The sequence below is a fragment of the Bacillus cereus group sp. BfR-BA-01356 genome (assembly GCF_022663635.1).
GTDB lineage: Bacteria > Bacillota > Bacilli > Bacillales > Bacillaceae_G > Bacillus_A > Bacillus_A cereus.
Map to the genome: position 1 here is coordinate 1 of NZ_JAKUFX010000004.1, position 115,343 is coordinate 115,343.

Sequence of the window (115,343 nt, forward strand, 5' to 3'; positions counted from 1 at the left end):
GGGTTTATTTGAGATGCTTATTTTTAAGAGTATGCTTTTATTTTAGGAATGTTTTGATCCGATGAGTCGAAAGCTCAGGTTGTGCTCACTCTTAAGTTGATGGGCATGGGGACGCTACAACAATAACGAAATTACAAGAGAGAAATGAGAAAAAAGAGTGAGTAAAGCACTATGCGTACGCATAGTGTTTTACTTGTGGTAAAATAAGAGCAGGAAACTCCTAAAGGTTGTATTTTACTGAAGGAGAGAAAAGTAAAATAAGAGGTATATGTATATATGAATAAGCGAACAGCGTTAATACTTGGTGCAAGTGGTTTAGTTGGACAAGAGATAACGCGTCTATTACTTGAATCAGATTACTACGATTCGGTTACTATTTTTGTAAGAGAGCCAATGCAATTGCAACATGAGAAGTTACAGCAGAAACAAGTTGATTTTTCGGTATTAGAGGAATATAAAGAGTTCTTTGCTGTGGATGATGTTTTTAGTTGCTTAGGAACAACAATAAAAAAAGCAAAAACAAAAGCAAATTTTAAAAAAGTAGATTATGAATATACGTTACGAGCTGCTTGTTTAGCTGAAAAACAAGGGGTACAAAATTTCCTTGTCGTGTCTTCTATGGGAGCGAATCCTAAATCATTTTTCTTTTATTCACAAGTGAAAGGGAAAATGGAAGAAGAATTGCAAAAGTTAGTGATCGGTGGTATTCACATTTTTAGACCATCATTATTAGTAGGAAATCGACAAGAATTTCGTTTCGGCGAACAAATGGCTGAAAAGTTATCTCGTATTATTCCTTTTATCTTTAAAGGGGCTTTCAAAAAGTATAAACCAATTTCAGCTAAAGATGTGGCGAAAGGGATGTATATAACCGCGCTGCGAGAAGAATCGGGTATCCATACTTATAATTCAAATGAAATTACAACGATAGAATAAATAAAACCGGGAAGAATGACTTCTCGGTTTTATTTATTCGTATGAATTTTCCCTGGCGCTCGCTTGTATTGATATGGTTCTTGCAATTCAAAGCCAAGTTCATTGGCCGCTATTCTCGGGAAGTACGGATTGCGAAGTAACTCACGTCCGATGAAAATTAAATCAGCTTCGTTATTGTTTAAAATTTGCTCTGCTTGTACTCCGGTCGTAATTAATCCAACTGCACCAGTTGCAATGTTAGCATGCTCTTTAATATGTTTAGCATATTGTACTTGATACCCAGGATAAACATCGATGCTTGCAGGGACAACAGCTCCAGAGCTACAATCGATTAAATCTACTCCTTGTTCTTTCATCCATTTTGTATACTGAACATAATCTTGAACTGTTAACCCTTCAGGATGATAATCATTTGCTGAAATACGGACAAATAACGGTCCGTTCCAAACTTCATTTATCGAGTCAATGATTTCGCGTAAGAAACGATAGCAGTTTTCAGGTGAGCCGCCGTATTCATCCGTCCGTTTATTAGTAAGTGGTGATAGGAATTCATTGATAAGGTAACCGTGAGCGCCATGTATTTCAATAACATCAAATCCAGCTTGTTTTGATCGTACTGCAGCTTGCTGAAAAGCTAATACAGTATTTTTAATTTGGTGTTTGCTCATTTCTATTGGCATTTTCATTGTTTCATTAAATGGAATGGCTGAAGGAGCTAACGCATCTGTTTCTAATTCTGCTTTTCTTCCGGCGTGAGCGAGTTGAATGGCAGCTTTTGCGCCGTTATCATGTATAAAAGTAGTCGTTTTATGTAAGCCTTCAATTAGGTTGTCATCCCAAATACCTAAGTCTTTGTTAGAAATTCGTCCTTCAGCTAACACCGCAGTTGCTTCAACCATAACTAAACCTACTTGGCCAGCAGCGCGAGTTCCATAATGAATGAGATGAAAATTCGTAACGCTGCCATCCTCATTCCCCGAGGAATACATACACATAGGCGACATAACGATACGATTTTTTAGTGTAACGTTCTTAATTGTATAAGGTGAAAAAAGCTTGGAATTCATCAAATAGCCTCCTTGATTGAATTTTCTTATATTTTACCATTCTCTTTTTTGTTTCTCTAATAAAACGCTTATACGAAAAATTTTGTATATTCGTGTTACAATGACTAATATGAACTGAATTGGAGGATGGCATATGTACCAGGCTTATTATGAAAGCGAATTAGGTTTGCTTGAAATTACAGCGAATCAAGAAGGAATTACGTCTGTTATATTTGTTGATGAACGACAAGAAGAAAATAAAAATGAAATGATAGAACAATGTATAAATGAGTTAGATGAATATTTTAAAGGGAAAAGAAAAGAGTTTACGGTCCCGCTGTCTGCGGAGGGAACAGCATTTCAAAAAAATGTATGGGATGCACTTTATACTATTCCATACGGCGTAAGTGCTTCATATTTAGATATTGCAGAGAAAGTTGGAAATATAAAAGCTGTACGGGCAATAGGAGGGGCAAATAGTCGGAATCCAATTTCAATAATTGTTCCATGTCACCGTGTAATAGGAAAGAGTGGAAAGCTTGTTGGATATGCTGGTGGTTTATGGAGGAAAGAGTGGTTATTAAAACACGAAGGTATTTTGAAATGACGTATGGATGGGAAGAGGGATTGTTTTGAAATGTATAAATTGTGGGCAACCTTGCGAGGAGGAACAGTTAAATTGTGCAAGTTGTCAGCGAAACTTGGATAATGAACAAGAGGAAGGTAGCTCGTTAATAGATAAAGAACTGGAAGTATATGTAGGGAGACAATATCCGTATTACAAAAGGAAATGGGATCTTGAGAATAAGCGGATTGCTAGGTGGAGCTGGAATGGTTGGGCTGCTATTTTCAATATAGGCTGGCTAGGATATCGTAAGTATTATGTACCAGCTGCTTTATTTATGTTGTTATTAGTAGCGTGTGATGCATTTTCGTATTATATGGGATTTAATGTAGCGTTGCCAATCATTAATATGGTGCCTCTTACGTTTTTATTACTCATTTTTATTCTGTTTGGAATGGGGATTTTTGCAAATGGATTATACTATCAATTTGCGGAAAGACGTATATACCGAATAAAAGCAAGAGAAATAAAAGATAAATCAGTTGAAAACTATCTAATCAATGATAGCGGCGGAACGAGCAAAATGGGAGCGACAATTGTTACTATTTTAGCAGTTGCTAGCATATTTTTTAGTCATTTCTTTTTTCCGACTGATCGAGACGTTATTCAAAAGGTTCGTACAAGCTCGCTTTATGAATATCCTTTCTTTTCAATAGGTGAATCTTTCGAAAATTATTTTCAAAATTCAGGTTGGATATATTATCGTGGAACGGAAGGGTTAGAATTAGTAGAATTCCAAGGATATAACACCGGAACGCCAAGACAAAAGGTGAAGATTCAATTTGTTGTCGATTATAAATTAGGTGAAGTGGAACCATACTCACTTATGGTTAATGGTGAATCTAAAACTGAAGAAGAGTTTTTGAAGCTGATGGAAGAAATATTTAAAGTTCAAAATCCATTTGATATAGAGGATGGATTACAAGTAAATGCTATTCAAGAAAGCGGCTGGAAAGAAATTTCCGATCGCTTTTTTCTATGTTTGTTAAAATAAATATTTAAAATAATCAGAATCTTTTGTATAATGAAATATATTATATAGGATTTAACTTATACATATAGATTGGGGGAAGGAAGAATGAAGAGAAAGACAACAACAATTGCTGCACTTGCGTTAACGACAAGTGTATTGGTTGCAGGATGTGGGAATGGTGAGAAGGCTTCGACAACGAAGAAAGAATCGAATAAGGGAATGGCCGATAAACAAGTTTTAAATTTGCTAGAAACAGCTGAAATTCCTTCAATGGATACATCTAAATCAACGGATTCTGTATCTTTCCGTGTATTTGTAAATGCAATGGAAGGTTTATATCGTCTAGATAAAGATAATAAACCAACACCAGGTATGGCAAAAGATGTGAAGATTAGTGAAGATAAAAAGACATATACATTTGAATTACGTGATGCGAAATGGTCAAATGGTGATCCAGTTCGAGCACAAGATTTTGTATATGCATGGCAACGTACATTAGATAAAGCATTAGCGGCAGAATATGCATTCATTTTATTTGATGTGAAAAATGCACAGAAAGTAAATAAAGGTGAATTACCAGCAGATCAATTGGGTGTTAAAGCGAAGGATGATAAAACGTTGGTAGTAGAATTAGAGCAACCAGCACCTTATTTTCTTGAGCTTACGTCGTTCCCTACATTTTTCCCATTAAATGAAAAATATGTGAAAGAGCAAGGAGATAAATACGGATTAGAAGCAGATAAATTAGTATATAATGGACCATTTACAATGAGTCAATGGAAACATGAACAAAATTATCAGTTGAAGAAAAATCCTAATTATTGGGATAAAGATACTGTAAAATTAGACGAAATTAATGTAAGTATTGTGAAGGAAACAAGCACGGGAGTAAATTTATATGATAGTGATCAAGCAGATCGAGTTATTTTAACTTCTGAATTTGTTGATAAATATAAAAAGAATAAGCCAGATGAATTTAAAACGAAGTTAGATCCACGCATATATTTCTTACGTTTTAACCAAAAAAATGCAACATTTAAAAACCAAAAAGTACGTGAAGCGATTGATTTAGCATACGATAAAAAAGGAATTGCTGATGTCATTTTAAATGACGGTTCATTGCCAGCATATTTCTTAGTACCTGAAAAATTCACGACAGGTCCGGATGGAAAAGATTTCCGCTCTGTAAATAAAAACTTCCGTGATAGTAAAGATAATGCAGAGAAAGCAAAAAAATTATGGGAAGAAGCGAAGAAAGAGCTTGGTCAAGATACAATTACGGTTGAATTACTAAACGATGATAACGGTAGCCGGAAAAAAGTAGGCGACTTTATTAAGGAAGAACTAGAGAAAAACTTGCCTGGTATTAAAGTAAATTTGAAACAGCAACCATACAAGCAGAAGCTAGATTTAGAAAAGAAATTCCAATACGAATTCTCATTATCTGCATGGAGCCCTGATTATCCGGATCCAATGACTTATATTGATATGTTTGTTACTGGAAGCTCATTTAATGAAATGGATTATTCTAATCCGAAGTATGATGATTTAGTAGCGAAATCAAAAGGAGAGCTATTAAAAGATGATAAAGCACGCTGGAATGCACTTGCGGAAGCTGAAAAAATCTTAATTGGTCAAGACGCAGCAATTTCTCCTACGTACCAACAAAGTACAGCTTATTTAGAGAAGCCGTTTGTAAAAGGCATTGCTAACCATACGTTTGGCGGGGACTTCAGTTATAAATGGGCATATATTACAAAAAAATAGTATAATGAAAGGTGAGTGAATTTTCGCTCATCTTTTATTTGTATAAGGAGGAATTATAGTTGTTAAGGGGAATCAATCATATTTGTTTTTCGGTATCTAATTTAGAAAACTCTATTATGTTTTATGAAAAAGTATTAGAAGGAGAATTATTAGTTAAAGGAAGAAAATTGGCTTATTTTAACATATGTGGAGTATGGATAGCGCTTAATGAAGAGACGCATATTTCGAGAAATGAGATTCATCAATCTTATACGCACATTGCATTTTCTGTTGAACAAGAAGACTTTAAATGTCTAATACAGCGATTAGAAGAAAATGATGTTCATATTTTACAAGGAAGAGAACGTGATGTAAGAGATTGCGAATCTATATACTTTGTTGATCCTGACGGTCATAAATTTGAGTTTCACTCAGGGACACTGCAAGACCGTTTAAATTATTATAGAGATGAGAAACCTCATATGACATTTTATTAGGGAGGGATAGCATTTGCATGCACTTGTAATTGGTGGAACAGGAATGCTAAAGAAAGTTTCTATGTGGTTTTGTGAGAAAGGATTTTATGTTTCTATTATCGGGCGAGATGAAGTGAAATTAGAAAATGTTAAGCGAATGAGTTCTGCACCAGAAAATATTACATGCCTTTCGTTAGATTATCATAATGATGAAGATGTAAAGCTAGCTATTAAAAGTACAATTGAGAAAAATGGCCCAATCACATTAGTTGTTGCATGGGTACACACAAGTGCAAAGCATGTACTATCAAATATTTGTAAAGAACTAGATTTGTCGTCTAAAACATATAGTTTATTTCATATTTTAGGTAGTAAAGCATCACGTATGCCTGCACAAAAAATAGGGAGTACGCGATGTATTTATCATAGAATTATTTTAGGTTTTATTTTAGAAGATACATATGGAAGATGGCTTACTCATGAAGAGATAGCTGATGGAGTTATAAAAGGGATTGAAAGTAAACGAGCGGAGTGGATTGTAGGGAGAGTTGAACCGTGGGAATTACGACCAACATGGTGAGGGGGAGTAAGAAATGAAAACAACTATATATGTAACAAGGCATGGTGAAACAGAGTGGAATGTAGCGAAGCGAATGCAGGGACGGAAAAATTCTGCTTTAACTGAAAATGGTATAGTTCAGGCGAAACAATTAGGGAATCGAATGAAAGATTTACCAATCCATGCGATCTATAGTAGTCCGAGCGAAAGAACACTTCATACGGCAGAGTTAATAAAGGGGGAACGTGATATACCCATTATAGCGGATGAGCATTTCTATGAAATCAACATGGGTATATGGGAAGGACAAACAATCGCGGATATAGAAAACCAATTTCCAGAAGAAGTGCATCTGTTTTGGAATGAGCCACATCTTTTTCAGTCAACATCAGGCGAAAATTTTGAGGCCGTTTATGAAAGAGTAATTGAAGGGATGCAGCTTCTTTTAGAGAAGCATAAAGGACAAAACATATTGATTGTTTCTCATGCGGCAGCAGCAAAATTACTTGTAGGGCATTTCGCGGGAATTGAAATAGAAAATGTGTGGGATGATCCATTTATGCATAGTGCCAGTTTGAGCATAATAGAATTTGAAGAGGGTATTGGTAAAGTGAAACAATTTGCAGATATAAGTCACTTTCAATAAATGTAAAAAAGGCCGCAAAACGGCCTTTTTTGGGTGGTATAAAAACTAGCAGTTACGTTTTTTATACCAGAAGTGATCGAATTTCTTATTTTTGCAAGATGGGAATTTATGTCCGCCTTTGCAATCATTCCATTTGTGTCCGCTATCGTGACAGTCTTTACCATGATCACATGAATCATCGCAAGAGTGACCGTGTCTGTTAGGGAAGAATTCGCATTTTTTACAGAAACTTCGTTTTGTCCAGAAAAATTTCTTTTCAAAGCGTATGCATTTTGTAATGAATGTACAATGTTTTCTGCGAGTACGTTTTGTAACTAATACGCATTCTTTTCTACGCGTTACTTTCGTAACGAACGTCCATTTTTGAACACGTACACGTGTACATTTCGTAACAAATGTCCATTTTTTTACGTGCGTACATTTTGTAACGAACGTACAATGTTTCACGCGAGTACATCTTGTTCTTGGACATTTACCCCCAGTTGTACATTTACATCCAGTTGTACAATGATGATGAGTGAATTTATCATCATCGCATTCAAAAGTACTTGGATCTTGGTGTAAGAAATCCTCCATCCCAGCACTTTTGATTTCTTCAACAGCTTTTCTAATATCACGTTTCATAGAAATCCTCCTTATCATGTATTAAAGTGAAAAGGTATTCTTTTTCCTTAACATGATATGTATGTAGGCATCTTTCTGAACAGGACAAGAGTGTAATTTTATATAAATAGATGATTGCGGATGTATGGACAAGACAAGGCGCATACATTGAATGAAGAGAACTGAGAAGGGATGAGAAAACATGCTGCCTTCATATGATTTTTTTGTTCATCCAATGTACTTAGTGGAATTGAAAAAGGACATTTGGTCAGATAGTCCAGTGCCAGCAAAATTAACTTATGGAAAAAAGAAGTATGATATTGATATCGTATACCGAGGAGCTCATATTCGCGAATTTGAGAAAAAGTCTTATCATGTTATGTTTTATAAGCCTAAAAAATTTCAAGGTGCGAAAGAGTTTCATTTGAATTCGGAGTTTATGGATCCGTCTCTCATACGAAATAAATTATCTTTAGATTTTTTTCATGATATTGGTGTACTTTCGCCAAAATCACAACATGTATTTATAAAAATTAATGGTCAAATTCAAGGTGTGTATTTACAGTTAGAATCGGTTGATGAAAATTTTTTGAAAAATAGAGGATTACCGAGTGGTTCTATTTATTATGCGATAGATGATGATGCGAATTTTTCATTAATGAGTGAACGAGATAAAGATGTTAAGACAGAGCTCTTTGCGGGTTATGAATTTAAATATTCGAATAAAAATAGTGAAGAACAACTGAGTGAATTTGTATTTCAAGCGAATACTTTGACGAGGGAAGCCTATGAAAAAGAAATTGGGAAGTTTCTACATGTAGATAAATATTTACGATGGTTAGCAGGAGTTATTTTTACGCAAAACTTTGATGGTTTCGTTCATAACTATGCACTATATCATAACGATGAAACAAATTTATTTGAAGTTATACCGTGGGATTATGATGCGACTTGGGGGCGAGATGTACAAGGGAGACCACTTAATCATGAATATATTCGCATTCAAGGGTATAATACGTTAAGTGCAAGATTGCTAGACATACCTGTATTTAGAAAGCAGTATCGAAGTATTTTGGAAGAAATATTAGAAAATCAATTCACAGTTTCGTTTATGAGGCCGAAAGTAGAAGGGTTGTGTGAATTGATTCGCCCATATTTACTACAAGATCCATACATGAAAGAAAAATTAGAAACATTTGATCAAGAGGCTGATATGATTTATGAATATATAAATAAAAGAAGAAAGTATATACAAGACCACTTACATGAATTAGATTAATTTTGAAAGAGATTGAAACGTTATCAATCTCTTTTTTTTGTATAATAAAGATGTATCAATAAAAATGAAGTAATATATTTGATAGAGAATGGGGATGCGGATATATGACGATTAAATGGATTGATTGGGTAAAACAAATACAATCTATAGCTCAAGCGGGTTTAACGTATTCTAAGGATGTATATGATATTGAGCGTTTCCAGCAATTACGAGATATTTCTATTTCAATGATGTCACATTACACGAAAACAGATTGGGAAGTCGTAGAGAAATTATTTGCACGTGAGACAGGCTATCAAACACCTAAAGTTGATATAAGAGCGGTTGTTTTTCAAAATGAAAAGTTATTATTTGTGAAAGAAAAAAGCGATGGGAAATGGGCATTGCCAGGTGGATGGGCTGATGTCGGTTATACGCCAACCGAAGTTGCAGCAAAAGAGGTTTTCGAAGAGACTGGTTATGAGGTAGATCATTTTAAGTTACTAGCTATATTTGATAAAGAAAAACATCAACCCTCTCCATCGGCGACGCATGTATATAAGATTTTCATTGGATGCGAGATTATTGGTGGAGAAAAGAAAACTAGTATTGAAACAGAAGAGGTGGAGTTTTTTGGTGAAAATGAATTGCCTAATTTATCAATTGCTAGAAATACAGAAGACCAAATTAAAGAGATGTTTGCCTACATGAAGGACCCGCAGAAAGAGAAATTAATAGATTAATCCTGCTTGAATTGTACATATTGTTAAAATGAAGATATTGGCAGATTGCAGCCTTTATGTAATAATGGGATGGTATGTGAAGAAAAAAGGAGATAAAAAAGAACATGTTAGCAAACATAATAGATCAGTTATTGCAATTTTTTGCAAGCTTAGGTTACTTTGGAGTAGCTCTTGCTTTAATGATTGAAGTAATCCCGAGTGAAATTGTACTTTCGTATGCTGGCTTTTTAGTAGCGAATGGTAAAATTAGTTTTGTGGGTGCAGTTATCGCCGGAACGATTGGTGGTACTTTAGCGCAAATCTTTTTATACTGGCTTGGATACTACGGAGGGCGTCCGGTTGTAGAGAAATATGGGAAATATCTACTTATTAATAAACATCATTTAGACATAGCGGAAGGTTGGTTTAAGCGTTATGGAGCAGGCGTAATATTTTCTGCGCGCTTTATCCCAGTAGTACGTCATGCGATCTCTATTCCAGCAGGGCTAGCTAAGATGCCATTAAAACTATTTACACTTTATACGGTTGTAGCGATCATTCCATGGTCAATTCTATTTATATACTTAGGTGAAAAACTTGGTGGGAATTGGCGACAAATTAAAGAGTATGCATCTGATTACACACATTACATAATTATAGGAGCTGTTCTTTTTATTGCTCTATACTTTGGTTTAAAGTATTTCAAAAAGAAAAAAGCAGCGCGTTAAAGTCAATGATTTTTCATTGGCTTTTTTTGTTTGTTTCGGTTCTAAAGAAAAGGAGTTGTCCATAATGTGTAATAATAAAGCGTAGCGGAGGAATGTGATGAAAGGGTCACCGTTTATACGTGGAACGATATTTTTAACGATGGCAACGATGATATCAAAAATGTTAGGGTTTATATATGTTATACCATTTACAGCGATGGTCGGTACGAGTGGTTACGTTCTATACACATATGCATATCGTCCTTATACCATCATGCTCAGTATAGCAACAATGGGATTACCGCTAGCTGTTTCAAAGATGGTATCAAAATATGATCAACTGAATGATTATCATACGGTTAAGAGAGTGTTGAAAAGTGGAATCGTGTTTATGTTTATAATGGGAGTCATTTCGTGTTTTACGTTATATATGCTAGCTCCGCATTTAGCTAAACTTGTCATCGATGGGAATGATCAAACGGGGAATAGTGTAGGAGCGGTTACTACTAATATTCGAATTGTAAGTTTTGCGTTAATACTTGTGCCAGTAATGAGTTTATTAAGGGGCTTCTTTCAAGGATTCCAATCGATGGGGCCTTCTGCATTAAGTGTAGTTGTAGAGCAATTTTTTCGGGTTTTAACCATTTTAATAGGAAGCTTTGTCGTTTTATATGTTTTAAAAGCTTCTGTTTCGCTAGCAGTTGGTATTTCAACGTTCGGTGCATTTATGGGAGCTGTAGGTGGATTAACTGTTTTAAGTGCGTATTATATAAGAAGGAGAAGGCACTTAAAGAAAAAAGAGATGGAAAGTATACCACAAACAACGAAATCTTTTTTCTCATTGTATAAGGAGCTCTTTACATATTCTATTCCTTTTGTTGTGGTGGGCTTAGCAATTCCGTTGTATCAGACGATTGATACATTTACAATTAATAAACTACTTATACAAATAGGGTATATGCAAGGAGAAGCGGAAAAAATTAATGCGATAATTGGTCTTGTTCAAATGGTTGTGCTTATCCCGGTATCCGTTGCGACAGCTTTTAGTATGTCTCTCGTACCAGAGATGACGAAAGCTTACACAGCAGGAAATACGAAGCTATTGTACAAACATTTTACGAGAACAAATGTATTAGTAGTAGCAATTACGGTACCGGCGGCAATTGGAATGATGGTGTTAGCCAAACCTGTATATACTCTTTTATTCGGTGCTGGAAATGATCCAGAGATGGGGAGAATCATTTTACAGTATTATGCTCCTGCTTGCATACTATTTTCTCTTTTTACAGTAACGGCTGCTATGCTACAAGGAATCAATCAACAGCAGAAGACGGTGCTAGGACTAGTGATTGGAATTATTGTGAAGATAGTTTTAAATATTGTATTGCTTCCGTATTTCGATTATGTAAGTTTTATCATTTCAACATACGCGGGCTATACGATTTCAGTCGGGTTTAACTTGTGGATGCTTTCTAAATATGTTATAAAGGCAACATAAGCTTTTAAGGCAGAGAGCACTCTGTCTTTTTCTATGTTTATCCCGCTTTAACGGGCAGTGAGACCCTCACCTCAAAATTCAGCGAAAAAAAGAAGTTTGGTTGGGGGCGGATAACCCGTAAAAGCCCGATTTGTAAGGGCTAATAATTGGTGAGGATGAAGCCCCCCACTGATTAAAGTTTCACTTTATAATATTTTTCTTATAAAAACGTTTTCAAAATAATTTTTCTATTGAAATTTAAACGTATGTTTCATATGCTGAGAATGGCGGTTTAAAAACTGTGATTTAAGAGAGGTAGATTCCTACATGTAAAAAGAATCGGGGTGATAGTATGTTAAATATATATTTAACAGACCGAAACGGAAAACTACAAGAGATTGAGGAAATGCAAAAGGGGTGCTGGATTAATGTACTTCATCCAACAGAAGAAGAAATTCAATATCTAGTACAAACTTTAAATGTAGACTTAGATTTCATTAAAGACCCTTTGGATGATGAAGAACGCTCTCGTATTGAAAAGGAAGACAATAATACTTTAATTATCGTGGATATTCCGACAGTTAGACATGATGAAGAAGGAAATTCGATTTATGACACGATTCCAATAGGTATGATTGTGATGCCGGATTGTTTTGTTACGATCTGCTTAGAAGAGAATCCAATTTTTGAACGTTTTATTAATCAACGTATTAAAGAATTTTATACGTTTAAGAAGACGCGCTTTGCACTTCAGCTCTTATATACGATTTCTACTTATTATTTAAGATACTTAAAGCAAATAAATCGAAAAACAATTGATTTAGAGCATCAATTAAATCAGTCAATGAAAAATAAAGAGATTTTCACATTGTTAGGCCTTGAGAAAAGTTTAGTATACTTTACAACGTCATTAAAGGCTAATAAAATTGTAATTCAAAAGTTAATGCGTAATAGTACATTTTTAAAAATGTATGAAGACGATCAAGATTTATTAGAAGATGTATTAATTGAAAATAAACAGGCTATTGAAATGGCGGAAATATATAGTCACATTTTAAGTGGAATGATGAATACTTTTAGCTCCGTTATATCAAATAATTTAAATAGTGTTATGAAACTGTTAACGTCAATTACGATCATTTTATCTTTACCGACGATGGTTTCTAGTTTCTTTGGAATGAACGTAAAGGTTCCGTTTGAAGGGGAAGCCCACGGTTTTGTAATTGTACTCATCATATGTGTAACACTATCTTTCACGTTAGCTTTTGTTTTTTGGAAGAAACGTTACTTTTAACGATAAGAAAGCTGCTCTAGCATAGTTATATAACTACGCTAGAGCAGCTTTTTTGCTATGAAATCTCAAATTTTGAATAGAATATAACTTGTACAATGTAATGTATATAAAGGGTATGTATGCCATATAAACCTTGTTCAATTAATGAAATGGGGTTAAAATTACATATTGTTAATGAAAAGTTGGAGGAAATACATCATGGAATTGTTTCAATTACCGAAAGCATTCCTGCAAATGAATACAATTTTTATCTCCATATTGATCGAAGCACTTCCTTTCGTGCTCATTGGTGTATTTATTTCAGGATTCATTCAAATGTTCGTGACAGAAGATATGGTGGCAAAATGGATGCCGAAGAACCGATTTCTGTCTGTTTTATTAGCTACTTTTTTAGGTATGTTGTTTCCAGGTTGTGAATGTGGAATTGTTCCGATTGTAAGACGATTAATTGGAAAAGGCGTTCCACCATACGCAGGGATTGCATTTATGTTAACTGGACCTATTATTAATCCAGTTGTATTATTTGCTACTTATGTTGCCTTTGGGAGTAGTATGCACATGGTATGGTATCGTTCTATTGTAGCGATTATCGTAGCCATTATCGTTGGAATTATATTATCCTTTATGTTTAAAGAACATCAATTAAGAGATGATCACTTCCCAGAAGTGAATAATAAGCGTCCACTGCGTAAAAAAATGTGGGATGTATGTACACACGCTGTTGAGGAATTCTTCTCAATGGGAAAATATTTAGTACTAGGTGCGTTAATTGCAGCAGCGGTACAAACGTTTGTACAAACTTCAACACTTCTTGCTATTGGACAAGGTCCGTTTTCTTCATCAGCTGTTATGATGGGACTTGCTTATATATTATCACTTTGTTCAGAGGCAGATGCATTTATCGCTTCTTCGTTCCAAAGTACGTTTTCAACAGCTTCACTTGTCGCGTTCCTCGTTTACGGACCGATGGTGGATATTAAAAATATGTTTATGATGCTTGCGACATTTAAAACTAAATTTGTAATTGTTGTTATAGTTACAGTTACTCTTGTTGTTTATGCAAGCTCACTACTCATTTATGCGATGGGGTGGTAGGTTATGTTTCGAGCATATATATTATTAGGTTTTACAATATTAATTGCGCAGCTTCATATTTCCGGTAACATTACGAAGTATATCAATATGAAGTATGCCTATTTATCAACAACAGCAGCAATTATTTTAGGTTTCTTAACGATTATACAAATTATCGTCGTTTTCCAAAAAGAGCACCAAAAGGAAAAAGAGAAAAATGATTGCAGTTGTGACCATAGCCATTGCGGGCATGATCATTCAAAAGATGAGAATACATGGTGGAAAAAAGCATTTTCGTACTCCTTGTTTTGTTTTCCAATTATCTCAGGGTTATTTTTCCCAATTGCGACGTTAGATTCGGATATTGTTAAAGCGAAAGGATTTCACTTTCCTGTTGCACAAGCAGAAAGTAAGGATCCATTTATGACAAGACAATTTCTAAGACCTGATACGAGCATTTATTACGGGAAAGAAGGATACCGTGGTGTAATGGAAAAAGGGAAGAAAGAGTTTGTTACGAAAGACAATATTAATTTGAAAGATGAAGACTTCCTAAAGGGTATGGAAACAATTTATAATTATCCTGGCGAGTTTACTGGGAAAAAATTATCTTTTAAAGGGTTTGTTTTTAGGGATGATTCTTCTAAAAAAGAACAATACTTCTTATTCCGTTTCGGTATTATACATTGCGTAGCAGATTCTGGTGTGTATGGTATGTTAGTGAAAAAGCCAGAAGGCGTAGAGTGGAATAATGATGACTGGATTCAAGTAGAAGGAGAGATAACTACTGAGTTTTATCAGCCGTTTCATGCGAATATTCCTGTATTAGAAGTAACAAAATGGAATAAAGTTGAACAGCCGAAAGAACAATATGTATTTAGAGGAGCCGATTGATAAAATCGGTTCTTTTTTGTGGACTAAAAGTTCTGAATGTTGTTAATATTAAACGTGTAGTTCATTTAGTATAGTGATTATTGAAATATTAGGGATAAATCATTAAAGGGGTGATAACAATGACAGAAGTAAAGGGGAAAACAGCCAATGAGTCAAGGGTGTTCAAAACGAGCCGAGTATTCCCAACAGATTTAAATGATCATAACACGCTATTTGGTGGGAAGATATTAGCGGAGATGGATATGGTTGCTTCTATTTCAGCATCCAGACATTCGAGAAAGGAATGTGTCACAGCATCTATGGACTGGGTCGATTTCTTACATCCTGTTCGTTCTTCAGATTGTGTTAGTTATGAATCTTTCGTAATTTGGACGGGAAGAACTTCGATGGAAGTGTTTGTGAAGGTAGTAGCTGAAGATTTAATTTCAGGTGAGAAGCGTATAGCGGCAACGTCATTCGTTACTTTTGTGGCACTTAGTAAGGAAAATAATCCAGTTCCAGTACCGCGTGTTATCCCTGAAACAGAAGAAGAGAAAGAATTACATCGTATTGCTGTGTTACGTGCAGAACAGCGTCATATACGTAAGGCAGAGAGTAAGAAAGTAGCCACATTGTTAACCTTTTGAGATGAATATTTAGCCATTTAAGTTACTATAGCAGTCGGAAATGGTTTTAAAATGAAAAGCGGACACCTAAAAATAGGTGTCCGCTTTTATAGTTTTTTCATCCACATATCATATGACAGTAGCTACTTAGCAGAAGCAAGCAGCACCGACGATGATTAAGAGGATAAATAATACGACTAATAGCGCAAATCCATTACCATGTGCGAAGCCCATTGTTATTTCCTCCTTTTATTTTAAGATACAACATACAATATGCAAATGAGCTATTGTTTGATATGGACATATATCATGCAATGACATATTTTCTTGAATGATAATGTAATAAAAAAGGGAAGATATAGAAATAACAGTAAGTGGAGAAAGGAATTTATCCATGAAGCACTTTTTCGCTATAATCCTTTGTTTAATAGGTGTATTCATTTGGATGAACATCGATGTGGAAATGGGGAAGGAAATGGCTAGTGAATATGAATTAGGACAAGTTCGATTAGGTGAATTTCAATTATATACGAACGGTGAAGAGTTATATAGAAAATTATTTGAGGATATAAACGATGCAGAAAAGTATATATATATCCATTTTTATATTGTAGGAAAAGATGAAATAAGCCAAGAGTTTTTACAGTTATTAGAGAAAAAAGCATCTAGCGGAGTAGAAGTGAAATTGTCAGTCGATCGGATAGGTGGATATAAGCTGAAGAAAAAGGTAATTAGCCGATTAAAGGAAAACGGTGTGAAGTTTACATTTAGTAAAAAACCGAAACTGAAAAATGTGTTCTATTCTTTGCATCAACGGAATCATAGACGTATTGTTACGATAGATGGAAAGGTATCATACGTCGGTGGTTTTAATATCGGAAAGGAGTACCTTGGACAAAATCCAAAGTTTGGGCCATGGCGTGATTATCACGTGCGCATCCATGGTGAGGGTGCAGCGGATATGGAAAGAAAGTTCGCCGAAGATTGGAAAGAAGATACAGGAGAAAAAATGCCTATACATGAAAGTATACCTACATTAGGGAATGTGAAATATCAATATTTATTTTCAAATGGAAAAGGCTTATGGGAAAAGTATGGGGCACTTTTAAAAAAGGCTAAAAAGTCTTTAATTATCGCTACACCATATTTTGTACCAAGTAAAGAAATGGTGAAAGAGTTAAAAGCTGCATTAAATCGTGGTGTTAATGTGAAAATTCTCGTGCCATTTAAAAGTGATGCCATATTGTTAAAACAAGCTGCCTATCCATATTTGAAAGATATGTTACATGCTGGAGCGGAGATTTATCAATATCGAAATGGATTTTTTCATGGGAAAGTAACAATTATTGATGGAGAAATTGTTGATATTGGGACAGCGAATTTTGATAATAGAAGTTTTTATTTAAATTGTGAGTCTAACTGTATCATATATGATAAAACAGTTGTTGATGAAGTATGGAGTCGATTACAGGTAGACTTTCATAAATCAAAACGATTTTCTGAAGAAGATTTTGAGAAAATTAGTAGATGGGATTGGTTTTTAGCGAGAATAGCGAATGTTTTAGCATCATATTTATAGTATATGGACAAAAGAGAAGGGAGGCGCTTTAATGGACTGTATGAAAGAATTAATGAAATATAGTTATATGCTAATATACAAGGTTGGAGAGTATGCTGGAAAGGTCAGAGACGAAGAATTAAAAAATCTATTACAGCACCATTTACCATATATGTTACAAGCATATAATGAACAAGTAAATTTTCAAGAAGGAGAGAATGTGCAGCATATAACCTGTGAAACAATGGAGTTTGATTTGCATGAAATGGGAAAGGAAACAGTTAGTAAATATACAGGGGATATTCATATTGCAACCAGTTATATTGCGCATTTGAAACGATTAGCTTTAAAGTTTGCTCAAGTTGCAGTGGAAGTTGCTAACCCAGAGTTTCGCTCATTTTTGGAAAATTGTTTCCTGAAAATGAACCGTTACGCTTATAGTGTGTGGCAATATGTTATGAAGAAGGAATATAAGATTACACATCTATATGAAAATGAAAAGTTTGCATGAGAAACTAAGGCGAAATGGTATGCGCCTTAGTTTTTTTTACGTCTATTGAGAGAAAAAACTAGTTTTATTGTGTATCGATTGGAAATGAAATATATAAATTAAAATTAGGTTTTGTTATCGGAAAATTTACAAAAATTTACCGTATATTTACTGTTTTTCAATCTCTCCTTTAAAAATAGAGAGTAATATGAGGTTGTACATATTCTATCACAAGGAGGAAACGCAAATGAACAAATGGGTTAAATCATTAACTGCTATGGCACTTGCAAGTTCTTTATTAATGGTAGGTTGTAGTAAAGGTGAGGACAAGAAGAAAGAAGACGACACAACAACACAACAAGAGGACAAAAAGGATAAAGAAACAAGCGGAACCGAGAAGTCTACTGATTCTAAAGAAAAGAAATAAAGTAATAATAAAGCTTCCTCTTATATATGAGGAAGTTTTTTTGTTGTAAATTGACTGAGATTATTGAAAAATAGAAAGAGAATGAAAGAGGGGGAAAACAAATGAAAGTATGTATATTGGGAGCAACAGGACGAGTAGGTTCAAACATAATTAATTTAGCATTAAAGGATTCAGCTGAAGTGACTGCATTAGCGCGTGATTTAAATAGAATAGAAATACAACATGAAAGGTTAAGAGTGATAGAAGGGAATGTATTGAACGAAAATGATATAAAGAAAGCGATAGAAGGAAGTGATATAGTAATTAGTGCACTTGGAACGGATCAAAATGGAACATTAGCGAAGAGTATGCCACAAATTATAAAGAAAATGGAAGAAGATGGGGTTCGTAGGATCATAACAATAGGAACAGCTGGTATTTTACAAGCAAGAACAGATCTAAATTTATATCGTTTTCAATCAACGGAATCAAAAAGGAAAACGACAACGGCAGCGGAAGATCATTTGGCTGCATATAAGGTACTAAGTAATAGTAATAATTTATGTTGGACAGTTGTTTGTCCGACACATTTAATAGATGGTGAGGCGACAGAGGTATATCGAACTGAAAAAGATATATTGCCAGAGGGTGGATCAAAAATTACAGTGGGTGATACAGCACACTTTGCATGGGATCTATGTAAGAAAAATATATATGAAAATAGTCGAGTAGGTATTGCATATTAAAAAACCATCCCGAAGTCGGGATGGTTAAAAGATGATATAACACAAGAAGATGATAATCATAATGATTTGGAGAATTGCTTTCGCTACTGTACTGCTTAAAAAACCAACTACAGTAGCGACTCCAACTAGAAAAGCATCTTTTGGCGATTTTTTATGTACTAGTTCTGTTATAAATACTGATAAGAACGGTATGATAATAAGTCCGAATGGTGGGAAGAAGAACGAGCCGACAATGATAGAAATCATTCCGACACGTTCACCCCATTTAGAACTACCGTATTTTTTTAAGAAATATCCATTTGCAATAAAATCAGCAACGAAAATGAAAAGAGTGAAAATGACTTGAATAATCCAAAAAGAAGTTGTTAATTCGCCTCCATTTATACCGAAATGGTAAATCAAATATCCAGCCCAGACAGCTAGTATGCCAGGGATAATTGGATAAATAAAGGCGAGAAATGAAACAACGAAACAGGCAATGATACAAATTGTTAATAAAACAGTCACTTTATAGCTCCTTTTTAATATCTAGTTTATGTACAGCAACTTTTTTGACTTGATGTCCATCAAGTTCTAATACTTTAAATTGAAAACCAGCGTATTCAATGGAATAGCCAGCTTCAATATTTAAGTCAACTGCTTGAGAGAGAAGCCATCCTCCGATTGTATCTAAATCACTATCATCAATATGTAGGCCAAACATATCATTTACTTCAGAAATAAGCACCTTTCCATCTAAAACAGTAAGCTTAGGTGTACGCTTTTCAATCATAGGTGATTCATCAGCATCGAATTCATCTTGAATTTCTCCAATGATTTCTTCAAGAATATCTTCCATCGTTAAAAGTCCGGCAGTACCACCATATTCATCCATAACGATTGCCATCTGAACGCGATTTTTTTGAAGGTGGACTAACGTTTTACGAATTGGAACTGTTTCAAATACAGTTAGAACAGGATGTATATAAGATTCAAGTGGTTTATAAATACCTTTCGTTTGATCATGGAATACTTCTTTCGTATTGATCATCCCAATGATATCATCTTTATCTTTTTCAATGATTGGATAGCGTGTATATTTTTCAGTAGCGACGATATCCATATTTTCTTCTAACGTATTTTCAGTAGACAAGCAAATCATTTCGGTACGAGGAACCATAATTTCTTTCGCAACTCGATCATCAAATTCAAAAATGTTATTTACATATTTATATTCGGTTTGGTTTATTTCACCGCTTTTAAAACTTTCACCTAAAATGAGTCGCAATTCCTCTTCAGAATGAGCAAGTTCACTTTCCTTCGCAGGTTCTAATCCGAGTAGTTTTGTGAAAAATATAGCTGTACTATTGAGTAGCCAAATGAATGGATACATAATTTTATCAAATAAAATAAGCGGTCTTGCAAATTTGAGTGTGATTGCTTCTGCTTTTTGAATTGCGAAAGACTTTGGAACTAATTCACCTAATACAACGTGGAAAAATGTAATAACACTAAAAGCAATAACAAAAGATAAAGTGTTAGCCATTGTTCCAGTAATATTAATTTTTTCAAAGAGCGGTCGTAGTATATGTTCCACAGTCGGTTCACCAAGCCAACCAAGCCCTAAAGAAGTGATTGTAATTCCGAGCTGACAAGCTGATAAATAAACATCTAAATTAGATAGGACGCTTCTTGCAGCTAAAGCTTGTTTATTACCTTCATTTGCAAGTTGGTCAATTCGACTTTTTCGTACTTTTACAACAGCGAATTCTGATGCAACGAAAAAGCCAGAAATAAGAATAAGTACAAAGATGAGAAAAATATTTAATATGTCCAAGCGTGTTCTCCATTCCAAGGTCTGGAATAAAGATGTCACCTCCTGCAATTATGTTATACTTTTATAATAAATCCAAATGAAAAGAATAGTCAAAGGAAAAGGGTAAATATTGGTATGTTTCTGTAATAGTTTTTGAATTTGCTGTTATTTTGTCCGCTATACAAAAGGAATAACCCCCTACTTTTAGATTATAGAGGGTTATTTTAAATTAAGGTTTTGGAACACTTCTCGTTAAAGTGTATGACTGTTGCTTGGAGTAGTTTGTGGTCCATAGTGTTTGAAGGAAAGAAAGTATGCTATATGGGATATAGAGTAGTAATAAGCCGATTGTAACAATTATAGGTGAATTTCCGCCAAATTGAACGATAAATTGTAACAGTCCATTTGCATGAAAAACGCATTCCATAAAAACGAATGAAAGAATAATGGAACCTAAAATTGATTTATGATTTGAAGTAAGCGCTAAAAACAATGTGTCTACAAGAAAAGAATCATGTTTTATTTCATATTCATTTGTGTTTTTTAAGAAAGGAATCCATTTTTTTACTGCTTGCATAACGATAATCATGGAAGTACTACATACGATGATAAATGATGAGTAGTAAGGAAGGTTTATAAATTGTGCGATGTATAGAAGTAGTAATAAGACTGAACATTGTAATACTACAGTGCAAAAAGAGTAAGGTATCCATTTCAATACAGTAGTAAACTTTTTAAACGAGTTAGGTACTTTTAAAAATAAATGGCCGATACCCAAACTTATGAAAAATCCGATCGCAAGGGTAAAAGTAAAACGAACAATCGATATAAAATATATTTCCCATATGTAAGGGAATAATGGTGTTGAATGATTAGAAGTATGTATCATTTGGTTTGCTGAGAAAAAGATAGATTCATGCATCCAATCAACCTTTGGAATTGATATAGAAGAAAGCTGTGCGAAGTTTTGAAAAATGCTAATAAATCCATTTTGATAAGAGTAATTGTGTGTAATAAAAAGAGCTGGAATAGGACTTATGGCAAAAATAAAAATAACACCAATTATAAATTTACATATATGTGAGCGTAATAAGGACATATAACCACCTACTCTTAGAATATTCAGAAAATTCTTATTCCTATTTTAGCTTTTTTTGAAAGAAGTTACAATATATTTTTCATTTAGTAATTCAGAGAGAAGATTTGATAGCAAAAATATACAAGTGAAGGATTCATGAATAAATTATGACAAGAAAATGAATAATTTTCAGAAAAATAAAATAAATTATTTATTTTTTTCTGAAAATATAATATAGTTATGGCACAGAAAGTATTTTAACATAAGGAGGCTTTTTATGAGGATTAAAGGGAATTACGTGCCGAAAAGGGAAGTTTTACTGTGCTCAAGTTCGATTACGATTGGGGAAGCGTTAGAGCATTTAAATAAAACGGGGTATCGTTGTGTACCAGTTTTAGATGAAAAAAAAGAGAAATTTTTAGGGAATATATATAAAGTAGATATTTTAGAATATAAAGGATCACTTGATGAGAGTGTAATACAATTATTAAACGATAAAGAAGGATTTGTGAGAGAAGATTCATCTTTCTTTAAAGTATTTTTTACAATAAAAAAATTGCCTTATTTATCAGTAGTTGATGAAAAAGGGGTTTTCCTTGGAATTTTAACGCATAAAAAAGTTTTTGAGTTATTAGAGGATGCATGGGGCGTTCACTCTAGTAAATACTCTGTCATGATTGGAACGCAAGACTATAATGGAGCAATCCAAAAATTATCGACAGTTTTAAAGAAATACACTGGTATTCAAAGTTTGATGACTTTTGATAATGATGCCTTATTAGTTCGTAGAATTATGTTTACATTAGGAGAAGAGTTTAACGACGGTGAATTAGAGACATTATTGAAAGATTTAGAAGATCACGGATTTAGAGTTGTGTATGTGGAAGAGATGAAAAATCCACGTGAAGTTGAAACGATAGAGTAACATACAAAAGCCATCTAATTATATTATTAGATGGCTTTTGTATGTTACGTGTATAAAGTTATTTGAAAATAACAATTGAATAATAGGTGAGATTGTAACAATATTTGTGTAAGAGAATAAAAAATGTAGATAATTTCGATTTTCAAAAAAATCAATTTGAAAATATGTTTTTATTTTGCAACTAAATATGTTACTATATGTGTGATAAAAACAAAGAGGTCTGACATCTACACTCCACGTAATAACACTCTAATGATTTGAAAATTCAAAAAAATCAAAATTCAAAATAATAATTGTATTAATGATTAGAGTAAAAATAAGGGGAATGGAGAAATTATGGAGAAAGACACTGCTTTGTAAGGGGCATATTTTATCATCTTGAGCAGAGAGGAGGATGCATAGCATATTGTAAAATATAGAGATAAACAATGAAAAAGTGCTATGCAAATGAAGAGCATGAAGGGACGTTTAAGGCCAGGTGATACGGTAGCAATTGGTTTAATGCTATTTGCATTATTTTTAGGAGCAGGAAATTTAATTTTTCCGCCAGTTTTAGGTCAACAAGCAGGAGAGAATGTTTGGATTGCTACAATAGGATTCCTTGTAACGGGAGTCGGATTACCCCTACTAGCTGTAACAGCTGTCGCGTTTGTAGAGGGGGACTTGAAAGCGCTATCTTCTAGAGTCCACCCTATATTTGCGTTTATTTTCCCATTGATTAGTTATTTAGCAATTGGACCATTTTTCGCGATTCCTCGTACTGGAGCTGTTTCGTTTGAAATGGGTATGAAGCCGTTTTTATCAGAGGCAATGGTTTCAGAGTGGTACATGCTATTTCTTTTCACGATAGTTTTCTTCGGAATAACGTGGTATTTATCATTAAATCCATCTAAATTAGTGGATTGGTTCGGAAAGTTTCTTACACCATTATTAGTATTAATTGTCGCTGTTATTGTCGGAAAGGCAATTATTGATCCAATTGGAGAGCCAGCTGCGCCGTTAGCTGCTTACAAAGAAAATGCTTTCTTTGGTGGATTTATTCAAGGATATTTAACGATGGATGCAATTAGCGCGCTTGTATTCGGAATTGTCGTTGTACAAGTTATCCGCTCTAAAGGGATAAAAGAGAGTAGTCAAATTGCAAAAATAACAGTAGTATCAGGTATTATTGCTGTACTTGGTTTAACGTTAATTTATTTATCACTTGCTTATCTTGGTTCAACAAGTACATCACTTGGTATCTCAGAAAACGGTGGCCTTATTTTAACGAATGTTGTAAATGAGCTATATGGGACGAGTGGTAAAATTTTATTAGGGCTTGTTATTATACTCGCTTGTTTAACAACTTCTGTTGGGTTAACATCTGCGTGTGCAGGTTTCTTTACAAACTTATTCCCAAAACTTTCGCATAAAACGATTGTAACAATGGTATGTGTATTTAGTTTAATTGTATCTAACCTAGGTTTAACACAATTAATCGCAGTAACATTACCTGTGTTAATGATCATTTATCCAGTTGCAATTGTATTAATCGTACTTTCGTATTTCCATAAGTGGATTGGGAAGCGTAATACAATTTATATTGGAGCTATTTTAGGTGCATTGTTAATTAGTTTCTTTAACGGTTTAGAAAGTGCGAAAATTAAAATTGACGCGATTTCTAATGTACTACAAATGTTACCGTTATATAACGAAGGAATCGGATGGTTAATTCCATCATGTATTGGCGGGATTCTCGGTTTCTTCTTCTATAAATCAAATGAATCAAGTGAATTACAAAAGAAAGGTGCTTAGGCACCTTTCTTTTTTTGAAGGGGATTTTTGTATTTTGTCTAAGTAATAATTGGGGGGGAATGATAAATGGCTAATTTTGAAGATTTTTTAAATTTGGATTTGAGAATTGGAACTGTAATACATGCAGAGGAATTTAAAGAAGCGAGAGTACCAGCGATTAAACTAGCAATAGATTTTGGAGAAATCGGGATAAAGCAGTCAAGTGCTCAAATTACGAAAAGGTATATTCCAGAAGATTTAATCGGTCAACAAATCGTTGCTGTTGTAAACTTTCCACCAAAGCGTGTAGCTGGATTCAAATCAGAAGTGCTTGTGCTTGGTGGTGTTCCTGAAGCTGATGATGTTGTGTTACTTCAGCCTAATATGGAATTGCCAAATGGAACAAAAATTAGCTAGGGTGAAGGTAGGGGCTAATATGGATATCGGACGAGAATATTTGCAATGTGCGATTTCGAACTTTAAAGCAACAAAGAAACAAGGGGAACGGGCACTTTCTCAATTATCATATGAACAAATACAATGGTCTTCTCATGAAGAAACAAATAGTATAGCGATTATTATTAAGCATCTGCACGGTAATATGCGTTCTAGATGGACGGATTTTTTAACGTCTGATGGTGAAAAAACAGATCGTAATCGAGATGGTGAATTTGAAGGATGCTATCATTCAAAAGAAGAAACCCTTATAGCTTGGCAAGAAGGATGGAAATATGTTTTTAATACGATGAATACTTTAACGCCAGAACACTTATTGAAGACGGTATACATTCGCGGTGAAGCACATACTGTCATGCAAGCAATTGAAAGGCAAATTTCTCATTATGCATTGCATATTGGTCAGATTATTTACATTGGGAAGATGTTAAAAGAAAATGAGTGGGAATGTTTAAGTATTCCGAGAGGTCAGTCTGCGCGTTATGTAGAGAAAAAACGTTCAACATAATAATAAGAAAGCAACCGATAAAAAATAGGGAAAAAGAAAGTCAGCCAAATAATAGATGGTTCTGTAATCATAAGAATACTGCCAAAAATAAGTCCATATATAATAAGAAAGAAATTGAAAAGTGTATTCACAGGGAGAAATCGTGAGATGAACACTTGCTGTCGTTTAAAACAATCACTGTGAAATAAATAAAAGCGGAAGTACCATGTGGCTGTAATAAGGTCTTTCTTTCTCACAATTTTTTTTTTGCATGTATGACAGATAAATGGTGGTTGCATTTCATTACGCTCCATTTTTTATTTTCATAATAATGTGAGACAAAAGTAGGTACAAAGTGTATGTTCCTATATACGCTCCTGCAATAAGGAAAAATGGATTCAGTAAAATTCCATGAATGCTCGTCATGAAAACTAAATCTTGTATTAAAACATCGTATATATTAATGGAAATAATTGTACCAAGTACATATAGTGCCAAGTACGCAGAAATATGTAGCACAATAGAGATTTTTGGTTGCTTAGCGGACAAATAAAAAATGAATGATAGAGCGATTGGTAATATTCCTATTAATAGCTTCAATTCATTTCACCTCATTAACAATATAGCCGAAATTTTAACGGTCTATTCTCTAGGGCTTGTACATAACTTGAAATAGAGAGGTGATAGTATGAATCGGGGCTTTTTTTTTATGAAGTTTACAAATATGCGTAAGTTAGTTTTATTTGTTATTACTACAGTGCTAGCGACTTTTTTTCTTATTAGTCTGATGGTAACCTCTATGAAAGAGACAAAGTCAACGTATTTATATAATTGGTTAAATGAGTTATCGATGAATGGTTACATGTATGTACTTGGAAAAGAGAATCATTATTTTACACAGGAGTATCGAAATTTGAATCAAGATTTTTCAATTTCTTCTTTTCTCTTTTCTATGGCTACAAATATTCGCTTTAATGATGTACGCAGTTTTGTCGGGAAAGAGCTCCCGGGATTTGGTAAGTACGATACAGAAATTGTTATTGCGGGTGAGGGTACAAATTATTCTAACTTACCGATAGAGTCGAGTGTTCCTCTTGAAGAAGTAGTGAAGGAACGGACTAGTGGAACTGGACAAGCACCTAAACAAGATACGAATAAAGAGAAAAAACAGCCGTCCCAAACGACTGGGAAGAGACAAGTTGCGTTTATTTATCATACACATAGCTGGGAATCTTATTTACCTTTACTTAACTTAACGAATGACCCGAATCCGAATAAAGCAACGAGTTCTGTGTCGAATATTTCTATATTAGGAGATCGTTTCCGTGAACAACTAGAAGGTGAAGGGATTGGGGCTACTAACGATAAGAGTGATGTTGGTCAAAAGTTAATAAGTAAAGGTTTAAACAGTAATAGTTCGTATAAAATGTCACGAGAAATTGTGCAGCAAGCTATGGCTGGAAATAAAGATCTTCAATACTTTTTTGATTTGCATCGTGATAGTGCCCGAAAGAATGTAACGACAAAAACAATTGGAGATAAATCATATGCAAAGCTTGCATTTGTAGTAGGGAAAGGAAATAAAAACTATGAAAAAAACTTACAATTAGCGACAGCTTTACATGAGGCGATTAATAAGAAATATCCAGGAGTGAGCCGTGGGGTCATTCAAAAAGGGTTTCAGACAGGAAATGGAATCTATAATCAAGACCTATCAGGACAAGCGATATTAATAGAAGTTGGCGGTGTAGATAATACAGAGGAAGAATTGAATCGATCAATTGATGCACTTGCTAAAGCATTTGGTGAATATTTTTGGCAGGCAGAAAAAGTGAATGGATAAAGTGAAATTTAAATTGGTGAGAGACCTCACCTGATGAGGAGGAATTCACAGTATTTTTGAAAAAACGTAAGTGTAATGCTTGCGTTTTTTCTTTGTAATGATGAGACGTCACAGAATAGACATAATTTGTCGTTGTTATAGTAATATCGAAATTTGTCAATTTATAGCAGGAGATTTACAAAGGGATTTTCAGGAAAGTAGAGAAAATCTTTTTATAAGGAAAACTTTTTATGATGAAACTGGTAGGGTGATTGAAGTGATTAGGGAGATCGAAATAGAAGATGCATCATCATTTTTGCAATTAAGTAAGCAATTAGATGAAGAAACGAAGTTTATGTTATATGAACCAGGAGAAAGAAAAACTACAGCTGAGCAACAAGAAAAAATGATCCATCGCTTTATAGAAAATGAATATGCAACAATATTTGTAGCAGTTGAAGATGAGAGGATAGTAGGTTGTATATTAGTGAATGGAAATAACATTCAAAGAAAGAGGCATGTGGCAACCATTGTAATTGGTATTTTGCAAGAGTATAACGGGCGAGGTATTGGGACGAGATTGTTTAAAGAGGTTGAGAAGTGGGCAAAATTACATGATGTATGGCGTTTAGAATTAACAGTAATGGCCCACAATACAAGAGCTCAGGCACTATATAAAAAAGCTGGATTTGAGAAAGAAGGTGTCAAAAAAGCTGCTCTTATTATCGATGGAAAGGGCATCGATGAGTATGAAATGGCCAAATTATTAAAATAAGAGGTCGTTATATGAAAAAAAGATGGGCACTACTTGGTATTGTAGCTGCAATAATTATTATTGGAGTAGCAGGAATCAATTATAAAATGTATAAGGATAAGCAGGCGCGGGAAGTAAGTGTAAATAGCATATTTCCGAAAGCGAAAGAAACGATTGCTAATATGGATGGGGATATTGCGGTAATTAATAATCCGAATTCAATGCTTGTACTTGTAAATAAAAGTAGGCGTTTACCAGATGGGTATAGACCGCCAGATTTAGTTATTCCGAAAGTGCGCTACTCTAGTGAAGGTGATCAAGAAAAGAAAAAGATGAGAAAAGAGGCAGCGAGGGCGCTTGAGGATATGTTTCAGCAGGCTGACAACGAGCGTATTTTTCTTTTTGCAGTTTCTGGATTTAGATCTTTTGATCGACAAAAAGCATTAAATACGATGTATAAAAAACAAGACGGGGAAGCAAAAACAGCAATGTCTAGCGCGGTTCCTGGCACAAGTGAGCATCAAACTGGACTAGCTATGGATATTACGTCTCAATCTGCTAAATTTCAGTTAGAGACAGTTTTTGGGGAAACGAAAGAAGGTCAGTGGCTTTTTGAAAATGCCCATAAATTTGGTTTTGTGGTTCGATACACAAAAGCGAAAGAAACGATTACGGGCTATCGGTATGAACCATGGCACGTAAGGTATGTGGGAAATCCACAAGCTACATATTTGTATGATAATCAACTGACGCTTGAAGAAGTAACAGAGTGAACAATTGAGGGGAGAGATGTACAATGACGATGTTATATAAGAAAAAAGTACATGCATATATTACAAGAGAAAAAGAGGGGGTTATGCAATTACTTGTTTTTAAACATCGTGATATACATGAAGCTGGTATTCAAGTGCCAGGGGGAACGGTTGATGAAGGTGAAACGTTAGAAGCTGCTATATTGCGTGAAGTACAGGAAGAATCCGGATTGCGTCATTTATGCATAGAGCGTTTTTTAGCAGATTACATTATACATATGAAAGAAAAACAGGAGTATGAAAAACGCCACTTTTTCCATGTAACTTTACTAACAGATGTAAAGGATACTTGGGAACATATTGTAAGTGCTGGTGAGGAAGATAAAGGATTAGTATTTTGCTACGACTGGGTTGATATTGCAAAATGCCCTGAATTAGCTGGGAAACAAGGTGAGTTTTTACATTTATTAGATGAAGTATACGCACAGTAATGTAAGAGTCTGAAGCGAAGGTTAATCCGTTTCAGACTTTTTTTATTTTTCGGGAAATTAAAGGTGTTTAAATAAGGATATTGAATTTCTTTAAAGGGATATTAATTAAATTAGCTTATGCTTTTGAACAAGCGACAAAGCATAGAAAAATCCCCAACTTATCATGAATAGAATAAACGAAGAGGACAGGAATCCCTGTCCTCTTTGTTTTAGTGATTAAATTGAAATATCGTTCTGCTCTGTCTTATGATATTTTAATAAACTAAAAGATAAACAAGCGGAACATAAAATAAGAATAGAAGCGATGATATAAATTGTACGAACACCGAACATATCAGTAATAATGCCAATGATAAGCATAGATAGTCCAGAGGCTGTTGAAAGAAGTGCGCCATGTGCTGTATACATTTTTGATAATAAAGAAGGGGCGACACTTGATTGTAAAACAGTCGTTTGGGAAATATCTCTAATTTGATAACAGGGTCCCATTAGAACACATAGAAAAAGCGCAATAAATCCACTGCTCGTCATACCATATAAAAATGTAAGAATGCTAAATATAAGAGAGCTAATCGACATAGATCGTATTAAATTGTTTTGAATATAGGAACTCATTTTCCATGCTAATAGACCACCGATTAACGTGCCAACATAATAACTTGTATTAATATATCCCCACCATTCTTCGCCCTTATGAAGGATAGTCGTAACGTATGCCATCGTAATAGCACCAATCCATATTGTCCCTGCGAAAGTTTCGATTAAGTCCATATATGTAACGGTACGGAGAGAAGGATTTTGAAATAGGAGTTTCCAACCTTCCAATAAAACAGTAATTTTGGAAGAGGGAGAATCTGTTATTCTTTCAGTATGTATGGAACGTAATGAAAAATGTAATGCAATGCATCCGAAAATCATTAAAATGTTATTAATCATGAGTGTAGAAGTAGCGCCAATGAGAAGAACGACAATACTCGTAAATGAATAAGCAACGGCTTGCACAATTTGTGTTGAAAAGGAAAAGATACTATTTACTTTTACTAATTTTTCTTTCGGTGTAAGGCGCGGAAGAATACCGTATAATAATGGAGCACTCCACCCGCTACATAATGAAATGACAAAAATAAAAGTTAATAGAGCTATAATGTTTGTGGATAAGACCGGGAACAAAATCATTAATAATAGTAAAAAGACTGTTTTCAACCATTGGAGCGTATATAACAGCGTATAAGATGGAAAACGATTTATCATAAGTGGTGCAGAGATGTTAGCAATTAGATTTGTGATAACTTGTAATAATGGAAAAAGAGCAGTAATAGTAGCTGATTTAGTTGCTATATAAATATGAGTTGTAATAATCATTACATATACGATGTCAGCGAGAGTAATGCATATTTTGGAACCTAAATAGTAGATTAGTGACAGGTTTCTCAATAAGAATATCACCTCTATAAAAAAAGTATTTAGTAATTGTAATAATTGTAATTTGAAAATTAAAATTTTTAAAGAATTTAATTTTTTGTCACTTTTTGAAAGGGATTTTCATGTATAATGAAGAATATATTGATATAGTATTATATTGATCATCATTGTAACAGTGAATATGTACAATAGCTTGTAGCAAACGCCCAAGTGTAAGAAAGGGCGGATAAACCATTCTTTTCTTCATATACATATAGAAAATGAGAAAGAAAGTGAGGGTTGCATATGGCTGCTTGGGTAATTTGGTTTATAATAGCTGGTATTTTATTTATCGCGGAAATGTTGTCGATTACATTTTACATGCTTTGGCTTGGAATTGGAGCTGTTGTCGGAGGTCTTATTGCTTTGTTTGCTCCTGATGCACTACTGTTACAAGTTACTGTTGGTGCAATTGTAAGTTTAACTTTGACATTCTTTACGAAAAGAATTTCAAAAAACTTTCGAGAAGCAAAAGGTTTTACTGATACAGTAGATATGCTTGTTGGTAAAAGAGGGATTGTTATGCAAGCGATTACAAATGAAGCGAATGGTATTGTGAAGGTGGATGGAGATACTTGGACAGCTATTGCAGATTCTTCAATTGATGCTGGAGAAAAAGTCGTTGTTATAAAGAGGCATAGTACTATATTACAAGTGAAAAAGGAGAGTGAATAAATATGGTAGCATTAACGTTAACGATTATATTCGCACTAATTGTAGTTACATTTATCGCATTAACAATTAAAATTATTCCTCAGCAAAAAGTTGGGGTTGTTGAAAGATTTGGTAAGTTTCAACGTATAATGCACCCAGGGTTAAATATTTTAATACCAATTGTAGATCGTGTTCGTGTATATCATGACTTACGCATTCAACAAACGAATGTACCACCGCAAAAGGTAATTACGAAAGATAATGTTCAAGTAGAAATTGATACAATTATTTTCTATCAAATTGTTGAACCAGAACTTGCGACATATGGTATTTCAAACTATGAATATGGTGTTCGTAATATTACTTCAGCAACGATGCGTCAAATCATCGGTAAAATGGAACTGGATGAAACGTTATCTGGTCGTGAAAAGATTTCAACAGAAATCCGCTTAGCGCTTGATGAAGCAACAGAAAAATGGGGCGTACGTATTGAACGTGTCGAAGTTGTTGATATTAACCCGCCAAAAGATGTGCAAGCATCAATGGAAAAACAAATGAAGGCTGAGCGTAATAAACGTGCGATTATTTTAGAAGCTGAAGCAGCAAAACAAGATAAAGTCCTTCGCGCTGAAGGGGAAAAGCAAAGTAAAATCTTGATGGCTGAAGGGGATAAAGAAGCGCGTATTCGCGAAGCTGAAGGTATAAAAGAAGCAAAAGAATTAGAAGCACAAGGGGAAGCACGAGCAATTGAAGAAATTGCAAAAGCAGAACAAAATCGTATTGAATTGCTTCGTGAAGCGAATTTGGATGAGCGTATACTTGCTTACAAATCATTTGAGTCATTAGCTGAAGTTGCAAAAGGACCAGCAAATAAAGTCTTTATTCCGTCTAATGCAATTGAAACACTTGGTACTCTTGGGGCAATTGGAGAAATATTTAAAGAAAAACAAGCGAAGAAACTACCTTCAAATGATACAGGAAAAGAACAATAAAAGTGAGGAAGAGAAATGGTATACCATTTCTCTTTTTTTTGTGCGTATATTCTGAAAAGCTTGTACATATCCATGTATAAAGAAGGTGATGCAGTGAAAAAGTATGCAACTCGAATACATGGGAAGAAGCTGATTTCGTTACTCCTTTTATATGCGCTAATAGTAATTATGATAGCGTCGATTTTGACGTCATTTTTACATACAATGAAATCGAATTATGCAAATCAATGGTTTGGAAAAGTATCGATGCAAGGTTTTGTTCAAATGATAGAAAGTGAGAATCGCTATTACGGATTTGATTATTTTAAGAAGAATAAAAGAGAGTCAGTTGGGAATTTAATGTTCTCTATCGCGACAGATTTGAAAATTAAAGATTTAAGAACATTCGTCGGTAAAGAAGTACCTGGTATGTCAAAGTATTATTCTAATATTATCGTAGCTGGGGAAGGGACAAACTTGACAAATATCCCAAATGAATCTAGTGTACCGATTGAAGAAGTAACGAAAGAACGGGAAATAGCAAAAGATAAAGTTACAGAAGCGGAAAAGAATAATCCGGTTCAGAAAAAGAACGGAGCGAAAAAAGGTGAAAGTGCAGTATATATTTATCATACACATAGCTGGGAATCCTTCTTTCCATTATTACCAGGGGCAACTGATCCATCTAGCCCAGATGTAAATGTGTCTTTACTAGGAAAACGTATGAAAGAGCAGCTTGAAGGACAAGGAATTCCGGTAGTTCATGATAAAACGAATATGGGTGATTTATTAGCGAGTAAAAAGTGGGTATGGTATCAGTCATATAAAGCGTCTCATGAATATGTAAAAGAAGCATTAGCACAAAATAATAAAATTGCGTTTCCGATTGATATACACCGTGACGATCAGCGTAAGAAAGTAACAACAAAAGTAATTAACGGAAAATCGTATGCAAGATTATATTTTATAATTGGGATGGAAAATGAAGGCCGTGCTGAAAATGAAAAAATTGCAAGAGCGATCAATAGTTATTTAGATGCAAACTATTACGGATTAAGTAGAGGGATTTTTCCAAAGTATAAAAAAGATGGAAATGGCGTTTATAACCAAGATTTATCGAAAAATGCGATGTTAATTGAAGTTGGTGGTGTTGATAATACGTTAGATGAATTATATAACACAATTGATGTGTTAACAGAAGCGTTTAGTAAATATTATTGGAATGATGCGGAAAAAGTGAATGGATGAGGGACGGGAGACCGTTCCTTTTTTATTTTGGAATCTTAAAATGTGATATAATGGAATTTTATGAATGTTAAATAAAGGGAGAGAGAAACATGCAAATACTACTAATACGCCACGGAGAATCAGAAGCTGATATTTTACATGTGCATGAAGGTCGAGCTGATTTTGAGTTAACTGACAAAGGGAGACAACAAGTACAAAGACTTGTACAGAAAGTGAAAAAAGATTTTGCACCAGATTTCATTTGGGCAAGCACATTAAAACGCGCTCGTGAAACGGGTGAAACATTAGCAGAAGCAATTGGTTGTCCAATTCAATTAGAAGAGGAATTAATGGAGTTTAATAATGGAGTGCAAGCAGGCTTATCATTTGAAGAAGCAAAGAAATATCCAGAGCCAAAGTTTCTTCATGATCGTTTTGAAAACGGGGAATCGTTTATTGAGTTTCGAATGAGAATAGAAGGAATCTTTTCTAAAATCTTGACAGAGAATACATATGACCGAATTGCAATTGTTGCCCATGGAGGCGTAATTAATAGTCTATTACGTGCATTTTTCAAAATGCCAATTTCAATGGACTACTATTTCAAAATGGGAGATACGGGAATAAGTTTAATTGAAATTGCGGGTGAACAAAAAACGGTGCATTTCATTAATGATACGAATCATTTGGACGGGATGTAAAGACTTATGTACAAAGTTGTATTTTTCGATGTTGACGGTACGTTATTAAGTGAGATTGATAGAAGCATGCACGAAAGTACAAAAGAAGCGGTACAAAGATTAATAGATAAAGGAATTCACGTAGTTGTTACAACTGGAAGACCATATAGTTTATGCTCACAATTTAAGGAACTAGGTATAAATACGTTTATTTCAGCAAATGGTGCACATATAAAATGTGGGAAAGAAGTTATACATAAATCAGTACTTTCAAGCGAAATTGTTCATGATATTTCAAATTTTGCTGAATTACATGGTCACAGTGTTTCTTACTTTACAGAAGAATTTGCAATGAATAATATTGCTTCCAAAGATGAACGTGTCATGCGAGCGTTAAATGAAACTTTAAATTTAGAGCGGTATCCTGACAAAGTTAGAAACTTATCAGATGAGATGTATTGCATATGTCTGTATGCTGATGATACAGAATCTCAAAAATTCATTGAAAGATATCCAGCACTTACGTTTGAGCGTTTTCATGGTTACGTTATAAATGTATTGGAAGATAGTAAAGTATCGAAGCTAACTGCAATTCAAAAAGTATTGGAACATTTAAATATTAGTAAATCAGAAGCCATTGCCTTTGGCGATGGTGGAAATGATATTGAAATGTTGCAGTATGTAGGATTAGGAGTTGCGATGGGAAATGGTGGAGAGGAGTTGAAGAGAAGGGCTGATTTCGTTACAACGAAGGCGAGTGAAGGCGGAATTTCTTATGCGTTAAAGAAGTTGCGCATTATTTAAAACTAATAGTTAGTCAGTGTGAAAAATCCTGTTTTAATAATGGCTTTTGTTAATATGTATACTGTTTTAGGGAATTATTTGAGCTCTCCTACTTACAATTTAACTGCAGAACAAATCCTTTATTTTCGCTTAGCAGGGCTGTTTGGTATGTTGCTGTCACCACTTGCAGGTCGTTTAACAAAGAGGTTTGAAGTAAGGAAAGTTCTTCAAGGAGGATTGTTGATTGCTATTTTTAGTCTAAGTTCAATGGGCTTTGTTTCGTATCTATCTCTACTTGTAATGATGAGTGTCTGTTTTTGCTATATCCGTTCCGTCTTTAGTTTCTCTTGTAGGTCAATTAGGAGGGAAAGCAAGGGGAATAGCAGTATCTATTTATACTTTTATTTTATTTTTAGGTACTAGTATAGGACCTATCATTTCTATTTATCTTATGAAAATAGGAGGTTATGCTCAAACATTTATTTTATTAGGAATGATACTTTTTATTGGTTTTGTAGCTTCTCTATTTATAATTAATGAATGAGTGGAAAATTATTCAAATAAAGGAATGCGAGGATCTTTCATATGCTCGCATAATAAAATATGAATTTGTCCACGATGATGATAAAAGTGTGCAACGATTTCAAGTAACCATTCAAAGCGCGAATAAGAAATACCCCAATAGGCAGTCATAACTTCTGCTAATTCTATTTGGGAGTAGGAAAGAAATGTTTTAGAGAGAAGGTTGTAACCTTCAATCATCGTTTGTTGCATGTGAGCAACTGTTACGGGGGTACGTTCTATATAAAAGGTATGTAATTCTTTTTCTGGAATACCATTTAAAATGAGTAAATCAGCATGACAAATAAGAGAAAGATGTGCACACATTTCAAATAATGATCGTTTTGAGTGAATCGGTTGTATTTTTAAATCGTTTTCACTATATTGGTTAAGCATATCAATAGAAGTATCAATAGCAACTTTTAGTTGATGCAATGCAGATTGAACAAACATTGTAATTCTCCTCGTCTCCGTATATAATAGTTTCTTGAGGATATTATATCATACTCAAAATTCCGAAAATTCTAGTAGTTTGACTAGCATAATGAAAAGTATTATATTGTAAAAGGTCATATGAAACGTGAAATAGAATGGAATGCAATTATTGAGTTAGGAGTTAGACCAATGAGTTTGAAATATGGAAGAGATACAATTGTAGAAATTGACTTAAATGCTGTAAAACATAATGTAAAAGAATTTAAAAAACATGTAAATGATGAAGAAATTAAGATGATGGCTGCTGTAAAAGCGAATGGATATGGCCATGGGGCAGTTGAAGTTGCCAAAGCTGCAATTGAAGCAGGAATACATCAACTTGCAGTTGCATTTGTAGATGAAGCAATAGAATTAAGAGAAGCAGGAATTACTGTGCCGATTTTAATTTTAGGATACACACCAGTAGCGGCTGTAGAAGATGTAATTCAATATGACGTTATGATGACTGTTTATAGAGTAGAAGATTTACATGGTATAAATGAAATTGCAAACCGTCTTCAAAAGAAAGTACAAATTCAAGTGAAAATTGATACAGGAATGAGTCGTATCGGTTTACAAGAAGAAGAAGTTAAACCATTTTTAGAAGAATTAAACCGTATGGAGTATGTAGAGGTAGTAGGGATATTTACGCATTACTCTACGGCAGATGAAATCGATAAATCATATACGAATATGCAAACAAGTTTATTTGAAAAAGCTGTTAATACAGCGAAAGAATTAGGAATTCAAATACCATATATTCATAGTTCAAATAGTGCGGGATCAATGGAATTAAGTAACACATTTCAAAATATGGTACGCGTTGGAATAGGAGTGTACGGTATGTATCCGTCAAAAGAAGTGGATCATTCAGTCGTTTCTTTACAGCCTGCGTTGTCGTTAAAATCAAAAGTAGCTCATATTAAACATGCGAAGAAGAATCGTGGTGTAAGTTATGGGAATACGTATGTAACAACTGGTGAAGAATGGATTGCGACTGTACCAATTGGTTATGCTGATGGTTATAATCGTCAATTATCTAATAAAGGCTATGCGTTAATTAACGGGGTTCGAGTACCTGTTATTGGCCGTGTTTGTATGGACCAGTTAATGTTGGATGTTTCAAAAGCGATGCCAGTACAAGTAGGAGACGAAGTAGTATTCTACGGTAAACAAGGTGAAGAAAATATCGCAGTAGAAGAAATAGCGGATATGTTAGGTACAATAAACTATGAAGTTACATGTATGCTAGATAGAAGAATTCCGCGTGTCTATAAAGAAAATGACGAAACAACTGCAGTTGTAAATATATTAAGAAAAAACTGAATCATTCCGATTCAGTTTTTTTATTCATATCAAATGCGAATATACCCTCGTTATGTAATAAGGAGTAAACTTTGTGAAACACACTTTTTAGTTCATCTAAATTAAACTATCACCGGCAGAGATGACCAGTCCCGCAACAAAGACCTAATATACGAGAGTAGGGAAGAGCATCTTGTAAAACGAGGCTGGTTAGGAGTATTAAACAAAATGTCTCCAATGTTTATTATAGATGTTTGCTAAAATATCATAATTAGAATAAATTGTTTTTTTAACATATGTATTCACCTAAAAATTCATTAAATTATAATAGTCATGCCTCGTTTTAATTTCAAAACCACATTGTGTATATAGTTTTAAAGCGTGGATATTTTTCGTTTCGACGTCTAATTCAATTGTTGAAACTCCTTCTGTAATAAGGGTATGTACTATATTACAAAGAATATCTTTTCCGTATCCTTTACCTTGATAAGAAGGATGAACGGCGAATCCTGATAGTGTAGTAGATTGCTCTTGTTTAGAAACTGTAATTGTTCCTATCACTTTTTCAGCAATAAGGGCACTGTAAACTTGATGGGAAGATGAATTCATCATTTTTTGTAACCATGTAGTCGTATTTTCTACTGAATCACCAAAAGCTTTACTAGAAATTTTAATAAGATCAAGAAGTGATTCTGAAGTTGCAAGAGTAAGCTGTATATTATTATCTGTTGTTTTTTGAATTTCGTTTGTTTTGCACTCCATACTATATTCACTATATAAATATGGTAACTTCATATGTTTTACAAATTCATTCCCAGAAATAGAATCCCCATTAATAATAAGAAGAGCTTCATCTGTCTCTCTATTTTGTATTTCTTTCATTGCAGTTTGTAAAAGGATAGTTCCGAAACGTTGTTTTCTAAAATGAGGATGTACAAAGCCTATTAGTTCAAGCTTTGTTGGTCTTTCGAAATCATACATATTTAAAGCGCCAATTAATTGAGTACCGTTATAAAGAAGAAAATCGTTTATATAATCTTCATTTCGATTTTTTAAAAAGTTGATATGTAAATCTGAAGAGTAATCAAGATTGTCTTGTTGCCCACAAATATAAGCCAAATCCTTCATTTGCTGTATTTCACTTTCTGTTACAGAACGCTTTTTCTGAATATCCATTGTATACTCCCTCTCATTCGTATTTAAAAATAGGATGGGTGACTTAACCATTTTTTAAATTCCACATTACCTTGCACAGATAACAGTCGGTATAAATAACGATAAGGCTGTCTATATTCTTCTAAGTGAGGAATAGACATAATTGTTTCGTAACCACTTTTAAAGGCATGTGCTTATTTTTCTGTAAATTCTATAAATTCATTATATAGCAGATGATGTGTTATGAGGATAAAGATAAAAAGATAGACAGCATACTTACATTTATAGTGAAAACTCATTAAAAATATTATATTTCTCTATTTTTGTATGAATTGTCTAAAAATAATATTGGTAATACTTGAATGTAAGACTCGTATCTTTAAATCTATGAAGAGTAAAAGTAAAATTAAGCATTCATTTATAAGATTGTGAATCACAATAATGTAGACTATAGAAAATATTTCTCAATAATAAAATGAAGAGAAAAGCATGAAGAAGTAGAATGCATTCATTTATAATAGACTTAAATTAATTAATATAATTAATTGTTAATTTTATTATATTAATTGGATAGGAGAGAATGTTATGGCAAATGTACTCGTAATAAATTTTCCTGGGGAAGGTCATATTAATCCGACTTTAGCTGTTGTAAGTGAGTTAATTCAGCGAGGGGAAAAAGTTGTTTCTTATTGTATTGAAGATTATAGAAAGAAGGTTGAAGCAACAGGTGCGGAATTCCGAGTGTTTGAGAATTTTCTCTCTCAAATTAATATTATGGAACGAGTAAATGAAGGTGGGAGCCCTTTGACGATGCTATCTCATATGATTGAAGCATCAGAGCGTATTGTTACTCAAATTGTAGAAGAAACAAAAGAGGAAAAATATGATTATTTAATATATGATAATCATTTTCCAGTAGGACGTATTATAGCGAATATTTTACAATTACCAAGCGTTTCATCCTGTACAACGTTTGCTGTTAATCAGTACATTAATTTTCATGATGGGCAAGAATCGAGACAAGTAGATGAAATGGATCCATTATATCAATCTTGTTTAGCGGGAATGGAAAGATGGAATAAGCAGTATGGAATGAAATGTAATAGTATGTATGATATTATGAACCATCCTGGTGATATTACGATTGTATATACTTCAAAAAAATATCAGCCACGTTCAGAGGTATTTGATGAATCGTATAAATTTGTAGGTCCATCAATTGCTACTCGAAAAGAAGTGGGGAGTTTTCCTACCGAAGATTTAAAAAATGAAAAAGTGATTTTCATTTCTATGGGAACAGTTTTTAATGAACAACCTGCTTTGTATGAAAAATGTTTTGGAGCGTTTAAAGATGTAGATGCGACAGTCGTATTAGTCGTTGGCAAGAAGATAAATATAAGTCGATTTGAAAATATCCCGAAAAACTTTAAATTGTATAATTATGTCCCGCAATTAGAAGTTTTACAGCATGCTGATGTATTCGTGACACACGGTGGTATGAATAGTTCGAGTGAAGCGTTATATTACGGTGTTCCATTAGTTGTAATTCCGGTAACAGGAGATCAGCCATTCGTTGCAAAACGATTGACTGAAGTAGGGGCAGGAATAAGACTTAATCGCAACGAGTTAACTTCTGAATTATTACGTGAGACTGTAAAGAAAGTAATGGATGATGTGACGTTTAAGGAGAATAGTCGTAAAGTGGGAGAGTCGCTTAGAAATGCCGGTGGATATCAAAGGGCAGTTGAGGAAATATTCAAATTAAAAATGAAGCCGTACGTAAAGATTAAATAGATGTTAAAAACACACTTACTTTTAATTTGTAAGTGTGTTTTTAGTATTACGCGTTACATGTGCTACATAAAAATAGCGATAAAGGAGAAACTTTTGTGTATATAAATCGATACCTTTGAATTAGTAGTAAAATTACGTTAAAATAATACTAAGAAAATATATAAGTTTTGGGGGTAATGAATGAAGAAAGTATTTGAATACGTATTATTAACAATTGGCTCAATTATAGTAGCAGGTTCATTAGAGCTTATTTTAGCACCTAATGGATTAGTAGATGGCGGGGTAACGGCTATTGCTATTATGGCAAATAAAGTTGCAGGATTGCCGCTTTATGGTGTGTTCTTAGGAATTAATATCCCAATTTTATTATTTACTGCAAAAGTAATGGGAAAGAAATTTTTTATCCGTACATCTTATGCGAATGTAGTTACAACACTCGGATTAATTTATTTAAAACCATTTCCAGCAATTACGACTTCTGAGTTATTAATTGTACTTTATGGTGGAGTACTGTTTGGAATTGGTGTTGGGATTGTTGTTAAAATGGGTGGAGCAATTGACGGTTCGGAAATGTTAGCAGTTTGGATGAATAAACACTTTAATGTACCGATTAGTACATTTTTACTTGCAGTAAATGCAGTTATTTTCATCTTTGTTGCCATTTTATTTTCAATCGAACAAGCGATGTTCTCATTAGCAATTTTCTATATTGTTACGAAGATGATTGATTTTATATTAGATGGTATTAATCAAGGTAAGAGCGTTATGATTATTTCTGGTAAGAATAAAGAAATAGGCGATTTACTTATGAAAGAATTGCAACTATCTGTTACGTATCTACATGGAGAAGGTGGTTTTTTAGGGGAGCATAAGAGAATCATTTATTGCATTACAAACCGATTCATTTATCCGAAAATGAAAGATCTCGTTCTCTCTGTAGATCCAGCCGCTATAATCGAAGCTTCCTATTCAACAGAAACGACTGGTGTGAAACGTCCGGGAAGGAAAGCTAGGTCAGGTGAATAACTAGAAGAAGGCTGTCCAAAAAGTTATTTTGGACAGCCTTCTTTTTTATTTTGTTGAATTGTTAACATGTTACAAGTTAAATCCACTGTTAACAAGTTTCCTTGCAACTAGGAAACCAAGCGTCTTTTAATAATGTAGCCAACGTTTCAATTTTATTTTCTGGAATACTACCAAAGCCGAGTAATACGTATGATTCCTTACGTAAATCATTCACGAAATCATATGGAGAAAGTGGGTATAATTTAACGCTTTGTTTTTTAGCGGATTCAATCAGTTCATTTTCATTCATACTGTTATGGACACATAAAACAATATGAAGTCCGGACTGTTCGCCAAGAATTTGAACATTAGCCCCCATTTCTTTCATAATGGATTTTACTAACGCATGATGTTTTCTTTTATATAGTGTACGACTCCGATTAAGGTGACGTTCCCAATTCCCGCTTTGTATAAAGTTAGCAAAAGCAAGTTGTTGTATTGTAGCGACTGTTTGTTTGAAAATTCCATGCAGTTCTTGATATGTTTTTAAAAGGTGTGGTGGTAAAACAACATATCCCATTCGTAAAGAAGGTAAAAAAGATTTTGAGAAAGTTCCCATATAAATAACGCGTTCATTTGAATCAAGACTTTGTAAAGAAGGAATCGGCTTACCAGCGTAGCGAAACTCTCCGTCATAGTCATCTTCAATAATGTATCCGCTGCAATCATTAGCCCACTTTAACAATTCTAATCTTCTAGATAAAGGCATAATAATCCCGAGCGGAAATTGGTGTGATGGTGTAACGTATGCGACATTGGAATTTGTATTGTATAAACTAGAAATATCAATCCCTTTTTCATCCAATGGTATGGGATGAATTTGTCTATCACAGCTTTTAATGATTGCGTGTATACGGTGAAATCCAGGGTTTTCAATGCCGTATTCTTTTGTAGGGCCAAGCAGTTGAAGTAGTAGCCAGAGAAGTGGCTGCGTTCCGGCGCCAATCACAATTTGATCAGGTGAAGAATGGACACCGCGAGAATGATATAAATATGTTGATATATGCTCTCGAAGAGCGAATTCACCTTGAGGGTCTTCTTTGGCAAATAGTGCATTTTCGTATGTAAGTATGGATTCTTGTAATGCTCGTTTCCAATTTGTAATCGGAAATGTATTTTGATCAATAAGTCCTTGGCTACAATCATATTCAAATTTTTCGTCTATCAAATTGCTCGTCTTCTTTGCTGCATTTCGCTTTTTATTTGGGATAACGTCAATATCGAAATTTGCTACAAAAATACCACGTTTCGGTTTACTTTCTACATAACCTTCAGCTAATAATTGTTGATAAGCTGATTCAATAGTAATGCGGCTAATATTAAGTTGTGATGCTAAATTTCTGTGTGAGGGTAGACGTGTGCCGACAGAAATAGTCCCTTGTATAATTTCAGCTTTTATATATTCGTAAATTTGCAAGTAAATAGGTGTGTTACTTTGTAATTGCAATGGGATAGTAAAATCCATATAAAACTCTCCTTTAAAACTGGCCTTATAAAAAACACTTAAACTGTCACTTAAGTGAAGGGCAGTTACTTTCTATAATAATGATATAACATTTAGAAAATTAAATAAATAGTTAGAGGAGAGTTAAAAATGAATGTTAAAGAAGTAGTAACAGAAGAGCAATTACATGAAGTATTACCTGTTTTACAGCAATTACGAATGAAACTTTCAATAGAGGAAACAAGCTCTTTATTTCGAAATATGAAAGAAGAAAATTATAAACTATTTTCGCTGCGTAATGAGAATGATGAAGTTGTTAGCCTTGCAGGTGTAGCGATTTGTACGAACTTTTATAATAAGAAACACGTTTTCGTATATGACCTTGTAACAGCAGAAGCACATCGTTCAAAAGGACATGGGAAAGTATTACTTTCGTATATAGAGAACTGGGGAAAGGAAAACGGATGTGAGTCTATCGTCCTCACGTCAGGATTTTCAAGAATTGATGCTCATCGTTTTTATGAAAGAGAAGGGTATGATAAGGTGAGTTATTCTTTTCATAAAGAATTATAAAAAATAAGAAGAAGTTGTCCCGCAAAAGTTGGGAACAGCTTCTTCTTATTTTTTAAGTTATTATTAAACCGTAAATAGGTTGTAAGTTATGGTATATGTATTTGAAAAGGTTATATAGTGTATTTTGTCGAATTGTTTTAATTTAATAAAGAGAATGATTGGAGCGCTTATACTTGAAAAAAATAAAGGAACTATCAATCCCTAATGATGCTAGAGTTATCGTCATATCTGATATTCATGGAGAATTAAATCTTTTAAAAGAAGCACTACATAAAGTTAACTTTAAAGATGAAGATTATTTAATTATTAATGGAGATCTTTGCGAGAAAGGACGAGATAGCGTAGGCGTAGTAAACTACGTTATGAATCTTGTAAAGAACAATTCAAAGGTTCACGTTGTTGAAGGGAATTGTGAAGTTATAGTTGATGCTCTTCTAAATGAAAATCCTGATCTTATTAATTATTTATGTATGAGAAAGCACTCGATTTTTAATGAATGGCTAGAGCAATTGGTTTTTTCAGTTCATGAGGGCACTTCAATTCGTGAAGTGAAAGAAGCATTGTTAAGTGAATTTTCACAAGAACTATATTGGCTAACAGAGTTGCCAACAGCGATTGAAACAGAAGATTATATTTTTGTGCATGCCGGTCTAGAAGATAGAGTAGATTGGAAACAAACTGAGCGCAAAAATGCGATAGCAATGCCACAGTTTTTTAATAAATCACATAAAGCAAATAAGTATGTAATAGTTGGTCATTGGCCTGTCGTGAACTATTCTGAAGAAGCACCGTCTAACAATCCAGTTATTGATAAGGAGAAAAAAATTATTGCAATTGATGGAGGAAATGCAATTAAAGAAGCAGGGCAATTAAACGTATTTATTATTCAGAGGAAACAAACGGGCGATACGTTTTCTTATACATATGTAGACTATTTTCCAGAGTACGAAGTAATAGCGGATTTTAATGCGAATTCAGAAATGCAGGGCGGAGTGACATATCCGTATTATTACATAGAGCCTATCCAGAAGATGCAAGATTACACCGTATGTAAACAAAAGGAAACGAATAATTTACTCACTGTAAAAAATGAATATATGAAACAACTTGAGTCAGGTGAATATACAGTGAAAACCGATATTTCTTGTGCGCAAATAAGCGTTAGGAAGGGAGATATCGTTTCTCTCATTGATGATAGCTGTTCAGGATATGATTTAATTAAAAAAGATGGCGTAGAGGGTTGGATAGGGAAAGGGATTTTAGTTGAGATAGAAAAAGTGAAAAATAAAACATTAAGCTGAAATAGGAGGGATATAACCTCCTATTTTTTTAAAGGAGTAGATTGCTTGCTGTCTTTAATAAGTAAATAAATCGTACTCGGCAGAATGATAAGCGTCATTCCTAAAAGAATTGCTAGTATAGCATAACCTCTATAGGGAGCAGAAACGATAAAAGGAAGTATCGCTAAAAAAATACCTGCTATCATCATTGAAATACTACTAATATTTGAAGCTCTTTTTTCAAGGTGCTTATCATTCCATTCTAATGAAACGGTTGATTTAGTCGTATCAATTTTGGAACTGAAATAACCTATTAATATAAATAAAAGCCCTAATGCTAAAAATATGAAATGATCAAGAGGAAGTGAAAAGCCAAGAGCGATGACAATATCGACAAAAAATAAGAATAGTAACATTGTGTTGCCGATCCAATGGAGAAATTTCTGGTTACTCGCTGCTTTAGATAAAGCTAAAAATACAAAGAATAAGAAGGAACATATAATTATATTTACGATTACAAAAGTGCTTTTATCCATTGTTGATGTAGGCGTTCCATTGAAGTCCCATTTCGTAACAATACTTAATGGTAAGAAGAAATAGAGAATAATATTTGTCATAATAATAGTAAGAAATAAAGCAATACTAAATCGATTATTCACTGAATCACCAGCTTTCTAAATCAATAATTGGTATCTAATAACAAAATTATACAATATAATATATGATATTAGTTTTGATTTTTCTGAAAAAATATTATAATTATATATGAAATAAAGAGGAATGCAGGAGGGAATTATGCAAAATGTTGTATTAAAGGGGAAGAAAGTTACAATTCGTACAATAGAAGAATCGGATATAAAAACATTATGGAATATCATATTTAAAGAAGAAAGCCCAGAATGGAAGAAATGGGATGCGCCATATTTCCCGTTCTCAATGCAAGAATACTCTTCCTATAAAGAGAAGATGCAAACTCGTTTGCAAGAAGAACCACTGTCAAATTATAGGGACGGTCGGATTTTATTGGGAGCATAAACCGACGCGTTGGTTGGAGATGGGAATTGTTATTTATGACCCAACATACTGGAATGGTGGCTACGGTACAGAAGCGTTAACGTTATATCGAGATTTATTATTTGAAAAGATGGAAATTGGTAGAGTAGAGCTCACGACTTGGTCTGGTAATGAACGAATGATGAAAGTAGCGGAGAAAATAGGAATGAGCTTAGAAGGTAGAATGCGAAAGTGTCGTTATTATAACGGAACATACTATGATTCTATTCGAATGGGCATGATTCGTGAAGAATGGGAAGCGCTATGTGTAACGAAGGGGTGAGAAAGATTGTACGCTATTATTGCTACATTTGATCGTGTGTTTACTAATAAAATTACAGAACTGCAAAATGAATTAACAAATGTAATTGGAACAAATCAATTAGCTGGAGTAGAACCTCATATAACGATTGCGGATTATAATGAGTTAGATGTTCATTTGTATACGGAGAAACTAGGGGAGTTTGTAGCTATTCAAGAAAATATAGACGCAGTAACTTTTCCTTCTGTTGGAATTTTTCCTACTAATGGAACGGTCTTTCTAGCGCCGACCGTTACCGATGAATTGTTAAAACTTCATTATTCTTATCATGATTATTTTAAAACTTTTCATGACAACCCAAATTCATATTACGTACCGGGAAAATGGGTTCCGCATTGTACAATTGCAAATAGATTACATACAAAGCAGTTTTTAAGTGTAATGGAATATATTTATGGAAAGTTTAATTTTGCAACAGCTTCAATTGAGAAATTAAAATTAATTAAGGTGAATTATGAAAATGGTTTTGCCGTTTCTTCTAGTATATTAGCAGAATATAATTTAAAGAGAATGGAGACATCGAGATGACATATATAATTAGAGAAATGAAGCAAGAAGACATTCACGCTGTACAATCAGTAGCAAAAATAGCTTGGCATGATACATATGAAGGCATTATTCCGAGAGAAATTCAAGATAGTTTTTTAGACGAGGCATATTCTGATGAAAAAATGAAATATCGTCTTAAAAATACACATTTATTCGTTGCGGAAGAAGAGGGTGAAGTAATAGGGTTTGCGAACTTTTCACCTGTTAGACTACAAAGCGAAGCGGAATTAGGTGCGATTTATTTGTTACCAGATCAGCAAGGAAAAGGGATCGGAAGTGCTTTATTACAAAAAGGAATTAAAGCATTAAATGGGATACGGAAATTGTACATACATGTAGAAGCAGCAAATGAAAAAGGAAAACGCTTTTATGAAGCGAAAGGTTTTGCTGAATTAGAGCAATTTGAAGAAGACTTTGAAGGACATATGATGCAGACAGTAAGGATGGTTTTATACGTATAAGGAGGACTAGTAATGAAAAATTTTGATTTTAGTGAAAAAGTAGGAAAGCACCTATCAGTATTTGAATCTAATTTCATCATGTCGAAAATATTAAACCATCGAGGAAATATACATATCGGTGCTATGCATTTACACGAGAATGGAATCATCGGTAATCATGAAGCAGTTGTATCTCAACTGCTTCTTATTGTGGACGGGACAGGATATGTATGTGGAGTAAATAAAGAAAAGATAAAGATAGAGGCGGGACAAGCTGTGTTTTGGGAAAAGGGAGAGCTCCATGAAACAAGTACAGAACACGGATTAACGGCAATTGTTATGGAAGCGGAGAATCTTGAACAAGCGATAGTAATGCCTATTATTCAAGGGGAGTTGTGAAAAATGATTGTTAAGGCGAATCAAGAAGATACCAATGAAATATTAAAATATGCGGCTCAATCGCTTTTTGAAGGGACGAGAGGCAATTGTCAATTAAGTACCGAGAAAGCAATTGAGATTACAAAGCCGATTGTAGAAAAAGGAGCATACTATTTAATTATTAAAGAAGAAAATAAAGTAATGGGATGGATATTAATAGGGGAAAATACAGATTATTTTTCTCGTGAAAAACTTGGATTTATATATGAATTGTACGTTTTCCCAAAATATCGCGGGAGAGGATTATCGCGAGAACTGATGGAAGCTGGTATTAAGGAATTAAAGGAGAAGTATTCAGAAATTCGGTTGAATGTATTTGCTGGGAATTTTGCAAAAGAGATGTACGAAGAGTTTGGGTTTGTTGAAAGGCAGGTAATTATGATTTTGAAGTGAGTATTATAGTCTGAATGGGAGAAGAGAAAACAATGATTTAGTGGCTACTTTATCGCTGGAATTTAAAGCGAATAAGTATAAAATAGATGGTTTGCCTTTATTTTATAGTAGATTTATAGAGTGTGCTTAAAAAATAAATAAATTATTATTATACAATATATCGTTATTATAGTAAAAGAGAAATTTTGGAAAAATATCATTTTTTTGTTTAGAAATTTTTAAATTATTGATATAATCAATTTGTAGAATTGATTATTGGTTAATTTTACTATTTTTTAATTTTAAGGGGGATTTAATAATGGCAGGACAAATTCGTATGTCACCAGAGGAGCTTAAATCGAAAGCGACTCGATATGGACAAGGTGCAAATCAAATTGAGGACATTTTACGTCAACTACAAAACTTACAAAATGAATTAAGAGGAGAATGGGAAGGTCGTGCTTTCGAAGGTTTTGACCAACAGTTCAATCAATTAAAGCCAAAAGTACAAAACTTCGCACAGCTATTACAAGAAATTAATATGCAGCTTAATAAAACTGCGGAAGCTGTTGCTAGACATGACGAAGATCTTTCTCGTAATTTCGGTCTACAATAAGACAGATAAAAAGAAATATATAATTTAGCCATGCAACCATACGTTGTATGGCTAAATTACTTTAAAACTAGAGTAAGATACGAAGTCTTTCATTAGATAGACTCGCAGTCGCAGGAGTGATAAGTAGTGAAAAAGTTCAAATGGAGCATCTTGTTGTTTATTATTTTAGCTCTTGTACTATCAACAGGGGTCTCCTATTTAGCATTAAATCAAAATGTTAAGAAAGCTAATGAGAATACTACACCAAAAATGACAGTTGCGTTGGTAAATGAAGATCAGGGTACTGTATTTGAGGGTAATAAAATAGCGTTTGGAGATCAATTTGTTAAAAATGTAAATAAAAATACGAAACAAGAATGGTACGTAGTTAGTCGCGGGGTAGCAGAAAATGGATTGAAAAATAATAATTACAATATGATGATTGTTATTCCAAATGATTTTTCTAGGAAAGCAGTTGCGATTGATTCAGAGATTCCGGAGAAATTAACGTTAAACTACAAAGTAAATGCAACTGGGAATAAGGATTTGAAAGCTGAGGCAGAAAATACAGCTTCTGTTATTTTAGAAGATTTCAATAAGCAAATAATCGACGTTTATTTTGCGAGTATTATCGGTAAGCTACAAGGTGCACAAGATAATATAGGTAAAATAATTGAAAAAGGAAACGTTCAAACAACTATGTATAAAAAAGATATACATAGTCCGTTAGCAAATTACACAAATCAATTTAAAACAGTACAAGATTATACAGGTGTTTCTGTTAATAGTTTCAAAGGATTTCAGGATGTTTTAAAAGGTTTCGGTCAAGCGTTAGATGAAGGGAATAAATCTAACAGTACGTACTTAGATGGTTTTAATAACTTTCAAAAAATGCAAACTGATAACAATTTGTTAGCGAATAATTTCACAAATCAATTCAATCAATATATGAATGATATGAATACAGGCGATGCTTTAAAGCAATTAAGTGCATTGGAATCCGCTAATAAAATTATTTCAAATCAATTTACGTTTTCAGAGAAAGAACCGAATATTTTAACTGATGCTTCAGCAATTCAAAAATATTTAGCAGATGTAAAAAAACAAGTGTCTGAATATGATACAGAACTTGCAGGGAAGTTAGAAAGTGATATTCAAGAGACGGTAATTAAGAAATTAAAGCAATCTATGTCGAATGATGGAAAGCAAGAAATCTTCATAAATACATTAATGAAACAACCAGATGCTCGAATAAAGAAACAAATCGAGAATTTAATTGCGAAATTACCTAGTTTAAACATGGAAGAAATCGGTCAAAGTGATTTGCCAGATACAACGAAATTACAACTGCAAAATGTAATTCAATTTACAAAAAAATATAATAAAGAAAATAATTTTTATTATGATCCTGTAAATAAAATATCTTTAGGAAACGCAATTAAAGAAGTAAAGGATAGACTTTATACAGAGGGAATTACATTTAGTGATACTGCTAAAGTAATTAAAATGGAATCTCCGCAAATTTTGAAGATAAAGATTCCAGAAGAATTTAAACTAGATGGAAGTACAGAAGCTTTGAAGATTGATGATGTGGATTACACAAGTATGTTTCTGGAGAAAAACGGAGAAATCACTATACCTCCTCATAATGAAGGGGATATAAAAATTAATCTGAATGTGAAGTTAAAAGATCCAAACATCAATATAGATGTTTTCTCTCCTGTAACATGGCAGTGGGAATTGAGCGGGACTCATAAAAAAGAAACTAGTCCTGAAAAAGAAGAACCTAATAAAGAGGATAAAGGAACACAAACGGAAAATAGCAAGGTGGAAAACGTGGTTCATAAATCAAAGTATGGCATAATGCCGTTAGTACACAATGCTAAAACGCCTATTATCAAAAAAATGGAAAATACAACAGGGAATAACGGAGGAAGCCAAGAGGGTGGATCTGGAACAGGTAATGGAGGAAACCAAGAAGGTGGATCTGGGACAGGTAATGGAGGAAACCAAGAAGGTGGATCTGGAACAGGTAATGGAGGAAACCAAGAAGGCGGATCTGGAACAGGTAACGGAGGAAACCAAGAAGGCGGATCTGGAACAGGTAACGGAGGAAACCAAGAAGGCGGATCTGGAACAGGTAACGGAGGAAACCAAGAAGGTGGAACCGGAACCGGTAACGAGGGAAACCAAAATCAAGGTGGTAACTCAAAGACTATTGAAAGTACAACGAATAAAGTTATACATCAAAAAACAGAAAAATTAACAGAAAATACATCCAATGTATTAATAAAAGAAGCAGTAGATACAGTCGAAAGTTATCAAGGTTTAATGAGCCTTTACGAAATGTATTATGGGATTGATTTAAGAACGAAAGATGTAGGTCCTAAGTTAGAAGAGGGAAGTTTAGATGCAATTGCGACGGATCAATCTTTGTACTACGTATTAAATAAACAAAGTTTAATTGATTTAATTTCAAATCTTGTTTCATCAAGTATTACTACAGAAATAAAGCAAGATATGTCAGGTTTAAAACAAAAAATAAACTCTTATCAACAATCTATTACTAGTGCGGATCAAAATTCTATGCTACTAGCGGAGAAATTAAATGGAACGACGCAACAAGCAACTAGTATGAATGAAAATTTAGGAGAGTATGTAAAAGGTTTAGCGAAATGGCGTGAGAATAGCTTAAAGCTAGTTGAAGAGCAGCAAGTATTAACAACAAATCATGCTGGTGAGCAAACAGCTATTTTATCGTTAGATTCTGGTATTAAATCATTAATGATGCAAAGTCAGTCATTGGTCGAAAGTTCGAAGCATAGTTTAGCAACTTCAGACGATGTATATAAAACATTTGATCAAATTAATGGACAAGCAAAAGAAATTCAAGACAGCGGAACGACAATTGTTTCAAAAGCTGATCTATTATTAAATGACTTTACGAAGAAAATGGAAGATGATAAATCATTCTCCAAAAACTTTACGAAAATTTTAGCGAATAGCCGTATTGGAGATCGTCAAAATGAGATGCTATATGACTTTTTAGCTAGTCCAGTTCAAAAGCAAAATGATGGAGTAATTGTAGCAGGAAATGCTTTTACACCATACTTAATTGTATTAACTTGTTTCATTGTTGCATTATTTACAGCATACGCAATTGCGAATCAAGAAAAGAAACGAATGCAATCAGATCATTTTGAAGAGAAATTCTCATTAATTGATATGAATGTACCAACTACAGTAGTAGCTTTCGGTATATCAATTGTGGAAGGGATTAGTATAGGTATCATTTCTGGGCGTCTTTTAAAGTTCGGTCAGGATCAAAGTTTACTATGGATTGCGTTCATCACATTTATTATGATGGCGTTTGTATTGGTCTCAACCTACTTATTACGACAAATAAAAATGGTAGGAATGTTTATACTATTAGTATTTTTAAGCATGTACCTATTTTTAACTGAGGCAGTTGGAAGTAAAGTAGATCAAATGTCGTCTGTCGGAAAGATACGTCAATTCTCACCGCTTCAGTATATAGAAAGTTTTCTAAATGATTTTATTAGTGGTAAAGATACTGGGAAAGTTATTTTTGTCGTATTGTTTGTAATTGCCATTATTGGATTGGTTAGTAATCTATTTGTATGGCATAAGAAATGGGAGGAAAAAGAAGTAAATGATCAAACAATGGAGCATAGTGGCTAAGTTATCATTTCTCTCTATCCTTTTACTGTTTGTCGCGCTACCGATAAGGAGCGCGGCTGACAGTTATCTTGGTGATGATGGGAAGATTAAGTTTAAAGTGGATCGACTTGAAGAAAGCGACCAAGAAAAAAATAAAAAGGAACATAAGGAAACAGAATTAGATAAAGCATCGATTGAGTTATTTAACAAAGATATAGAAGAAGAAATTGAGAAAAAGAAAAAGAAAGAACAAAAAGATATGGAAGCTTTGCGAGATTCTCTTTTTACAAAACCAAAAGAGAATAATAGTGTTAAAGATACGAAAAATAGTTTGTTTAGCAGTGAATACATTGTCAGAAAAAGTGCAGATGAAGTAGCGAGTAATGAAACAATGAATGAAGAGCCAATTAGTATAACAATAATATTATTATTTGGCGGCGGCATTCTACTTATTTGCATCGGTATTTATACGGTTCTTCGTAAAAGTTGGAGGTAAAGCGATGGCAATACAAACACATATCAATGTGACAGTAGATTTTAGTAAATGGAATGGAAATACATATGATTTGCGTATTCCGAATCATCAATCTATTAAATATTTATTAAAAAACTTATTAGATACGCTAAAGATTGATAATCATGAAGGTTCACATTTTGTAATTAAAGTGAAAAATAAGTCAATTGTTTTAACAGATAATGATCGTTTAATTGATCACCAAATAACAGATGGAGATATTTTGCAAGTTTTATAAAGAATATTTTTTACTTTTAGTTATTTGAAAATAAGTTATTACGGGTTATAAAGAAAAGGAGAAGAGGATAAACATGACGGAAAAAATAATTCAAATTGATGCAATGAACTATCAATTTCAAATAGAAAAAGAAAATTGGAAATTGGAGATGACCAAATCTCAAACACGTATAAAAGATTTCCGTCAATTCGATATAATTACGGGCGAATCATCTGAATTTGTACCATTAACAATAGAAGAAACGGATGATATGTTTACGTTTCTATATCAAGTAGATAAAAAATTATATAAGTGGGACGATCTTAGCCGTTTTGGAAGAAATGAGAAATTAAGACTACTTCGGAATGTTGCGCAGTTTCGTAAATATTTAAATAAACGAATCACGTTCTTTTTACATCCAGACAATATAGTTTTTAATGCTAATTTAATACCAAGTATTATACATAGAGGAATTCGAGATATTGTTCCGCCAACCCCGTTATTAGAAGAGCAATTTTTAACACAATATAAGTGTCTAATTATTGCTTTATTCTCCCAAAAACATAACTTTGATGATTTGTATGCTGGGTTACTAAAAGATGCAAAAGAAACAACATTTGAACAGACCGTTGCTCAAATGGAAAGCTTAGATGCATTACTGCAGTTTCTTGATGACAGCTTTGAGAAGGAACAAACAAAAACAGAAAAAAATATGCAGTTAGTACCTAAAAAAAGCTATAAATCATTTAAATACTTAGCTTTTTCCTTCATAGCGGCGACAGTTATTTTAGCTGCTCCTTTAATATATTTCACTTTTATAAAATTTCCTTATCAAAATAAATTGTTAGAAGCAAATGCAAGTTTCATAGCGACTGATTATGACAAAGTCATTACGCAATTGAATGAAGAGGAGTTTGAATCATTACCGATTGCATCTAAATATGAGTTAGCATTCGCATACATTACAGCTGAAAAACTAGGTGAAGCTCAAAAGAAATCGATTATGAAAAATATTAGTTTGAAAAGTGATGAAAAGTATTTGCTGTATTGGATGTATAACGGAAAAGGTAATTTTGATAAATCATTAGATTTAGCTAAGACACTTGATGATCCTCAGCTTATTATGTACGGCCTTGTTAAACAAATTGAATCACTGAAAAATAATCCAGATTTATCAGGGGAAGAACGTGATCAAAAGTTAAAAACATATGAGCAACAATTAGATGAATATAAAAAGAAATATGGCAATTCATCAAACGATAAAAATTTGTCGGACACAGAGAAAAAAGAGTAAGCACTTGATGAGACAGTTGAAAAGGAGCAGTGAACACGGATGGAGCAACTATTAGTATTGACTTATGGAGACAAAATATATAAGTGCACATTACATCCAAATGAGCAATCAATAGTGTCGATTGGAAAAGAGTGGACAAATGATATTACGAATCCAAGTTTAGAACAAGAGGTAGAGTTAAAGTGGAATAATGAAGCAAATGCTTGGATGGTACAGGATCAATTAATAGAATTCAATAAGGAAATTGAGATTGGGAAAACAAGAGATGTGAGCTTGAAAATCTTTATATCTATTGTTGGCACAACTAAAGTGTTTGATATTGGAACGAAACATTCTCTTACAGTGAGTCAAAACGATTACGATGATATTTCTATTACCGGGACTAGTGTCGATTTAATGCTATCTCGCGAAACGTTGTACGATTCTTTTAAAGTGAACGTGTATGGCGGGGATGTATTTCATAATTATACGAAGTTAAAAGATAGCGTTATGTTGGAATCAGGAGACGTATTATATTTTGATGGTATTTTATTGGAGATTGGTAGTGAAGACATTCAAGTACTTTCTTCAGAAAATAAAGTGAAATCTGCGTTACCTATTTTAGTAGAATCAGAAACAAATTATCAAAGTGGTTATCCAGACTATCATCGTTCACCACGTATTATTTACCGTGAACCAGAAGAGAAAATGACAATTGCAAAGCCTTCAAGTATGCCATCAAAACCAACGGAGCATTTAGCAAGAATCATTGCACCTTCACTTGTCATGATTGTCGTAACTGTATTACTTGCTATTTTCATGAAATATGGAATGTTTATTATCGCATCGATTGCGATGACATTAGTAACAATCATTGTTTCTGTCACATCGTATATTAAAAATTTGAAGCAATATAAAGTCGACATTGTTGAACGAGATAAAAGCTATAGAGAGTATATAAAACAAAAAACGAAAGATTTACATGCAGAAAGTGAAAAACAGCGTCACGCATTACATTATCACAATCCAAATGTAGAAGTAATACGTAATATGGCAGTTCAAGTAAATCCTAGAATTTATGAAAAAACAATGTTACATCATGATTTCTTAACATTTAGCGCTGGAACAGGACAAGCTAATACGAGTTTTGAAATTCAATTTAATGAAGAAGAGTTTAGTCAAACGAAAGATGAATTAATCGATATAGCACGTGAACTAAGACAGCGTTATCTATCATTGGAAGATGTACCAGTTGTAACAGATTTAATGAATGGACCAGTCGGTTATATTGGCCAACGCTCTTTAGTGTTAGAGCAATTACAATTATTAGTTGCACAAACGGCTTTATTCCATAGTTATTATGACTTGCAGTTTATTACTATTTTTCCGGAAGAAGAAAAAGAAAAATGGGATTGGATGCGCTGGTTACCTCATGGAAGTGTTCGCGATATAAATGTACGTGGATTTGTATACCATGATCGTAGCCGTGATCAAGTGTTAAATAGTTTGTATCAAATATTGAAAGAACGAAAATTAAAACTAGATGAAAAAAGTTCTACTAATGAAAAAATGTACTTTGCACCGCACTATGTCGTTCTCATTACAGATGAAAAACTAATATTAGACCATGTTGTTATGGAATTCTTTAATGATGATCCGAGTCAATTAGGTGTATCACTTGTATTTGTACAAGATGTTATGCAAAGTTTACCGGAGCATGTGAAAACGGTAATAGATATAAGAGATGCAAAACAAGGGAACATCATCTTAGAGCAAGGAGAGCTTGTTAACCGTCAATTTAAACTAAATCACGTACCGAAAGGGTTTAATTTAGAAGATATTTCACGGGCATTAGCACCATTAAATCATTTGCAAAACTTAAAAAATAGTATTCCAGAAAGCGTAACATTTTTAGAAATGTACGGCGTTGAAAAAGTAAAAGAACTGAATATCACAAGTCGCTGGGAGAAAAATGCAGCGCATAAATCTTTAGCCGTACCACTTGGATTACGTGGTAAAGAAGATATCGTAAACTTAAACTTACACGAAAAAGCACACGGACCACACGGATTAATAGCAGGTACAACAGGTTCAGGTAAATCGGAAATTATACAATCGTATATTTTATCTCTAGCAGTCAATTTTCACCCGTACGAAGTAGCCTTTTTACTAATTGACTATAAAGGCGGCGGAATGGCGAATTTATTCAAAAACTTACCGCATTTATTAGGAACAATTACGAACTTAGATGGAGCACAAAGTATGAGAGCGCTCGCATCAATTAAAGCTGAATTACAAAAAAGACAACGATTATTTGGCGAAAATGATGTAAACCATATTAATCAGTATCAAAAACTGTATAAAGAAGGCTTAGTAAGTGAACCGATGCCACATCTATTTTTAATTAGTGATGAATTCGCGGAACTGAAGTCAGAACAACCAGAATTTATGAAAGAGTTAGTTTCAACAGCGCGTATCGGTCGTTCACTCGGAATTCATTTAATATTAGCTACGCAAAAACCAAGTGGTGTTGTAGATGATCAAATTTGGAGTAACTCGAAATTCAAACTAGCACTAAAAGTTCAAAATACGTCAGATAGTAATGAAATCTTAAAAACGCCAGATGCCGCTGAAATTACATTACCAGGACGTGCTTACTTACAAGTTGGGAATAATGAAATTTATGAACTATTCCAATCAGCTTGGAGCGGAGCAGACTATGTAGAAAACAAAGAGGATAAAGAACATTTAGACGCAACAATCTATGCAATAAATGATCTAGGACAATATGAAATATTAAGTGAAGATTTAAGTGGCCTTGGTAGCAGTAAAGAAGTAATAAGCGTACCATCTGAACTGGATGCTGTTATTGACTACATTCACGATTACGCAGAAATAAATGAAATTGAAGCATTAGCAAGACCGTGGTTACCACCACTTCCAGAAAGCGTATATTTACAAGACTTACATGCTATTCAGTTCAAAGAAGCATGGACGAAAGAAAAGAAACCATTACAAGCAACAATTGGCCTACTAGATCAGCCTGAATTACAATCACAAACACCATTAACACTAGATATTAGTAAAGACGGACACGTAGCGGTCTTCTCAAGTCCAGGCTACGGAAAATCAACATTCTTACAATCAGTCATTATGGATGTAGCTCGTCAGCATAGTCCGGAGCATTTGCATGTGTATTTATTAGACTTCGGAACAAATGGCTTAATGCCATTAAAATCTTTACCGCATGTGGCAGACATCATTACATTAGACCAAGTTGAAAAATGCGAGAAATTTCTTCGTCGCATAGAAGACCTATTAAAAGATAGAAAGCAATTGCTAAGTAAATATGGTGTTGCGAGTCTTGAAATGTATGAGAGAGCTAGTAAAGAAGTATTACCAACAATATTAATTACGTTAGATAACTATGATGCTGTTAGAGAAGCTGGATTTGTCGAAGACTTTGAACGCATTATTGCACAAATTGTACGTGAAGGGGCAGCAGTAGGAATTCATTTAATGCTTACGGCTACACGTCAAAATGCATTGAGAGTACAAGTAAATACAAATATTAAACTACAAATTGCTCTATATATGATAGATGAGGCAGAATCTAGAGCTATTGTAGGAAGAACAGACTTAAAAATTGAAGAATTAGCAGGCCGTGGTTTAGTTAAAATTGACGAACCAACAATCTTCCAAACAGCTTTACCGACAAATGGAGAAGATGTCCTTACTCGAATTGAAAATATACAAGCTGAAGGAAAAGAGATGGATTCCTTCTGGGATGGAAAAAGACCGAAAGCAATTCCTATGGTACCTGAAGTTCTGGAATACAAGGAATTCATTGCATGGCCAGAAACAAGAAAAATTATTGAAGCAGGCAAACTAACATTTGGTGTAGAGACAGAAAACGTTACGCCTCTCGAATTAGATTTAACGGAAGCGTCTAATATTGTTGTAGGGGGAATTAAGAAAGATGAAGTTGAAAATGTAGTTCATCAATTCCTTCAACAGTTAGCAGACAGTGGACACTTTGACCTAGGTTTAATTGATACAAGAACACGAAATTTCTCAAACTATAGAGAGAGCGCTGCTTTATATGTAGCTGAAAAAACAGGAATTGAGAAAACGATTAAACAAGTTACAAACGCTTATAAATCGAGAGAAGCGGCGTTTAAAGAGGAGCAGGAAGCATCAAGTGAAACAGTGAACCCGGCAGAATTTATTAAGAAATTTAAGCCGATTGTAATCGTAATTGCAGATGTAAATGATATTTTAAGTAATTTAGAAGATAGCGATATATATAGTTTAGCGGAATTAATAACAAATGGTGCATTTATGGGCATCCACTTCGTAATTGGCTGTGATGTTGATTCAATTGACAGTCGATACGACTTAGTTTCAAAAACAATAAAAACGCAATCTCATGTTATTTTACTTAGAAAATCATCAGGCCAAATGGTCTTCGATGTATCTAATAAAGATTTAAGTAGTACAAAATTAAATCCATTTGAAGGGTATTTTGTTGAAAATCGTTTTGCCACTAGAATTAAAGTGCCAACTATTTAAGGGGGGATTTGCATGGGGATAGAGGAATTAAATAGTCAAAAATCTGGCTTATTAAGTAGTATAAGTCATCAACAAGGGCAATTGGCTGAACTACAAATGAAACTAAGAAGGCTAATAACTGCTAAAGGGAAATTTGTAAATAATCTTGAAGCAATTAAACAAAATCAAGAGCAGTTTAAGTCCTTAGAAATAAACGAGAGTAGTTGGAAAGGGCAAAGAGCAACTACTTTTAAAGAAACATATGAACAACAAGTCATTTCGAATTTAGGGAAGTTTATCGGAGAACTAGGGAGAGTGCAAGAAGACATCGATCAAGCTATACGGCGGCTTGAAAGAGAAATCGCTACATGTGAGTCTAGTATTCTTTCTCTAAGTAGAAGTGTTTCAATGGTTGACGCTAGTATTCAAGTAGAAGTACAGAAGGCGGGGAAATGATAAATGGGGGAAATTAAATTAAATAAAGGGGTATTTGATGCGAAAGTAAGTGATTTGAAAAGTGGTGCTAGTGATTTAGGTAAGACTAAATTTAATGGTATGCAGTTACATCGTACGAATTTAAGTAAACTGAAAAAATATTGTGAAGCGATTGAAAAACTTTCTCAGAAAGTTCAGCGATATGAGAAATTGTTAGAAAATGATATAAGTAGAGTGCAAGAAATTGGAGCAAAAATGGTAGAGAAAGATGCAAAACTTGGGCAAGAACTAAAAGTTGGTATACAGCAGCACTAGAAAACATTCTACGTAAAAATGAAATAAGGGGAGAGAAACGTGGATAAAAATATTGAATTACAAGAAGTAAACGAATTACAAAAAAGATTTCAAACAAGTGCTGACGAACTAAATCAATATTTTGAAACCTTATTAGGGAAAATAGATGATTTGAACCAACTTAATTCTTTTCAAGGGAAAGCAGCAGATGAAATAAAGAGGTATTTTTCTAGAGTACATGGTACTACGATTGCTGGATTTCAAATTGCAGCGGAAGAGTTGAAAAATGAATTTCAAAAAGCAATAGAGAGTTTTAATAGTACAGTTGATAGTGATAGTGACACAAAGATTTATGGGAACTATTTAGATAATGTAAAGAAAAAAATTAATGGGTACAGCAATGAATTTGATCGTTCTAATGAAGAAGCAAAACAAACTATATCGACTATAGCAGACATTGTCCCAACTCAGTATCCATCATCTTCAGGAATATCTGAAGGAATCCAAAAAAGTCAAAAGGAAATTAGTGATACGCTAGAAAAATTAGAAACGTATAATAGTCAGCAAAATGAACTTCAACATTTTAATGAAATGTTAAGTTCATTAGACAAGGGGATGAAAGAAATACAGGCAGCCAATGGAGATTTTTCTAGTAAGATAGTCGAAAAAATTATGGCTGGTGGATGGAATGGAAACTTAATAAATGGTATTTCTGAGAGCATGACGACGTTTGATATTCGACAAAAGGGTGGTAAATTTTTGGTGGCCGCTTTTGCTCGTATGTATTATGCCAAAAAGAACTATGATTTAAGTGTTTTATTTGATTCTAATGGTCGAAAAGGAAAAGGAAAGTTTACACTATCAACACGTCAAAAAGAAGATTTAGTGGAAGTGTATAGATTACTTAAGATGGATAGTAGTGATGATAGTATATTTCGTTATTTAAAAAATGGACTTAAATTGGATGGTGTAGAAAATGCGAGAATCACGAATGAACAAGTAAGAAAAGCAAGAAAAGGGATCTATAAATTACCGGAATTTCAAGATTTTCAAAAGTTCCAACAGGATTGGAGTAACAAAGGGTTACCTACTGCAATTAAAGAAAGAGGATGGAGTTCGTTTAAAACGGAGTATGTAAAAGGGTTAAAAGATTTACATCCTGGGCAATGGAAAGAAGCATTTAAAGAACTTGGAAATACTGGTAAGCTTTTGAAAGGAGCGGCCATATTTGGAGCGGTTGTGTCAGTTGGAAATAACATTGCTGAAGCTCAAAAAGATGGATGGCAATTACATGATGTAGCAGATATAGCAACAGATTCAGCAGTAGATGTTGGAGCAACTGCTGGGGCGGCTGCAGCTGGTGCTGTAGCGGGATCGTTTTTCCTTCCGCCTATTGGAACTGTTGTAGGAGCTGGCGTTGGGGTAGTTATTACGGTAGGATTAAATACGAAAACGAGTATATTTGGGGGAGACAGTGCAATTGATGCTACTAAAAAAGGAGTAAAAAAAATAACAACAAAACTTAGGGATCTATTTTGGTAATTCGGCTACAAGAAAGGTGCAGATAGAGTATGTGGAACATAAAAGAAGAAGAGTTAGAGGAATTTAGAAAAACATGCGGAAGGCGTTTAAGTCCTGAAGGTGCGACGGGATTTATGCTAGGAACAATAATTATCGATTCATTAATGATGCTATTTATTATAGGAGCATTGGTGAAGTTTGGTTGGGGTTTTTATACTACTATGTTTGAAAAAACACTGGTTAGTATTGAACTTGTGTTGTATGGCTTGCAGATAATTTTTCTAATACTATATTCCTTTCCAAAAGCACGTTATAAATTTCAGAAGTTACAAACGCTCGTTGTATTATTATATGCATTTCAATTAGGAACAATTACATTTACAATGTTAGTTCTTCCTGGAATGACTGACTATTCAATTGATCGAATGACTTTAATTTGTGTAGGGTTATTATTTATAGGAGCAGTGATATTTCATATTGTGACAACAATTGATACGTTTAAGCAAGCAAGTGAAGGTGCGTTTAGCATGGATGAGAGGTCTCGTTCATTTTTTAGTGAAACAAAAGGAAGAATGATAAAAGGTAGCATGATATATATATCAGTTCTTCTTATAATCATTTATTTTCATAATGATTATAACTTTAATACATTAATTTTATATGTAGTAGGGACAATTTTAATGTATGCAGTGGCCATAGGTGCAGCTGAATTCCAACTTTTAGTGTACTGTAGATTCAAATTTAAATCATTTAATATGACATGGGAAGAGAATGAGAGAGAACGACAGAAATTTAGAAAATATAATAAAAAAAACAAGTCGAAAAGTAGATAATAAAAGAAATGAATTTTTGCTATAGCATAAGTTGTTAATTTATGTGTATGAAATGAGAAATTGCACGTTTCTATTCGAGTTAGAAAGAAATAAAGATTAAGGGGAGTAGATGTTGTGAAAGTTCAATATAAAGCATTATCATTATTAAATTTAATTAGTATTACTCAAGTCGTTAAAAAAGAAGATTGGTTACTACCTGCTATTGCGCTGAGAAATCAAGTTATCCGTAATGGAATTTATGCAGTAGGACCGGTTCTCTTTAAATATAAACCACTTGAAAATGAACCAGCATATGGTGAATATACATATTGTGTGCCAGTAAATGAACGTGTGGAATTAGGGGAAGATTCTGCATATGAATACATTGATGGTTTAATAATTGAAGATGCTTTAAGTGTGCGTTTTACGGATGAAGATGGTGATATTGAAGATGTGTATAAGTTAATACATGAGGTGGCAAATCAAAACCATATTAAATTAGATAGTAGTTTTTATCATGTATGCTTAGATGTATACGGCGATACTTGGTTAGATATTTACGCTCCTATTATAGAAGTAGGTGAAACCGTAAAATGATTATAGAAGGTCAAAGTATTGCATATACAAATGTTGTTTCAAAAGAATACTATATTCATTATACCTATATGAAAGATTCGATTGAGGATTTTATGCTAGAAATAGAAAAAGCGAACTTAACAGCAAAAGGTCCACTATTTTATGCATTGAAAAATGTTCCTTCAGATGAAAATATGTATATTGAATTATTTATGCCGATATATGAGGATAAAGTTCCACCATTAGAAACAATGAAATTTAGAAGCTATTACTATGTAGATGACATGCTTGTGAAACGATTGACAGGAGATTATGAAACATTAACCGAGTATGCATATGCTGAGATGCTTCAGTATATGGAAGATAATGAACTTGATATGATTTCACCTATTTATCATATTTTTAGCGGTGATGAAGAGCTACGGTATGTTGAAATAAAAATTGCAGTGGATACACAATAATAATTTAGTGTACTTTTAGTTCTGGAAATATGAAAAGTAAAAATCAGATTTTAGTTTCGTTTTATAGAAGAATAATATAAAGGTATTCTTGAATTAAGAGTTTTAATTGTTGTTTTTAGTAGGAAGGGAGTCTACATATGTGGCTATTTTCAAAAGAAAAAACTGTGTATTTTCAACAAGATTGTGAGGATAAAACTGGGGAATTAATTAAGCAGCAAATATTGGAGAAAGTATCAGTAGATGATTGCATAATAGCTGCTGAAATGATTGATGTATTGTTTATATACCCTGAACTTGCAGAAGAACTTGCAAGGGTTTTGTATATGAGTAATAAAGAATTATTCCGAACGGTTGCTATGTTTGTTGGCACATTTGAAATTTTTGTACAAGTCTCAAACACAACGAAAGTTATTATCCAATGTATTCCGGTAGATGAAGAAATGGAAGAAGAAGTGTTTTCGGATATGAAAGTGATCGGTTTTAAATATAAGAAAAAGTCCACTGATGAAGAGATAGAAGAAATAGCAGAGTGGATGCTGGAATATAAAAAGATGTGTAAAAAAATAGCAGAGCACTATGAAATAGCTTAAAAAGAATCATTATTATAATGTAACAATATCTGAGATTAATAGAACCTTCTCTTTTCATCAAAATGAGAAGGTTTTTATTTTTAATCTACATGATTTAAGGGAATGTAGTTAAGGGTGGGACAATTGGATGTGGAACATAAAAGAAGAAGATTTAGATGAATTTAAAATAACATGTAGAAATCGCTTAAGCCCAGAAGATTCTATGGTGTTTATGTTTGGAGGAATAGTTTATAGTTCATTATTCATGCTTTTTATTTTGGTAGCATTAATTAAGATTGGCTGGGGTTACTATCCAACTCTCTTTGACAAAATAATTGTTAGTATTGAATTAGTGTTATATGGTTTGCAAGTAATCTTTTTCATTCTATATCTAATTCCAAAAGCTCGTTTCAAATATCAAAAGTTGCAAGCATTTGTGATATTATTATTATTTGCATTTCAGCTAGGAACTATAGGATTCACATTATTTATACTTCCAGCAATTTCAAATTATTCAATTGATCAAATTACATTATTGTATGTGGGTTTATTATTCCTAGGAGCAGTTTTTGTTCATCTGGTGACAACGATTGATACCTTTAAACAAGCAGAGAGTGGAGCATTTAGTATGGATGAAAGAGCAACTTCATTTTTTAGTAAAATAAAAAACAATACAATGATTGGTATTACGATATATGTACTAACCCTTCTTATTTTAATTTATTTTCATAATAATTATGAAACAGGGGTTTTAGTGGGGTATATGGCAGGAACCCTTGTAATGTACACAGTAGCCATAGGTGCAGCAGAGTTCCAATTATTAGCCTATTGTAGATTTAAATTTCCATCATTTTATATTTCGTGGGAGGAACACGAAACGGAGCGTCAGGAATTCTTAAAGCGTTATAAAGAGAGAGAAGAAAAGAAAGAAAAAGAAATAAAATAAGTTTTGCATCGAAATGAGGAAAGATGAATGCTTAAAATAAAGGAAGAAGATTTAGGTTTTTTCAAAATTGCAAATAAAAATGGATTAAGTCCGGATTATATAAGAATCTTTTATGTAGGAGTTTTTGCATATACTTCTATACCAATGCTCATCATGTTTTTAGGTGTTTTGCTGAACGGTGATAAGATTTCTTTAACACCTTTTGAAACATTTTTGGTACGATCTGAGGTAAAGTTATACATTTTGGAGTTGATTTTTTTAATAATTTTCATGTCTTCAAAGGTTGCTTTTAAATTACAGAAACTACAAACAATCGTAACTGTATTTTATGCTTTTCAGTTAGCGACATTACCTTTCATAGTTATGGTTGTTGAAGGAATATATGATTTTCCATGTGACAATAAAACATTGGTTTATATCGGTTTAATACTATTAGGAGCAATCTGTACCCACATTGTAGCAACGATCGATGTTTTTAGAAAAGCAAAGCATGGAGGATATAAATTAGAAGGACCGGCTGTCTCATTTTTTACTAACACGAAATTATATTTATTGATCGGAATAACGATCGGTGTAATAGTTCTACTTGTATTAATTTTTTTAAACCTTAATTATACATTTGATGAAATGGCAATTTATGTGACACAAACAATAATATTATATATATTCGCTGTAGTATCAGCAGAATTCGTCCTATTGGTGTATTGTCGCTTTAAATTTCCATCATTTAATATTACGTGGGAACAACATGAAAAGGAACGCCAAGAATTTATAGCAAATAGAAAAAGAATAAGAGAGAAAGAACAAAAGCGAAACAAAAACTGAAATGAAAGTTATAAATGATACTCGTAAACTTATATTGAAGATAGAATGAATACATTATTCATAAATTAACTAGTAAAGGGAGGAATGTAAGATCTTGAATAAAGATTCTAAAGCCGTAAAAAAAGAAAAAGGTTTTTTTGAAGGTGTAATAGCACCTATTATTGTTGGGATTATATTTATCTTTTTAATTCTATATAAAGTAGCATAGTTTCTGGGGAAGTGGATTGTTATCTTTGGAATAATATTTTTTATTGGTAGTATATTTCTTTGCATATATCTAGAAGAATATGGAGGAGTGTTGGGCGGTGGGACAGGGTTAATATCGATGTTATTGTTATATTTTATGTTTATTAGAAAAAGTAAAAAAGGCTAGTTTAATATGAAATACCAAAACATTTATTTACTCCTAGTTTGTTTAAAAATATAGAGTTATTACATGATTTTAGAAAAGGTGGTGTAATTATATGTGGAATATAAAAGAAAAAGATTTAGATGAATTTAAAATAACATGTAGAAATCGCTTAAGCCCAGAAGACTCTGTGGGGTTTATGTTTGGAGGAATAGTTTATAGTTCATTATTCATGCTTTTTATTTTGGTAGCATTAATTAAGATTGGCTGGGGTTACTATCCGACTCTCTTTGACAAAATAATTGTTAGTATTGAATTAGTGTTATATGGTTTGCAAGTAATCTTTTTCATTCTATATCTAATTCCAAAAGCTCGTTTCAAATATCAAAAGTTGCAAGCATTTGTGATATTATTATTTGCATTTCAGCTAGGAACTATAGGATTCACATTATTTATACTTCCAGCAATTTCGAATTATTCAATTGATCAAATTACATTATTGTATGTGGGTTTATTGTTTCTAGGAGCAGTTTTTGTTCATCTGGTGACAACGATTGATACCTTTAAACAAGCAGAGAGTGGAGCATTTAGTATGGATGAAAGAGCAACTTCATTTTTTAGTAAAACAAAAGGCAATGCAATGATTGGTGTTACGATATATGTACTAGTCCTTCTTATTTTAATTTATTTTCATAATAATTATGAAACAGGGGTTTTAGTGGGGTATATGGCAGGAACTCTTGTAATGTACGCAGTAGCCATAGGTGCAGCAGAGTTCCAATTATTAGCCTATTGTAGATTTAAATTTCCATCATTTTATATTTCGTGGGAGGAGCATGAAAGGGAACGTCAGGAAAGACTAAAGCTTTATGAAGAGCAGGAAAAAAAGCAAGCCAAAGAAATAAAATAAGTTTTGATTTCTGAAAATTCGAATAGAATATATAAGCAATTAAGGATTGTATATAAATCAATGCTATTAAAAATTAAAGCATCTTCAATATAATCTGTACGAGTAAGTAAATATCAGTAAGTAAAGGTGAGATGTATTACTTTCCAAAAAGGAACATAATGAACTTAAAAATGCCTAGAGAAATCAACGGGGTGTCAGTATGAAGTTAAAGAAGAAAGCCAAGATGATGATAGTTCTGTCAATAATAGCAAGTTTATTAAGTGGATGTGGTTTTGGAGAGACGAATATAGAGTATGAGAGATTAGTAAAGGCATTGGATGAAGAGGACATGAGTACGGTAATGTCTGCGAGTGATGATGGATATGCTTATGTGACTCAAAGAGGTATTTATAGTACGTTTGAGCAAAAAGAAGATGGAGAGCACAGTAAGACAATTCGTCAAACTACGGAAGGTGTATATAATACAAAAGATAAAAGTTTATATGGAGAGGCGATACAAACAGTTGCGACTGATATAGAAAAAGACAAGGGGAAAAGGACAAATGAAAATTATAAAAAAGAAACTATTTATAGTACTCATGTTAAGTATGAAAATGGACAGGTGAAAAGTTCGGATTCAAATCTAGATGTTTCATACGTAAACTTAATTGTAGATCGTTTAAATGGGATAGGGAAACTAAAGATGAAGCCCGAGAATGATATAAAAAAGTTTGATCAGCCTAATTCAGTCGGATATCGACTAACTGAATCTGAATTTAAAGATATTATTAATAATAAATTAAAGATACAATACGATGAATTTGATGGAGCAACAATCGTATTGCACCTGGATGCCCCAAATAATCCAAAACAAATTTTGCAAATGAGGATAGATATAGATTTTAAAGAAAAGAATGAGGATGGAAAATTAATAGAAAATATGTTCCAAATAATAACGTATTTTAATAGAAAACAGGATAATAACCAAGATGCGAGACAGGAATATTTAAAATACAAGGCGCAGTACAACAAAAGAGATAGTTAAGAGTGGCAATGAAAATAAAAAGGTATAAAATCAGTGACTAAGAAAATTGAATCTTTATTTTGGTAATATACTATAGTTCGGGGAAAGGTGGAGTTAACAAATGTGGAACATAAAAGAAGAAGATTTAGATGAATTTAAAATAACATGTAGAAATCGTTTAAGTCCAGAACGCTCCATGGTGTTTATACTTGGCGCAACTGTTTATAGTTCATTATTCATGCTTTTTATTTTTGGAGCATTAGTTAAATTTGGCTGGGGTTATTATCCAAATCTCTTTGACAAAATAATTGTTTGTATTGAATTGGTTTTATATACCTTGCAAGTAATCTTTTTAATTCTATATCTATTTCCAAAAGTTCGTTTTAAATGTCAAAAGTTGCAAGCGCTTGTGATATTATTATGTACATTTCAGCTGGGAACTATATGATTCACATTGTTTATACTTCCAGCAATTTCAAATTATTCGATTAATCAAATTACATTATTGTATGTGGGTTTATTGTTTCTAGGAGCAGTTTTTGTTCATCTGGTGACCACAATTGATACCTTTAAACAAGCAGAGAGTGGAGCATTTAGTATGGATGAAAGGGCAGCTTCATTTTTTAGTAAAACAAAAAACAACTTACTGATTGGCGTTACGGTATATGCACTAATCCTTCTTATTTTAATTTATTTTCATAATGATTATGAAACAGAGATATTAGTAGGGTATATAGCAGGAACTCTTGTAATGTACGCGGTAGCCATAGGTGCAGCAGAGTTCCAATTATTAGTCTATTGTAGATTTAAGTTTCCGTCATTTTATATTTCGTGGGAGGAGCACGAAAAGGAACGTCAGAAAAGACTAAAGCTTTATGAAGAGCAGGAAAAAAAGCAAGCCAAAGAAATAAAATAAGTTTTGGTTTCTGAAAATTCGAATAGAATATATAAACAATTAAGGCTTGTATAAAAATCGATGCTATTAAAAATTAAAGTATCTTCAATATAATCTGTATGAGTTAATAAATACCGGTAAGTAAAGGTGAACTATATTACTATCAAAATGGGAATGTAATGAACCTAAAAATGCCTAGAGAAATCAGCGGGGTGTCAGTATGAAGTTAAAGAAGAAAGCTAGGATGATGATAGTTCTGTTAATAGTATCAAGTTTATTAAGTGGATGTGGTTTTGGGGAGACGAAGATAGAGTATGAGCCATTTGTCAAAGCTTTGGATGAAGGTGACATGAAAAAGGTTATGTCTGCGAGTGATGATGGGTATGCTTTTGTGGCACAAAGAGGCATATATAGTACATATGAACAAAAAGAAGATGGAGAGCATAGAAAAACAATCTACCAAACTTCGACAGGCGTATATAATATAAAAGATAAAAGTTTATATGGGAATACAACACAAGAAATTACCTCAGAAGTAGATAATAAAAATTATAAAGAAGAAGTTAATTATAGTACAAATATTATGTATAAAAATGAAAAGGTGCAAAGTCCGGATTCAAATCTAGATGTTTCATATGTGAACTTAATTGTAGATCGTTTAAAAGGGATAGGGAAACTAAAGATGAAGCCCGGGGATGATATAAAAAAGTTTGATCAGCCTAGTACTGTTGGATATAAACTAAATGAATTAGAGTTTCAGAGTATCGTTAATGATAAGTTGAAAATACAATATGATGAGTATGATGGTGGATCGATTGTACTGCATATTGATTCTAAAAATGGTTCAAAGCAGATATTGGAAGTAAGTATTGTAATAAATTATAAGAAAAGAAATGATGAAGGCAAGTTAGTGAAATACATATCACAAATACATACATCTTTTGATAGTCACCAAGGCAATAACCAAGATGCGAAACAGGAATATATTGATTTTAAAGCACAGTATAATAAGAAGCAGTAATATTAAGAAGGGCATTTGCACGTAAAGATAATAGCGACATAGGTGTGATAAATATTTCATAAATATAGTGGAAAGAATTTGAGGATAAACGCCCCAATTGCTGGAGTAGATGCAACAATTGGGGCGTTTATCTATCTAAAATTAGCTTGAATACATGACATGTTTTAGTTAGGGGCATGGCTTTACAAGTAGTTTCTTCATAATAACGGTGTGGGGTTTTTGTGTAATCAGCTTTTATTGCTAAGTTACAACTATTTTCGTTTATAGAGTATCTCTTATTATCGATACATCGTCCACATTCCAATGTCTTTAAATCCTAGTCGTTTATAAATTCGTCCAGCAGCTGGATTGTTATAAAATAAACAAAGTGTTCGGCCTTCTTTCGTAAAGTCTTGGATCATTTTTTGTAATATGAGTGAAGCGTAACCATTTCCGCGATAATTCGGGTGTGTACATACACCAACTACCATAGCAGATAATGAATTTTCAGCGGAAGTAGAGGCGGATGCGATGATCACGCCATCTTTTTCAATATAGTATGTGCGTCCTGTATTTGTTTCGATAGCCTGCCTTAATATTTTCTCTGATTCATTGGTAGTCGGAAATTCAGCAATGTCACTTCGTAATTTCATAATTCGTTCTATATCATCGAGTGAGGCAAGTTTAATTGTTTCATGAATTGGTGTGCTAGGTAAGTTGTTGTCATTTAGACATTCGCAAAAATACATTTCATTTTTAGTACCTAGTTGTATATTTGAAGCAGTTTCAAATTGTTCTACGATAGTTGACTTACCAGAGAGTTTAAGCGGCTTATATGTGGAAAGAAGTGCCTCATAATCAGTGGTAATAAATTCTTCTTTACTATAGGGTATAAATGAATCGTGGAATCGGAGTAGAATTGATTTTAATGTTCCATTCTCTTTAAATACTCCCCATAATTCTTGAAAATCTGTGTCATAACCGAAAGCTTCAATATCTCCAATAATAAACAAGTTAAGGGCTGCTTCTTCTTTTAGATAAGCGAATACTTGTTCATGATCTTTCTTTGTTAATTTTCGCATCATAACGAATCGACCTCTTTTTTTATTTTTCTAAATATTACAACTTAAGTTTTTTGAAATCAATATAAAATTTTATGTTTAGTTCACAAACTTTCGGAAAAACTAGGAAAGATATGACAAAGGAGGTTATGAACGGTGGATCATCCAATTCAAGGGTTAATGAAAGCAGCAATGGAAAATTTAAAAGAAATGGTCGATGTAAATACGATTGTTGGAGAGCCTGTTCAAACGGCTGACGGTGGTGTAGTGTTAACGGTTTCTAAAGTAGCGTTCGGTTTTGGAGCAGGAGGTTCTGATTTCCAAACGAATGATGGACAAAGAGCGAACGGTAACCCTGCATTTGGTGGCGGTAGCGCGGGTGGTGTTTCGATTACACCAGTAGCATTTCTTGTGGTGAATAAAGATGGAGTAAATATTCTACATCTACAAAATGCGACACATTTAGCAGAAAAAATGATTGAATTAGCTCCACAAACAATTGATAAAATTCAATCGATGTTCCAAAAAGAAGAAAAGAAAGAGGGAAATCATCATCCTCAAAACCCTGATGAAATCCTTTAAAAACGCCTGCTTATGAGCAGGCGTTTTTTCTTGTAATCACTATGTAATAAAACACATGAAATTGTAAATAGTTTTTGAAGTTTTTTCTATGTTTCTAAAATTTTTCATGTTAAAATATGCTATAGAATTGAAACATATAAAACGAAGGTGGCTAGGTGCTTTGTCTGGAGGATCTGACCAAGTAAAGAATATGATATATATTAATGGTAATCGTCGAGGTCATTGTTTTATTACATCAGGAATTACGTTTAAAGAGTTTGCGAGTAACATCCCTTCACCGCTTCATCAAGTGTTGCTTTTGAAGCACAACTTTGAATGGACGGATTTTCATTATCATACTTTATTTGAATATGTTGAGGAAGAAAATATACATAAGTTAATTCAAGCAGAGATTGATGAATTTGATGAATTTTGTTGGGTAGATTTTGATGATGCAAGCGATTTAGATGAATTAGAGCCGAAAGAAATTGCAGAATTATTATATTTGGCTCACAAAAAAGAACCACTTGCAAGAACATTCTTTCCGCTGTTGAAAAATAGATTTGTTTATTTTTCACATGATGACGGATGGTACAACAAAGTGTATTATCGTAGAATTGCTGATTTTGTAGGAATGTTAAGTAAAGTCATTCCGTATAAACTCGGTGCTTTCGGTAAGAAACGTTTTTCTTTCTTCCAAAAATCAAAAATTTTCCCAGCGATTTCAAAAGAATTGATTATGGGACTTATTCCACTAATGGAAGATGGTCTTTACATAGATTTAGCAGGGAAGATTGAGTCAAGAAGAGGTCTTGAAATTCCGGTATATGTAGTTGGTTCGTATGAAAGTACGGATGAGGTGTTAGATAATATCGATGAATTGAAAGAGGAAGCAACAGAAACAGGTTGGCTCATTTTTGATAAGAAAGAACAAGAGTGGCAATGGGTTGTTGACTAAGAAAACTTGGCGTATGAAGTCAAGTTTTCTTGTCATTTGAAAGGAGTACAAATGAAGAAATATTATACAATTGTGGGTATTATAAGTATTATTCTCGTGGCAATATTACTTATAACTTGTCCGAAAGAATCAGATTTTAAAGTGTATGTACAGGATAAGTATGCGTTGAATTGTAATGAGAGTAGTTTTGAATGCACGCAAAATGTAGATGGTAAAAAAGAAAAACTACAATTTGAAAGTACAGATGCACGAAATGGTGTATTCTTTATGACTGTAAAGCAAACATTTAAAACAGAAGCTGGTGTTTCAAAAGAATATAGCGGAGTAGGAATGTTTGGTACATTTCTTTTTGTTTCAGAGAAGACTTTCTAGTAATAGAAGGTCTTTTTTTTATGCTTATGTTCATATAGATGAAGTAAGACAAGCATAGGAGGGGTATTGATGAAGAACACATGTATTGTTTGTGGCGGTGAGGAGTTTTTTTCCTCAACGTTATATGCACGTACGAAACAAGATTGGGCATATGCACCAAACATGTATCGATTTGAAAAAGTATTTATTGAGCATCGAGATGAAGAAAATTATCCAGTGTTTCAAGAAATTACAGCGAAACATTGTTGTGGATGCGGCCATATTATGTTGTATCATGAATGAACACACCAAGTATGACTTGGTGTGTTTTTTTAAAACGCTGACAAAGCAAGCGGATAAAGTAAAGTAAATAAAACAGAAAAACTACCAAAACCAATGGCTGTATATCCAAGTGTTCTTGCTCCGAAATTGACAGCTAATAGGCCAACTAAAATTGCTAGGGAGCCGAGCGTAACTGGATAAAAAGCAATGGAGAATAACGAAAGAAATAAAGCGACATAGCCTACCATTGCACCGGTATTTGTACCTTCTATCTCATTTGCAATTTCTTTACGCTTATGTCTAATTGGAATGCCAGCTGGTGATATTTCAGCTGCATACTCTTCGTTTTTTTCACCACTTTTAAAATGATGATTTCTTTTTCTTCGCATGTACATCCCTCTCTTTCAATTGGGTGTACCTATAGTATCTTTCATAAAGAGAAGAACATGAGTATGAGTTAAACCCAAGTAAAGCAAAAAATGGAGAATACGTATTCCATCGTTAACATATCCATCTCCTATTGAAGATAAAGTGAGGGATTTTTTCCATCACGACTGATTATCAGCCAGCAACAATTGGATTTTTATGAGCAGTTCTCTCCCATTAACTGGTCCGCATCCATTGAATTTTGAGGTAGGTGTCTTACTGCAAGCGGGATAAAACAGGAATTTTGGAAAATGATGTAGAATGAAATGAGTGATAAAGCGTGAAGGTAGGGGAATGTATGACGAAATTTAATTGGCATGAATCAGCAGAAAAGAAATGGGATAGTAGCGCAGAGTTTTGGAATCAAAATAGTCAAGAGATGTGGGACAGTGGTAGCAGAAGTACAATTATTCCGTTTTTTGAACAATACGTAAAGAAAGAAGCACAAGTGCTCGATGTTGGTTGTGGTGATGGGTACGGTACATATAAATTAAGTAGCGCAGGCTATAAAGCAGTGGGAGTAGATTTATCGGAAGTGATGATTCAAAAAGGTAAGGAGCGCGGAGAAGGACCGAATTTATCTTTTATAAAAGGCGATCTTTCTGCATTACCATTTGAAAATGAGCAATTTGAATCAATTATGGCAATTAATTCTTTAGAATGGACGGAAGAGCCATTACGAGCGTTAAATGAAATAAAGCGTGTGTTAAAGAAAGATGGATATGCATGTATTGCAATTTTAGGACCGACAGCAAAGCCACGAGAGAACAGTTATCCTCGCTTGTATGGAAAAGACGTTGTTTGTAATACGATGATGCCTTGGGAATTTGAACAGTTAGCGAAAGAACAAGGTTTTAAAGTTATAGATGGCATCGGCGTATATAAGCGCGGAGTAAATGAGAAGATGTTAGGTCAACTACCTACAGAGTTACAACAATCGTTAACATTCTTATGGGTATTTATGTTAAAAAACGTATAAAGAAATGAAAGAATTTTTAGGAGGTAAATAAGTGCAGAAAATACAAAAAACTGATACAATATCATCAGAACCAATTAAAGGGGGACTAGGGTATATGACAACTACTACAACAGTGAAATCCGATATTGAAATCGCACAAGAAGCGAGTATGAAGAAGATTCAAGAAATTGCAGCTGATTTAAATATTTTAGAAGATGAATTAGAGCCATACGGACATTATAAAGGTAAGTTATCTCTTGATATTTTTAAGCGCTTACAAGATGAGGAAGACGGTAAAGTTGTTTTAGTAACAGCGATTAACCCAACTCCAGCTGGAGAAGGTAAATCAACAGTAACAGTTGGTTTAGGTCAAGCTTTTAACAAAATTGGTAAGAAAACAGTAATTGCACTTCGCGAACCATCTCTTGGACCAACGATGGGATTAAAAGGCGGAGCAGCAGGTGGCGGTTTTTCACAAGTCGTACCAATGGAAGACATTAACCTTCACTTTACTGGAGATATCCATGCGATCACAACTGCCAATAACGCATTAGCAGCGTTTATTGATAATCATATCCAACAAGGAAACACACTTGGAATTGATACGCGTAAAATCGTTTGGAAACGCTGTGTTGACTTAAATGATCGTGCCCTTCGTAACGTAGTAATTGGTCTTGGTGGACCTGTACAAGGTGTACCACGTGAAGACGGTTTTGACATTACAGTAGCATCTGAAATTATGGCCGTGTTCTGCCTTGCAACAGATATTCAAGACTTAAAAGCGCGTCTATCTCGCATCGTAGTTGCTTATAACTTTGCAAATCAACCTGTAACGGTTAAAGATTTAGGTGTAGAAGGTGCGTTAACACTATTATTAAAAGACGCATTAAAGCCGAACTTAGTACAAACGTTAGAAAATACACCAGCTATCATTCATGGCGGACCATTTGCGAATATCGCTCACGGTTGTAACAGTGTTATCGCTACAACAATGGCAGCAAAATTAGGTGATTATGTTATTACAGAGGCTGGATTCGGTGCTGATTTAGGCGCTGAGAAGTTTTTAGATATTAAAGCTCGTGCAGCTGGCATTAAACCAGAAGCAGTTGTTATTGTTGCGACGATTCGTGCGCTTAAAATGCATGGCGGCGTTGCAAAAGATCAATTAAAAGAAGAAAATGTAGATGCATTAGCAAAAGGTATGGAAAACTTACAGAAGCATGTTGAAACAATTCAAAGCTTTGGAGTGCCTTTCGTAATTGCAATTAATAAATTCATTACAGATACAGATGCAGAAGTTACATACTTACAAGAGTGGTGTAATGAGCGTGGCTATGCAGTATCCTTAACAGAAGTTTGGGAGAAAGGTGGCCAAGGCGGAGTTGACCTTGCTGAAAAAGTACTAAAAGAAATCGAAAAAGGTGAAAACAACTACGCACCACTTTATGAATTAGAATTACCATTAGAAGAAAAAATTCGTACAATTGCTCAAAAAGTATATGGCGCAAAAGATATTGAATTTGCTCCGAAAGCACGTAAGCAATTAGCTCAATATGAAGGAGAAGGTTGGAGTAATCTACCAGTTTGTATGGCGAAAACACAATACTCTCTTTCTGACGATGCAACAAAATTAGGTCGTCCATCTGACTTTATCGTTACAATTCGTGAGTTAAAACCATCTATCGGTGCAGGCTTTATCGTTGCGTTAACAGGTACAATGTTAACAATGCCAGGTCTTCCAAAACAGCCAGCAGCACTTCAAATGGATGTAAATGAAGATGGAAAAGCAGTAGGTTTATTCTAAAAGGTTGTAATTCATCTCGTTTATCTGTAAACTATATATACATCAAGTGGCGCCTTTCCATCGAAAGGCGCCTGTTTTTTGGAGGAAATTATGTTTGATCCAACTGCTTTTGACAATTTAAAAGTAATCGTAGAAGGTGCTGTGTATGATTTTGATCTACATGGAGATATTCTTGTAACAGATCGAAAAGATATGATGGATCTTGCTTCATTAAGTCGTATATATCATATCTCATTTCAATTAACAGAACCGTTTGAACCATTAGTAGAAGCAACATTTTCATTATCTGTGGATGCAAAGAACTTGTCTGGTGAAATACTAGAAGTGCCTCAGTTTACACCAGGTTGTGAAATGAAGCTAGCATTTTCATTCCCGTTAGAACAACCAGAAGTAAAATGCGAAGAAATTGAAACATTAATGCGTTCTATATGGGGAAAAGAAAGAATGATTATGCAGAAAGTTTCATACGAATATAATAAGCAAGCGATTTCATATCATAATAAGGTAGAGGTTCTATTTCAAAAAGCGATTACAGAAGACCATGTTGATGATTTAATAGCTGTTATTTCACACATGATAGAAACGGTGCGAACAATACAGCATTTTCTTCAAAAATAGAGATAAAGGAGAAAAACAAATGATAAAAGATATGCAACCATTTTTACAACAAGCTTGGGAGAAGGCTGGTTTTAAAGAGTTAACTGAAATTCAAAAACAAGCGATTCCAACTATTTTAGAAGGACAAGACGTTATAGCTGAATCTCCAACTGGAACAGGAAAAACATTAGCGTACTTATTACCCCTTTTACATAAAATTAATCCTGAAGTAAAACAGCCACAAGTTGTTGTTTTAGCGCCAACACGTGAACTTGTAATGCAAATTCATGAAGAGGTTCAAAAGTTTACAGCAGGAACTGAAATTTCAGGTGCATCTTTAATTGGTGGTGCAGATATTAAGCGCCAAGTTGAAAAATTAAAGAAACACCCAAGAGTAATTGTCGGTTCACCAGGCCGTATTTTAGAATTAATTCGTATGAAAAAGCTAAAAATGCATGAAGTAAAAACAATTGTATTTGATGAGTTTGATCAAATTGTAAAGCAAAAAATGATGGGCGCAGTGCAAGATGTAATTAAATCAACGATGCGCGATCGTCAATTAGTATTCTTCTCGGCGACAATGACAAAAGCGGCAGAAGATGCGGCACGTGATTTAGCAGTGGAACCACAATTAGTACGTGTAACACGTGCAGAATCAAAAAGCTTAGTTGAGCATACGTATATCATTTGTGAGCGACGCGAAAAAAATGATTACGTAAGAAGAATTATGCATATGGGCGATGTAAAAGCAGTTGCGTTCTTAAACGACCCATTCCGTTTAGATGAAATTACTGAGAAATTGAAATTCCGTAAAATGAAAGCAGCAGCTCTTCATGCAGAAGCAAGTAAACAAGAGCGTGAAGCGACAATGCGTGCTTTCCGCGGAGGGAAATTAGAAATTCTACTTGCCACTGATATTGCAGCACGCGGTATCGATATTGACGATTTAACACACGTAATTCATTTAGAGTTACCAGACACAGTAGACCAATATATTCACCGCTCAGGACGTACTGGACGTATGGGTAAAGAAGGAACTGTCGTGTCTCTTGTAACACCACAAGAAGAGCGTAAATTACTACAATTTGCGAAAAAACTAGGCATCGTATTTACGAAGCAAGAAATGTTCAAGGGATCATTTGTAGAAACGAAACCGAAAGCACCAAAGAAAAAGAAACCAGCATTTACTGGGAAGAAAAAGCCTAGATAAATGATAGGGAAGGCGTAACTATTTGTAGTTACGTCTTTTTTGTTTGTAAACAAGCGATAATGGGAATTGTATTAGTGTTTTTAATGTACCTATCATATATATGCTTCTACTGGGAGTATCGAAAAAAGGGTAGTTTATTTATTTGGTTTATACGAGGAAATAATATAAAAAAAGTCGAATATTAAACTGACACGAAATAATAAAAAGAAGGTACACATATGGATAGGAAATTAGGAATGTTTTTAAATACGAAACATATTGAAGTAAACGAAGGAATACAAAAAGCAAGGGAATGGGATTTAGAATATATTCAATTATATGCTATGAATCCGACTTTCAACTTAGCTAACATCTCAAAGATACAATGGAATACATTAAAAGAAAACTTATCTTTTAATGAGATTCAAGTCCCATCATTAGCAATTAGCTTCGGAGAAAATGGAATAATAGGAACTGAAGCTGAATGTGTAATAGAGAGTTTTAAATATATTACTGATAAAGGGTTAGGGTTAGGAGCTAACGTAGTAACAGCCCATATTGGGAAAATCCCTGAAGATGAAAATAGTGAGTACTATGATAAAATGCTACGTGTTTGTTATGAGATAGGGGAATTAGCGTTCAAATTTGGAGGATTCTTCGCCATTGAGACGGGATCTGAAAAAGCAATAGTATTAAAACGATTTTTAGAAACTGCAAACTCGAAAGGACTAGCTGTTAACTTTGACCCAGCAAATTTAATAAGTGATGTAAATGAAAATCCGGGAGAAGGTTTATTACTATTAAAAGATTATATAGTACAAACTCATATTAAAGATTGTAAAGAAGTGAAAAGTGATCGTTCAACTAAGTATATAGAAGTCGCAGCAGGGAATGGTGAAGTAGATTTCGATATATTCTTCAAAGTATTAGATAAAATTGGATTCGACGGATATAACATGATTGAAAGAAATGATTATTTTGATGAACTGGATGGGATGAGTCAGTCGATAAATTTTGCAAAGAAGTACATACCAACTCAAAAGGAATAACGATAGCATCTATAGAAAGTTACATAGAATATAAAAACAATAGGAGGAATACAAATGATTCATAAGGTCGGACAAATTATGTTATATGTAAATAATCAAGATGAGGCAGTAAATTTTTGGACGGAAAAGGTAGGGTTTCATGTAGTTGCAGAGGAAGATAATAAGCAAGGAATGAGATGGATTGAAATCGCTCCGAAAAGCGGTGCGGAAACGAGCATTATATTACATAATAAAGAAGTTATTTCGAAAATGAGCCCAGAATTGAATCTTGATACACCGTCTTTAATGTTCTTCTCAGAAAATCTTGATCAACTATATACAGATTTAACAAATAAAAATGTTACTGTTGGAGAAATGGTAACTATGCCTTCTGGTAAAGTGTTTAACTTTGCTGATAGCGAAGGGAATTATTTTGCGGTTATGGAGAAGAACCAATAATAATATTGCTATGTGAAAATCCCCCTCAAATATATTTGAAGGGGATTAAATTTTTGAAGTGGATTTTTCATTAGAGAGTTGTTTAATAAAAAATACTCCTTTTTCAATAGCTGTCTCAATATAGCCAACAATTTGGTCAAACGTAAATACTTGTAAGTCTTCATGCAAGTGTTGCTTTGGATATAACATATCTTCAAAAAGATACTTTCGAAATTCTAAAACGTTTTCTTTAGAAACCTCTTCAATATCCACAATGTGAGCCTCTTGATTGAGAAGAGAGAAAAGCTGTTGTTCTTGATCGTAATGATGAAGCAACTTTGCATTTAACAATTTAAAATCGTTATAGTACAGGGGTGCGATCGTTTCGTCATTCTCTATTCTATTTTTTAGCCAAGGTAGAAAAAATCCACTTAGCCAATTATCATCGGCAATGAGGTGGGTATAATAGCCTAAAATAAATGGGGAATCTATATGTGATTCATATTTATGAAAAAATGAATCATAATCTATTCTTCTCGTATAGTTGTTCGTTGTACCGTCATAAAAATGTGAGGTTCCTTTTTCTTTTTTTGAATGAACAGCATCAGGGGCTACAGCTCCAAGTAAGAAAGAAGTCTTATCGTGAATAGATAGTTTCTCAGCAATACCGTTAGCGATAATAACATGCATAATTCGTGATCCCATGAATGCCACCTCTGTTTCCAGTATTCATTTCAGGAAGAGGACTGAACAGTTAGTATTACTTTCCCTGTACTTTTTCTACTTTCGACCCATTCATGTGCTTTCCCTGCATCTTGAAGTGGAAAAGATTTCGTAGCCTTAATTTGTAAACGTCCGTCACGCAAATAACGGAAAACTTCATTTGCAGTTTCTTGGAGCAGTTCAGGACGCTTTTTTCGTGTGGTTCCAAAGCTAAAACCGAGTATAGAGCGGCAACTTGCATGTAAATCTTTCGTTTGAAAGTTACCAATTTCACCGCTAGCATTACCGAAATGAACGAGGCGACCGTAAAAAGCAAGGCAGTTTAAACTTCTTTCAGAAACAGTTCCAGAAATAGAGTCCAAAATAATATTCACTCCTTCTCCGTTTGTCAGCTCATTGACTTTCTCTACAAAATCTTCAGTTTGATGACAAATAACATAATCAGCTCCAGCATCTAAAGCGATTTTTCTTTTCGTTTCACTTCCGATAGTACCGATAACTGTTCTAGCCCCTAATAGTTTTGCAAATTGAATTGCGGTAGTACCAATCCCGCCAGCAGCTGCATGAATGAGTACAGATTCACCTTTTTGAATCCTTGCAACATTTGCGAGTAAATTATAGCTTGTAAAAGATACGATCGGACAAGCGGCTGCAGTGTGAAAGTCAACTTCATGGGGTAATACGAAAGTAAGATTTTCATTTGCAACAACGTATTCTGCGTAAGATCCATTTTGAGGAAAAGCAATGACACGTTGTCCAGGGTGAATATTTTTCACATGAGAACCGACACGTTCTACAATACCAGTGGCATCTATACCTGGAATAAAAGGTAGTGCTTTATTTCCTTTTTTGCCATAACGTGATTTAATATCAGCGAAATTTACACTAGTAGCAACTACGCGAATTAAAACTTGATCTTCTGAAATAGCCGGTATATCAAAATCTGTATATTTCATCACTTCAGGACCACCGAACGACGTTACAACGATAGCTTTCATTATATGTCCTCCTAAATTTGACTATATAAATTATTTTAAATCTTTATCAGAAATTGGAAAATTATATAATAGTTATGTGTGGTTATAAGTGAAGCTTATTAAAACAGCACATTTTTTAATTGAAGATAAAACGGATGTAGATGATGTCGTTCAAGAAGTATACATACAGCTATATGAATCGCTTCGTAAATATGATAGCGAGAAGCCATTTCGCCCTTGGCTAATTGGGCTTGCGATTAAACAAATTCATTCTTATAGAAGAAAGAGGTGGATGCGACTACGAATTATAAAAAAAGCAGAAGAGCAAAGAAAGCCAGTGCAAATTGATTTTTCTAACGATGTTGTAAGTAAAATATCAAACCAAAAACTAATCGAACTCATTCATAAATTACCGTATAAATTGAAACAAGTTATTATCTTAAGATACTTACACGATTATTCACAAGAAGAAGTAGCACAAATATTACATATTCCAATCGGTACAGTGAAATCTAGAATTCATGCGGCATTAAAGAAACTACGTCAAAAAGAGCAAGTAGAAGAAATTTTTTTAGGAGAGGTAGGGAATGTGAAATGAGTTTAGATTGTAGAGTTAGGGAATCTATACAAGAAGAAGCAAAGGGTATTGTTGCCCCGCCGGATTTAAAAGAAAAAGTAATCGTGCAAATAAAAATGAAGCACGGCGAGAGTAAGAGGAAGAAACGCCTTATCGCAGGAGTACTTGCAGCAGCTCTTTTAATCCCGACGACAGGTTTTGCGTATCAATCTATTATGGCGGATGGTATATATGGATCTTTTGAGAATTTAAAAAAACATGCCGGAGCAATGACATTAGAAACGTATATGCGTTTTAATGCAAAATTATCAGAAGCGAAAGATGAAATGGGTGCAAAGGAATATGAAGAGTTTACAAAAGAACTGAAAAAATTAACTAATGCAAAGCTTGCGTACGGAGATTCAAACGGTAATATTGATTATGATGAATTATCACCAGGAAAAAGAGCAGAAATGAAAAAGGTAAGTATGAGCCTTCAACCATACTTTGATAAACTAAATGGTCATAAATCTAGTAAAGAGATATTAACAAAAGAAGAGTTTGATCGCTATGTGGAAGCTTTAATGACATATGAAATAGTACAAGTGAAGACAAAATCAACTGGTGGAATGAAAGTAGAAGAAGTACCTGAGGCGTACAAAGAAAGATTTATTAAAGCAGAGCAGTTTATGGAGTATGTAAATGAAAAGGTGCGATAAGTAAAAAGCTCAAAGCTTTAGCTTCGAGCTTTTTTTATTGAAAGAAAATAAAGTATTCAATTATATTTTTTCATCGTTGCATGATCCTTTTGTATAAAACAATCTAAAAGGGAATAACCAGCTATTAAACTAATAATCGTAACAAAAGTTGTATTTATTAGAATAATATTAACTAAATAAGGTAGGTATTCGGCAAGTGGTGAAAAGAGTAGTGCTGGGGAAAAGGAAATGAATAGTGTAGGCACTGTAATAGCAATAAATTTATCCGGTTGAAAGCTCCAGTTTTGTTTACTCGTTTCGCGATTAATAGATTGAAGGAATCGTAATAAAATGCCAACTATAAGAGGGAAGAGTGTAAAGTAGAATAATCTTGGATAAACGTTAAAGTTCACTTGTGCATCTGTATCTAAATAAAATTGAATTTTTACTCCTACAAATAATAATAAGACGATAAATAATGTGAAGCAGAGGTATAGCATCAATTTTTGCATTATATTCCACCATCCTTTACTCAAAATATATTCAAAAAAAGAAGAGATATACAATAACTACTGTTGTATATCTCTTCTTTTACTGTTAGTTAATAGTGGAGTTTGCTTTTTCTTGCTTCGTGAAATAATCAATAATACCCATTGCGCTAATTTCTATATCTAAATGTAAAATATTATAAACGGAATGATCTGATGGAACGTTTAACTTTGTAAGATGAGAAGAGATTTTATCCATTAACAAAGTTTGTAAAGCTTTAGTCGCTTCATCGAAATCATTATACTTTTCAAAGACTTCCTTACCAGTCTGAACGAAAATAGGTAGCCAATGTTCCAGTTGATTATATACTTCTGTAACATTGGATGATGCACCATAATGCCCGAAATAAATAGTATCTACATCCATACTTTGAATGTGATTTTTAGAAGCAATCATCGCATCTGGTTGAAATTGTGAAGGGGACGTTGATGGTAGATACAGTTCTACACCAAGGTCTGCGAGTTCTCTATAATAAATTCCAATTGTATCGCCAGTAAAAATCCCGTTTGTTAATGAATCGTGAATGCTAATATGGTGCTTCGCATGTCCTGGTGTATCATAAAATGTAAGGGTGCGGTCTTTTGCAATTTTTAACGTATCACCATGTTGTACAATATGAACACGTTCTTCTTCAATTGGAAGAATTGGGTCAAAGAGTTTATCGAAATCTTCTTTGTAGACAGCTTTTGCACCTAAAATAAGTTTTGTTGGATCAATCATATGACGAGCACCACGAGAATGCACATATAACGTAGCATTTGGACACTGTTCCATCATTAAACCAGCTGCGCCAGCGTGATCTAAATGCACATGTGTAACGATAATGTTTTTAACATCGTTTAAATCAATATGTAATTGTTGTAAGCCGTCTAAAATATACGGAAGAGAAGGGGCTGCACAAGTTTCAATTAAAGTAATATCGTCACCTAATAAAACATACGTACCTGTTCGTTCATTATGCTGTAAATCGAAATCATCAATAAGATATAGGTGAGAAGATAATTGCTCTACTTTTTTCATATTTACCACTCCTTATATACTGCATGTTTCTATTATACGCTAAAATAGAAAAAAGGCAGAAAACGAAAGCTCGTCTTCTGCCTTTTTGTAATATTATTATTTCGTTTGTTGTTTATTAATAGACATAATGAACAGTCCAACAATCCCGCCTACTAATGGAAGCATAATTTCTCCTGCTAAATTAAAGTAGGAGCTTAAGAATAAACCATTTACATCGATTACCCAGCCAGTAACATACAATAACATCATATATAGTACGAAATAAAACTCGCGATTTGAAATCGTTTCATGTTGTGCAGTTTTCATAATGGACACCATCCTTTTCTTTTATAATGGAATATAAACTGTCACATTTTGTTCACATTTCAATTGTAAAACTTTCCATCATAAAAGTCTAGTGGTATGTGTCGAATTTTGAATGGAAATAAAGCGCTATCATTATATCTTATAAGTACGTAATAAGAGTTGTATATTCACGAATATAGTATAGTATAAACATAGAATGATAATGAAGAGAGGGGCAAAGACAATGACAGTTTATGATTTTTCAGCTAAAACAATTACAGGTGAAGAAAAATCGTTAAAAGATTACGAAGGAAAAGCACTTCTTATTGTCAATGTAGCTAGCAAATGTGGTTTTACACCACAATATAAAGGATTACAAGAGGTGTATGATAAATATAAAGACCAGGGACTCGAAATACTCGGATTCCCTTGTAACCAATTCGGGGGACAAGAACCAGGTACAGAAGCGGATATTACTAGTTTTTGTGAATTAAACTACGGTGTAAACTTCCCAATGTTTGCAAAGGTTGATGTGAAAGGTGATAAGGCTCATCCTTTATATACATACATGACAGAACAGGCACCAGGTTTACTCGGTATGAAAGCAGTAAAATGGAATTTTACGAAGTTTTTAATCGGAAAAGACGGGAAAGTAGTAGGGCGTTTTGCGCCGCAGACGAAGCCGGTAGATTTAGAAGTTGAGATTGAGAAGGTACTTGGAGAATAATTAGGAGTTTCACTTTATTAAAAAACGTCTCAAAGAACAATGTAGTTCTTTGAGACGTTTTCTTTAAACTCACATTTTCAAGATTAAATAACTGTATCAAAGCCATCTGATTTAGGTAGAGAAGCTGCTTTTTTCATAAGCACTTCCCATAAGTGTACAGATTTCTTCCATTCTTCTGCAGCCTGCCCATGTTTATACATAGCGTTCTCATAACTGGCAGTAAGTTGTTGCATATCGGCCGAGTTGTAAAGTGTATCGATATGGAGAGCGTATTCTCGGAATGTTTGACTTTCACTCCGTGGTATGCCAATTCTCGCAAATTGTTTTAAAAGTGCACCGTAAGCTTTTTGATAAACAGCATCATTTTTTCGGTATTTATAGAAATGAATAATAAGAAATGTCATCCATTTCATTCTAGTGGTGAAGAGAATGTATCCTATAGTACTAATTAGTATCGTAGAGAGGAATACGTACCACCAAGAAAAACTAGTTTTAGAATTTGTGACCTTTTTAGTAGAAGCTTCTTCTGTATTTTCTATTAAACTTTTAAGTTTTGCTTCATTATTTCGTTGTTGTATTTGCTCGTTATTAGAATTATTTGCTTCGCTATTTTGTGAAATAGGAGCAGGCGTATTATTTATAAAATTATAGGGATTGGTAAATCCTTTTGTTGGTTCGAATGGAATCCATCCGTATCCTGGGAAATATACTTCGACCCAAGAGTGTGCGTTATCGTTCGTGATTGTATAAACATCCGCACCTTCTGCAGAGGCAAGCGTATTGTCAAGAGTTCCTTCTGTATAGCCTTTTATCCAGCGAGCAGGAATCCCGGCAGAACGAAGTAGTACAATCATAGACGTCGAAAAATTATTACAGTAGCCGCTTTTTGTATCGAAAAGGAATTGATCTACATAATCTTGGCTTTTGGCAGGGAATAAGACATTCGTTGATTCGTATGTAAAAGAGTTGTCTGTGAAGTAATTTTCAATAGCTAATACTTTATCATATCGGTTGTCTTTATCATTTGTAAGATTGACAGCCAAGTCTTTTACGCGCTGTGGTAATGACTCGGGAAGTTGTGTGTACTTTGTCATAAAATAAGGGTTTGTTTCTTGACCTTCATTTGTTTTTACAGCTTTCAAGTTTTCTATGGAAAACTCAGGGATCTCATATGTTACTTTATACGAATGTAAAGTAGTAGAAGAGTCTCCATTCATTGTATAAATTTTTTCTGAAAACGGGTCAACACTGTATGATACATCAGAAGAAGCCTCAACTGATACTAATCCTGCTGGATAGGTAAGGTGAGGGTAACTTTTTTGCATGGTAATTGTTGCCTCAGTCGTTTCCGTTTTTGTATTTTGTTCGTACCAGCTTACGACGTCGTTTTTATTTTTAAAAGAAATCTTTTTCGGATTTTCAGAAATTTCCCAGCCTTTTCCTGTATAGAAATCTTTTGTTTCTACTCTCCAATATTGTTTGTTTTGCGTTCGTGCTGTGAAAACAATTGTAGGATCCGCCTTAAAAGGACCACCTAATCGCGAGTCATCTAAACCATACCCAATTGTAGAAACTTTTTGTTCTTTACTTGCTTCAGATGTGTTGAATTTTAAAAAATCCATTGGGTTTGGCCATTGAGGGCCAAATTTTGGAGCAAAGTATGCGATGGTTGCTAATAATACAATAAATATTGTAAGTGGTCTAAGTAATTTTGAGATTTCCCTAGCATAATTTTGTAAGTGTTCACGCTCTTTTATTCGTTCTACTTGAAGAAGACTAAGCATAAAAAATCCGATGACAACAGTTCGAATAATAGCGTAGTTTGCATTGTATAAATGTAAGTTATGAAAAGTTGCGATATAAATAATAGTCAATACAAGAAATAGAAACCCACGTTTTTTATGAATAATCCAAAATGAAGTGAAAGAACTCAAAAACCAAAATGAGAGAAAAAATAAAACCGTCGGAAAAACTGGAGAAATATCTAGTAAATTCCCTTGGAAAAATAGGGAGGAATTTCGAGACATATCAGAAAAGAATGTTGTTAGCCAAGATGGATTTATAAAAGCATTTTTATAATATAGGGAATGAATGATAAATAGGACTGTGACAATTTTTATTGGAATCTGCCACCTCGTTTGAAAAAAAGAGAGAGCGAAGCAAATTCCTATAAATGTTACGAAAATATCTAATCTACCTACATTTGTAATACCTATAAGAGGTCTTAGCCATTCTAGTAAAAGAAGAAATACACATGCATGCATAAAGAATCTGTTCGTATCCCACTTGTATTTTGTTTGTAATGTTATCATTTGCTCACCTCAAAAAACACGTTTGTATACCGGTTTTCATAAACCGTGTTTACAAATATTTGTCGTTTTTTTAGAGTTTCTAGTATACTGATTTCTCGGTGTGAAAGTTGATTCGCTTTTTCTTTCACGACAAAAACCATACATTTTCTATTTTTTATAGCAGCACAATCAGCCGCCTTTTGAATATCGGGAGAAAGATTACTGGTCACGAGTATAACCGTGACGGGCTCATAAATTTTTCTTAGTTCCATGTCTACACTCTGGGAGAGCGGGAATACACTGTCTGCTTGCACTTTTGCTAAATGACAAAGGATTTGTTGTAACTGCGTATCTCCATTGTCTAAAGGGAAAATAGTTTGTTCTTTTCCGATAGACACGAATGATGCTGGTGAATTTTGTTTCAAGACAGCCCTTACGATAGAGGCAGTAAATGTGACGACTGATTCGAATAGAGGAGACTCGGTTCTGTCTATGAATATCATGACATTATGGCTGCGCTGTTGTTCAAACTCTTTTGTCATAATATTGTTTGTTCGTGCAGTTGCTTTCCAATCAATCCATGAAAAGCGATCACCAGGTTTATAGTCTCTGACACCGACAGAGATTGTAGAGTCTTTTGCTGAATTTATATTTGCTGAAAGCGCTCCTTGTTCGAAATGATTTTCCAATTGTCGATATGCTATATCTACATACTGGGGATAGACTAAAAATGTATCTGGAACTGAAAAAGTTACTTCTTTCTCTATCATGCCGAATAAATCGCCAGTTTTGACACGAACGCTTGAAAAAGTGTGCTCGCCTCTAGGGATTGTGTCAATAACATATTGAAACGAAATATTTCGTTTCAATCCTGGGAAGAGTACTACCTTATTCATCTTTGTTTGTTTACAACTTATAAATTGTGGTGGCAGTTCATCTTCTATAACTAAATAAAGTAAGGGAAAAGGAAATTTTCTTTTTATTGTAATCGTGCTTACAAATTGTTCTCCTACTACATATCCATTCTGGTTTGTTATTCGCTTTACTTCAGCGTCCCGTAAAGCGTAGAAGGGGAGTAGTAGCGAATAAAGAGCAATGGGAATTATGCTGTAAAACAAAAACCAACTGACAAACCCGCCTTGAAACATAGCGTACATAAATGTTAAGACTAGGCATAAAGGGAGTAGCAATAACTTCATAACGTGATATAGCGCTCGCAGCATTCGTTTCATCAAGGGTTCATCGTCCTTTGAGTAGGCACGGTAGTTCGTGCAACGATTTTTGCGATAACTTGTTCGCCAGTTATTCCTTCAAATTTTGCTTCCATTTTTAGAATGAGTCTATGTGCTAAAACATAAGGAGCTAAAAATTTAACATCGTCTGGAATAACATAATTCCTGCCATGGATAAATGCATAAGCTTGTGAAGCTTTCATTAAAGCAATCGAGCCACGTGGACTTGCACCTAACTGTATAGAACTGTACGTACGAGTCTGATTAACAAGCTTTACAATGTAATGCTTAATTGCTTTGTCCATACTTACTACCTGTACGCTTTGTTGTAAATAAAGTAAATCTTCTATTGTAGTAATGGTTTGTAATTGAGAGAGTGGATTTGTTTTTTCCATCCGGTTTAAAATTTCAAATTCTTCCTCTGGTGTAGGATATCCCATTTTTAGTTTCAATAAGAAACGATCGAGCTGAGCTTCTGGTAGAGAATATGTTCCTTCATATTCGACTGGATTTTGTGTAGCCATGACAAAGAACGGCTTTGGTAAAGGTCTTGTAATACCATCTATTGTAATATTGCCTTCTTCCATACATTCAAGTAAAGCAGATTGTGTCTTTGGAGATGTACGATTAATTTCATCAGCAAGTACAAAATTCCCCATAATTGGTCCAGGCTTGAACTCAAATTGGAGCTCTTTCGGATTATAAATAGAAACTCCTGTTACATCTGACGGCAATAAATCAGGTGTAAATTGAATTCGCTTATAATCAGCATCAATGGATTTAGAAAGAGCACGTACTAGCATTGTTTTCCCGACACCAGGAACATCTTCTAATAGCACATGACCTTCAGCTAAGAGAGCTGTCAAAGCTAAGATTGTTTCTTTTCGTTTTCCGACCATTATTTTTTCAATATTATTGATTATTTTTTCTACAGTGGGATGTAATGAATCAAGCTGGGGCATCGTAATCCTCCTAATGTTATTATCGTTTTCTAATCAATTTAGTGGACATATTTCTAATTCTATATGTAGATAGTAAAACTTCTACCTTTAATTCTGAGAATATTCAGATTATTTATTTCGATTACATCTAGTATAATTGTTTCCGTAACTAAGGGCAATACAGTAAATAATGATTTGTAGTTTTATGTAAAATAAGACTCGATATAAAATAATAACATTGGGAAAAATATTTTTACATACAATTTATACTCTTTTCCTTATGGCAGTTTTGAAATAATATCAAAACTCTTTTTCTTTTGCAAAATAGTCGATACCTCAAAATACCATTCTCCTAATAATTAAGATTAACCATAATCTTCACAACGGAACACAAGATTTTCTCACAAACTTATTTTCTACTGAATTTTTGACAATCTCTTGAACTGTGCGAAATGTCACATCTGTATTTTACAACCTCTCTTATAGTAAGGGTATGTAAGAGAGACGTATTAAAGGAGTGAACAGTATGAAGAAAAAAACTTCAGCACTAATGAGACGTTTAAAATATTTTTCACCAATAGATCGTTATAACGATAATCATACACAAGAAACATATGAAGATCGCGAATGGGAAAATGTGTACAGAAAGCGTTGGCAGCATGATAAAGTAATTCGTTCTACACACGGCGTGAACTGTACTGGTTCATGTAGCTGGAATATATATGTGAAAGATGGAATTGTAACTTGGGAAGGGCAGGAGCTTAACTATCCGACTACAGGTCCTGATATGCCAGATTTTGAACCGCGAGGATGCCCACGTGGAGCAAGTTTTTCTTGGTACATTTATAGTCCACTTCGTGTGAAATACCCGTATGTACGTGGTGTTCTTTGGAATATGTGGCAAGAAGAATTGCAAAATAACGAGTCACCATTAGAGGCTTGGAAAAGCATTGTGGAAAACCGTGAAAAGGCACGTACGTATAAGCAGGCGCGTGGTAAAGGGGGATTCATTCGTGCGAATTGGGATGAAGTGTTACAACTCGTTTCAGCTTCATTACTGTACACAGTAATGAAATACGGTCCAGACCGAAATGTTGGCTTTTCACCAATTCCAGCTATGTCGATGCTAAGTCATGCTGCTGGTAGTCGCTTTATGCAACTTATGGGTGGACCGATGCTTAGCTTCTATGATTGGTATGCGGATTTACCACCAGCTTCTCCTCAAATTTGGGGTGATCAAACAGATGTACCAGAAAGTAGTGACTGGTATAACTCTGGTTACATTATGACATGGGGTTCAAATGTACCAATGACGAGAACACCAGATGCACACTTTTTAGCAGAGGTTCGATATAAAGGAACGAAAGTTGTTTCTGTCAGTCCTGATTTCGCTGAATCAACAAAGTTTGCGGATGATTGGATTAGTGTGAAACAAGGTACAGACGGTGCACTTGCGATGGCAATGGGGCACGTAATCTTACAAGAATTTTACGTAGATAATCAAGTGGAATATTTCACAAAGTATGCGAAGCAATATACTGATTTTCCTTTCTTTGTCACATTGAAACAAAAAGGAGATCAATTCGTTGCTGATCGGTTCTTAAATGCTTCTGATATTGGACGAGAAACGAAGTTAGGGGAATGGAAACCTGTTCTTTGGAACGAGAATACGAATGATTTTGCAACACCTCACGGCACAATGGGGTCACGTTGGGATAATGAAAAGAAATGGAACTTGCGTTTAGAAGATGAAGAAACAGGTGAAAAGATTGATCCACGTCTTTCTTTACTTGGAATGGAAGAAGCGATTGGAACTGTACAAATTCCGTACTTCTCTGATGATGGAAACAAAGTATTAGAACGTACGATTCCAGTGAAAAAGGTTATGACAGAAGAGGGCGAAATGTTCGTTACAACTGTATACGACTTAACGTTAGCAAATTACGGTGTGAACAGAGGGCTTGGCGGACAAGAACCGAAAGACTTCAATGATGATATACCGTTTACACCTGCATGGCAAGAGAAAATGACAGGAGTAAAACGTGAGCTTATTATTCAAATCGCTCGTGAGTTCGCACAAAATGCTGTTGATACGAATGGTCGCTCAATGATAATTGTTGGAGCAGGTATTAACCATTGGTTTAACTCTGATACGATTTATCGCGCCGTTTTAAATCTTGTTCTTCTCGTTGGAGCACAAGGTGTAAACGGCGGTGGTTGGGCTCATTATGTTGGTCAAGAAAAATTAAGACCAGCAGAAGGATGGCAAACAATCGCGATGGCAAAAGATTGGCAAGGGCCGCCAAAATTACAAAACGGTACGTCTTTCTTCTATTTCGTAACAGATCAATGGCGTTATGAAGATACACCTGTTGGACATTTAGCATCTCCAGTTGAAGGCAACTCTCGTTATCAACATCACGGTGATTACAACGTATTAGCTGCACGACTTGGCTGGTTACCTTCTTATCCAACATTCGAGAAAAATGGAATTGAATTATATAAAGAGGCTGTTGCTGCTGGTGCAACAAAGCAAGAAGAAATCGGAAAATATGTTGCACAAAAATTAAAAGAAAAAGAACTGAAATTTGCGATTGAAGATCCAGATAACAAAAACAACTTCCCGCGCAACTTATTCGTATGGCGTGCGAATTTAATTTCGAGTTCTGGTAAAGGACATGAATATTTCTTAAAACATTTATTAGGTACAACAAACGGGTTAATGAATGACGACAGTGATTCATTACGACCAGAAGAAATAAAGTGGCATGAAGAAGCGCCAGAAGGAAAGCTTGATTTACTCATTAATTTAGATTTCCGTATGGCTGGAACAGCACTGTATTCTGATATCGTCTTACCTGCTTCAACTTGGTACGAAAAACACGATTTGAGCAGTACAGATATGCATCCATTTGTACATCCATTTAATCCGGCAATCGGTTCACCGTGGGAAGCGCGCTCTGACTGGGATATTTTCACTTCACTTTCTAAAGCTGTGTCAGATTTAGCGAAGAAAATTGATCTTGAACCAATGAAAGAAGTTGTTGCAACACCACTTCTTCATGATACACCGCAAGAATTAGCGCAACCACTTGGCAAGATTAAAGATTGGAGTAAAGGTGAATGTGAACCAATCCCGGGTAAAACGATGCCACAAATTCACGTTGTTGAAAGGGATTATAAAACGATTTATGACAAAATGACTGCGCTTGGACCGAATGTCGGAAAACAACCGATTGGTACGAAAGGGATCTCTTGGTCTGCGGAAAAAGAATATGAGCAATTAAAGAGCAAATTAGGAGTTGTTCGAACGGATTCTATCGCGAAAGATTGCCCAGACATAAAAGAAGCAATCAATGCTGCTGAAGCGGTATTAACACTATCTTCTACAACAAACGGTCATATGGCAGTAAAAGCATGGGAAGCACTTGAAAAACAAACAGATCTAAAATTACGTGATTTAGCAGAAGAACGTGAAGAGGAATGCTTCACATTCGAACAAATTACAGCACAGCCGAAAACAGTAATTACTTCTCCAGCATTTACAGGTTCAGAAAAAGGTGGACGCCGTTACTCACCGTTTACAACAAATGTGGAACGTCTTATCCCTTGGAGAACGATAACTGGTCGACAATCTTTCTACTTAGACCATGACATGATGAAAGAATTTGGTGAAACGATGGCAACATTTAAACCAATTCTGCAACATAAACCGTTCCGTAAATCACGGCCCGAAGTAGAAGGGAAAGAGATTACACTAAACTATTTAACACCGCATAATAAGTGGTCGATTCATAGTATGTACTTCGATTCATTACCGATGTTAACGCTATTTAGAGGTGGTCCAACTGTTTGGATGAATAAAGAGGACGCTGCTGAAGCGGGTGTTGCAGATAATGATTGGATTGAGTGCTTTAATCGTAACGGTGTTGTTGTAGCGCGTGCTGTTGTAACGCATCGTATACCGAGAGGAATGGCATTTATGCACCATGCGCAAGATCGTCACATTAACGTACCTGGTACGAAATTAACAAGTAACCGCGGGGGAACGCATAATAGTCCAACTCGAATTCACGTAAAACCGACACATATGATTGGTGGATACGGTCAATTAAGTTATGGATTTAACTATTATGGTCCGACTGGGAACCAGCGCGATTTAAACGTTGTAATTCGCAAACTGAAGGAGGTAGATTGGCTTGAAGATTAAAGCACAAGTCGGAATGGTAATGAACCTAGATAAATGCATCGGCTGCCATACTTGTAGCGTAACGTGCAAAAACACCTGGACAAATCGTCCAGGTGCTGAATATATGTATTTCAATAACGTAGAAACAAAACCTGGAATTGGTTATCCGAAACAATGGGAAGATCAGGATAAATATAAAGGCGGCTGGGAATTGAAAAATGGTGAAATTCAGCTGAAATCTGGTTCGAAAATGAAGCGTCTTATGAACATTTTCCACAATCCAGATCAACCAACAATTGATGATTACTTTGAACCTTGGAATTATGATTATGAAACATTAACAAATAGCCCACAGCGTAAGCATCAACCAGTTGCTCGTCCGAAATCAGCAATTACAGGCGAATTTATCGACAAAATTGAATGGGGTCCAAACTGGGAGGACGATTTAGCAGGCGGACATATAACAGGATTGCAAGATCCGAACGTAAAGAAAATGGAAGAAGAAATTAAAACTGATTTTGAAAACGTCTTTATGATGTATTTACCACGCATATGCGAACATTGTATGAATCCATCGTGCGTATCATCTTGTCCATCTGGTGCAATGTATAAACGTGAAGAAGACGGGATTGTACTTGTGGATCAAAATGCATGTCGTGCTTGGAGATTCTGCGTATCATCTTGCCCATATAAAAAAGTGTATTTTAACTGGCAAACGAATAAAGCTGAAAAATGTACAATGTGCTTTCCACGTATTGAAGCTGGTATGCCAACAATTTGTTCAGAAACATGTGTAGGACGTATCAGGTATATTGGGGTAATGCTATATGACGCTGATAAAGTAAAAGAAGCAGCTTCTGTTGAAGACGAAAAAGATTTATATGAATCTCAGCTTACTGTTTTCCTAGATCCAAATGATCCAGAAATAGCAGCTGAGGCGAAAAAACAAGGCATTCCTGAAGAATGGATTAAAGCGGCACAACAGTCACCAATCTATAAAATGATTATCGATTGGAAAATTGCTCTGCCTCTTCATCCAGAGTATCGTACAATGCCGATGGTTTGGTATATTCCGCCGCTTAGCCCAATTATGAATATGGTGGAAGGGAAAGGCAGTAACTGGCAAGCAGAAGAGATTTTCCCTGCTATCGATAATATGCGTATTCCAATTCAATATTTAGCGAATTTACTCACTGCAGGAGATGAATCACACATTCGTCTTACATTAAAGAAAATGGCTGTTATGCGAACGCATATGAGAGCGCTGCAAATTAATAAAGAGCCAAATGAAGCTGTATTAAAAGAACTTGGTTTAACAAAACAGGATGTAGAAGATATGTATCGTCTTCTTGCTATTGCGAAATATAAAGATCGCTTCGTCATTCCAGGCACTCACCGTGAACAAGTGGCAGATTTATATAGCGAACAAGGAAGCTGTGGTTTATCATTCGCAGGTGGTCCAGGCTCTTGTATGACAATTTCTTAAATAAAGGAGGCAGAAAATGATGAAACAAAGTTTACAAACTGCTTTTTCTTGTTCTTCTTTTCTTCTCTCCTATCCTGAACTAGGGTGGAGAGAAGCTGTAACTGAATTGCAAGAAGAGATTGAAACGATAGAAAAGGAAGAAGTTAAAGCATCACTTACAGCCTTTATAAAACAAGCGCTAAATAAAACGAATGATCAACTCATTGATAGTTACGTATATACATTCGATTTTGGTAAGAAAACAAATATGTATCTTACTTATATGAACACTGGTGAACAAAGAGAAAGAGGTATTGAATTACTGGAGTTAAAACAGCATTATAAAAAATCTGGTTTTGAAGTAACAGATAAAGAACTACCTGATTATTTACCGCTATTGCTTGAGTTTTTTGCAAATGCAAATGAGATAGACAGTGAACCAATTATGAGTAAATACAAGGAGAACATCCAAGCATTACACGTTCAGTTAAAAGAAGCAGGTAGTATGTATGAACCAATTCTTGCGGCTGTTCTACTCGCTATCGATACATGGGGTGTACAGACAAATTAGAAAGGAGAGTTGTTAAAATGATGGATCAATTTCTATGGGTATTGTTTCCCTATATCATTTTTGCAATCTTTATCGGTGGACATATTTTTAGATACAACTATGATCAATTTGGATGGACATCAAAATCTAGTGAACTATTAGAAAAGAAAATGCTCCGAATCGGAAGTCTATTATTCCACTTTGGGATTATGTTCGTAATTGGCGGTCATGTTATGGGGATTTTAATTCCAGAAGCTGTATACCGTTCAATAGGTATTTCTGAGCATATGTATCATGTAATAGCAATTAGTTTTGGGCTTCCGGCAGGTGTTGCTTCTATCATCGGTTTAATTATATTAACGTACCGCCGCGTAACTGTAAAACGTATCATTGCAACGAGTACAAAGGGAGATTATATTGCGCTTATTTTATTACTTATCGTAATGCTAGCAGGACTTTCTTCAACATTTTTAAATATCGATTCAAAAGGATTTGATTATCGTACAACAATTGGCCCTTGGTTCCGAAGTCTCTTTATTTTCCAACCGAAAGTTGAATATATGATGGAAGTACCAGTATGGTTTAAAATTCATATTCTTGCAGGGATGGGTTTATTCGCAGTATGGCCATTTACAAGACTAGTACATGTATTTAGTGCCCCAATTAAATATGTAAGCCGTAGTTATGTAATTTACAGAAGACGTATTCCTAATGAGTTGAAAAAATAATACTGCTGTAAACGGATAGGAGCTAATGGTTAAAACGAAACGAGTTCTAATATGGAAGGCCTCGTTTTTGTTTACATAGGGAATAACCGTTAATAAATAGCTTAAATTGAAAAAAGATTAGCATCTAAATAAGATGCTAATCAATGCTACAAACAGAAGCAGAGCAATCTTCACAAGCAATTTCACATTTTAAAAATTGTAAATCGTGGATTGTAATCTTTCCTTTATGAATTGAAATTGTACCTTGCTTTTTTAATTCATTTAACATTCGATTTACACTTTCACGTGAAGTTGCACAGAAATTAGCAAGTTCTTGATTTGTTAATGGTAAATCGATGAGAATCCCATTTTCTTTTAATATACCGTAACTATTTGTCATTCGTATAAGGGTAGAATACAGGGCACCTTTTTTGCCGTGTAATACTAAATCTCGGAACTTCGTTTGCATTCTTCTTAAATGTTCACTAATCCATTTCATAAATTCAAATACGAGTGCAGGTTTTTGGAGTAATGCTTTTTCTAACGCTTCACGCTTTATAACGCCTACTTCCACATCCTCAAGACATTTTGAATTTAATAAGTATTTCGCATTGTCCGTGAACAATGTTAATTCTCCAATAATGTCATATTCTGAACAAATTCGAAGTGTTAATTCTTGTCCGTCAGCACTTAGTTTACTAATTTGTACTTTTCCTGAGTGGATGATATAGAGCTCTGTTGCCTCCATACCTTCTTGAAAAATAAAACTACCTTTTTTTATCTGCATTTTATATTCAACAGATGCAAGTAATTCTTTTAAATCTTGAGATAATGTCATACTGTTTGCCACAGTGATCACCTTTCTTCTTATAAGCAATACATTTCCTATTTTGAGTGTAAATATGATGAAAATGCAAGAGCTATTTTAAAAATAAATTGAAATTTCAATGACCGTAAGGGGAAGAGATTTTCAGTTTTTAGTTTGAAAAATTCAATACACAAAGTAGATGAGATTAAAGATGTGAACAAAATTCGAACGGATTTGTGAAAAATTTTTGAATGGGGAAAGTAATGTGAGAAAAGTCACATTGAATATGTAGCTTCTTTTTTATAATAAAGGCAAATAAAAAAACGAAAGCTTACTAAGGATTGCAGCAGAAAAGAAGGGATATAGATGCACGAGAACATAAAAGATTCTTTAAAGCGGCCACTTCAAGATTTACGTATTTCAGTTATTGATCGTTGTAATTTTAGGTGTACATACTGTATGCCTGCAGAAGTGTTCGGACCTGATTACGCTTTTTTAAAGGAAGAGCTTTTATTAACGTTCGATGAAATAGAAAGGTTAGCGAGATTATTTATAAGTATGGGAGTTAATAAAATTAGGCTTACTGGCGGTGAACCTTTATTGCGTAAAGACTTATCGACGTTAATTGCAAGACTTACAAATCTAGAAGGCTTACAAGATATTGGACTCACAACAAACGGAATTCATTTAGCAAAACAAGCTAAGGCGCTAAAAGACGCAGGATTAAAGCGAGTAAATATTAGTTTAGATGCAATAGAGGATCATGTCTTCCAAAAAATTAATGGAAGAAATATAAGTACGAAACCTGTATTGAAAGGAGTTCAAGCAGCGAAGGCAGCTGGATTAGAAGTAAAGGTAAATATGGTCGTAAAAAAAGGGATGAATGATAGTCAAATTCTTCCTATGGCTCAGTATTTTAAAGAACAAGAAATACAGTTACGTTTCATTGAGTTTATGGATGTAGGCAGTACGAACGGATGGAACTTTGAACAAGTCGTTACGAAGGAACAATTAATAGAAAAAATTAATCGTGTATATCCAATTGAACTTGTTAAACCTCGTTACTTTGGAGAAGTTGCGAAATTGTATCGATATGTAGGAAGCGATGCCGAAGTTGGATTTATTACTTCAGTCTCTGATTCATTCTGTTCTTTTTGTACGAGAGCCCGTATTTCGGCAGACGGCAAGTTTTATACATGCTTATTTGGAGAAAAAGGAACGGATTTGCGAACGCTTCTTAGAGAAAATATTTCGGATGCCTCACTACTAAAAATTCTCCAACATACATGGCGATATAGAACAGATCGATATTCAGATGAAAGAACGGTGGAAAGTACAAATAAACGTCAAAAAGTTGAAATGTCGTATATTGGCGGGTAGTGAAAGGAGGATTCCTTATGCAAGAGCGATATTCAAGGCAAGTGTTGTTTTCTAGAATTGGTGAAATGGGACAAAGAAAAATAAGAAAGAAACATGTGCTCCTAATCGGTGCGGGTGCACTAGGAGCTGCGAATGCGGAAGCACTCGTTAGGATGGGAATTGGGAAATTGACAATTGCCGATCGTGACTATGTCGAATGGAGTAATTTACAGCGGCAACAGTTATATACAGAAGAAGATGCAAAACAATGCAAACCAAAAGCAATTGCAGCGGCAGAACATGTAAGAAAGATTAATTCTGAGGTGGAAATTGTACCAGTTGTAACGGATGTCACAATGAAAGAAATGGAAGAGTTAACGAAAGAAGTGGATCTCATATTAGATGCGACTGACAATTTTGATACGCGTCTACTTATAAATGATATTTCACAAAAAGAAAATATACCTTGGGTATACGGTGGATGCATTGGAAGTTACGGTGTAACGTACACAATTCTTCCAGGAAAAACACCATGTTTTCGATGCTTAATGGATCAACCTATGGGCGGTGCAACATGTGATACAGCGGGAGTTATTCAGCCAGCTGTACAGGTGGTTGTTGCTCACCAAGTGACAGAAGCAATGAAAATATTGGTGGATGATTTCGAGGCGCTAAGAGGAACAATGTTATCATTTGATATTTGGAACAATCAATTTCTCTCATTAAAAGTAAATAAACAGAAAAAAAGTACATGTCCATCTTGCGGAAATACACGTACGTATCCAAGTTTAACATTTGAAGCGCAGATGAAAACGGAAGTATTATGCGGACGGAATACAGTCCAAATCCGTCCAGGAATAAAGAGAGTTCTAAATTTAAACGAAATCAAAAAAAGATTACAAAAAATTGTACATGTCCAAAAAACGCCGTACTTACTAGCATTTCTAATTGATGAATATCGTTTCGTTTTATTTACAGACGGTAGGGCATTTATTCATGGGACAAATGATGTGAAAATAGCAAAACGATTGTACGCAAAATATATAGGCTGAATAGAAAGTGAGTTTCACTTTCCAAAAACGAGGTGAAAAAGAATGGTATTAAAACGTAATCCAATTCCAGTGGCAGAAGCAGTTGCACGAGTAATGGAATATGCTTATCAGGGTGAAATAGAAGAGGTTTCTCTTATAGAAAGCTACGGTAGAACGCTTGGAAAAGATGTTATTGCAGATCATGATGTCCCGCATTTTGATCGCTCTCCGTACGACGGGTTTGCGATTCGAGCAGAAGATACGAAAGAAGCAAGTAGTAGTAACCCTATTCAGTTTGAAGTGATTGGTGAAATTGGAGCAGGGGTTGTTTTTACAGAAGAAGTGAAAGCATTTCAAGCTGTTCGTATTATGACAGGAGCCGCAATTCCGAGAGGGTGTAATGCGGTTGTTATGTTAGAACTAACGGAAGGATTTGAAGAAAACGAAAAGATTTATATGGTATTAAAACGCTCTTTCTCTTCTGGCGATAACATTTCTTTTAAAGGAGAAGATGTAAACCAAAATAGCATTCTTGTGAAAAAAGGGACTGTTATTAATCCTGGAGTAGCAGCGCTTCTTGCTACGTTTGGTTATAGTTCCGTACATGTTATAAAACAGCCGGTTATTGGAATTGTAACGACAGGAAGCGAACTGCTTGAAGTACATGAACAATTAAAGCCAGGGAAGATTCGAAATAGTAACTCTTATATGATTGCTGCTCAAATTGAACGAGCCGGCGGAGTTGTACAGTATTATGGGCAATTCGCTGACGATTTAGAGACGTGTTATAACACTGTAAAAAAAGCGATGAAAGAAGTCGATATTTTAATTACAACTGGTGGCGTTTCAGTAGGGGACTATGATTATTTACCGGCTATTTATGAGAAATTACAAGCAAATGTACTTTTCAACAAAATAGCGATGCGACCAGGAAGTGTGACAACTGTAGCTGAGGTAGAAGGAAAACTACTATTTGGTTTATCTGGTAATCCTTCAGCTTGTTATGTCGGGTGTGAATTATATGTTCGACCAGTCATTGGAACATACTTGCATAGGAAAGATCCACACGTATATCGTACAGAGGCAATTTTACAGAAAGACTTCCCGAAAGCAAATCCGTTTACTCGATTTGTAAGAGGGCGAGTAGAAATTATAGATGGTCAATTACAAGTTACACCAGTTGGCTTAGATAAATCTAGCGCAATTTCTTCACTTGCAGAAGCGAATGCATTTATCGTTTTACCAGGGGGAACGAGAGGATTTGAAGCTGGAATTACTGTTTCGGTACTGTTATTAGAATCAAACAACGGAAGTGAGTGGCCGTGGGAAGAACCACTTCGATCATACAAATAATAGAAAAATAGATTACTAACTTATACAAAGATAAGAGGTGCAAAATGATACAAACGTATTATGAAGTAATTGATACACCTATTTCAATTGAGGAGGTTACAAACAAAGTAATTCGTCGTGAGTGTGGTGCAGTTACTACTTTTATTGGTACTGTTAGAGAATTTACGAAAGGGCGTCGTACGCTACATTTAGAGTATGTAGCTTATAAGACAATGGCGGAGAAACAGCTTGAGAGAATTAGCATTGAAGTAGGAGAGAAGTGGCCGGGGACATATGTCGCTATTACACATCGCATTGGTACATTACAAATTTCTGATCTTGCTGTCGTTGTCGCTGTGTCTACACCACATCGGAAAGCGGCCTATGAGGCGAATGAATATATTATGGAGCGTATAAAACAAATTGTTCCTATTTGGAAAAAAGAGTTTTGGGAAGATGGAGAGTCGTGGATAGGTGATCAGTTAGAGAAAACAGCATATGGTAATGGCGAGCCTGGAAAGGAGATGAGAATATGATTGAAGTACTATTATTTGCACATTTGCAAGAAGGAGCAAGTAAGCCGGCTTTGTATATAGACTATGAAAATATTATGGTTGCGGAATTAAAGGAAGTCCTCACTAAGAAATACAACATAGCAATTTCAAACGAGATTATGGTCGCGATAAATGAAGAATACGCAAATGAGGATGACATCATCCAAATTGGTGATGTCGTAGCAATGATTCCGCCAGTAAGTGGTGGTTGATTCTTTTCAGCCTAATGATGTTAGGACGTGATTGGGCTGGAGAGAATGAATTTAACTATGCATACATAGGAGGGAACAGGATGAAAAGTCCTAATTTTCAATTAAGTTTACAAACTTCTAATCTAATTATCGGTTTTATGGTATGGGTCATTTTATCATCATTAATGCCTTATATTAAAGCGGATATTCCATTAACTGCGGGACAAATTTCTATGGTCACAGCAGTACCTGTTATTTTAGGCTCTGTTCTTCGCATTCCAATTGGTTATTGGACAAATCGTTTCGGAGCAAGAAAATTATTCTATATTAGTTTTATTCTATTATTATTTCCTGTCTTTTATATTAGTGTTGCTAATTCTATGATGGATTTAATTATTGGTGGATTATTTGTAGGAATTGGTGGAGCTGTATTCTCTGTAGGAGTAACCTCTTTACCAAAATACTTTCCGAAAGAGAGTCACGGTTTTGTAAATGGTATTTACGGTGTCGGTAACGCCGGAACAGCAATTACTTCGTTTTTAGCACCTGTCATTGCAACTTCAGTTGGCTGGAGAACGACAGTACAATGTTATTTAGTTTTACTTGCAGCGTTTGCACTTATGAACTTTTTATTAGGTGATCGTAAAGAGAAAAAAGTGAGTACACCACTAATGGAACAAATAAAAGGTGTATATAAAAATGAGAAACTTTGGTTTTTATGTATCTTTTACTTTTTAACTTTCGGATCATTTGTCGCATTTACCGTATACTTACCAAACTTTTTAGTATCTCATTTCGGATTAGAGAAAGTAGATGCAGGTATGCGGACAGCCGGATTCATCGTACTCGCAACAATTATGCGTCCGATTGGTGGTTGGCTCGGTGATAAGTTTAATCCATTTAAAATATTAATCTTCGTATTTATCGGTTTAACACTATCAGGTATTATTTTATCATTTATGCCTAGTATGAACGTGTATACATTTGGTTGCTTACTAGTAGCATTTTGTGCAGGGATTGGTAATGGTACAATCTTCAAACTCGTTCCAATGTATTTCTCAGAACAAGCTGGTATTGTAAATGGTCTCGTATCAGCTTTAGGTGGACTAGGAGGATTCTTCCCACCGCTAATTTTAACATTACTATTCCAATTAACAGGTCATTATGCAATTGGATTTATGGCACTATCAGAAGTCGCACTTGCTTGTTTAATCATTACAGTATGGATGTATAGCCAAGAGAAATTGTTAGTGATGTTAAAGAATCATTAATAAGGAAAAAGAACCATCCCAAAGTATATTGGGATGGTTCTTTTAGTAATAGGCTTCAACATGTTTTTATTGATATCTCAATAAACGCTTGTTTTCTATAAGAATGTGCTTTTAAAATGAAAAACAGAAGGCTTATGGAATTTTATTTTAAAATATAGAAGTCAAAAGTTATTCAATTAAAGGGCAGATTAGTGAAGGAAATCTTAAATATATTCTAAAGATCGAACTCATTTTTAGAATGCAAATATTTAATTGGATCGGGGTGTTTAGATGAAAAAGTTATATAAGTCCACTCAAGATAAACAAGTATCAGGTGTGTTAGGTGGCTTAAGCGACAAGTATGGGATTGATGTAAGTATTCTTCGCATAGTAACTGCAGTATCAGATTTTTTTAGGGCCAAATTTTTTGGTAAGGCTAACGGATATTGTGAAAAAAGTACTACACTAAAGAATACAGTTCAGTTCGATAAGATAAAATTATGAATTTGTATAAATAATCCATAATTTTCTTTATGAGTTATATTTGATATGTTAAAGAAAAGAGAGGGGAGGGAAATGAAATAAGAATTTTTGATGAGCATTTTCATATTATCGATTTCAGTTTTCTGATTATTGAGACTAAGGGTGTTTTCCGATGAATGAAATGTGTCCACATTTAGTAAAGCGTTTAATCCAACTAAAATATATTTAGAATGAGGTTTTAAATGTTTGTATTTATTATATTAGACGTAATATTACCGATATTAATATTGATGCTAATTGGTGCAATCTTACAAAGAAAGTTCCAATTTAACTTAAAGCAGCTATCTACACTTATTACTTATTGCTTAATGCCAGCGGCTGTATTTGTGAATATATATGATATTCGTATAGAAACAGGTTTTTTGCTCCAGATAATATACTATTTAATGCTTTATAGTCTGAGTCTGATCATAGTAAGTCATTTCATTTCAAAAATATTGAAGTTAGAAAAAGGAGAAAGTGCAGCTCTAAAAAATAGCATTTCGTTAATGAATTCCGGTAATTATGGGTTACCAGTAAGTCAATTGATTTTCAGTCACAATCCAGTGGGGGTTTCCATTCAAATTTTTATTGTTATTTTCCAGAATCTTTTAACTTATTCATATGGGATATATAACTTACTATCAGCAACAAAAACAATCGGAGGTATTATTCGATCATTTCTAAGACTGCCTGTATTTCATGCGCTCGTATTAGGGGTTCTCTTTCAATCTTTTAAAATTCAAATACCTAATTCTATCTTGCTACCTCTTAATCAGCTTGCGAATGGTTTTGTTGCAATAGCACTCATATTGCTAGGGGCACAATTATCTAACATTAAACTTAATTTTTTCCATCGAGTCATAACATGGGCTTTAATTGGAAGGTTACTGATGGGACCATTATTAGCACTTGTCGTAATATACATACTAAACATCGATGGTATTGTTGCACAATCATTATTTATTGCAAGTTCTTTTCCTACTTCAAGAAATACATCAACCATTGCTATGGAATATCAAATAGAGCCTGAATTACATGCACAAATCGTTTTATTTTCAACACTTTTCAGCATTATTACAGTAACTGTCGTTATTTATTTGTCATATATTTTGTTTTGAATATACGTGTTAAAACGAATAGATTTGAGGCGGTAAATGATGGCGGAAATCCCATAAATATGAGAAGAAAACAGTCTATGATATATTGGGTATCGTTTACAATTGTACCATGTCTGATAATCAAGTAGCTTAATTCAAAAAAAGGAAACTCGTTGCGGGTGATTTCGTATGAAAATCTTTAAAGCATCTACATATAGACTTGCGAAAAAAGATACAATTTCGCTTATAATTGACGTTACATGAGCTTAGTTTGATAGCGGTGGGGTGGGAGTGTCAAGTAAGAATTTTTTCTTTATTGATTTTATGCGGTTTTTTCGCAAAATTGTAACTAAGGGGGATTCCAAGTTGAGTAAACAGAATATCAGCACAACAGTTTCAGGAGATATAATTGTTACCCATCTAGTTGGCAATATAAAAACAGATGATGTGTATGAATGGTTTAATGGTTTTGAGCAGGTTTGTCAGCAATTCATTTCTGAAGGGCGGAAATACAAATTGTTGGTGGATAGAAAAGGATACACGCCAAATCATTTTTCTGTTCAAAAAGTATGGAAAGAGAAGTTCTTCAATGAAATCATTTTGAATCACAGTAAGGCAATTGCATTTCTCCTTGAAGAGGGGGAGATAATGGATTATTTACAACAATCTAATACGAAAGAATCTGTGAGATTTTTTGATGATTATGAACAAGCGCTAATTTGGTTGAATGAATATCCAATATAAAACCTGTATTGAAGCAGTTGCTCTCAAGCAACTGCTTTTTTGTCCGTAATTGTTGCCGTTATTTTTCTTCACAGATTCTTGTCCAATTGTTTGTCTGATCCTAAAAAACGAAACTAAAGCAAAAAGAACAAACGTCCCCTAAAAAACGTTTGTCCAAAGGTAATTACTATTTTAACTAAGAAATAGATTACAATTTATGTGTACGAGAAATCTTTTTTATAAGTTTAGGCAATATAGATGTTAGTTCTTGCTTCAAACGCTTCGTAAATGATGGATCTTTACCAGAAGTTGAAATAGTGACAACATATTCATTATTTCTTATAACGCCAGGTGTGTGAAAAGATGATTCTGTACCATCACTTACAACGTTAACCCACTGGAAATCATGAGCGGCCTGTTTGACCATCATATTTACAGCGTGTTGATTTGTAGCTGCATAAATAAGGTGAGCATCTTTAATATCATCATTACTAAAAGCTTTTTGCTTCCAAGTAATATAAGAAAGTTCCTTCATTTCCTCGCAAATTTCTGGGCTGACAACAGTGACGAAAGCGCCTGTATCTTTTAATCCAGACGCTTTTCGATATGAAATTTTACCTCCACCAATGATAACAACGACTTTATTTTGTAGATTAAACATAAGAGGGTACATGTTATACATATATGCATTCCTCCATTCGTTCTAACAATGTTAGTTTCATATATGTATCAAACTGAAGACAGTTACAAGTCGTAACATGGTTATATTTTTTTGTATGCAATTCAATTTTTTGAAGTAATAATCCGGTAAAGAGAAGGTACGGCATGACATATACATGGGACGCAGTCGATGTTATATCCTTGAGCTCAACAGCGAAAGAGGGAGTTCCTTTCGTTAAAAAGGAACAGGATACTGGCATACCAAGTTTTCGTTCGACAGCTGCTCCGATTAGTTGTAATTCATGTATCGGTTGTGTATCACTACTGCCTCGTCCTACGAGTAAAATACTACTATTTTGCATTGGCATAGCTTCACGTATTCTTTTCACTACAAGTTCCACCATATGTGGATGTGTACTAAAAGGAGGTACAACTGAAAATGTTATTTGTGGATATTTCTTTTGTAGTTGTTCTATTTCAAAAGGAATATCACGTTTATAGTGAGCTGCTGCAAATAATAAAACAGGTACAATCATTATTTCAGTTACTCCCTCTATTATCGTTTCTGTAACTGCATCCGAAATAGTAGGTGTCGTTAGTTCTAGAAAAGCTATTTTTTGAATTCTTTCGTTTCGCTCTTTCATAACAGATTGAATAAATTGAATGAATTGTTCATTACCTTCTTGTAGCCGGCTCCCATGTCCAACATATACAATTCCTTTCATTGTCTCACCATGTCTTTCTTCATAAGAGTTTCTTGTAATTGATGATCTACGTTATGAAACCCAACTTTATTTGCATAGTGTAAAGTTGGAACGTCGGTATACGAGAATGGGAGAGTAAGAATATTGATAAAGCCAAGGCGTTTTATTTCTGCTAGAAACGTATCAATAGAAGCACGACCTTCAAATACAATGCTATCCCATGAGAATTCAGAAAGAATACGTGAATGAATTTCATCGAAGCGATGATCAATTGTGTACTCATGAGTCATCATATAGGAACCAGCACCAATTTTTTCTTGAATAACAGCAATTCGGTTAATGTTTCGTCCTAAATAAATCGTTGAATTCGAAGAAAATTGCGCAGGTTTACTGAACAATCCATATTGCATGAGCTTTTCTTGAATAGAAAGGTTCATATACTGAAGTTCTGCCTGTAAGGAACGAATATCTTTATGATATTTACTGCATGATTGCATTAAGATGTCTACACTGTCAGCGGAACAAAATACAAGACGATCAACGTTAAAAATCTTATTGATTTGTTCAGAGGTTAATGTGTATTCTTTCTTTTTGAAAGTTGGAATTTGATATATTTCTGCACCGGACTCTTGTAACTTTTGCTTTATTGCGTTTTTTTTATTTGTTGCAGCTGCAAATAAAATTTTCTTGCCGTGCAATGGTTTACGTTCTTTCCAAGAGATTTGACTCCGCAAAGTAACAACATCACCAACAATTGTCATAGAAGGATTAGAAATATTTTCGTTTTTGACAATAGAAACAATGGTAGACAGTGTCCCTGTGACAACGCGCTGTTTACCAGTTGTACCCCATTCAATGACTGCTACTGGCGTATCTTCTTTTTTTCCTGCTTGTAGTAAGTTTTTACAAATTATAGGTAAGTTTTTTATACCCATGTAGTAGGCAATCGTGTCGCTATTGTGAGATGAATTATATTTTCCATGATTGGTTAAGGGACCTTTTGCATGTCCGGTTAATAAAGTGACACTATTACTGTAGTCACGGTGAGTGAGGGGAATACCTGCATAGCTACTAGCGGCGATGCTAGATGTAATGCCTGGTACAATTTCATATGGAATATTTGCTGCTGCTAAAGTTTCTGCTTCTTCACCAACACGGCCAAAAATAGATGGATCTCCGCCTTTTAATCGGACAACAATTTTGCCTTCTTTCGCAAATTGAAGAAGGTGTGCGTTAATTATTTCTTGTCGCATAATATGATTCTTTGGCATTTTTCCGCAATACATAAGTTCACATGTTTGTTTTGTATAGCTAAGAAAGAAAGGGTTTAGTAAACGGTCATATAAAACAATATCTGCACGTTTTAAACACTCTATCGCTTTTTTTGTAATAAGCCCTTCATCACCTGGTCCTGCACCAACTAAATATACATATCCGTTCATATTCGCACCTCGTCTATTTTTATTTAAAAGGAAGCCAGGGGAGGCTTCCTTTTGTAAATTACATGTATATATAAATATCTCCGTCAATAACTTCTACTTCATACGTTTGAATACAACCATCATCAGGTTTTTGAACTTCACCTGTTAGTAGTGAAATTTTCCAATCATGTAGTGGACAAAAGACGAATTCTCCAGATACAATACCTTCCGCTAATGGCCCGTTTTTATGAGGACAACGATTTTCTACAGCTCGAATATTGCCATTTGAAAGGCGGAATAGGGCGATAGACATACCTTTCATTTGCACTTCTTTACCGATTTGAATAGCAAGATCTTCCGCACGCATAACTTTTATTTTTTCTTTCGTTTGTATCATTTAGATCACAGCTCCTTATTTCACAGTTTCTACTTCATACATCGCTTTTAATGATTTCGTTTCTAGTGCTTGTCCCCATGCTTCCGTATATGTTCTACGAGCTGTTTGGAAACGTTCATTTAACGTAGTAACCATACTTGCATCTTGTAGTATTTCTTTTATATGATCGAAGCCTAAACGTTCTGTCCAGTAGGCGGTACGCTCTCCGTAAATACCAGTTTCACGATAATATTGCATGTAAGCTGCAGCGATGCGAAGGACATCATCTTCAGTAGGGACAATCATTACAAAATCAGCTTCACGTACTTCTGTACCACCATTTCCGCCAATATAAAGTTGATATCCATTTTCGACACAAACAACGCCAAAATCTTTCGTCAGTACTTCCGCACAGTTACGCGGACAACCGGTTACACCCATTTTCATTTTATGAGGTGTATCTACCATTTCTAATGATTGTTCAAGCAACATACCAAGTCCTAATGAATCTTTCGTACCGAAACGGCAAAAACGAGAGCCAACACATGATTTTACATTACGAAGAGACTTTGAATACGCATATCCAGAAGTCATATTTAAGTCAGCCCATACGTTAGGTAAATCTTGTTTCTTGACACCGTATAAGCCAATTCGGCTTGCACCGGTAATTTTCACAAGTGGAACATCATACTTCTTCGCAACTTCAGCAATTTTCATTAAATCATCAGCTGTTGTAACGCCTCCGTACATACGTGGAATAACAGAGAATGTACCATCGTGCTGGATGTTACCATTCATTCTTTCATTAACGAAACGGGACGATTTATCATCTTCATATTCTTCTGGAATCGCCATACGTAAATAGTAGTTTAAAGCAGGGCGGCATTTCGAACAGCCGTCTTCATGTGCAAAACCAAGAACATTTCGTACTTCTTTTGGAGATTTTAAGCCTTTCTCGTGAATGGCCGCTACGACTTCATCACGGGATAAAGGTGTACATCCACACATACCGGCAGATTGCGCTGAGGCATCAAAAGCATCTCCAAGTGTATGAGATAAAACTTGTTCCACAAGTGGACGACATTTACCACAAGAACCTGCGGCTTTCGTACAGCCTTTAACTTCTTCAAAAGTCGTTAACTCTTGTTCTAAAATGGCGTGAACGATTGTTCCTTTCGTAACACCATTACATCCGCAAATTGTGTCATTCGCACTCATAGTAGCAACGTCAAGTTCACATTCTTCACCAGCTTTGTGAAGAAGAGAAGCGGCTGTATATTCTTGTATATCTTCTTCTTTCTTTAACATGCTAAAGAGGCGTGTACCGTCAGCTGTATCACCGTATAAAACGATACCGACGACTTTATTATCACGAATTAATACTTTTTTATAGGAACGTTTACATTCATTAAAGATGGATATTGCTTTCGTTTGATCATCTTCATAAATTTGGCCAGCAGAGAATAAATCACAACCAGCAACTTTTAATTGTGTACCGACGATACTGCCCGAATATCCATCAGTTTGTAAATTTGTTATATGTTTTGCTAATATCGCACCTTGTTCATAAAGAGGAGCAACAAGTCCATATGCGATACCGTCATGCTCTGCACATTCTCCAACTGCATAAATGGACTCATCATTTGTTAGCATATAGTCATTGACTACAATACCGCGATTTACAATTAGACCAGCATCTTTTGCTATTTGCGTATTTGGGCGTATTCCGACAGCCATTACGATTAAATCACAATCTACAACTTCACCGTCTTCAAATTGAATGCCCTCAACATGGTCTGTACCAAGAATTTTTACAGTTTTCTTTTCCATTAAAAACTTCATGCCTTGTGCTTCTAAATCTTCACGCAGAAGAGCAGCTGCTTTCGTATCTAGTTGTTGCTCCATTAAGCTAGGCATTAAATGAACAACATGTACGTCCATTCCTAAATCAATTAGACCTCTTGCGGCTTCTAAACCGAGTAACCCGCCACCAATGACAACGGCCTTTTTCTTTTCTTTAGCGGTATCTATCATAAATTGTGTATCTTCAATAGTTCGAAATCCTGTTACACCAGAAAGTGCGGAACCTTCAACAGGTAAAATAAAAGCACTAGAACCTGTTGCGATAATGAGCTTGTCGTATGTAAGAGTACGCTTCTTTTCTGTAATAATAATTTTTTCTTCTCGTTTAATACTTTGAACTCTTTCATCCGTATACAAAGTTATTTCGTTTTCTTCATACCAACTGTATTCATTCATAATGATATCTTGCATATTTGTTTTGCCTTGTAAAACATGAGAGAGCATAATGCGGTTGTAGTTTGGATGCGGTTCATCTCCAAAAATAGTAATCTCATATGAATCACTATCATGTTTTAAGATTTCTTCCATACAGCGAATGCCAGCCATACCATTTCCGATCATAACTAAACGTTTTTTCATTTTCGTTTCCCCTTTTTATGTGAAATATTGAACAAAGGATTATATTTTTATTATAGAAAATCAAATAAGGGGGAGATGTGATATTTATCACATTTTTATAATGATTCACAAATTGTTAAAATTCGGTTTTATGTGAAGGGGATGTGAATATTTTTCGCGAAACGAAAAAGCAGGCCATAAGTATTTACACTCATGTCCTGCACTTGATTTATGCTTTCGTAATGGCACGCGGAAATAAAATATTATTTTCTAAATGAATATGCTCAAATAAATCAGACTCTAGCGCTTCGAGGCGTTGGTAAACAAGTCGATAAGTACCGCAAGCACCTTCTGGAGGAGTAAAGTCATTTGTCACTTTACGAAGTTCTTTTATAATATTTCCAGCATGATTGTGCTCATTTTCTAGTTCATTTACTACTTTACGTAACTTAGCATAGTTTTCATTAGTTGGATTTTGTTCAAATTCTAAAATTAATGGAAAATCTTCCATTTCTTCTTTAATTAAATGCTGTTCTAATTCCATTTTAAGTTCATGAAATAGCTTATGAATTTGAGCTAAATGAGGCTGACTTGCCCCATGAACACGTAATACTTTTGTCACATATGGACTTAACTGTGGTAATTCTTCATTTAAATAGCGGTGATGCTTATTTATAACATAATCAATCAATTCACGATAAGAAGCATTTTTCCAATCAATTTTCGATTCATTTAATCGTTTCGTATTATGATAAAGCGTATTTAACTCTGTAAGCACTTCAGTAGCTGATAAATTTCTTTCATGAATTGCATCAATAAGTGGCTTATTACCGCCACAACAAAAATCTATTCTATATGATTTAAAAAGATCACTAGCTTTCGGAAATTGTGTAACAATCTCACCAACAATTGAAGTTTCAGTAAATGTATGTTCCATATGAATGCCTCCATAAAGTTTTAATGTAATATCTGAATTAAAAATAGCGATAAATGAAAAACAATGTGGTGATTGAAATCACTTATAATGTGTCAATTTTGAGGATAATAAGATGAGTTTTATAAAAGGAAGAGGGGGAATTCGTCATAATAGTTTCTGATAATAAAAAAGAAGCTTACTAGAAGCTTCTTTTTTACTACTATTTTTCACATGCAACTCCATCGCCATCACGATCAAGATGTGAGTCATAACCTGGTTGTCCTTTATATAGAGGAGCTTTCCCGGCAGCTCTAACTGCGGCACAATTTTTGTAATATGCACTACTAGTATTTCCTGAAGCAGGTTGTGTTTGAGCTTGCTGTGCTTTTTGCTCTTCTTGTTGTTTACGAGCTTGTTCATCAGCCTGACGTTTTTGCTCTTCTTGTTGTTTACGAGCTTGTTCATCAGCCTGACGTTTTTGCTCTTCTTGTTGTTTACGAGCTTGTTCATCAGCCTGACGTTTTTCATCCTCTTGCTTACGAGCTTGTTCTTCGGCTAGACGCTTCTCATCTCCTTGCTTTTGAGTTTTTTCGTCCGCCTCTTTCTTTTCTAGCTCTTTTTTCTGTTCGCTATCTTTTGGCTCTTCATTATTAGAGGCAACTTTTGTACTAGTTGCTGTCGTTTTTTCAGAAGAAGGATCTGAAATACCTGATAGCGCAACAAAAATGACAAATAATACGGCTGTAATAATAAATTGTTTTTTCGCTACACCTGTTTTCTTAATAACAGATAAGATTGCTAGAACAAGGAAGAATATAAATAGAATGAAACTTAAAGTAGAAAAAAACTCGACGACGGGGTGTTCCGATTTTGTTGTACCGGCCGTTATTAATATAATAGAAATCATAAAAAGAATAACGGTAGGACGTCCATATTGTTTTGCTTTTCCATTTTTCTTAAAGAATGAAATGATACATAAGATTAAAAGAATAAAAGCAATAAAAAATAAAGCTGCACCAATATTACTTAAAATCGACATTTTCATACCTCCATTTGTAAGATTCTTCTTATTGATTATATAGGAATTTATTGGATATTACACGTTTTGTATAAATTTAGAAAATTAATATTTTTAATGAACTTATAAACATTTATTTTATATATAAGGAAAAATGGATGTATTTCCTATTACTTTTTGAAAGAGATTTCATAAATTATAGTATATCGATTGAAAGGAGGAGATTTGAATGGAATTTCAATTGTTGGTAACTTGTATATTACAAGAAGGTAATGCTTACTTTTTAGTAACGAAGGTAGATGATGTTATTACGTTAAAAGTACCGATTACTGCGGGAGTAGCAGGTTTATTTTTAGCTTTAGGTGTACCAAGATGTTCTTAATTTAAATCTCTATAGTAGAAGGGGAAGGGACATGCCTTCCTTTTCTACTATTACATAATATAATTATGTAAACTCAAATATCATATTTGTGATAGCACGTTTGAAATGGACATGCATATACTATAATGTTTCGTTGGATGTTAGCGGTGAAAGGTAGTTTTAATAAGTGCATCCAGTGATGTTGTTAAGCTATGAAAATAAAAGAGGTGCTATTATATATGAAAAGAAAAACATTGGATATTCCAGTTACATTGCGAAGAGAGTGGTTTTTAATAGAGTTAGCTCATTTAACGAAAAAATATGGAATTGAAATTGCAACTAGCAAAATGGATGCTGCACCGTTTTTAAGAGATCAAGTTACGGAGTCAAAGATAGGGGAAGGGCTACAATATGATAAATATGATGATGAATATATAATTGAAAATTAAAGGGTAACAACAAAATTAAATTAATTTATAACAAAGTATAAAATAAAGCAGATTCTAAATATAGAATCTGCTTTATTATGAAATACTTGTAGTCAACTAACCTCTTTCTAGTGTTTTTCCTACATATTTCTCTTGCGTTATTCCAAAAGATTCACGAAGAATGCGAGCATAATCTTTAGATTCTATTGGTCGTTTATTTTTAGTGCCTTTAAAGGTTTCTGTATAATTTTTATTTGTTAATGATATGTGACCATAAGTAGTTAATTTACAAGTGATAGCCCCTTTATTAAAAGGAGATTCTTTATGCTCTACAATCACTTGTTGAATGTTATTCACTTTTTTCTCATCTATTGGATCTACAGTGAAAGCATAGCCTATTTTCCATTCGTTTGAAGGTTCAGATTGTAAGAAACTTGTAGATTCCCCGTTAGCTCCTTTTCTCATTTCTAAAATATGCGTACCTTTTCGAGTATTTCGCTTACGAATCCGATATTCTCCTGTTTGAGAGGAGATGACTTCTCCGTTAAAAGGGACTGGATGTAAAGGGAGATGAGATGCAAAACCTGCATCCACAACATAATCTTTATCCTCATGACTTAATATGATAATGACATGACCATCATCGGGTTTCCATTTATTATCGTACAGATCATAAACAGTACCGGCTACTTTGTATACTTGAAACCCACAATCAATTAAAAAATAATACAATAAGGAGTTTAATTCATAACAAAGTCCACCTCGTTTTTGAATAAGTAACTTTTCTATTAAGTTATCTTTTGAGATATTTTTAATAGTACCAGCCATAATATCAAGATTTTCATAGGGGAGAATCATTCCCATTTTTAAGAGAATTTCATCTAAATCATCAAATGTTATTTCTTTTGCAGGAATTTTTAAGCGTTTAAAAAACTCCTTTTGTAAATTGGTCATCATAAAGTATTCTCCTTTCTTTTTACAGAATTTTCTTCTGCTCACCGATAGGTTAGTACTTCTAAAAAGTTAATTCAAGTGCGCGGAAATTATCATAATATATGTTTCTGGAAATGTGATTTTCTATTCTGAAATTTCAGTTTAATTTTTAATCGTAGGAAAGTCTTATAATATAAGCTCCTTTAAAATTAGTTTGTATTTAATGAAAAGAAAGTACATATCTTTATTATATTTTTAAATAACTAACTAGTAATAAAATGTTTTTTCACTAAAATTTTTTCAAGATTTGTATGCTTTATATAAACAATATTGATTTAAAAAATATCTGGATGTAGCTAAGTAAACAATTATTGAGAAACTTTTTTGTCGTATTCTATCAAAAGGAAGAGGTAGAAACAAAGAGAATAACGAGAGTTAAGAAAGAGGGTATACAACTAGTAACCTTCTAAAAATAGGGCTAACATCTTTTTAAAATAAAAGATTAGCTATTATTAAGGAAGGGAAAATATAAAATATTATAAAGAACACCTTCTTTCAAAAAAATAGGGGGAGTAATATGCGACTGATGAGAAGATGTGTGGCCTTACTAATTGTATTTTTTATCATGGCTCCAACGATTAGCACAAATGTACAGGCAGAAGTTGTAAAAGAGCTTGGAAAGGGGTTTCCTGATACAGAAGTATTCACACCTGGAGAATGGTTTTTAGGCCAAAAACCTGCTAATTATGATGAGAATAAACCGCCAATTCTCTTTGTACAAGGAAGAAATGGTAATGCTGATAGTTGGTATGGAAAGACAGTATATCATGATATAAATGATATGTATGATTATGCTTTAAAAGCAGGCTATCAAACAGTGTTTATACAATTGTATGATGCAGCGGGGAAAGGTTCGGCTAGTCAGTGGGATAACGGAAAATTGTTGGCACAAAAACTTGAAGAAATATATAATCATTTCGGTAAGAAAGTTAATATTGTAGCGCATAGTAAAGGTGGAATTGATACACAAGCTGCATTAGTTGAATATGGTGCGAATCGATTTGTTGGAAATGTTATTACACTTGCTACACCGCATCATGGCTCAAATTTAGCAGATTTGTCATATAGTTGGTGGGCAGGGTGGCTTGCTTCTATATTAGGTCAAAAAGATGATGGTACGTATTCGTTACAAATAGGTGAAATGGCAAAGTTTCGTTCAATAATAGATAACAACCCAGCAGCTAAATTAAACCGTTACTATACGGCTACTGGGACTAGCTGGGGACCAACATTTTCTGCATTATCTATGGGCGGGTTATATTTATCATCGTACGGTTCAAATGATGGACTAGTAAATGAATGGAGTGCGAAGCTATCGTACGGTACACATTTATTTACAGATTCCAGATTTGATCATGACAATATAAGAAAAGGATCAGCTGTTTTTGCACGAATTGAACCATATTTACG

119 protein-coding genes and 6 pseudogenes (1 of these 125 running past the window's edge) are annotated in these 115,343 nt (G+C 34.2%); 92 read left to right on the top strand and 33 right to left on the bottom strand.

All coding sequences use genetic code 11. The features are described 5' to 3' along the window. Positions 1-276 precede the first annotated feature (276 nt). Positions 277-936: an oxidoreductase gene (locus MR168_RS02530; protein WP_001042735.1), complete on the top strand. Its 660-nt coding sequence runs from the start codon at positions 277-279 to the stop codon at positions 934-936. Between the two features lie 29 nt (positions 937-965). On the opposite strand, the gene namA is transcribed toward MR168_RS02530, so the two are convergent. Continuing rightward, complete coding sequence (namA, locus tag MR168_RS02535; RefSeq protein WP_016122352.1) at positions 966-2,003, bottom strand: NADPH dehydrogenase NamA; 1,038 nt, start codon at positions 2,001-2,003, stop codon at positions 966-968. 133 nt (positions 2,004-2,136) lie between these two features. Here namA and MR168_RS02540 point away from each other — a divergent pair, with 133 nt between their 5' ends. The 6 genes from MR168_RS02540 to MR168_RS02565 all read left to right on the top strand — a co-directional run bounded on the left by MR168_RS02540 (position 2,137) and on the right by MR168_RS02565 (position 7,007). Continuing rightward, positions 2,137-2,589 carry a methylated-DNA--[protein]-cysteine S-methyltransferase gene (locus MR168_RS02540; protein WP_000283907.1) on the top strand — a complete coding sequence of 151 codons (453 nt, stop codon included), beginning with the start codon at positions 2,137-2,139 and terminating at the stop codon, positions 2,587-2,589. Between the two features lie 7 nt (positions 2,590-2,596). Next, positions 2,597-3,601: a DUF2628 domain-containing protein gene (locus tag MR168_RS02545; protein ID WP_002023926.1), complete on the top strand. Its 1,005-nt coding sequence runs from the start codon at positions 2,597-2,599 to the stop codon at positions 3,599-3,601. An 84-nt stretch (positions 3,602-3,685) separates the two neighbouring features. Further along, the gene (locus tag MR168_RS02550; protein WP_000824278.1) at positions 3,686-5,347 is read left to right on the top strand and encodes a peptide ABC transporter substrate-binding protein; all 1,662 of its coding nucleotides are present in this window, start codon (positions 3,686-3,688) and stop codon (positions 5,345-5,347) included. Between the two features lie 59 nt (positions 5,348-5,406). Beyond that, positions 5,407-5,823: a FosBx1 family fosfomycin resistance bacillithiol transferase gene (gene fosB, locus MR168_RS02555; RefSeq protein WP_000943774.1), complete on the top strand. Its 417-nt coding sequence runs from the start codon at positions 5,407-5,409 to the stop codon at positions 5,821-5,823. Positions 5,824-5,836: 13 nt separating this feature from the next. Then, the gene (locus tag MR168_RS02560) at positions 5,837-6,382 is read left to right on the top strand and encodes a short-chain dehydrogenase (RefSeq protein ID WP_000543106.1); all 546 of its coding nucleotides are present in this window, start codon (positions 5,837-5,839) and stop codon (positions 6,380-6,382) included. Between the two features lie 13 nt (positions 6,383-6,395). Then, positions 6,396-7,007 (top strand): phosphoserine phosphatase 1, encoded by a 612-nt coding sequence (locus tag MR168_RS02565; protein WP_000858832.1) that lies wholly within the window; start codon positions 6,396-6,398, stop codon positions 7,005-7,007. Between the two features lie 45 nt (positions 7,008-7,052). On the opposite strand, the gene exsB is transcribed toward MR168_RS02565, so the two are convergent. Next, a complete protein-coding gene (gene exsB / locus MR168_RS02570; protein ID WP_000817498.1) occupies positions 7,053-7,631 on the bottom strand; it encodes an exosporium protein ExsB in 579 nt (192 codons plus the stop codon). Between the two features lie 181 nt (positions 7,632-7,812). Between exsB and cotH the strand changes: the two genes are divergently transcribed. From cotH to MR168_RS02610, 8 genes are all read left to right on the top strand, one after another. Further along, positions 7,813-8,889: a spore coat protein CotH gene (cotH, locus tag MR168_RS02575; RefSeq protein WP_000938001.1), complete on the top strand. Its 1,077-nt coding sequence runs from the start codon at positions 7,813-7,815 to the stop codon at positions 8,887-8,889. A gap of 104 nt (positions 8,890-8,993) precedes the next feature. Next, entirely contained in the window at positions 8,994-9,611 is a 618-nt protein-coding gene (locus MR168_RS02580; RefSeq protein ID WP_000153583.1) for an NUDIX hydrolase N-terminal domain-containing protein, read from the top strand. Positions 9,612-9,715: 104 nt separating this feature from the next. Beyond that, positions 9,716-10,318 (top strand): undecaprenyl phosphate transporter UptA, encoded by a 603-nt coding sequence (uptA, locus tag MR168_RS02585; RefSeq protein WP_000880691.1) that lies wholly within the window; start codon positions 9,716-9,718, stop codon positions 10,316-10,318. 97 nt (positions 10,319-10,415) lie between these two features. Then, positions 10,416-11,795: a putative polysaccharide biosynthesis protein gene (locus MR168_RS02590; RefSeq protein ID WP_000678845.1), complete on the top strand. Its 1,380-nt coding sequence runs from the start codon at positions 10,416-10,418 to the stop codon at positions 11,793-11,795. 331 nt (positions 11,796-12,126) lie between these two features. Next, positions 12,127-13,068, top strand: coding sequence for a magnesium transporter CorA family protein (locus tag MR168_RS02595; protein WP_000932389.1), 942 nt, complete (start codon positions 12,127-12,129; stop codon positions 13,066-13,068). Between the two features lie 198 nt (positions 13,069-13,266). Beyond that, on the top strand, positions 13,267-14,163 hold the full coding sequence (locus MR168_RS02600) for a permease (protein WP_000418716.1): 897 nt from the start codon (positions 13,267-13,269) through the stop codon (positions 14,161-14,163). A 3-nt stretch (positions 14,164-14,166) separates the two neighbouring features. Next, positions 14,167-15,036, top strand: coding sequence for a TIGR03943 family putative permease subunit (locus MR168_RS02605; RefSeq protein WP_000488043.1), 870 nt, complete (start codon positions 14,167-14,169; stop codon positions 15,034-15,036). 119 nt (positions 15,037-15,155) lie between these two features. Next, complete coding sequence (locus MR168_RS02610) at positions 15,156-15,662, top strand: acyl-CoA thioesterase (RefSeq protein WP_000141164.1); 507 nt, start codon at positions 15,156-15,158, stop codon at positions 15,660-15,662. A gap of 126 nt (positions 15,663-15,788) precedes the next feature. On the opposite strand, the gene MR168_RS02615 is transcribed toward MR168_RS02610, so the two are convergent. Beyond that, complete coding sequence (locus MR168_RS02615) at positions 15,789-15,875, bottom strand: YjcZ family sporulation protein (protein ID WP_000505094.1); 87 nt, start codon at positions 15,873-15,875, stop codon at positions 15,789-15,791. 160 nt (positions 15,876-16,035) lie between these two features. On the opposite strand from MR168_RS02615, the gene cls reads away from it, so the two are divergent. From cls to MR168_RS02635, 4 genes are all read left to right on the top strand, one after another. Further along, positions 16,036-17,220, top strand: coding sequence for a cardiolipin synthase (gene cls / locus MR168_RS02620; protein ID WP_002023919.1), 1,185 nt, complete (start codon positions 16,036-16,038; stop codon positions 17,218-17,220). A gap of 31 nt (positions 17,221-17,251) precedes the next feature. Further along, on the top strand, positions 17,252-17,710 hold the full coding sequence (locus tag MR168_RS02625; protein WP_000340527.1) for a spore coat protein: 459 nt from the start codon (positions 17,252-17,254) through the stop codon (positions 17,708-17,710). Between the two features lie 226 nt (positions 17,711-17,936). Then, the gene (locus MR168_RS02630; RefSeq protein ID WP_001045960.1) at positions 17,937-18,116 is read left to right on the top strand and encodes a hypothetical protein; all 180 of its coding nucleotides are present in this window, start codon (positions 17,937-17,939) and stop codon (positions 18,114-18,116) included. A 101-nt stretch (positions 18,117-18,217) separates the two neighbouring features. Beyond that, entirely contained in the window at positions 18,218-18,841 is a 624-nt protein-coding gene (locus MR168_RS02635; RefSeq protein ID WP_000861645.1) for an NAD(P)-dependent oxidoreductase, read from the top strand. A gap of 24 nt (positions 18,842-18,865) precedes the next feature. On the opposite strand, the gene MR168_RS02640 is transcribed toward MR168_RS02635, so the two are convergent. The 3 genes from MR168_RS02640 to MR168_RS02650 form a co-directional block, all read right to left on the bottom strand. Further along, the gene (locus MR168_RS02640; protein WP_000217339.1) at positions 18,866-19,348 is read right to left on the bottom strand and encodes a DUF456 domain-containing protein; all 483 of its coding nucleotides are present in this window, start codon (positions 19,346-19,348) and stop codon (positions 18,866-18,868) included. A 1-nt stretch (position 19,349) separates the two neighbouring features. Beyond that, on the bottom strand, positions 19,350-20,657 hold the full coding sequence (locus MR168_RS02645) for a hemolysin family protein (protein ID WP_000353738.1): 1,308 nt from the start codon (positions 20,655-20,657) through the stop codon (positions 19,350-19,352). A 208-nt stretch (positions 20,658-20,865) separates the two neighbouring features. Next, entirely contained in the window at positions 20,866-21,735 is an 870-nt protein-coding gene (locus tag MR168_RS02650; RefSeq protein WP_086412786.1) for a hypothetical protein, read from the bottom strand. Between the two features lie 256 nt (positions 21,736-21,991). Between MR168_RS02650 and cbpA the strand changes: the two genes are divergently transcribed. From cbpA to MR168_RS02670, 4 genes are all read left to right on the top strand, one after another. Then, entirely contained in the window at positions 21,992-22,639 is a 648-nt protein-coding gene (gene cbpA / locus MR168_RS02655) for a cyclic di-AMP binding protein CbpA (RefSeq protein WP_001220526.1), read from the top strand. Positions 22,640-23,095: 456 nt separating this feature from the next. Further along, positions 23,096-24,433 (top strand): branched-chain amino acid transport system II carrier protein BrnQ4, encoded by a 1,338-nt coding sequence (gene brnQ4 / locus MR168_RS02660; protein WP_011110049.1) that lies wholly within the window; start codon positions 23,096-23,098, stop codon positions 24,431-24,433. Positions 24,434-24,499: 66 nt separating this feature from the next. After that, complete coding sequence (csaA, locus tag MR168_RS02665; RefSeq protein ID WP_001263013.1) at positions 24,500-24,829, top strand: chaperone CsaA; 330 nt, start codon at positions 24,500-24,502, stop codon at positions 24,827-24,829. Then, positions 24,810-25,376: a DUF1572 domain-containing protein gene (locus MR168_RS02670; RefSeq protein WP_000435830.1), complete on the top strand. Its 567-nt coding sequence runs from the start codon at positions 24,810-24,812 to the stop codon at positions 25,374-25,376. The genes csaA and MR168_RS02670 overlap by 20 nt, the downstream gene beginning before the upstream one ends. Here the strand turns inward: MR168_RS02670 and MR168_RS02675 are convergent. After that, on the bottom strand, positions 25,349-25,654 hold the full coding sequence (locus MR168_RS02675) for a hypothetical protein (protein WP_033686733.1): 306 nt from the start codon (positions 25,652-25,654) through the stop codon (positions 25,349-25,351). The two genes, MR168_RS02670 and MR168_RS02675, sit on opposite strands and share 28 nt — an antisense overlap. Before the next feature lie 4 nt (positions 25,655-25,658). Continuing rightward, complete coding sequence (locus MR168_RS02680) at positions 25,659-25,955, bottom strand: hypothetical protein (RefSeq protein ID WP_000770738.1); 297 nt, start codon at positions 25,953-25,955, stop codon at positions 25,659-25,661. Between the two features lie 88 nt (positions 25,956-26,043). On the opposite strand from MR168_RS02680, the gene spoIIP (MR168_RS02685) reads away from it, so the two are divergent. From spoIIP (MR168_RS02685) to MR168_RS02700, 4 genes are all read left to right on the top strand, one after another. Beyond that, complete coding sequence (gene spoIIP / locus MR168_RS02685) at positions 26,044-27,198, top strand: stage II sporulation protein P (protein ID WP_001079278.1); 1,155 nt, start codon at positions 26,044-26,046, stop codon at positions 27,196-27,198. A gap of 256 nt (positions 27,199-27,454) precedes the next feature. Then, positions 27,455-27,952 (top strand): GNAT family N-acetyltransferase, encoded by a 498-nt coding sequence (locus MR168_RS02690; protein ID WP_103597534.1) that lies wholly within the window; start codon positions 27,455-27,457, stop codon positions 27,950-27,952. A gap of 11 nt (positions 27,953-27,963) precedes the next feature. Further along, positions 27,964-28,704 carry a M15 family metallopeptidase gene (locus tag MR168_RS02695; protein ID WP_086412789.1) on the top strand — a complete coding sequence of 247 codons (741 nt, stop codon included), beginning with the start codon at positions 27,964-27,966 and terminating at the stop codon, positions 28,702-28,704. A 23-nt stretch (positions 28,705-28,727) separates the two neighbouring features. After that, a complete protein-coding gene (locus MR168_RS02700; RefSeq protein ID WP_086412790.1) occupies positions 28,728-29,174 on the top strand; it encodes an NUDIX hydrolase in 447 nt (148 codons plus the stop codon). A 216-nt stretch (positions 29,175-29,390) separates the two neighbouring features. Here the strand turns inward: MR168_RS02700 and MR168_RS02705 are convergent, their stop codons facing one another. Beyond that, entirely contained in the window at positions 29,391-30,608 is a 1,218-nt protein-coding gene (locus tag MR168_RS02705) for an MFS transporter (protein ID WP_242291185.1), read from the bottom strand. A 273-nt stretch (positions 30,609-30,881) separates the two neighbouring features. Here MR168_RS02705 and MR168_RS02710 point away from each other — a divergent pair, with 273 nt between their 5' ends. The 6 genes and pseudogenes from MR168_RS02710 to MR168_RS02735 all read left to right on the top strand — a co-directional run. After that, on the top strand, positions 30,882-31,310 hold the full coding sequence (locus tag MR168_RS02710) for an NfeD family protein (RefSeq protein WP_000741976.1): 429 nt from the start codon (positions 30,882-30,884) through the stop codon (positions 31,308-31,310). A gap of 2 nt (positions 31,311-31,312) precedes the next feature. Next, complete coding sequence (locus tag MR168_RS02715) at positions 31,313-32,281, top strand: SPFH domain-containing protein (RefSeq protein WP_000226252.1); 969 nt, start codon at positions 31,313-31,315, stop codon at positions 32,279-32,281. Between the two features lie 15 nt (positions 32,282-32,296). Further along, positions 32,297-33,508, top strand: a complete 1,212-nt coding sequence (gene spoIIP / locus MR168_RS02720) for a stage II sporulation protein P (RefSeq protein ID WP_308457264.1) — start codon at positions 32,297-32,299, stop codon at positions 33,506-33,508. Between the two features lie 89 nt (positions 33,509-33,597). After that, a complete protein-coding gene (locus MR168_RS02725) occupies positions 33,598-34,188 on the top strand; it encodes a histidine phosphatase family protein (RefSeq protein WP_086412792.1) in 591 nt (196 codons plus the stop codon). A gap of 6 nt (positions 34,189-34,194) precedes the next feature. Next, positions 34,195-34,971, top strand: a complete 777-nt coding sequence (locus tag MR168_RS02730) for a Cof-type HAD-IIB family hydrolase (RefSeq protein WP_086412793.1) — start codon at positions 34,195-34,197, stop codon at positions 34,969-34,971. 30 nt (positions 34,972-35,001) lie between these two features. After that, positions 35,002-35,494: pseudogene (locus tag MR168_RS02735) on the top strand (MFS transporter); the annotation flags it as partial. A gap of 8 nt (positions 35,495-35,502) precedes the next feature. Here MR168_RS02735 and MR168_RS02740 read toward each other — a convergent pair. After that, the gene (locus MR168_RS02740; RefSeq protein ID WP_000497990.1) at positions 35,503-35,964 is read right to left on the bottom strand and encodes a DinB family protein; all 462 of its coding nucleotides are present in this window, start codon (positions 35,962-35,964) and stop codon (positions 35,503-35,505) included. 171 nt (positions 35,965-36,135) lie between these two features. Here MR168_RS02740 and alr point away from each other — a divergent pair, with 171 nt between their 5' ends. Next, entirely contained in the window at positions 36,136-37,311 is a 1,176-nt protein-coding gene (gene alr / locus MR168_RS02745) for an alanine racemase (protein WP_002182683.1), read from the top strand. Between the two features lie 285 nt (positions 37,312-37,596). Here the strand turns inward: alr and MR168_RS02755 are convergent, their stop codons facing one another. Together MR168_RS02755 and MR168_RS02760 are read right to left on the bottom strand one after the other, a co-directional pair. Beyond that, positions 37,597-38,466 (bottom strand): GNAT family N-acetyltransferase, encoded by an 870-nt coding sequence (locus MR168_RS02755; RefSeq protein ID WP_000354423.1) that lies wholly within the window; start codon positions 38,464-38,466, stop codon positions 37,597-37,599. A gap of 23 nt (positions 38,467-38,489) precedes the next feature. Further along, positions 38,490-38,639, bottom strand: a pseudogene (locus tag MR168_RS02760) (nitrate reductase); the annotation flags it as partial. Positions 38,640-39,030: 391 nt separating this feature from the next. On the opposite strand from MR168_RS02760, the gene MR168_RS02765 reads away from it, so the two are divergent. Then, positions 39,031-40,239 (top strand): macrolide family glycosyltransferase, encoded by a 1,209-nt coding sequence (locus tag MR168_RS02765; RefSeq protein WP_086412794.1) that lies wholly within the window; start codon positions 39,031-39,033, stop codon positions 40,237-40,239. 180 nt (positions 40,240-40,419) lie between these two features. Further along, positions 40,420-41,265, top strand: a complete 846-nt coding sequence (locus MR168_RS02770; RefSeq protein WP_000755125.1) for a YitT family protein — start codon at positions 40,420-40,422, stop codon at positions 41,263-41,265. An 88-nt stretch (positions 41,266-41,353) separates the two neighbouring features. Here MR168_RS02770 and pdxR read toward each other — a convergent pair whose 3' ends face one another. After that, on the bottom strand, positions 41,354-42,769 hold the full coding sequence (gene pdxR, locus MR168_RS02775; protein WP_071740424.1) for a MocR-like pyridoxine biosynthesis transcription factor PdxR: 1,416 nt from the start codon (positions 42,767-42,769) through the stop codon (positions 41,354-41,356). A gap of 129 nt (positions 42,770-42,898) precedes the next feature. Here pdxR and MR168_RS02780 point away from each other — a divergent pair, with 129 nt between their 5' ends. Both MR168_RS02780 and MR168_RS02785 read left to right on the top strand, forming a co-directional pair. Continuing rightward, a complete protein-coding gene (locus MR168_RS02780) occupies positions 42,899-43,321 on the top strand; it encodes a GNAT family N-acetyltransferase (RefSeq protein WP_086412795.1) in 423 nt (140 codons plus the stop codon). Between the two features lie 173 nt (positions 43,322-43,494). Beyond that, positions 43,495-44,622, top strand: coding sequence for a metallophosphoesterase (locus tag MR168_RS02785; RefSeq protein WP_103597529.1), 1,128 nt, complete (start codon positions 43,495-43,497; stop codon positions 44,620-44,622). 20 nt (positions 44,623-44,642) lie between these two features. Here MR168_RS02785 and MR168_RS02790 read toward each other — a convergent pair whose 3' ends face one another. Beyond that, positions 44,643-45,260 carry a DUF1648 domain-containing protein gene (locus MR168_RS02790; RefSeq protein WP_086412796.1) on the bottom strand — a complete coding sequence of 206 codons (618 nt, stop codon included), beginning with the start codon at positions 45,258-45,260 and terminating at the stop codon, positions 44,643-44,645. A 136-nt stretch (positions 45,261-45,396) separates the two neighbouring features. Between MR168_RS02790 and MR168_RS02795 the strand changes: the two are divergent. The 25 genes and pseudogenes from MR168_RS02795 (at position 45,397) to MR168_RS02910 (ending at position 69,223) form a co-directional block, all read left to right on the top strand. Continuing rightward, a pseudogene (locus MR168_RS02795) lies at positions 45,397-45,937 on the top strand (GNAT family N-acetyltransferase). 6 nt (positions 45,938-45,943) lie between these two features. Beyond that, positions 45,944-46,504, top strand: a complete 561-nt coding sequence (locus tag MR168_RS02800; protein ID WP_025710185.1) for a 2'-5' RNA ligase family protein — start codon at positions 45,944-45,946, stop codon at positions 46,502-46,504. Continuing rightward, positions 46,501-46,986 (top strand): GNAT family N-acetyltransferase, encoded by a 486-nt coding sequence (locus MR168_RS02805; RefSeq protein ID WP_086412797.1) that lies wholly within the window; start codon positions 46,501-46,503, stop codon positions 46,984-46,986. Before MR168_RS02800 ends, MR168_RS02805 begins: the two co-directional genes overlap by 4 nt. A gap of 12 nt (positions 46,987-46,998) precedes the next feature. Next, on the top strand, positions 46,999-47,364 hold the full coding sequence (locus tag MR168_RS02810) for a cupin domain-containing protein (RefSeq protein WP_086412798.1): 366 nt from the start codon (positions 46,999-47,001) through the stop codon (positions 47,362-47,364). A 3-nt stretch (positions 47,365-47,367) separates the two neighbouring features. After that, entirely contained in the window at positions 47,368-47,796 is a 429-nt protein-coding gene (locus tag MR168_RS02815; protein WP_086388651.1) for a GNAT family N-acetyltransferase, read from the top strand. 298 nt (positions 47,797-48,094) lie between these two features. After that, positions 48,095-48,391 carry a WXG100 family type VII secretion target gene (locus tag MR168_RS02820; RefSeq protein WP_000918601.1) on the top strand — a complete coding sequence of 99 codons (297 nt, stop codon included), beginning with the start codon at positions 48,095-48,097 and terminating at the stop codon, positions 48,389-48,391. A gap of 126 nt (positions 48,392-48,517) precedes the next feature. Continuing rightward, positions 48,518-52,072, top strand: coding sequence for a type VII secretion protein EsaA (gene esaA / locus MR168_RS02825; RefSeq protein ID WP_242291186.1), 3,555 nt, complete (start codon positions 48,518-48,520; stop codon positions 52,070-52,072). Further along, the gene (essA, locus tag MR168_RS02830; protein ID WP_000595655.1) at positions 52,044-52,547 is read left to right on the top strand and encodes a type VII secretion protein EssA; all 504 of its coding nucleotides are present in this window, start codon (positions 52,044-52,046) and stop codon (positions 52,545-52,547) included. The genes esaA and essA overlap by 29 nt, the downstream gene beginning before the upstream one ends. Positions 52,548-52,551: 4 nt before the next feature. After that, a complete protein-coding gene (locus tag MR168_RS02835) occupies positions 52,552-52,803 on the top strand; it encodes an EsaB/YukD family protein (protein WP_001007571.1) in 252 nt (83 codons plus the stop codon). A 73-nt stretch (positions 52,804-52,876) separates the two neighbouring features. Then, entirely contained in the window at positions 52,877-54,076 is a 1,200-nt protein-coding gene (gene essB / locus MR168_RS02840) for a type VII secretion protein EssB (protein WP_000136611.1), read from the top strand. 39 nt (positions 54,077-54,115) lie between these two features. Next, complete coding sequence (gene essC / locus MR168_RS02845; protein WP_086412799.1) at positions 54,116-58,627, top strand: type VII secretion protein EssC; 4,512 nt, start codon at positions 54,116-54,118, stop codon at positions 58,625-58,627. Positions 58,628-58,639: 12 nt separating this feature from the next. After that, a complete protein-coding gene (locus MR168_RS02850; protein ID WP_000510565.1) occupies positions 58,640-59,062 on the top strand; it encodes a YwqH-like family protein in 423 nt (140 codons plus the stop codon). A gap of 3 nt (positions 59,063-59,065) precedes the next feature. Continuing rightward, positions 59,066-59,356, top strand: coding sequence for a TIGR04197 family type VII secretion effector (locus tag MR168_RS02855; protein ID WP_000503889.1), 291 nt, complete (start codon positions 59,066-59,068; stop codon positions 59,354-59,356). A gap of 39 nt (positions 59,357-59,395) precedes the next feature. Beyond that, entirely contained in the window at positions 59,396-60,877 is a 1,482-nt protein-coding gene (locus tag MR168_RS02860) for a T7SS effector LXG polymorphic toxin (RefSeq protein WP_048558206.1), read from the top strand. Positions 60,878-60,906: 29 nt separating this feature from the next. Further along, on the top strand, positions 60,907-61,689 hold the full coding sequence (locus MR168_RS02865) for a hypothetical protein (RefSeq protein WP_048558207.1): 783 nt from the start codon (positions 60,907-60,909) through the stop codon (positions 61,687-61,689). A 114-nt stretch (positions 61,690-61,803) separates the two neighbouring features. After that, on the top strand, positions 61,804-62,265 hold the full coding sequence (locus tag MR168_RS02870) for a DUF5085 family protein (RefSeq protein ID WP_000868165.1): 462 nt from the start codon (positions 61,804-61,806) through the stop codon (positions 62,263-62,265). Next, the gene (locus MR168_RS02875; protein ID WP_048558208.1) at positions 62,262-62,705 is read left to right on the top strand and encodes a DUF5085 family protein; all 444 of its coding nucleotides are present in this window, start codon (positions 62,262-62,264) and stop codon (positions 62,703-62,705) included. Before MR168_RS02870 ends, MR168_RS02875 begins: the two co-directional genes overlap by 4 nt. Before the next feature lie 137 nt (positions 62,706-62,842). Beyond that, entirely contained in the window at positions 62,843-63,295 is a 453-nt protein-coding gene (locus tag MR168_RS02880) for a hypothetical protein (RefSeq protein WP_048558209.1), read from the top strand. A 127-nt stretch (positions 63,296-63,422) separates the two neighbouring features. Beyond that, positions 63,423-64,220, top strand: coding sequence for a hypothetical protein (locus MR168_RS02885; RefSeq protein ID WP_103597527.1), 798 nt, complete (start codon positions 63,423-63,425; stop codon positions 64,218-64,220). Positions 64,221-64,247: 27 nt separating this feature from the next. After that, positions 64,248-65,045: a hypothetical protein gene (locus MR168_RS02890; protein ID WP_086412584.1), complete on the top strand. Its 798-nt coding sequence runs from the start codon at positions 64,248-64,250 to the stop codon at positions 65,043-65,045. A gap of 94 nt (positions 65,046-65,139) precedes the next feature. Continuing rightward, a pseudogene (locus tag MR168_RS33575) lies at positions 65,140-65,418 on the top strand (hypothetical protein). Positions 65,419-65,509: 91 nt separating this feature from the next. After that, positions 65,510-66,304 carry a hypothetical protein gene (locus MR168_RS02895; protein ID WP_030025441.1) on the top strand — a complete coding sequence of 265 codons (795 nt, stop codon included), beginning with the start codon at positions 65,510-65,512 and terminating at the stop codon, positions 66,302-66,304. A gap of 199 nt (positions 66,305-66,503) precedes the next feature. After that, entirely contained in the window at positions 66,504-67,328 is an 825-nt protein-coding gene (locus tag MR168_RS02900) for a DUF3952 domain-containing protein (RefSeq protein WP_174402543.1), read from the top strand. Between the two features lie 100 nt (positions 67,329-67,428). After that, positions 67,429-68,223 (top strand): annotated as a pseudogene (locus tag MR168_RS02905) (hypothetical protein). Positions 68,224-68,422: 199 nt separating this feature from the next. Further along, positions 68,423-69,223 carry a DUF3952 domain-containing protein gene (locus tag MR168_RS02910; RefSeq protein ID WP_373366283.1) on the top strand — a complete coding sequence of 267 codons (801 nt, stop codon included), beginning with the start codon at positions 68,423-68,425 and terminating at the stop codon, positions 69,221-69,223. Between the two features lie 278 nt (positions 69,224-69,501). On the opposite strand, the gene MR168_RS02915 is transcribed toward MR168_RS02910, so the two are convergent. Further along, positions 69,502-70,287, bottom strand: a complete 786-nt coding sequence (locus MR168_RS02915; RefSeq protein ID WP_000984760.1) for a GNAT family N-acetyltransferase — start codon at positions 70,285-70,287, stop codon at positions 69,502-69,504. A gap of 132 nt (positions 70,288-70,419) precedes the next feature. Here MR168_RS02915 and ytfJ point away from each other — a divergent pair, with 132 nt between their 5' ends. The 4 genes from ytfJ to MR168_RS02935 all read left to right on the top strand — a co-directional run bounded on the left by ytfJ (position 70,420) and on the right by MR168_RS02935 (position 72,436). Continuing rightward, positions 70,420-70,845 carry a GerW family sporulation protein gene (gene ytfJ / locus MR168_RS02920; protein ID WP_000349991.1) on the top strand — a complete coding sequence of 142 codons (426 nt, stop codon included), beginning with the start codon at positions 70,420-70,422 and terminating at the stop codon, positions 70,843-70,845. Positions 70,846-71,005: 160 nt separating this feature from the next. Further along, positions 71,006-71,782 carry an oxalate:formate antiporter gene (locus MR168_RS02925; RefSeq protein WP_000014087.1) on the top strand — a complete coding sequence of 259 codons (777 nt, stop codon included), beginning with the start codon at positions 71,006-71,008 and terminating at the stop codon, positions 71,780-71,782. A 51-nt stretch (positions 71,783-71,833) separates the two neighbouring features. Beyond that, a complete protein-coding gene (locus MR168_RS02930; protein WP_000761174.1) occupies positions 71,834-72,154 on the top strand; it encodes a hypothetical protein in 321 nt (106 codons plus the stop codon). Between the two features lie 69 nt (positions 72,155-72,223). Beyond that, positions 72,224-72,436: a hypothetical protein gene (locus MR168_RS02935; protein WP_000798747.1), complete on the top strand. Its 213-nt coding sequence runs from the start codon at positions 72,224-72,226 to the stop codon at positions 72,434-72,436. A gap of 29 nt (positions 72,437-72,465) precedes the next feature. On the opposite strand, the gene MR168_RS02940 is transcribed toward MR168_RS02935, so the two are convergent. Beyond that, positions 72,466-72,804: a hypothetical protein gene (locus MR168_RS02940; RefSeq protein ID WP_001253201.1), complete on the bottom strand. Its 339-nt coding sequence runs from the start codon at positions 72,802-72,804 to the stop codon at positions 72,466-72,468. Between the two features lie 335 nt (positions 72,805-73,139). Here MR168_RS02940 and MR168_RS02945 point away from each other — a divergent pair, with 335 nt between their 5' ends. From MR168_RS02945 to MR168_RS02970, 6 genes are all read left to right on the top strand, one after another. Further along, positions 73,140-73,820 (top strand): class I SAM-dependent methyltransferase, encoded by a 681-nt coding sequence (locus MR168_RS02945; RefSeq protein ID WP_000160049.1) that lies wholly within the window; start codon positions 73,140-73,142, stop codon positions 73,818-73,820. A 94-nt stretch (positions 73,821-73,914) separates the two neighbouring features. Next, positions 73,915-75,603 carry a formate--tetrahydrofolate ligase gene (locus MR168_RS02950; RefSeq protein ID WP_013141915.1) on the top strand — a complete coding sequence of 563 codons (1,689 nt, stop codon included), beginning with the start codon at positions 73,915-73,917 and terminating at the stop codon, positions 75,601-75,603. A gap of 90 nt (positions 75,604-75,693) precedes the next feature. After that, on the top strand, positions 75,694-76,221 hold the full coding sequence (locus MR168_RS02955; RefSeq protein ID WP_000460219.1) for a hypothetical protein: 528 nt from the start codon (positions 75,694-75,696) through the stop codon (positions 76,219-76,221). A gap of 19 nt (positions 76,222-76,240) precedes the next feature. Then, entirely contained in the window at positions 76,241-77,410 is a 1,170-nt protein-coding gene (locus MR168_RS02960; protein ID WP_000588613.1) for a DEAD/DEAH box helicase, read from the top strand. 218 nt (positions 77,411-77,628) lie between these two features. Then, positions 77,629-78,438 carry a sugar phosphate isomerase/epimerase family protein gene (locus MR168_RS02965; RefSeq protein ID WP_049107450.1) on the top strand — a complete coding sequence of 270 codons (810 nt, stop codon included), beginning with the start codon at positions 77,629-77,631 and terminating at the stop codon, positions 78,436-78,438. A 54-nt stretch (positions 78,439-78,492) separates the two neighbouring features. Then, positions 78,493-78,876: a VOC family protein gene (locus tag MR168_RS02970; protein ID WP_000581462.1), complete on the top strand. Its 384-nt coding sequence runs from the start codon at positions 78,493-78,495 to the stop codon at positions 78,874-78,876. A 45-nt stretch (positions 78,877-78,921) separates the two neighbouring features. Here the strand turns inward: MR168_RS02970 and MR168_RS02975 are convergent, their stop codons facing one another. Next, complete coding sequence (locus MR168_RS02975) at positions 78,922-79,560, bottom strand: zinc dependent phospholipase C family protein (protein ID WP_006922477.1); 639 nt, start codon at positions 79,558-79,560, stop codon at positions 78,922-78,924. A 29-nt stretch (positions 79,561-79,589) separates the two neighbouring features. Beyond that, positions 79,590-80,576 carry a quinone oxidoreductase family protein gene (locus MR168_RS02980; protein WP_000644623.1) on the bottom strand — a complete coding sequence of 329 codons (987 nt, stop codon included), beginning with the start codon at positions 80,574-80,576 and terminating at the stop codon, positions 79,590-79,592. A gap of 91 nt (positions 80,577-80,667) precedes the next feature. Between MR168_RS02980 and MR168_RS02985 the strand changes: the two are divergent. Together MR168_RS02985 and MR168_RS02990 are read left to right on the top strand one after the other, a co-directional pair. Next, a pseudogene (locus MR168_RS02985) lies at positions 80,668-81,153 on the top strand (sigma-70 family RNA polymerase sigma factor); the annotation flags it as partial. Further along, a complete protein-coding gene (locus MR168_RS02990; RefSeq protein WP_000050669.1) occupies positions 81,150-81,830 on the top strand; it encodes a DUF3600 domain-containing protein in 681 nt (226 codons plus the stop codon). The pseudogene MR168_RS02985 and the gene MR168_RS02990, both read left to right, overlap by 4 nt. Positions 81,831-81,886: 56 nt before the next feature. Here MR168_RS02990 and MR168_RS02995 read toward each other — a convergent pair whose 3' ends face one another. From MR168_RS02995 to MR168_RS03005, 3 genes are all read right to left on the bottom strand, one after another. After that, a complete protein-coding gene (locus tag MR168_RS02995; protein WP_001170913.1) occupies positions 81,887-82,321 on the bottom strand; it encodes a hypothetical protein in 435 nt (144 codons plus the stop codon). A gap of 85 nt (positions 82,322-82,406) precedes the next feature. Further along, complete coding sequence (locus MR168_RS03000; protein ID WP_000754974.1) at positions 82,407-83,378, bottom strand: MBL fold metallo-hydrolase; 972 nt, start codon at positions 83,376-83,378, stop codon at positions 82,407-82,409. Between the two features lie 96 nt (positions 83,379-83,474). Next, positions 83,475-83,684 carry a DUF3925 domain-containing protein gene (locus tag MR168_RS03005; RefSeq protein ID WP_000844984.1) on the bottom strand — a complete coding sequence of 70 codons (210 nt, stop codon included), beginning with the start codon at positions 83,682-83,684 and terminating at the stop codon, positions 83,475-83,477. Positions 83,685-83,907: 223 nt separating this feature from the next. Here MR168_RS03005 and bsaA point away from each other — a divergent pair, with 223 nt between their 5' ends. After that, positions 83,908-84,390: a glutathione peroxidase gene (gene bsaA, locus MR168_RS03010; protein WP_000219434.1), complete on the top strand. Its 483-nt coding sequence runs from the start codon at positions 83,908-83,910 to the stop codon at positions 84,388-84,390. An 83-nt stretch (positions 84,391-84,473) separates the two neighbouring features. On the opposite strand, the gene MR168_RS03015 is transcribed toward bsaA, so the two are convergent. From MR168_RS03015 to MR168_RS03025, 3 genes are read right to left on the bottom strand one after another with little or no spacing between them, the layout of a single operon-like run. Then, positions 84,474-86,702 (bottom strand): transglutaminase TgpA family protein, encoded by a 2,229-nt coding sequence (locus MR168_RS03015; RefSeq protein WP_086411522.1) that lies wholly within the window; start codon positions 86,700-86,702, stop codon positions 84,474-84,476. Then, complete coding sequence (locus MR168_RS03020) at positions 86,699-87,913, bottom strand: DUF58 domain-containing protein (RefSeq protein WP_086411521.1); 1,215 nt, start codon at positions 87,911-87,913, stop codon at positions 86,699-86,701. The genes MR168_RS03015 and MR168_RS03020 overlap by 4 nt, the downstream gene beginning before the upstream one ends. Beyond that, complete coding sequence (locus tag MR168_RS03025) at positions 87,913-88,875, bottom strand: AAA family ATPase (protein ID WP_049107454.1); 963 nt, start codon at positions 88,873-88,875, stop codon at positions 87,913-87,915. Before MR168_RS03025 ends, MR168_RS03020 begins: the two co-directional genes overlap by 1 nt. Positions 88,876-89,380: 505 nt before the next feature. On the opposite strand from MR168_RS03025, the gene MR168_RS03030 reads away from it, so the two are divergent. Genes MR168_RS03030 through narI form a run of 4 tightly spaced genes read left to right on the top strand, consistent with a single transcriptional unit; the run spans position 89,381 to position 95,786 of the window. Next, positions 89,381-93,064 (top strand): nitrate reductase subunit alpha, encoded by a 3,684-nt coding sequence (locus tag MR168_RS03030; RefSeq protein WP_086411520.1) that lies wholly within the window; start codon positions 89,381-89,383, stop codon positions 93,062-93,064. Beyond that, entirely contained in the window at positions 93,054-94,529 is a 1,476-nt protein-coding gene (gene narH / locus MR168_RS03035) for a nitrate reductase subunit beta (RefSeq protein WP_000692658.1), read from the top strand. The genes MR168_RS03030 and narH overlap by 11 nt, the downstream gene beginning before the upstream one ends. Before the next feature lie 19 nt (positions 94,530-94,548). Next, a complete protein-coding gene (gene narJ, locus MR168_RS03040) occupies positions 94,549-95,079 on the top strand; it encodes a nitrate reductase molybdenum cofactor assembly chaperone (protein WP_016122390.1) in 531 nt (176 codons plus the stop codon). A gap of 17 nt (positions 95,080-95,096) precedes the next feature. Then, the gene (narI, locus tag MR168_RS03045; RefSeq protein ID WP_000969209.1) at positions 95,097-95,786 is read left to right on the top strand and encodes a respiratory nitrate reductase subunit gamma; all 690 of its coding nucleotides are present in this window, start codon (positions 95,097-95,099) and stop codon (positions 95,784-95,786) included. A 136-nt stretch (positions 95,787-95,922) separates the two neighbouring features. Here narI and MR168_RS03050 read toward each other — a convergent pair whose 3' ends face one another. Continuing rightward, positions 95,923-96,615, bottom strand: coding sequence for a Crp/Fnr family transcriptional regulator (locus MR168_RS03050; RefSeq protein ID WP_000013865.1), 693 nt, complete (start codon positions 96,613-96,615; stop codon positions 95,923-95,925). A 324-nt stretch (positions 96,616-96,939) separates the two neighbouring features. Between MR168_RS03050 and moaA the strand changes: the two genes are divergently transcribed. The 9 genes from moaA to MR168_RS03095 all read left to right on the top strand — a co-directional run bounded on the left by moaA (position 96,940) and on the right by MR168_RS03095 (position 104,656). Then, entirely contained in the window at positions 96,940-97,953 is a 1,014-nt protein-coding gene (gene moaA / locus MR168_RS03055; RefSeq protein ID WP_086411519.1) for a GTP 3',8-cyclase MoaA, read from the top strand. Between the two features lie 17 nt (positions 97,954-97,970). Continuing rightward, the gene (locus MR168_RS03060; RefSeq protein WP_016122392.1) at positions 97,971-98,984 is read left to right on the top strand and encodes a molybdopterin-synthase adenylyltransferase MoeB; all 1,014 of its coding nucleotides are present in this window, start codon (positions 97,971-97,973) and stop codon (positions 98,982-98,984) included. A gap of 42 nt (positions 98,985-99,026) precedes the next feature. Then, entirely contained in the window at positions 99,027-100,316 is a 1,290-nt protein-coding gene (locus MR168_RS03065) for a molybdopterin molybdotransferase MoeA (protein ID WP_086411518.1), read from the top strand. Between the two features lie 44 nt (positions 100,317-100,360). Continuing rightward, the gene (locus MR168_RS03070; RefSeq protein ID WP_006922455.1) at positions 100,361-100,831 is read left to right on the top strand and encodes a molybdenum cofactor biosynthesis protein MoaE; all 471 of its coding nucleotides are present in this window, start codon (positions 100,361-100,363) and stop codon (positions 100,829-100,831) included. Further along, positions 100,828-101,061: a molybdopterin converting factor subunit 1 gene (moaD, locus tag MR168_RS03075; RefSeq protein ID WP_006922454.1), complete on the top strand. Its 234-nt coding sequence runs from the start codon at positions 100,828-100,830 to the stop codon at positions 101,059-101,061. Before MR168_RS03070 ends, moaD begins: the two co-directional genes overlap by 4 nt. 80 nt (positions 101,062-101,141) lie before the next feature. Continuing rightward, positions 101,142-102,311, top strand: coding sequence for a nitrate transporter NarK (gene narK, locus MR168_RS03080; RefSeq protein ID WP_006922453.1), 1,170 nt, complete (start codon positions 101,142-101,144; stop codon positions 102,309-102,311). A gap of 270 nt (positions 102,312-102,581) precedes the next feature. Next, positions 102,582-102,794 carry a PspC domain-containing protein gene (locus tag MR168_RS03085; protein ID WP_061684623.1) on the top strand — a complete coding sequence of 71 codons (213 nt, stop codon included), beginning with the start codon at positions 102,582-102,584 and terminating at the stop codon, positions 102,792-102,794. Between the two features lie 221 nt (positions 102,795-103,015). Further along, positions 103,016-103,933 carry an AEC family transporter gene (locus MR168_RS03090; RefSeq protein ID WP_086411517.1) on the top strand — a complete coding sequence of 306 codons (918 nt, stop codon included), beginning with the start codon at positions 103,016-103,018 and terminating at the stop codon, positions 103,931-103,933. Between the two features lie 303 nt (positions 103,934-104,236). Continuing rightward, complete coding sequence (locus tag MR168_RS03095) at positions 104,237-104,656, top strand: STAS/SEC14 domain-containing protein (RefSeq protein WP_080120259.1); 420 nt, start codon at positions 104,237-104,239, stop codon at positions 104,654-104,656. 187 nt (positions 104,657-104,843) lie between these two features. Here MR168_RS03095 and MR168_RS03100 read toward each other — a convergent pair whose 3' ends face one another. The 7 genes from MR168_RS03100 to MR168_RS03130 all read right to left on the bottom strand — a co-directional run bounded on the left by MR168_RS03100 (position 104,844) and on the right by MR168_RS03130 (position 112,172). Continuing rightward, complete coding sequence (locus MR168_RS03100; protein ID WP_086411516.1) at positions 104,844-105,317, bottom strand: precorrin-2 dehydrogenase; 474 nt, start codon at positions 105,315-105,317, stop codon at positions 104,844-104,846. Further along, positions 105,310-106,020 (bottom strand): sirohydrochlorin chelatase, encoded by a 711-nt coding sequence (locus MR168_RS03105; RefSeq protein ID WP_006922449.1) that lies wholly within the window; start codon positions 106,018-106,020, stop codon positions 105,310-105,312. The genes MR168_RS03100 and MR168_RS03105 overlap by 8 nt, the downstream gene beginning before the upstream one ends. Beyond that, complete coding sequence (locus MR168_RS03110; protein ID WP_086411514.1) at positions 106,017-107,441, bottom strand: uroporphyrin-III C-methyltransferase; 1,425 nt, start codon at positions 107,439-107,441, stop codon at positions 106,017-106,019. Before MR168_RS03110 ends, MR168_RS03105 begins: the two co-directional genes overlap by 4 nt. A 58-nt stretch (positions 107,442-107,499) precedes the next feature. Further along, on the bottom strand, positions 107,500-107,817 hold the full coding sequence (gene nirD, locus MR168_RS03115) for a nitrite reductase small subunit NirD (RefSeq protein WP_006922447.1): 318 nt from the start codon (positions 107,815-107,817) through the stop codon (positions 107,500-107,502). A 15-nt stretch (positions 107,818-107,832) separates the two neighbouring features. Beyond that, complete coding sequence (gene nirB / locus MR168_RS03120) at positions 107,833-110,238, bottom strand: NADPH-nitrite reductase large subunit (RefSeq protein WP_086411513.1); 2,406 nt, start codon at positions 110,236-110,238, stop codon at positions 107,833-107,835. Between the two features lie 208 nt (positions 110,239-110,446). Further along, the gene (ric, locus tag MR168_RS03125) at positions 110,447-111,154 is read right to left on the bottom strand and encodes an iron-sulfur cluster repair di-iron protein (RefSeq protein ID WP_097856352.1); all 708 of its coding nucleotides are present in this window, start codon (positions 111,152-111,154) and stop codon (positions 110,447-110,449) included. 199 nt (positions 111,155-111,353) lie between these two features. Continuing rightward, positions 111,354-112,172 carry an excalibur calcium-binding domain-containing protein gene (locus MR168_RS03130; protein ID WP_103597662.1) on the bottom strand — a complete coding sequence of 273 codons (819 nt, stop codon included), beginning with the start codon at positions 112,170-112,172 and terminating at the stop codon, positions 111,354-111,356. Between the two features lie 208 nt (positions 112,173-112,380). Here MR168_RS03130 and exsG point away from each other — a divergent pair, with 208 nt between their 5' ends. Further along, complete coding sequence (gene exsG, locus MR168_RS03135) at positions 112,381-112,533, top strand: exosporium protein ExsG (protein WP_000395679.1); 153 nt, start codon at positions 112,381-112,383, stop codon at positions 112,531-112,533. Positions 112,534-112,751: 218 nt separating this feature from the next. Beyond that, entirely contained in the window at positions 112,752-112,961 is a 210-nt protein-coding gene (locus MR168_RS03140; protein ID WP_000824206.1) for a hypothetical protein, read from the top strand. 96 nt (positions 112,962-113,057) lie between these two features. On the opposite strand, the gene MR168_RS03145 is transcribed toward MR168_RS03140, so the two are convergent. Next, positions 113,058-113,897 (bottom strand): arylamine N-acetyltransferase family protein, encoded by an 840-nt coding sequence (locus tag MR168_RS03145; RefSeq protein ID WP_086412142.1) that lies wholly within the window; start codon positions 113,895-113,897, stop codon positions 113,058-113,060. Between the two features lie 553 nt (positions 113,898-114,450). Between MR168_RS03145 and MR168_RS03150 the strand changes: the two genes are divergently transcribed. After that, positions 114,451-115,343 carry the 5' portion of an esterase/lipase family protein gene (locus tag MR168_RS03150; RefSeq protein ID WP_048567931.1) on the top strand. The gene runs 709 nt beyond the window's last position, so the window shows 893 of its 1,602 coding nt (coding positions 1-893); its start codon is at positions 114,451-114,453; the stop codon falls past the right edge of the window.

Excerpts from the sequence above, each read along its gene's own strand:
- MR168_RS02530 (WP_001042735.1), top strand. The coding sequence starts at position 277 with ATGAATAAGCGAACAGCGTTAATACTTGGTGCAAGTGGTTTAGTTGGA.
- namA (WP_016122352.1), bottom strand. The coding sequence starts at position 2,003 with ATGAATTCCAAGCTTTTTTCACCTTATACAATTAAGAACGTTACACTA.
- MR168_RS02540 (WP_000283907.1), top strand. The coding sequence starts at position 2,137 with ATGTACCAGGCTTATTATGAAAGCGAATTAGGTTTGCTTGAAATTACA.
- MR168_RS02545 (WP_002023926.1), top strand. The coding sequence starts at position 2,597 with ATGGGAAGAGGGATTGTTTTGAAATGTATAAATTGTGGGCAACCTTGC.
- MR168_RS02550 (WP_000824278.1), top strand. The coding sequence starts at position 3,686 with ATGAAGAGAAAGACAACAACAATTGCTGCACTTGCGTTAACGACAAGT.
- MR168_RS02565 (WP_000858832.1), top strand. The coding sequence starts at position 6,396 with ATGAAAACAACTATATATGTAACAAGGCATGGTGAAACAGAGTGGAAT.
- exsB (WP_000817498.1), bottom strand. The coding sequence starts at position 7,631 with ATGAAACGTGATATTAGAAAAGCTGTTGAAGAAATCAAAAGTGCTGGG.
- cotH (WP_000938001.1), top strand. The coding sequence starts at position 7,813 with ATGCTGCCTTCATATGATTTTTTTGTTCATCCAATGTACTTAGTGGAA.
- MR168_RS02580 (WP_000153583.1), top strand. The coding sequence starts at position 8,994 with ATGACGATTAAATGGATTGATTGGGTAAAACAAATACAATCTATAGCT.
- uptA (WP_000880691.1), top strand. The coding sequence starts at position 9,716 with ATGTTAGCAAACATAATAGATCAGTTATTGCAATTTTTTGCAAGCTTA.
- MR168_RS02590 (WP_000678845.1), top strand. The coding sequence starts at position 10,416 with ATGAAAGGGTCACCGTTTATACGTGGAACGATATTTTTAACGATGGCA.
- MR168_RS02595 (WP_000932389.1), top strand. The coding sequence starts at position 12,127 with ATGTTAAATATATATTTAACAGACCGAAACGGAAAACTACAAGAGATT.
- MR168_RS02600 (WP_000418716.1), top strand. The coding sequence starts at position 13,267 with ATGGAATTGTTTCAATTACCGAAAGCATTCCTGCAAATGAATACAATT.
- MR168_RS02605 (WP_000488043.1), top strand. The coding sequence starts at position 14,167 with ATGTTTCGAGCATATATATTATTAGGTTTTACAATATTAATTGCGCAG.
- MR168_RS02610 (WP_000141164.1), top strand. The coding sequence starts at position 15,156 with ATGACAGAAGTAAAGGGGAAAACAGCCAATGAGTCAAGGGTGTTCAAA.
- MR168_RS02615 (WP_000505094.1), bottom strand. The coding sequence starts at position 15,875 with ATGGGCTTCGCACATGGTAATGGATTTGCGCTATTAGTCGTATTATTT.
- cls (WP_002023919.1), top strand. The coding sequence starts at position 16,036 with ATGAAGCACTTTTTCGCTATAATCCTTTGTTTAATAGGTGTATTCATT.
- MR168_RS02625 (WP_000340527.1), top strand. The coding sequence starts at position 17,252 with ATGGACTGTATGAAAGAATTAATGAAATATAGTTATATGCTAATATAC.
- MR168_RS02630 (WP_001045960.1), top strand. The coding sequence starts at position 17,937 with ATGAACAAATGGGTTAAATCATTAACTGCTATGGCACTTGCAAGTTCT.
- MR168_RS02635 (WP_000861645.1), top strand. The coding sequence starts at position 18,218 with ATGAAAGTATGTATATTGGGAGCAACAGGACGAGTAGGTTCAAACATA.
- MR168_RS02650 (WP_086412786.1), bottom strand. The coding sequence starts at position 21,735 with ATGTCCTTATTACGCTCACATATATGTAAATTTATAATTGGTGTTATT.
- cbpA (WP_001220526.1), top strand. The coding sequence starts at position 21,992 with ATGAGGATTAAAGGGAATTACGTGCCGAAAAGGGAAGTTTTACTGTGC.
- brnQ4 (WP_011110049.1), top strand. The coding sequence starts at position 23,096 with ATGAAGGGACGTTTAAGGCCAGGTGATACGGTAGCAATTGGTTTAATG.
- csaA (WP_001263013.1), top strand. The coding sequence starts at position 24,500 with ATGGCTAATTTTGAAGATTTTTTAAATTTGGATTTGAGAATTGGAACT.
- MR168_RS02670 (WP_000435830.1), top strand. The coding sequence starts at position 24,810 with ATGGAACAAAAATTAGCTAGGGTGAAGGTAGGGGCTAATATGGATATC.
- MR168_RS02675 (WP_033686733.1), bottom strand. The coding sequence starts at position 25,654 with ATGCAACCACCATTTATCTGTCATACATGCAAAAAAAAAATTGTGAGA.
- spoIIP (WP_001079278.1), top strand. The coding sequence starts at position 26,044 with ATGAATCGGGGCTTTTTTTTTATGAAGTTTACAAATATGCGTAAGTTA.
- MR168_RS02695 (WP_086412789.1), top strand. The coding sequence starts at position 27,964 with ATGAAAAAAAGATGGGCACTACTTGGTATTGTAGCTGCAATAATTATT.
- MR168_RS02700 (WP_086412790.1), top strand. The coding sequence starts at position 28,728 with ATGACGATGTTATATAAGAAAAAAGTACATGCATATATTACAAGAGAA.
- MR168_RS02710 (WP_000741976.1), top strand. The coding sequence starts at position 30,882 with ATGGCTGCTTGGGTAATTTGGTTTATAATAGCTGGTATTTTATTTATC.
- MR168_RS02715 (WP_000226252.1), top strand. The coding sequence starts at position 31,313 with ATGGTAGCATTAACGTTAACGATTATATTCGCACTAATTGTAGTTACA.
- spoIIP (WP_308457264.1), top strand. The coding sequence starts at position 32,297 with ATGGTATACCATTTCTCTTTTTTTTGTGCGTATATTCTGAAAAGCTTG.
- MR168_RS02725 (WP_086412792.1), top strand. The coding sequence starts at position 33,598 with ATGCAAATACTACTAATACGCCACGGAGAATCAGAAGCTGATATTTTA.
- MR168_RS02730 (WP_086412793.1), top strand. The coding sequence starts at position 34,195 with ATGTACAAAGTTGTATTTTTCGATGTTGACGGTACGTTATTAAGTGAG.
- MR168_RS02740 (WP_000497990.1), bottom strand. The coding sequence starts at position 35,964 with ATGTTTGTTCAATCTGCATTGCATCAACTAAAAGTTGCTATTGATACT.
- alr (WP_002182683.1), top strand. The coding sequence starts at position 36,136 with ATGAGTTTGAAATATGGAAGAGATACAATTGTAGAAATTGACTTAAAT.
- MR168_RS02755 (WP_000354423.1), bottom strand. The coding sequence starts at position 38,466 with ATGGATATTCAGAAAAAGCGTTCTGTAACAGAAAGTGAAATACAGCAA.
- MR168_RS02765 (WP_086412794.1), top strand. The coding sequence starts at position 39,031 with ATGGCAAATGTACTCGTAATAAATTTTCCTGGGGAAGGTCATATTAAT.
- MR168_RS02770 (WP_000755125.1), top strand. The coding sequence starts at position 40,420 with ATGAAGAAAGTATTTGAATACGTATTATTAACAATTGGCTCAATTATA.
- pdxR (WP_071740424.1), bottom strand. The coding sequence starts at position 42,769 with ATGGATTTTACTATCCCATTGCAATTACAAAGTAACACACCTATTTAC.
- MR168_RS02780 (WP_086412795.1), top strand. The coding sequence starts at position 42,899 with ATGAATGTTAAAGAAGTAGTAACAGAAGAGCAATTACATGAAGTATTA.
- MR168_RS02805 (WP_086412797.1), top strand. The coding sequence starts at position 46,501 with ATGACATATATAATTAGAGAAATGAAGCAAGAAGACATTCACGCTGTA.
- MR168_RS02810 (WP_086412798.1), top strand. The coding sequence starts at position 46,999 with ATGAAAAATTTTGATTTTAGTGAAAAAGTAGGAAAGCACCTATCAGTA.
- MR168_RS02815 (WP_086388651.1), top strand. The coding sequence starts at position 47,368 with ATGATTGTTAAGGCGAATCAAGAAGATACCAATGAAATATTAAAATAT.
- MR168_RS02820 (WP_000918601.1), top strand. The coding sequence starts at position 48,095 with ATGGCAGGACAAATTCGTATGTCACCAGAGGAGCTTAAATCGAAAGCG.
- essA (WP_000595655.1), top strand. The coding sequence starts at position 52,044 with ATGATCAAACAATGGAGCATAGTGGCTAAGTTATCATTTCTCTCTATC.
- MR168_RS02835 (WP_001007571.1), top strand. The coding sequence starts at position 52,552 with ATGGCAATACAAACACATATCAATGTGACAGTAGATTTTAGTAAATGG.
- essB (WP_000136611.1), top strand. The coding sequence starts at position 52,877 with ATGACGGAAAAAATAATTCAAATTGATGCAATGAACTATCAATTTCAA.
- essC (WP_086412799.1), top strand. The coding sequence starts at position 54,116 with ATGGAGCAACTATTAGTATTGACTTATGGAGACAAAATATATAAGTGC.
- MR168_RS02850 (WP_000510565.1), top strand. The coding sequence starts at position 58,640 with ATGGGGATAGAGGAATTAAATAGTCAAAAATCTGGCTTATTAAGTAGT.
- MR168_RS02855 (WP_000503889.1), top strand. The coding sequence starts at position 59,066 with ATGGGGGAAATTAAATTAAATAAAGGGGTATTTGATGCGAAAGTAAGT.
- MR168_RS02865 (WP_048558207.1), top strand. The coding sequence starts at position 60,907 with ATGTGGAACATAAAAGAAGAAGAGTTAGAGGAATTTAGAAAAACATGC.
- MR168_RS02875 (WP_048558208.1), top strand. The coding sequence starts at position 62,262 with ATGATTATAGAAGGTCAAAGTATTGCATATACAAATGTTGTTTCAAAA.
- MR168_RS02880 (WP_048558209.1), top strand. The coding sequence starts at position 62,843 with ATGTGGCTATTTTCAAAAGAAAAAACTGTGTATTTTCAACAAGATTGT.
- MR168_RS02885 (WP_103597527.1), top strand. The coding sequence starts at position 63,423 with ATGTGGAACATAAAAGAAGAAGATTTAGATGAATTTAAAATAACATGT.
- MR168_RS02890 (WP_086412584.1), top strand. The coding sequence starts at position 64,248 with ATGCTTAAAATAAAGGAAGAAGATTTAGGTTTTTTCAAAATTGCAAAT.
- MR168_RS02895 (WP_030025441.1), top strand. The coding sequence starts at position 65,510 with ATGTGGAATATAAAAGAAAAAGATTTAGATGAATTTAAAATAACATGT.
- MR168_RS02900 (WP_174402543.1), top strand. The coding sequence starts at position 66,504 with ATGAAGTTAAAGAAGAAAGCCAAGATGATGATAGTTCTGTCAATAATA.
- MR168_RS02910 (WP_373366283.1), top strand. The coding sequence starts at position 68,423 with ATGAAGTTAAAGAAGAAAGCTAGGATGATGATAGTTCTGTTAATAGTA.
- MR168_RS02915 (WP_000984760.1), bottom strand. The coding sequence starts at position 70,287 with ATGATGCGAAAATTAACAAAGAAAGATCATGAACAAGTATTCGCTTAT.
- MR168_RS02930 (WP_000761174.1), top strand. The coding sequence starts at position 71,834 with ATGAAGAAATATTATACAATTGTGGGTATTATAAGTATTATTCTCGTG.
- MR168_RS02935 (WP_000798747.1), top strand. The coding sequence starts at position 72,224 with ATGAAGAACACATGTATTGTTTGTGGCGGTGAGGAGTTTTTTTCCTCA.
- MR168_RS02940 (WP_001253201.1), bottom strand. The coding sequence starts at position 72,804 with ATGCGAAGAAAAAGAAATCATCATTTTAAAAGTGGTGAAAAAAACGAA.
- MR168_RS02945 (WP_000160049.1), top strand. The coding sequence starts at position 73,140 with ATGACGAAATTTAATTGGCATGAATCAGCAGAAAAGAAATGGGATAGT.
- MR168_RS02950 (WP_013141915.1), top strand. The coding sequence starts at position 73,915 with ATGACAACTACTACAACAGTGAAATCCGATATTGAAATCGCACAAGAA.
- MR168_RS02955 (WP_000460219.1), top strand. The coding sequence starts at position 75,694 with ATGTTTGATCCAACTGCTTTTGACAATTTAAAAGTAATCGTAGAAGGT.
- MR168_RS02960 (WP_000588613.1), top strand. The coding sequence starts at position 76,241 with ATGATAAAAGATATGCAACCATTTTTACAACAAGCTTGGGAGAAGGCT.
- MR168_RS02965 (WP_049107450.1), top strand. The coding sequence starts at position 77,629 with ATGGATAGGAAATTAGGAATGTTTTTAAATACGAAACATATTGAAGTA.
- MR168_RS02970 (WP_000581462.1), top strand. The coding sequence starts at position 78,493 with ATGATTCATAAGGTCGGACAAATTATGTTATATGTAAATAATCAAGAT.
- MR168_RS02975 (WP_006922477.1), bottom strand. The coding sequence starts at position 79,560 with ATGGGATCACGAATTATGCATGTTATTATCGCTAACGGTATTGCTGAG.
- MR168_RS02980 (WP_000644623.1), bottom strand. The coding sequence starts at position 80,576 with ATGAAAGCTATCGTTGTAACGTCGTTCGGTGGTCCTGAAGTGATGAAA.
- MR168_RS02990 (WP_000050669.1), top strand. The coding sequence starts at position 81,150 with ATGAGTTTAGATTGTAGAGTTAGGGAATCTATACAAGAAGAAGCAAAG.
- MR168_RS02995 (WP_001170913.1), bottom strand. The coding sequence starts at position 82,321 with ATGCAAAAATTGATGCTATACCTCTGCTTCACATTATTTATCGTCTTA.
- MR168_RS03000 (WP_000754974.1), bottom strand. The coding sequence starts at position 83,378 with ATGAAAAAAGTAGAGCAATTATCTTCTCACCTATATCTTATTGATGAT.
- MR168_RS03005 (WP_000844984.1), bottom strand. The coding sequence starts at position 83,684 with ATGAAAACTGCACAACATGAAACGATTTCAAATCGCGAGTTTTATTTC.
- bsaA (WP_000219434.1), top strand. The coding sequence starts at position 83,908 with ATGACAGTTTATGATTTTTCAGCTAAAACAATTACAGGTGAAGAAAAA.
- MR168_RS03015 (WP_086411522.1), bottom strand. The coding sequence starts at position 86,702 with ATGATAACATTACAAACAAAATACAAGTGGGATACGAACAGATTCTTT.
- MR168_RS03020 (WP_086411521.1), bottom strand. The coding sequence starts at position 87,913 with ATGAAACGAATGCTGCGAGCGCTATATCACGTTATGAAGTTATTGCTA.
- MR168_RS03025 (WP_049107454.1), bottom strand. The coding sequence starts at position 88,875 with ATGCCCCAGCTTGATTCATTACATCCCACTGTAGAAAAAATAATCAAT.
- MR168_RS03030 (WP_086411520.1), top strand. The coding sequence starts at position 89,381 with ATGAAGAAAAAAACTTCAGCACTAATGAGACGTTTAAAATATTTTTCA.
- narJ (WP_016122390.1), top strand. The coding sequence starts at position 94,549 with ATGAAACAAAGTTTACAAACTGCTTTTTCTTGTTCTTCTTTTCTTCTC.
- narI (WP_000969209.1), top strand. The coding sequence starts at position 95,097 with ATGATGGATCAATTTCTATGGGTATTGTTTCCCTATATCATTTTTGCA.
- moaA (WP_086411519.1), top strand. The coding sequence starts at position 96,940 with ATGCACGAGAACATAAAAGATTCTTTAAAGCGGCCACTTCAAGATTTA.
- MR168_RS03060 (WP_016122392.1), top strand. The coding sequence starts at position 97,971 with ATGCAAGAGCGATATTCAAGGCAAGTGTTGTTTTCTAGAATTGGTGAA.
- MR168_RS03065 (WP_086411518.1), top strand. The coding sequence starts at position 99,027 with ATGGTATTAAAACGTAATCCAATTCCAGTGGCAGAAGCAGTTGCACGA.
- MR168_RS03070 (WP_006922455.1), top strand. The coding sequence starts at position 100,361 with ATGATACAAACGTATTATGAAGTAATTGATACACCTATTTCAATTGAG.
- moaD (WP_006922454.1), top strand. The coding sequence starts at position 100,828 with ATGATTGAAGTACTATTATTTGCACATTTGCAAGAAGGAGCAAGTAAG.
- narK (WP_006922453.1), top strand. The coding sequence starts at position 101,142 with ATGAAAAGTCCTAATTTTCAATTAAGTTTACAAACTTCTAATCTAATT.
- MR168_RS03085 (WP_061684623.1), top strand. The coding sequence starts at position 102,582 with ATGAAAAAGTTATATAAGTCCACTCAAGATAAACAAGTATCAGGTGTG.
- MR168_RS03090 (WP_086411517.1), top strand. The coding sequence starts at position 103,016 with ATGTTTGTATTTATTATATTAGACGTAATATTACCGATATTAATATTG.
- MR168_RS03095 (WP_080120259.1), top strand. The coding sequence starts at position 104,237 with ATGCGGTTTTTTCGCAAAATTGTAACTAAGGGGGATTCCAAGTTGAGT.
- MR168_RS03100 (WP_086411516.1), bottom strand. The coding sequence starts at position 105,317 with ATGTATAACATGTACCCTCTTATGTTTAATCTACAAAATAAAGTCGTT.
- MR168_RS03105 (WP_006922449.1), bottom strand. The coding sequence starts at position 106,020 with ATGAAAGGAATTGTATATGTTGGACATGGGAGCCGGCTACAAGAAGGT.
- MR168_RS03110 (WP_086411514.1), bottom strand. The coding sequence starts at position 107,441 with ATGAACGGATATGTATATTTAGTTGGTGCAGGACCAGGTGATGAAGGG.
- nirD (WP_006922447.1), bottom strand. The coding sequence starts at position 107,817 with ATGATACAAACGAAAGAAAAAATAAAAGTTATGCGTGCGGAAGATCTT.
- nirB (WP_086411513.1), bottom strand. The coding sequence starts at position 110,238 with ATGAAAAAACGTTTAGTTATGATCGGAAATGGTATGGCTGGCATTCGC.
- ric (WP_097856352.1), bottom strand. The coding sequence starts at position 111,154 with ATGGAACATACATTTACTGAAACTTCAATTGTTGGTGAGATTGTTACA.
- MR168_RS03130 (WP_103597662.1), bottom strand. The coding sequence starts at position 112,172 with ATGTCGATTTTAAGTAATATTGGTGCAGCTTTATTTTTTATTGCTTTT.
- exsG (WP_000395679.1), top strand. The coding sequence starts at position 112,381 with ATGGAATTTCAATTGTTGGTAACTTGTATATTACAAGAAGGTAATGCT.
- MR168_RS03140 (WP_000824206.1), top strand. The coding sequence starts at position 112,752 with ATGAAAAGAAAAACATTGGATATTCCAGTTACATTGCGAAGAGAGTGG.
- MR168_RS03145 (WP_086412142.1), bottom strand. The coding sequence starts at position 113,897 with ATGATGACCAATTTACAAAAGGAGTTTTTTAAACGCTTAAAAATTCCT.